Annotated in this window: 75 protein-coding genes, 9 tRNA genes, 1 other RNA gene and 1 pseudogene; 63 read left to right on the top strand and 23 right to left on the bottom strand. The window is 71.7% G+C overall.

The genetic code is table 11. From position 1 onward, the window contains the following. Positions 1-276 precede the first annotated feature (276 nt). Complete coding sequence (locus H6X67_RS01440) at positions 277-1,578, top strand: threonine/serine exporter family protein (RefSeq protein ID WP_249369042.1); 1,302 nt, start codon at positions 277-279, stop codon at positions 1,576-1,578. A gap of 127 nt (positions 1,579-1,705) precedes the next feature. Here the strand turns inward: H6X67_RS01440 and H6X67_RS01435 are convergent, their stop codons facing one another. Then, a complete protein-coding gene (locus H6X67_RS01435) occupies positions 1,706-3,316 on the bottom strand; it encodes an aspartate:alanine exchanger family transporter (RefSeq protein ID WP_396121347.1) in 1,611 nt (536 codons plus the stop codon). Between the two features lie 331 nt (positions 3,317-3,647). On the opposite strand from H6X67_RS01435, the gene H6X67_RS01430 reads away from it, so the two are divergent. From H6X67_RS01430 to H6X67_RS01415, 4 genes are all read left to right on the top strand, one after another. Beyond that, complete coding sequence (locus tag H6X67_RS01430) at positions 3,648-5,432, top strand: acetolactate synthase large subunit (RefSeq protein WP_249369033.1); 1,785 nt, start codon at positions 3,648-3,650, stop codon at positions 5,430-5,432. A gap of 5 nt (positions 5,433-5,437) precedes the next feature. Then, positions 5,438-5,950 (top strand): acetolactate synthase small subunit, encoded by a 513-nt coding sequence (ilvN, locus tag H6X67_RS01425; protein ID WP_249369034.1) that lies wholly within the window; start codon positions 5,438-5,440, stop codon positions 5,948-5,950. A 9-nt stretch (positions 5,951-5,959) separates the two neighbouring features. Next, a complete protein-coding gene (gene ilvC, locus H6X67_RS01420; protein WP_249369035.1) occupies positions 5,960-6,991 on the top strand; it encodes a ketol-acid reductoisomerase in 1,032 nt (343 codons plus the stop codon). 176 nt (positions 6,992-7,167) lie between these two features. Then, positions 7,168-7,755 (top strand): flavodoxin domain-containing protein, encoded by a 588-nt coding sequence (locus H6X67_RS01415; RefSeq protein ID WP_249369036.1) that lies wholly within the window; start codon positions 7,168-7,170, stop codon positions 7,753-7,755. A gap of 85 nt (positions 7,756-7,840) precedes the next feature. Here the strand turns inward: H6X67_RS01415 and H6X67_RS01410 are convergent, their stop codons facing one another. Beyond that, on the bottom strand, positions 7,841-8,314 hold the full coding sequence (locus H6X67_RS01410) for a DUF4282 domain-containing protein (RefSeq protein ID WP_249369037.1): 474 nt from the start codon (positions 8,312-8,314) through the stop codon (positions 7,841-7,843). Between the two features lie 190 nt (positions 8,315-8,504). On the opposite strand from H6X67_RS01410, the gene H6X67_RS01405 reads away from it, so the two are divergent. From H6X67_RS01405 to cimA, 3 genes are all read left to right on the top strand, one after another. Continuing rightward, positions 8,505-9,569 (top strand): 3-isopropylmalate dehydrogenase, encoded by a 1,065-nt coding sequence (locus H6X67_RS01405; RefSeq protein ID WP_249369038.1) that lies wholly within the window; start codon positions 8,505-8,507, stop codon positions 9,567-9,569. Between the two features lie 72 nt (positions 9,570-9,641). After that, entirely contained in the window at positions 9,642-10,811 is a 1,170-nt protein-coding gene (locus H6X67_RS01400; protein ID WP_249369039.1) for a branched-chain amino acid aminotransferase, read from the top strand. 33 nt (positions 10,812-10,844) lie between these two features. Beyond that, complete coding sequence (gene cimA / locus H6X67_RS01395) at positions 10,845-12,509, top strand: citramalate synthase (RefSeq protein ID WP_249369040.1); 1,665 nt, start codon at positions 10,845-10,847, stop codon at positions 12,507-12,509. A 76-nt stretch (positions 12,510-12,585) separates the two neighbouring features. Here cimA and H6X67_RS01390 read toward each other — a convergent pair whose 3' ends face one another. Further along, positions 12,586-13,458, bottom strand: a complete 873-nt coding sequence (locus H6X67_RS01390) for a polysaccharide deacetylase family protein (RefSeq protein ID WP_249376997.1) — start codon at positions 13,456-13,458, stop codon at positions 12,586-12,588. A gap of 171 nt (positions 13,459-13,629) precedes the next feature. On the opposite strand from H6X67_RS01390, the gene orn reads away from it, so the two are divergent. Beyond that, complete coding sequence (orn, locus tag H6X67_RS01385) at positions 13,630-14,250, top strand: oligoribonuclease (RefSeq protein ID WP_249368615.1); 621 nt, start codon at positions 13,630-13,632, stop codon at positions 14,248-14,250. A 96-nt stretch (positions 14,251-14,346) separates the two neighbouring features. After that, positions 14,347-14,422: transfer RNA gene (locus H6X67_RS01380), tRNA-His, on the top strand. 1,296 nt (positions 14,423-15,718) lie between these two features. Here H6X67_RS01380 and H6X67_RS01375 read toward each other — a convergent pair. The 4 genes from H6X67_RS01375 to H6X67_RS01360 form a co-directional block, all read right to left on the bottom strand. Beyond that, complete coding sequence (locus tag H6X67_RS01375; protein WP_249376995.1) at positions 15,719-16,159, bottom strand: helix-turn-helix domain-containing protein; 441 nt, start codon at positions 16,157-16,159, stop codon at positions 15,719-15,721. Between the two features lie 375 nt (positions 16,160-16,534). Then, positions 16,535-16,993 carry a helix-turn-helix domain-containing protein gene (locus tag H6X67_RS01370; RefSeq protein WP_249368611.1) on the bottom strand — a complete coding sequence of 153 codons (459 nt, stop codon included), beginning with the start codon at positions 16,991-16,993 and terminating at the stop codon, positions 16,535-16,537. A 174-nt stretch (positions 16,994-17,167) separates the two neighbouring features. After that, complete coding sequence (locus H6X67_RS01365) at positions 17,168-17,395, bottom strand: hypothetical protein (RefSeq protein ID WP_249368610.1); 228 nt, start codon at positions 17,393-17,395, stop codon at positions 17,168-17,170. 329 nt (positions 17,396-17,724) lie between these two features. After that, entirely contained in the window at positions 17,725-20,310 is a 2,586-nt protein-coding gene (locus H6X67_RS01360; RefSeq protein WP_249368609.1) for an ATP-binding cassette domain-containing protein, read from the bottom strand. Between the two features lie 246 nt (positions 20,311-20,556). Between H6X67_RS01360 and H6X67_RS01355 the strand changes: the two genes are divergently transcribed. From H6X67_RS01355 to H6X67_RS01340, 4 genes are all read left to right on the top strand, one after another. Further along, positions 20,557-20,632, top strand: a tRNA-Arg gene (locus H6X67_RS01355). An 81-nt stretch (positions 20,633-20,713) separates the two neighbouring features. Next, the gene (locus H6X67_RS01350) at positions 20,714-22,300 is read left to right on the top strand and encodes a GTPase domain-containing protein (RefSeq protein WP_249368608.1); all 1,587 of its coding nucleotides are present in this window, start codon (positions 20,714-20,716) and stop codon (positions 22,298-22,300) included. A 55-nt stretch (positions 22,301-22,355) separates the two neighbouring features. After that, a complete protein-coding gene (locus H6X67_RS01345) occupies positions 22,356-23,837 on the top strand; it encodes a GTPase (RefSeq protein WP_249368614.1) in 1,482 nt (493 codons plus the stop codon). 160 nt (positions 23,838-23,997) lie between these two features. Further along, complete coding sequence (locus tag H6X67_RS01340) at positions 23,998-24,624, top strand: single-stranded DNA-binding protein (protein ID WP_249368607.1); 627 nt, start codon at positions 23,998-24,000, stop codon at positions 24,622-24,624. A 31-nt stretch (positions 24,625-24,655) separates the two neighbouring features. Here H6X67_RS01340 and H6X67_RS01335 read toward each other — a convergent pair whose 3' ends face one another. Then, positions 24,656-25,285: a hypothetical protein gene (locus H6X67_RS01335; RefSeq protein ID WP_249368606.1), complete on the bottom strand. Its 630-nt coding sequence runs from the start codon at positions 25,283-25,285 to the stop codon at positions 24,656-24,658. 158 nt (positions 25,286-25,443) lie between these two features. Between H6X67_RS01335 and ftsE the strand changes: the two genes are divergently transcribed. The 4 genes from ftsE (at position 25,444) to smpB (ending at position 29,050) form a co-directional block, all read left to right on the top strand. Beyond that, the gene (gene ftsE / locus H6X67_RS01330) at positions 25,444-26,133 is read left to right on the top strand and encodes a cell division ATP-binding protein FtsE (RefSeq protein ID WP_249368605.1); all 690 of its coding nucleotides are present in this window, start codon (positions 25,444-25,446) and stop codon (positions 26,131-26,133) included. Positions 26,134-26,145: 12 nt separating this feature from the next. Next, positions 26,146-27,063, top strand: a complete 918-nt coding sequence (ftsX, locus tag H6X67_RS01325; protein ID WP_249368604.1) for a permease-like cell division protein FtsX — start codon at positions 26,146-26,148, stop codon at positions 27,061-27,063. 5 nt (positions 27,064-27,068) lie between these two features. After that, on the top strand, positions 27,069-28,424 hold the full coding sequence (locus H6X67_RS01320; RefSeq protein WP_396121342.1) for a peptidoglycan DD-metalloendopeptidase family protein: 1,356 nt from the start codon (positions 27,069-27,071) through the stop codon (positions 28,422-28,424). Between the two features lie 98 nt (positions 28,425-28,522). After that, entirely contained in the window at positions 28,523-29,050 is a 528-nt protein-coding gene (smpB, locus tag H6X67_RS01315; protein ID WP_249368603.1) for an SsrA-binding protein SmpB, read from the top strand. Between the two features lie 9 nt (positions 29,051-29,059). Here smpB and H6X67_RS01310 read toward each other — a convergent pair whose 3' ends face one another. After that, positions 29,060-30,064, bottom strand: coding sequence for an aldo/keto reductase (locus H6X67_RS01310; RefSeq protein ID WP_249368602.1), 1,005 nt, complete (start codon positions 30,062-30,064; stop codon positions 29,060-29,062). Positions 30,065-30,295: 231 nt separating this feature from the next. Between H6X67_RS01310 and ssrA the strand changes: the two genes are divergently transcribed. From ssrA to H6X67_RS01285, 5 genes are all read left to right on the top strand, one after another. Next, positions 30,296-30,666, top strand: a transfer-messenger RNA (tmRNA) gene (gene ssrA, locus H6X67_RS01305). Positions 30,667-31,026: 360 nt separating this feature from the next. Further along, a complete protein-coding gene (locus tag H6X67_RS01300) occupies positions 31,027-31,689 on the top strand; it encodes an Abi family protein (RefSeq protein ID WP_249368601.1) in 663 nt (220 codons plus the stop codon). A gap of 603 nt (positions 31,690-32,292) precedes the next feature. Then, positions 32,293-33,564 (top strand): hypothetical protein, encoded by a 1,272-nt coding sequence (locus H6X67_RS01295; protein WP_249368600.1) that lies wholly within the window; start codon positions 32,293-32,295, stop codon positions 33,562-33,564. Between the two features lie 379 nt (positions 33,565-33,943). Continuing rightward, positions 33,944-35,209: a ferric reductase-like transmembrane domain-containing protein gene (locus H6X67_RS01290; protein ID WP_249368599.1), complete on the top strand. Its 1,266-nt coding sequence runs from the start codon at positions 33,944-33,946 to the stop codon at positions 35,207-35,209. A gap of 43 nt (positions 35,210-35,252) precedes the next feature. Next, a complete protein-coding gene (locus tag H6X67_RS01285) occupies positions 35,253-35,675 on the top strand; it encodes a MarR family winged helix-turn-helix transcriptional regulator (RefSeq protein ID WP_249375386.1) in 423 nt (140 codons plus the stop codon). A gap of 95 nt (positions 35,676-35,770) precedes the next feature. Here the strand turns inward: H6X67_RS01285 and H6X67_RS01280 are convergent, their stop codons facing one another. Together H6X67_RS01280 and H6X67_RS01275 are read right to left on the bottom strand one after the other, a co-directional pair. After that, complete coding sequence (locus H6X67_RS01280; protein ID WP_249369958.1) at positions 35,771-37,744, bottom strand: solute carrier family 23 protein; 1,974 nt, start codon at positions 37,742-37,744, stop codon at positions 35,771-35,773. Between the two features lie 145 nt (positions 37,745-37,889). Further along, entirely contained in the window at positions 37,890-38,624 is a 735-nt protein-coding gene (locus H6X67_RS01275; protein WP_249376992.1) for a FadR/GntR family transcriptional regulator, read from the bottom strand. Positions 38,625-38,854: 230 nt separating this feature from the next. On the opposite strand from H6X67_RS01275, the gene H6X67_RS01270 reads away from it, so the two are divergent. The 17 genes and pseudogenes from H6X67_RS01270 to H6X67_RS01190 all read left to right on the top strand — a co-directional run bounded on the left by H6X67_RS01270 (position 38,855) and on the right by H6X67_RS01190 (position 60,327). Then, positions 38,855-40,480: an ABC transporter substrate-binding protein gene (locus H6X67_RS01270; protein WP_249369633.1), complete on the top strand. Its 1,626-nt coding sequence runs from the start codon at positions 38,855-38,857 to the stop codon at positions 40,478-40,480. A 216-nt stretch (positions 40,481-40,696) separates the two neighbouring features. After that, positions 40,697-41,662, top strand: coding sequence for an ABC transporter permease (locus H6X67_RS01265; protein WP_249369635.1), 966 nt, complete (start codon positions 40,697-40,699; stop codon positions 41,660-41,662). Further along, a complete protein-coding gene (locus H6X67_RS01260) occupies positions 41,662-43,803 on the top strand; it encodes a dipeptide/oligopeptide/nickel ABC transporter permease/ATP-binding protein (RefSeq protein ID WP_249369637.1) in 2,142 nt (713 codons plus the stop codon). The genes H6X67_RS01265 and H6X67_RS01260 overlap by 1 nt, the downstream gene beginning before the upstream one ends. Further along, entirely contained in the window at positions 43,803-44,627 is an 825-nt protein-coding gene (locus tag H6X67_RS01255) for an ATP-binding cassette domain-containing protein (protein ID WP_249369639.1), read from the top strand. Before H6X67_RS01260 ends, H6X67_RS01255 begins: the two co-directional genes overlap by 1 nt. A gap of 695 nt (positions 44,628-45,322) precedes the next feature. After that, positions 45,323-47,631, top strand: a pseudogene (locus H6X67_RS01250) (exo-alpha-sialidase). A gap of 56 nt (positions 47,632-47,687) precedes the next feature. Further along, positions 47,688-49,070, top strand: a complete 1,383-nt coding sequence (locus tag H6X67_RS01245) for an ABC transporter substrate-binding protein (protein ID WP_249369053.1) — start codon at positions 47,688-47,690, stop codon at positions 49,068-49,070. Between the two features lie 54 nt (positions 49,071-49,124). Beyond that, positions 49,125-50,012 carry a carbohydrate ABC transporter permease gene (locus H6X67_RS01240; protein WP_249369052.1) on the top strand — a complete coding sequence of 296 codons (888 nt, stop codon included), beginning with the start codon at positions 49,125-49,127 and terminating at the stop codon, positions 50,010-50,012. 4 nt (positions 50,013-50,016) lie between these two features. Beyond that, a complete protein-coding gene (locus H6X67_RS01235) occupies positions 50,017-50,853 on the top strand; it encodes a carbohydrate ABC transporter permease (protein ID WP_249369051.1) in 837 nt (278 codons plus the stop codon). Positions 50,854-51,006: 153 nt separating this feature from the next. Continuing rightward, on the top strand, positions 51,007-51,924 hold the full coding sequence (locus H6X67_RS01230) for a dihydrodipicolinate synthase family protein (RefSeq protein ID WP_249369050.1): 918 nt from the start codon (positions 51,007-51,009) through the stop codon (positions 51,922-51,924). Between the two features lies 1 nt (position 51,925). Further along, positions 51,926-52,957, top strand: coding sequence for an ROK family protein (locus H6X67_RS01225; protein WP_249369049.1), 1,032 nt, complete (start codon positions 51,926-51,928; stop codon positions 52,955-52,957). Positions 52,958-53,080: 123 nt separating this feature from the next. Then, on the top strand, positions 53,081-53,770 hold the full coding sequence (locus tag H6X67_RS01220) for an N-acetylmannosamine-6-phosphate 2-epimerase (RefSeq protein ID WP_249369048.1): 690 nt from the start codon (positions 53,081-53,083) through the stop codon (positions 53,768-53,770). A 180-nt stretch (positions 53,771-53,950) separates the two neighbouring features. Continuing rightward, positions 53,951-54,232, top strand: coding sequence for an HU family DNA-binding protein (locus H6X67_RS01215; RefSeq protein ID WP_249369047.1), 282 nt, complete (start codon positions 53,951-53,953; stop codon positions 54,230-54,232). A gap of 230 nt (positions 54,233-54,462) precedes the next feature. Continuing rightward, positions 54,463-55,284: an ABC transporter ATP-binding protein gene (locus tag H6X67_RS01210; protein ID WP_249369046.1), complete on the top strand. Its 822-nt coding sequence runs from the start codon at positions 54,463-54,465 to the stop codon at positions 55,282-55,284. Further along, complete coding sequence (locus H6X67_RS01205) at positions 55,260-56,972, top strand: transporter (RefSeq protein WP_249369045.1); 1,713 nt, start codon at positions 55,260-55,262, stop codon at positions 56,970-56,972. The genes H6X67_RS01210 and H6X67_RS01205 overlap by 25 nt, the downstream gene beginning before the upstream one ends. 176 nt (positions 56,973-57,148) lie before the next feature. Further along, a complete protein-coding gene (nagB, locus tag H6X67_RS01200) occupies positions 57,149-57,886 on the top strand; it encodes a glucosamine-6-phosphate deaminase (protein WP_249369044.1) in 738 nt (245 codons plus the stop codon). A 240-nt stretch (positions 57,887-58,126) separates the two neighbouring features. Next, a complete protein-coding gene (locus tag H6X67_RS01195) occupies positions 58,127-58,513 on the top strand; it encodes a DUF3039 domain-containing protein (protein ID WP_249376990.1) in 387 nt (128 codons plus the stop codon). Beyond that, the gene (locus H6X67_RS01190) at positions 58,510-60,327 is read left to right on the top strand and encodes a DEAD/DEAH box helicase (protein WP_249368184.1); all 1,818 of its coding nucleotides are present in this window, start codon (positions 58,510-58,512) and stop codon (positions 60,325-60,327) included. Before H6X67_RS01195 ends, H6X67_RS01190 begins: the two co-directional genes overlap by 4 nt. 149 nt (positions 60,328-60,476) lie before the next feature. Here H6X67_RS01190 and H6X67_RS01185 read toward each other — a convergent pair whose 3' ends face one another. Next, positions 60,477-61,886, bottom strand: a complete 1,410-nt coding sequence (locus H6X67_RS01185) for a nicotinate phosphoribosyltransferase (protein WP_249368182.1) — start codon at positions 61,884-61,886, stop codon at positions 60,477-60,479. A gap of 38 nt (positions 61,887-61,924) precedes the next feature. Here H6X67_RS01185 and clpS point away from each other — a divergent pair, with 38 nt between their 5' ends. From clpS to H6X67_RS01160, 5 genes are read left to right on the top strand one after another with little or no spacing between them, the layout of a single operon-like run. Further along, positions 61,925-62,236: an ATP-dependent Clp protease adapter ClpS gene (gene clpS, locus H6X67_RS01180; RefSeq protein WP_249368180.1), complete on the top strand. Its 312-nt coding sequence runs from the start codon at positions 61,925-61,927 to the stop codon at positions 62,234-62,236. After that, a complete protein-coding gene (locus H6X67_RS01175; protein ID WP_249368178.1) occupies positions 62,233-62,964 on the top strand; it encodes a DUF2017 family protein in 732 nt (243 codons plus the stop codon). Before clpS ends, H6X67_RS01175 begins: the two co-directional genes overlap by 4 nt. 31 nt (positions 62,965-62,995) lie before the next feature. Further along, positions 62,996-63,796 carry a glutamate racemase gene (gene murI, locus H6X67_RS01170; protein ID WP_249368194.1) on the top strand — a complete coding sequence of 267 codons (801 nt, stop codon included), beginning with the start codon at positions 62,996-62,998 and terminating at the stop codon, positions 63,794-63,796. Between the two features lie 53 nt (positions 63,797-63,849). Continuing rightward, positions 63,850-64,680 (top strand): MBL fold metallo-hydrolase, encoded by an 831-nt coding sequence (locus H6X67_RS01165; RefSeq protein ID WP_249368176.1) that lies wholly within the window; start codon positions 63,850-63,852, stop codon positions 64,678-64,680. Between the two features lie 2 nt (positions 64,681-64,682). Next, positions 64,683-65,246 carry a DUF3054 domain-containing protein gene (locus tag H6X67_RS01160; protein WP_249368175.1) on the top strand — a complete coding sequence of 188 codons (564 nt, stop codon included), beginning with the start codon at positions 64,683-64,685 and terminating at the stop codon, positions 65,244-65,246. 8 nt (positions 65,247-65,254) lie between these two features. Here H6X67_RS01160 and H6X67_RS01155 read toward each other — a convergent pair whose 3' ends face one another. The 4 genes from H6X67_RS01155 to H6X67_RS01140 all read right to left on the bottom strand — a co-directional run bounded on the left by H6X67_RS01155 (position 65,255) and on the right by H6X67_RS01140 (position 67,268). Further along, positions 65,255-65,533: a hypothetical protein gene (locus H6X67_RS01155; RefSeq protein WP_249368173.1), complete on the bottom strand. Its 279-nt coding sequence runs from the start codon at positions 65,531-65,533 to the stop codon at positions 65,255-65,257. 119 nt (positions 65,534-65,652) lie between these two features. Further along, positions 65,653-66,339 carry an RdgB/HAM1 family non-canonical purine NTP pyrophosphatase gene (gene rdgB / locus H6X67_RS01150; RefSeq protein WP_249368171.1) on the bottom strand — a complete coding sequence of 229 codons (687 nt, stop codon included), beginning with the start codon at positions 66,337-66,339 and terminating at the stop codon, positions 65,653-65,655. Then, on the bottom strand, positions 66,336-67,127 hold the full coding sequence (gene rph / locus H6X67_RS01145) for a ribonuclease PH (protein WP_249368169.1): 792 nt from the start codon (positions 67,125-67,127) through the stop codon (positions 66,336-66,338). The genes rdgB and rph overlap by 4 nt, the downstream gene beginning before the upstream one ends. Before the next feature lie 56 nt (positions 67,128-67,183). Then, a tRNA-Leu gene (locus H6X67_RS01140) sits at positions 67,184-67,268 on the bottom strand. A 149-nt stretch (positions 67,269-67,417) separates the two neighbouring features. Between H6X67_RS01140 and H6X67_RS01135 the strand changes: the two genes are divergently transcribed. Beyond that, entirely contained in the window at positions 67,418-68,545 is a 1,128-nt protein-coding gene (locus H6X67_RS01135; RefSeq protein ID WP_249368167.1) for a Gfo/Idh/MocA family protein, read from the top strand. A gap of 30 nt (positions 68,546-68,575) precedes the next feature. Here the strand turns inward: H6X67_RS01135 and H6X67_RS01130 are convergent, their stop codons facing one another. The 4 genes from H6X67_RS01130 to H6X67_RS01115 form a co-directional block, all read right to left on the bottom strand. Next, on the bottom strand, positions 68,576-69,052 hold the full coding sequence (locus H6X67_RS01130) for a peroxiredoxin (protein ID WP_249368164.1): 477 nt from the start codon (positions 69,050-69,052) through the stop codon (positions 68,576-68,578). Between the two features lie 185 nt (positions 69,053-69,237). Then, positions 69,238-69,402: a hypothetical protein gene (locus tag H6X67_RS01125; protein WP_249368162.1), complete on the bottom strand. Its 165-nt coding sequence runs from the start codon at positions 69,400-69,402 to the stop codon at positions 69,238-69,240. Positions 69,403-69,759: 357 nt separating this feature from the next. Then, positions 69,760-69,836 (bottom strand) — tRNA-Lys (locus H6X67_RS01120). Positions 69,837-69,876: 40 nt separating this feature from the next. Beyond that, positions 69,877-69,950, bottom strand: a tRNA-Lys gene (locus tag H6X67_RS01115). A gap of 203 nt (positions 69,951-70,153) precedes the next feature. Here H6X67_RS01115 and H6X67_RS01110 point away from each other — a divergent pair. The 4 genes from H6X67_RS01110 to H6X67_RS01095 all read left to right on the top strand — a co-directional run bounded on the left by H6X67_RS01110 (position 70,154) and on the right by H6X67_RS01095 (position 72,788). Next, entirely contained in the window at positions 70,154-71,080 is a 927-nt protein-coding gene (locus H6X67_RS01110; protein ID WP_249368160.1) for an ATP-grasp domain-containing protein, read from the top strand. Positions 71,081-71,210: 130 nt separating this feature from the next. After that, positions 71,211-71,828, top strand: a complete 618-nt coding sequence (locus H6X67_RS01105) for a hypothetical protein (protein ID WP_249368158.1) — start codon at positions 71,211-71,213, stop codon at positions 71,826-71,828. Next, positions 71,825-72,244 (top strand): hypothetical protein, encoded by a 420-nt coding sequence (locus H6X67_RS01100; RefSeq protein ID WP_249368156.1) that lies wholly within the window; start codon positions 71,825-71,827, stop codon positions 72,242-72,244. The genes H6X67_RS01105 and H6X67_RS01100 overlap by 4 nt, the downstream gene beginning before the upstream one ends. A 160-nt stretch (positions 72,245-72,404) precedes the next feature. Then, positions 72,405-72,788, top strand: coding sequence for a YccF domain-containing protein (locus H6X67_RS01095; protein WP_249368155.1), 384 nt, complete (start codon positions 72,405-72,407; stop codon positions 72,786-72,788). 51 nt (positions 72,789-72,839) lie between these two features. Here the strand turns inward: H6X67_RS01095 and H6X67_RS01090 are convergent, their stop codons facing one another. Then, positions 72,840-75,536 carry a DEAD/DEAH box helicase gene (locus H6X67_RS01090; RefSeq protein ID WP_249368153.1) on the bottom strand — a complete coding sequence of 899 codons (2,697 nt, stop codon included), beginning with the start codon at positions 75,534-75,536 and terminating at the stop codon, positions 72,840-72,842. A gap of 125 nt (positions 75,537-75,661) precedes the next feature. On the opposite strand from H6X67_RS01090, the gene H6X67_RS01085 reads away from it, so the two are divergent. The 5 genes from H6X67_RS01085 to H6X67_RS01065 all read left to right on the top strand — a co-directional run bounded on the left by H6X67_RS01085 (position 75,662) and on the right by H6X67_RS01065 (position 82,667). Further along, entirely contained in the window at positions 75,662-77,155 is a 1,494-nt protein-coding gene (locus tag H6X67_RS01085; protein WP_249368151.1) for an alanine/glycine:cation symporter family protein, read from the top strand. A gap of 53 nt (positions 77,156-77,208) precedes the next feature. After that, positions 77,209-78,651 carry an alanine/glycine:cation symporter family protein gene (locus H6X67_RS01080; RefSeq protein ID WP_249368192.1) on the top strand — a complete coding sequence of 481 codons (1,443 nt, stop codon included), beginning with the start codon at positions 77,209-77,211 and terminating at the stop codon, positions 78,649-78,651. Between the two features lie 3 nt (positions 78,652-78,654). Further along, complete coding sequence (locus tag H6X67_RS01075) at positions 78,655-80,148, top strand: alanine/glycine:cation symporter family protein (protein WP_249368149.1); 1,494 nt, start codon at positions 78,655-78,657, stop codon at positions 80,146-80,148. Positions 80,149-80,251: 103 nt separating this feature from the next. Then, entirely contained in the window at positions 80,252-81,787 is a 1,536-nt protein-coding gene (locus tag H6X67_RS01070; protein WP_249368147.1) for an alanine/glycine:cation symporter family protein, read from the top strand. A gap of 46 nt (positions 81,788-81,833) precedes the next feature. Continuing rightward, a complete protein-coding gene (locus H6X67_RS01065) occupies positions 81,834-82,667 on the top strand; it encodes a fumarylacetoacetate hydrolase family protein (protein ID WP_249368145.1) in 834 nt (277 codons plus the stop codon). 85 nt (positions 82,668-82,752) lie between these two features. On the opposite strand, the gene H6X67_RS01060 is transcribed toward H6X67_RS01065, so the two are convergent. After that, positions 82,753-83,952, bottom strand: coding sequence for a MalY/PatB family protein (locus H6X67_RS01060; RefSeq protein ID WP_249368143.1), 1,200 nt, complete (start codon positions 83,950-83,952; stop codon positions 82,753-82,755). Between the two features lie 90 nt (positions 83,953-84,042). On the opposite strand from H6X67_RS01060, the gene gltX reads away from it, so the two are divergent. Next, positions 84,043-85,617 (top strand): glutamate--tRNA ligase, encoded by a 1,575-nt coding sequence (gene gltX, locus H6X67_RS01055; protein ID WP_283251265.1) that lies wholly within the window; start codon positions 84,043-84,045, stop codon positions 85,615-85,617. Positions 85,618-85,701: 84 nt separating this feature from the next. Here gltX and H6X67_RS01050 read toward each other — a convergent pair whose 3' ends face one another. Continuing rightward, positions 85,702-86,511, bottom strand: coding sequence for a hypothetical protein (locus H6X67_RS01050; protein ID WP_249376356.1), 810 nt, complete (start codon positions 86,509-86,511; stop codon positions 85,702-85,704). Positions 86,512-86,804: 293 nt separating this feature from the next. Here H6X67_RS01050 and H6X67_RS01045 point away from each other — a divergent pair. The 7 genes from H6X67_RS01045 to H6X67_RS01015 all read left to right on the top strand — a co-directional run bounded on the left by H6X67_RS01045 (position 86,805) and on the right by H6X67_RS01015 (position 92,870). Next, positions 86,805-86,876: transfer RNA gene (locus H6X67_RS01045), tRNA-Gln, on the top strand. 72 nt (positions 86,877-86,948) lie between these two features. Beyond that, positions 86,949-87,021 (top strand) — tRNA-Glu (locus H6X67_RS01040). 33 nt (positions 87,022-87,054) lie between these two features. Further along, positions 87,055-87,127 (top strand) — tRNA-Glu (locus tag H6X67_RS01035). Positions 87,128-87,179: 52 nt separating this feature from the next. After that, positions 87,180-87,252 (top strand) — tRNA-Glu (locus H6X67_RS01030). A 147-nt stretch (positions 87,253-87,399) separates the two neighbouring features. After that, positions 87,400-89,034 (top strand): ribonuclease J, encoded by a 1,635-nt coding sequence (locus H6X67_RS01025; RefSeq protein WP_249368188.1) that lies wholly within the window; start codon positions 87,400-87,402, stop codon positions 89,032-89,034. A gap of 7 nt (positions 89,035-89,041) precedes the next feature. Beyond that, entirely contained in the window at positions 89,042-89,959 is a 918-nt protein-coding gene (locus H6X67_RS01020; protein ID WP_249368139.1) for a PfkB family carbohydrate kinase, read from the top strand. 85 nt (positions 89,960-90,044) lie between these two features. Then, the gene (locus tag H6X67_RS01015) at positions 90,045-92,870 is read left to right on the top strand and encodes a DNA translocase FtsK (RefSeq protein ID WP_249376987.1); all 2,826 of its coding nucleotides are present in this window, start codon (positions 90,045-90,047) and stop codon (positions 92,868-92,870) included. Positions 92,871-92,883 lie beyond the last annotated feature (13 nt).

The raw sequence follows: 92,883 nt of genomic DNA, 5'->3' as shown, positions 1-92,883 counted from the left end.
CCGATGGTACTGCACCCGCCAGGGTGTGGGAGAGTAGGACACCGCCGAGCACCAACCACACAGCAAGAGCCGGTCCACCCACCACGGGTGAACCGGCTCTCGCTCTACACCCACACACCAACAACACCACACAGACACAGTGGCCACCACCACCCACCCCAACCCCCATGTGAAGCGGCGCCTTCGCCGGCACTCGGGCAGCATTGGCGCGTGAGAGACAATCCTGAGCCCGCCGCCCCAACCGTTCCCGACCTCCCTCTCGACGCCGACAGGCTCATGCACCAGTCAGGCGTCGTCCTGCGCCTGGGCAAGCTCATGCTCGCCTCCGGTGCCGGCTCCTACCGTGTCAAGTCCTCGATGGCGAAGGCCGCGGCCGCCGTCGGCCTCGACAGGCATGAGGCCACGGTGACGATGACGGAGATCGTCACCTCCTCCTACGTGGGGGACCGCTTCCGCACCGAGGCCGCCGAGGTCCGCCGTGTCGGTGTCAACGTCGCACGTCTCGAGGCCCTTCGCCGTCTCGTGCACGACCTGTGTGCGCACGAGACGGTCGAGCACCTGGACGCGCGGCTCGACGAGATCGCGGCGATGCGCCCCCTGTACGGCGACGTCGTCAACGCCCTGGCCTCGGGCGTCGCCTGCGCAGGCTTCTGCTTCCTCAACCAGGGTGGCTGGGTGGAGTGCCTGGCCGTGCTCCTGGCGGCCTGCGTCGGCCAGGCCGTGCGCCGCCAGATGCTCGAGCGCCACTTCCAGCACTTCTTCACCTGGCTCGTGTGCGGCGTCGTCGCCTCGGGCCTCTACATGGGCGTCGTCAGCCTCCTCGACCTCGGCGGCCTTGCCGCAGGCAACCACCAGGGCGGCATCATCTCCTCGATCCTCTTCCTCATCCCCGGCTTCCCGCTGGTGACGGCCATGCTCGACCTCGTCCGCCAGGACTTCTCCTCCGCGGTCTCACGCGCCTCCTACGTCCTGCTCGTCATGGCGGCGGCTGGTGTGGCCGTGTGGACGGTGACCTTCATCTTCGACTGGGAGGTCGAGGCCACCTACAGCTACGTCCCCGAGGGGCTGCTCCTGTACGCGCTGCGTGCCCTGTGCTCCTTCGTCGCGGCCTACGGCTTCGCCATCCTCTTCAACGCCGCTCCCAGGGCAGCCGGCCTGGCGGCCGTCGTTGGCGCCGTCGCCAACACCGGACGGCTCGTCCTCATCGATGAGATGGGAGTGCCGTGGCAGCTCGCCGTCGGCCTGGCAGCGGTGACGATCGGCCTCCTGGCCCAGGCCTTCGTGTCGCGCGCCTCCCTGTCTCGTGTCGCGCTGTCGGTTCCGGCGGTCGTCATCATGATCCCCGGGGTCCCCTTCTACCGGGCCGTCTCGGCCCTCAACGACCAGACCGTGGACGCCCACGCCGCCGTCGGCACCGCGGCCACCAACCTCACGGAGGTGTTCTTCGTCGTCACGGCGATCGGCGTCGGGCTGGCGATGGCCCGTATCCTCACGGACCGGAACTGGCGGCACGACGTGCCGACCTCCGTCCCGCTCGTCCTGCCGTCGGCTGAGCACAGTCGGGCGGCCGGCTCCTGACCGGCCACGTGAGGCGGAGCGGTCACCGGTGCTCTCGAGCCGTGGACCGTCCGGCAATGAGGGAGGGGCTGGTCGCCACACAGGCGACCAGCCCCTCCCTCACGCCGTTCGTTGCCGGCGATGCCGCTCAGAGCCCCCCGAGGACCTGGGCGATGAAGATCTTGGCGATCATGGCGACGGGGTACACCATGGCGTAGCCGAGGGCGACGCGCGGGTCCGCGCCAGTGCGCTCGTTGGCGAAGGCCAGGACCGCGGGCTGGGTCTGGGCGCCGCCCAGGAGGCCCGACAGGCGCGTGCCACCCATCTTGACGACCCAGCGCATGGAGGCGTACAGGCCGAAGCCGACGATGGTCGTGATGACGAAGCCGGTGACGAGGATCTTCCACCAGTCGCCACCGGTGAAGGCGTTGGCGATCTGCCCGCCCGCCTTCGTGCCGGCCTGCGCGAGGAAGATGAGCAGGCCGAGCTCGGAGAGCACCGCGGTCGCGGTGAAGGGCAGGGCGGTGACGAACCCCTTGATCCTGCCGATCTTGCCGAAGACGAGGCCGACGAGCAGCGTGCCCGCGGCCGAGCCGATGGAGAAGGTCGCACCGGTGGGGGTGAGGAACTTCCACTCACCGATGAAGATGCCCAGGGCCATGCCCAGGCCGAGGGCGACGGGGTTGATGGAGGACAGACCGCGCGCGGAATCCCCGAAGAACGTCGAGATGTCCTTCATCCGGCCCGTCGGCGCGACGACGCGCACGCGGTCGCCGAGCTGGAGAACGAGGTCGGGGGTGCCGACCATGTCGGTGTCACCGCGGCGCACGCGCGAGATGGTCGCTCCGAAGGTGTGGTCGACGGCGAGGTCGGCGATCGTGCGGCCCGCGATCTTCGGGTCGGAGACGGTGATGCGGCGGAAGTCGAGGTAGCGGCGGTCCTCGATGAGGGAGTGGGAGGAGCCGTGCCCCAGCGCCTCGATGACCTGGGTGACGGCGTCCTGGGTACCGACGACGGTGACGAGGTCGTCGCGGTTGACGCGGTCCTCCGACACGGGCCGCGTGATCGGGCCCGTCTCGCCGCGGCGCAGGCGGGAGAAGCGCAGCTCCCCGGACACCGTGGCGAGGATGTCGCCGATCATGGGGGAGTCGTCGCGCTCGACACGGATGGTGCGGTTCATCAGCGGTGAGGGCTTGTCCTTGTCCGAGCGGCGGTAGCGCAGGGCGAGCAGGCTGAAGAAGAGCATCCCGATGACGCCGTAGAGGTAGGCGACGGCGTAGCCGACGGTGGCGATGGCAGCGCCGTCGGGGTTGCCCGCCAGGGTGGCGGCGTTGCCTGCGGCGGCCAGCGCCGGGGTGTTGGTGATCGCCCCGGCGAAGGTCCCCGCGATGAGGGCGGAGTCCATGCCGAGCAGGCGGCCGACGCCGACGCCGGCCGCGGCCGCGACGATGAAGGCGAGGAGCATGAGCGCGAGGGGCCCGACGGCGGTGCGGATGACGTGGAAGAAGTTGGGGCCGGACTGGACGCCGATGGCGAAGGTGAAGACCGCCAGGCCGAGGATGCCCATGGCGGAGGGGACCTCGATGGTGACGCCCTGGGAGACCCCCCACGCGGCCAGGGCGATGCCGGCGAAGAGCACGGCTGCGGCGCCGAGGCTCACTCCCTTGATCTTGACGTGCCCCACGAGCATGCCGAGGCCGATGAGAAGGAACAGCACGAGGACGGGGTTGTCCGCCAAGTGGGTGAGGACGGGGACCACGATGGTGCGCCAGCCTTTCGTTCGCCCAGCTGGTGAGTCCGGGCATGGGTAGAGAATCGTGCGGGGACCATGGGGATTGTCTCACCGGGACCCGTGGGCGGGTCCTGGACTTCGGTCCGCCCAGGAGGTGCCCCGCTCGTGCTGTCGGGCACACCCGCGCAAGGGGCCGTGCGCGCACAGCCCCTCGGAGCGCATCCCGGAGAGTTCGTGGTCCCATGATGTGAGACTATCGACGTCCGGTATGACTCGGATCGTGGGACGGCATAACGTTGGCGGCACCGGCCCCGAGCGAGAGCGGTGGGTCGCCGACCCCAGCACACAGGAGGGCAGGATGGCACGCGCAGACGCACCGTCGGCCGATGACCGGCGGCTGATGACAGGGGCAGCCGCGCTGGTACGCGCTCTCGAGGACGTCGGGGTGACGGACATCTTCGGCATGCCCGGAGGTGCGATCCTCCCCTTCTACGACCCCCTGCTCGCCAGCGAGAGGATCCGCCACATCCTCGTGCGCCACGAGCAGGGCGCGGGCCACGCCGCCGAGGGCTACGCCCTGGCCACCGGGCGCGTGGGCGTGTGCGTGGCGACCTCCGGCCCCGGCGCCACCAACCTCATCACCGCCATCGGTGACGCCCACATGGACTCCGTGCCCATGGTCGCCATCACCGGACAGGTCGGCGCCCGCGCGATCGGCACCGACGCCTTCCAGGAGGCGGACATCGTCGGCGCGACGATGCCCTTCGTCAAGCACTCCTACCTCGTCACCGACCCCGAGGAGATCCCCGCCCGCGTCGCCGAGGCCTTCCACCTCGCCGCCACCGGCCGCCCGGGACCCGTGCTCATCGACGTCTCGAAGAACGCCCAGGAGGGCCTCATCGAGTACCGCGCCCCTGGCAGGCCCGACCTTCCCGGTTACACCCTTCCCGGCAGGCCCAACCAGCGCCGCGTCCAGCAGGCCGCGGAGGCCATCGCCTCCGCCGAGCGCCCCGTGCTCTACCTCGGCGGTGGCCTCAACCGCTCCGGGGTCCCCACCGAGGCGCTCACCGAGCTCGTCGACCTCATCGGCGTGCCCTTCACCACGACCCTCACAGCGCTCGACGTGCTGCCCAGCGACCACCCGTTCAACCTCGGCATGCCCGGCATGCACGGCACCGTCGCCGCCGTCGGCGCCCTGCAGCGCGCGGACCTCATCGTCTGCCTCGGCGCCCGCTTCGACGACCGCGTCACCGGCAAGGTCGACACCTTCGCCCGGCGCGCCAGCGTCATCCACGTCGACGTCGACCCCGCGGAGATCTCCAAGATCCGCACCGCCGACATCCCCATCGTCGGCGACCTCAAGGACGTCGTCCCGGCCCTGACCGACGCCTGCCGCACCCAGTTCGACGCCGAGCCGCGCGCCGACGTCGACCAGTGGCTGACGGAGGTCACCCACATCCGCACGACCTACCCGACGGCGTGGACGGACACCGACGACGGCCTCCTCCAGCCGCAGGAGGTCATCAACCACCTGGCCGCCCAGGCCCCCGAGGACACGATCTGGGTCACCGGCGTCGGCCAGCACCAGATGTGGTCCGCCCACTACCTGCGGTTCAACCGCTCCCGCTCCTGGCTCACCTCCGCCGGCGCCGGCACCATGGGCTACGGCGTCCCCGCGGCCATGGGCGCCAAGGTCGGGGCGCCCGAGCGGCCGGTCTGGCTCATCGACGGCGACGGCTGCTTCCAGATGACCAACCAGGAGCTGGCGACCGCCACGCTCAACAACATCCCGATCAAGGTCGCCATCATCAACAACTCGTCCCTGGGCATGGTCCGCCAGTGGCAGACGCTCTTCTACGGGCAGCGCTACTCCAACACGGACCTGCACACCGGTGCCGGCACGGCCAGGGTCCCCGACTTCGTCAAGCTCGCGGACGCCTACGGCGCCGTCGGGCTGCGCTGCGAGCGCCTGGAGGACGTCGACGACGTCATCGCCCAGGCCAACGCGATCAACGACCGCCCCGTCGTCATCGACTTCATCGTGTCCGCGGACTCCCAGGTCTGGCCGATGGTCGCGGCCGGCGTGTCCAACGACGAGATCCAGATCGCCCGGGGCATGAGCCCCACGTGGGAAGAGGAGTGAGAGACGTGAGCGAGAAGCACACGCTGTCCGTCCTGGTGGAGAACAAGCCCGGCGTGCTCACGCGCGTGTCGGCCCTGTTCACCCGACGCGGCTTCAACATCCACTCCCTGGCCGTGGGGCCCACCGAGCACGAGGACATCTCACGCATCACGGTGATCGCCGACGCCGAGGGCCTGGCCATGGAGCAGGTGACGAAGCAGCTCAACAAGCTCGTCAACGTGCTCAAGATCGTCGAGCTCGACCCCGAGACCTCCGTCGGCCGAGAGCTCTACCTCATCAAGGTCCGTGCCGACGACGCCAACCGCACCGCGGTGCTGCAGGTCGTGGACCTCTTCCGCGCGCACGTCGTCGACGTCTGCCCGACCTCGGTGGTCATCGAGACCGTGGGCTCGGAGTCCAAGGTCAAGGCGCTGCTGGACGCCCTGAGGCCCTACGGGGTCAAGGAGATCGTCCAGTCCGGCGCCGTCGCCATCACGCGCGGCCCCCGTTCCATCACCGATCAACTCAAGGAAAAGTGAGAATCCACCATGGCAGCTGAGAAGTTCTACGACGACGACGCCGACCTGTCCGTCATCCAGTCCAAGAAGGTCGCGGTCATCGGCTACGGCTCCCAGGGCCACGCCCACGCGCTCAACCTGCGCGACTCCGGCGTCGAGGTCGTCGTCGGGCTGCGTGAGGGATCGGCCTCGGTTGCCAAGGCCGAGGAGGCCGGCCTGCCGGTCAAGCCCGTCGCCGAGGCCGTCGCCTGGGGCGACGTCATCGTCGTGCTCGCCCCAGACCAGGTGCAGGCCAGGCTGTACACCGAGCAGATCGAGCCGAGCATCAGGCCCGGCTCCGCCCTGCTCTTCTCCCACGGCTTCAACATCCACTTCGGCTACATCAAGCCGGCCGCGGAGATCGACGTCGTCATGGTCGCCCCGAAGGGCCCCGGCCACACGGTGCGCCGCGAGTTCGAGGGCGGGCGCGGCGTCCCGGTGCTCGTGTGCGTCGAGCAGGACGCCACCGGCACCGCCTGGCAGACCGCGCTGTCCTACGCCAAGGCCATCGGCGGCACCCGCGCGGGCGCCATCAGGACCACCTTCCGCGAGGAGACCGAGACGGACCTCTTCGGTGAGCAGGCCGTCCTGTGCGGAGGCACCTCCCAGCTCATCCAGTACGGCTTCGAGACGCTGGTCGAGGCCGGCTACCAGCCCGAGATGGCCTACTTCGAGGTCCTGCACGAGCTCAAGCTCATCGTCGACCTCATCGTCGAGGGCGGTATCTCCAAGCAGCGCTGGTCCATCTCCGACACCGCCGAGTACGGCGACTACGTCTCCGGCCCGCGCGTCATCACCCCGGAGGTCAAGGAGCACATGAAGGAGGTCCTCGCGGACATCCAGAACGGCTCCTTCGCCCAGCGCTTCATGGACGACCAGGCCGCCGGCGGCCCCGAGTTCAAGGAGCTGCGGGCCAGGGGCGAGGGCCACCCGATCGAGAAGGTCGGTCGCGAGGTCCGCTCGATGTTCGCCTGGCGCGCGGACCTCGACAAGGACTACGTCGAGGGCTCCGTCGCCCGCTGAGCCACGGGCTCCGTACGAGGGCGTCGTCTCCGCAGGGAGGCGGCGCCCTCGTCGTCGCGGGTCGCCCGGACCCGGGCGGAGCGGCCCCGCGCAGGCTCACCTTCCTGGACGACGCCGTCGGCCCCACCTACGTTGTCGGGCGCCCAGAGCCCGACCACCACGAAGGACAGCACCCCATGTCACCAAAGAACGACGCCGAGTCCCCCGCCGCCCCGCGCGCCATCGTCATCCACAACTCGGTCACCGGCTTCGCCGAGACCTACGGGGGATGGGTCGCCGAGGCGATCGGCGCCGATCTCGTGCCCTGGGAGCGCGCCCGCACGATGCCCCTGGGAGGCTACGACCTCATCGTCTACGGGGCGGGCGTGCGCATGAGCCGGATCCGCGGCTTCTCGGCCTTCCGCCGTCGGCTGGAGAAGGAGGGGCTGGCACAGTCGGGCAAGGTGCTCGTGTGGGCCAACGGCGGGACCCCGCAGCACCCCGACCGGGACTGGAGGGTGCCCTCGGCCACCTTCACCCGGGCCGAGCTGGCCCAGGGGCGCTACCCCTTCGTCTACGTCGAGGGCGGCGTGCGCTACGAGGGGCTGAACCTGGTGGAGGAGAGGCTGCTGCGCCTGTTCTCCAAGCGGGTCCAGCGCTACCGCCACCGCGGCGAGTGGGCCGTGGCGGTGGCGGACTCCATCGCCGAGGGCTACGACCACTCCTCGCCCGAGCAGATCGAGCCGCTCATCGCGATGGCGCGCCAGAGGCTCGGCCTGGACTGAGCGCCCCGGACGCCGACGTCCCCGTGCGGCCGGTGAGTGGCCGCACGGGGACGTCCGTGCTGCGTGCGCCCCGAGGGGCGGGGTGTCAGCCCCTGCCCTGCGCGACCAGGTCGGAGGTGTTCTGCGCGGTGCGGATGAGGGCGACGGAGGCCTCAAGGCCCAGGCGGATGAGGATGATGTAGATGAAGGCCGGGATCCAGCCGAAGAGGAGGATCATGAAGCCGAGGATGGCGTCCTGCGAGAAGCCGGCGATCACCATGAACAGCCAGCTGAGGGCGCACACCGCGATGAGGGCGATGTAGATGAACTTGGCGAAGCTCAGGGTGATGTAGCTGGAGAAGGACAGGTCGAAGAGCGCCTTGAAGAAGCCGGCGCCCTGGGGCTGGGGCTGGGCGTAGGCGGGGGCCTGCTGCGGGGCGCCGTAGGCCGGGGCGGCCGGCTGGCCGTAGGCCTGCGCGTAGGGCTGGCCCGGGGCACCGGCGGAGGGGGCCGACGGGTAGGCGTCGTAGCCGCCGGCGGGGACGGGGCTGCTCGGCTCGGGAGCGGGAGGGTTCTGCATCTGCGGTCTCCTGATCGGGACGACGACGGGTTCGCCGTGCTGAGGACATGCTAAGACGCAGAGCCTGGATGTGTGGAGACGGCCCAGCGCCCGGGTCTCCGACCGGTCCTCCCGGGTGGGCCGCACCACGGTGCAGCCAGGATGCGGACTGTGCGTCTCGCATCGTGGCGAGCGGCCGTAGTCTGTGCCCATGACCCAGGCGCCCCACACCATCAGGCTCGCGGTGATCCCCGGAGACGGCATCGGCAAGGAGGTCGTCCCCGAGGGCCTCAAGGTCCTCGACGCCGTTCTCGCCGGCACCGGCACCACCATTGAGACCACGCACTTCGACCTCGGGGCCGACCGCTGGCACCGCACCGGCGAGACCCTCACGGACGAGGACCTCGCCGCCCTCAAGGAGCACGACGCCATCCTCCTCGGCGCCGTCGGGGACCCCAGCGTCCCCTCTGGCGTCCTCGAGCGCGGGCTCCTGCTCCGCCTGCGCTTCGAGCTCGACCACTACGTCAACCTGCGCCCCTCCCGGTACTACCCGGGCGTGCCCACCCCGCTCGCCGAGCCCGGCGACATCGACTTCGTCGTCGTGCGTGAGGGCACGGAGGGCCTGTACTGCGGCAACGGCGGCTCCGTGCGCCAGGGGACCCCCCACGAGATCGCCACCGAGGTGAGCGTCAACACCGCCTACGGCGTCGAGCGCCTCGTGCGCTACGCCTTCGAGCAGGCCCGCTCCCGCCGCAAGCACCTCACGCTCGTGCACAAGCACAACGTCCTCGTCCACGCCGGCCACCTGTGGCGCCGCGTCGTCGAGGCCGTCAGCGCCGAGTACCCCGAGGTGAGCGTCGACTACTGCCACATCGACGCCGCCACCATCTACATGGTCACCGACCCCGCCCGCTTCGACGTCATCGTCACCGACAACCTCTTCGGCGACATCCTCACCGACGAGGCCGGAGCCGTCACCGGCGGCATCGGCCTGTCCGCCTCTGGCAACCTCGACCCGTCGCGGGCGCACCCCTCAATGTTCGAGCCGGTCCACGGCTCCGCCCCGGACATCGCGGGCCGGGGCCTGGCCGACCCGACGGCGACGGTCTCCGCCGTCGGCCTGCTCCTGGGGCACCTCGGCCACGAGGAGGCCGCCGCCCGTGTGGCCGCCGCCGTCGACGCCGACATGGCCGCACGCGCGGCCGCCAGCCGGGCCGGCGCCCCGCTCGTGCGCTCCACCAGCGAGATCGGCGACACCATCGCCGCCGCCCTCTGAGCCACCGCACCCGGCGGGGCCAGTATCTGAGAGCCCACAGTCCGGTGCTTGGGCCCGCGGTAGGCTGGGCTTATGCCTGAGCCCGCAGCTGCCGCACCCGTGCACACCTCCCCCGAGACGCCCCTGTCGCGGGCCGCCTCCCTGCCCGTCCCCGCCGCCGCGGAGCTCAGCGGACGCTACGAGCTGCAGCGCAACCCGCGCTGCGCCACCGACGCCGAGCGCGCCCAGGCCCTGCGCGACCTCCACTTCGGCGCCGTCTTCACCGACCACATGGCCCACGCCCGTTGGACCCGGGGCGAGGGCTGGTCGGACCACCGGGTCATGCCCTACGGCGACCTCGCCCTGTCCCCGGCCGCAGCCGTCCTCCACTACGGCCAGGAGGTCTTCGAGGGCATCAAGGCCTACCGCCACGCCGACGGCTCCGTGTGGACCTTCCGTCCCCGCTACAACGCCGCCCGCCTCAACCTGTCCGCCAGGCGCCTGGCCCTGCCCGAGCTGGAGGAGGAGGACGTCATCGCCTCCCTGGTCGACCTCGTGCGCGCCGACGAGGCCTGGGTGCCCTCAGGGCCGGGGGAGTCCCTCTACCTGCGGCCCTTCATGTTCGCCTCCGAGGCCTTCCTGGGCGTGCACGCCGCCGGCGTCGTCGACTACTACGTCATCGCCTCCCCCTCCAGCGCCTACTTCACCCACGGCCTGACGCCGATCAGCATCTGGGTCACCCAGGACTACCACCGCGCCGGCCGCGGCGGCACCGGCTTCGCCAAGACCGGGGGCAACTACGCCTCCTCCCTGCTGCCGCAGCAGGAGGCGGCCGCCAGGGGCTGCGACCAGGTCTGCTTCCTCGACGACGTCACCCAGACCAACCTCGAGGAGCTCGGCGGCATGAACATCATGGTCGTCGACGCCGACGGCACCGTGCGCACCCCGCGCCTGACCGGCACCATCCTCGAGGGCAGCACCCGCTCCGCCATCATCCGCCTGCTCACCGACGCCGGCCGCCGCGTCGTCGAGGACACCATCAGCCTGGACGGACTCGTGCAGGACATCCGCTCCGGCAAGGTCACCGAGGTCTTCGCCTGCGGCACCGCCGCCGTCGTCGTCCCCCTCGGCAGGCTCATGGGCAGGGACTTCGACATCGAGATCGCCGGCTCCGAGGTCACCCACGAGATCCACGACCGCCTCACCGGCATCCAGTACGGCCGGCTCGAGGACCCCTACGGCTGGATGTACCGACTGGCCTGACGGCCAGCGGGAGCCGGGCCACGGAGGAGCACCGTGAACGCACCCGACCACAGCGCACGCGTCGCCGCCTACGACACCACCCTGCGCGACGGCGCCCAGCAGCAGTCCGTGTCCTTCACCGTCGAGGACAAGCTCGCCGTCGTGCGCCTGCTCGACGCGCTCGGCGTTGCCTACATCGAGGCCGGGTGGCCCGGGGCCGTGCCCAAGGACACCGAGCTCTTCGCCCGCGCCCGCGACGAGCTGCGCCTGACCACCGCCCGCCTCGTCGCCTTCGGCTCCACCTGCCGCCCCGGGGTCGCGGCCGCCGAGGACCCGCAGGTCCGAGCCCTCATCGACTCCGGCGCCCCCACCGTCACCATCGTCGCCAAGTCCGACCCCACCCACGTCGAGCGAGCCCTGCGCACCACCCGCGAGGAGAACCTGCGCATGGTGACGGACACGGTCACCGTGCTCGTCCGGGCCGGGCGCCAGGTCATGGTGGACCTCGAGCACTTCCTCGACGGCCTGGCCCACGACCCCTCCTACGGGCTCGACGTCGCCCTGGCCGCCGCCGGCGCCGGAGCCTGCGCCGTCATCGCCTGCGACACCAACGGCGGCAGCCTGCCCGGCGACGTGGCCGAGGGGGTCAGGGCCCTGCGCGCGGCCCTCGACGGCGCCGGCCACGGCGGCTGCGTCGTCGGCATCCACACCCACGACGACTCCGGCCTCGCCGTCGCCTGCGCCATGGCCGCCGTCGACGCCGGGGCCCGCCAGGTCCAGGGCTGCGTCAACGGCTACGGCGAGCGCACCGGCAACGCCAACCTCCTCACCCTCATCGCCAACCTCGAGCTCAAGACCCGCTACCGGGTCCTGCCCGGCGACGACGACGAGCGCGCCGCGCGCCTGGCCGAGATCTCCGCCGTCTCCCGCAGGATCGGCGAGATCGCCAACCGCACGCCCTCGGGACGCCTGCCCTACGTGGGGGCCAAGGCCTTCGCCCACAAGGCCGGCCTGCACGCCTCCGCCATCAAGGTGGACCCCTGCCTCTACCAGCACACCGACCCGGCCCGCGTGGGCAACACCATGACGATGCTCGTCTCCGAGATGGCCGGCCGAGCCAGCATCGAGCTCAAGGCCCGCGAGCTCGGCATCGACACCGCCGGGGACACCGACCTGCTCACCCGGGTCACCGAGGCCGTCAAGGAGCACGAGGCCCGCGGCTACGCCTACGACGCCGCCGACGGCTCCTTCGAGCTCCTGCTGCGCCAGGCCCGCGGCGACCTGCCCGAGTACTTCCGCGTCGAGTCGTGGCGGGCCTCCGTCGCCGCCCGCCCCGGGCCGGGACAAGCGCTGCTGCCCGACGACGGGGCCACCGTCACCGACTCCGAGGCCACGGTGCGCCTGTGGATCGGCGGGCGCCGCCACGCCGTCCTGGGAGAGGGCAACGGGCCCGTCAACGCCCTCGACCACGCCCTGTGCGACGCGCTGGCCACCGTCTACCCGGAGATCCGGGCCTTCGAGCTGACGGACTTCAAGGTGCGTCTGCTCGACTCCGAGCGCGGCACCCGCTCGATCGTGCGCGTCCTCATCGACATCACCGACGGCGAGCGCACCTGGTCCACCGTCGGCGTCGGCACGGACATCATCGAGGCCTCCTGGGAGGCCCTGACCGACGGGCACGTCGTCGGCCTCCTGCGCTCCGGCGTGCGGCCGCGCTGAGCCGGCCCCGCCGGCCGTGGAAGCCGGGGAGGCCCGGCCCCACACGCCGGGCGTGGCGAGCGGGACCGGCGGGTGCTCACACGCTGCGGTCGTGCCCGGGGCCGAGGTAGACGTCGTCGAGCGTCGCGGTGAGCAGCGTGCGCTCGCGGAGAATGTCGATGATCTGCCCGTACAGGTGCGTGACGGTGGGGAAGTTCGCGTGGCCGATGACGATGTGCTGAGCCAGCAGCCACTTCTGGGCCTCACCGAGGAGCACCTCCTCGGTCAGCAGCCCCGAGTCGCCGAAGGACCCGTACCACATCGTCGGGGCGGTGTAGCCGAGCTTGGCGCACACCGAGTCCGTCCAGTCGTCGCGGTACCCGTACGGCGGGCGGACGAAGGGGGTTCCCGTCACCCCGTACTGGTCGTTGAGCAGGGCCTCGCACTGGCTCAGCTCCTCGATGATCCCGGCCTCGGACAGGCTCGTGAGCCCCGGGTGCGTCCACGTGTGGTTGCCGAGCTGGACCTGCCCGGACTCGACGAGCGGGAGCATCTTGTCGCGGCAGTCCGTCCAGGACGGGTAGGAGCCCGTGACGAAGAAGGTCAGGCGCACGCCCGAGGCGATGGCGAAGTCGAGGTAGGCGTCGACGACCTCGGTCGAGGCGCCGTCGTCGATGGTGAGGGCGACCGTGTTGCCCACCGCCTCCGGCAGGCCGGTGAGGACGCTGCCGTCGAGCGGCTGCGGGTCCGGCAGCGGAGGAGGGCCGTCCTGGAGGAACAGCGGGTCCCTCGTGGGGGTGGGCGACGGGGTCGGGCTGGGAGTGGGGCTGGGCACCAGAGTGGGAGACGACGTCGGGCTGGGCGCCGAGGTGCCGGTGGGGGCGGCCCCGCTCTGGCCGGGGGCGGTGCAGGCCCCTGTCGCGGCCGCGGTGCCGGCGGCCAGCATGAGCATGAATTCTCGACGTCGCACGGGTGCTCCTGAGATGGCGGTGGTGTCCTTGCGGAGCAGAGCATCCCAGTGAGAGGGCTGTGAGCGCGTCCTCCTGGGGGAGGAGACCGCCGCCGCGCGTCCAGGCTCACGCCGCGGGCCCGGGGGAGGCCGCTGCGCCGAGGGCTAGACTGCCGTGCCGTGAGCCGACAGATGACGACCTCTGACCCCCTGGTGTGGATCGACTGCGAGATGACCGGACTCGACCTGGGCGCTGACGCGCTCGTCGAGGTCGCCGTGGTCGTGACCGACTACGAGCTCAAGCCTCTCGGGGAGGGGATCGATGTCCTCATCAAGCCGCCGGCGGCCGCCCTGGAGCAGATGAACGACTTCGTGCGCGACATGCACACCTCCTCCGGCCTGCTGGACGAGCTGGAGCAGGGGCTGACGATGGCCAAGGCGCAGAAGGTCGTCCTCGACCACGTGCGCTCACTCGTGCCCACCGCCGGCACCGCCCAGCTCGCCGGCAACTCCATCGGCACGGACAAGGCCTTCCTCACCCGGGACATGCCCGAGCTCATCGACTACCTGCACTACCGCGTCGTCGACGTCTCCTCCCTCAAGGAGCTCGCCAAGCGCTGGTACCCGCGCACCTACTTCCAGTCCCCGAAGAAGAACGGGGGGCACCGCGCGCTCGCGGACATCCTCGAGTCCATCGACGAGCTGCGCTACTACCGCAGCGTGCTCTTCCCCGCGGGGGAGGGCCCGAGCACGGAGGACTGCCGCCGGGCGGCCGCCGAGGTCCTCGCCCACCCGACGACGGCGCTCGCCTGAGCGGGCGTGACGTGATGCAGTGCACGGGGCGCGGATTGGTGCCCCCGGCGCCGACCCGATAAAGTTCTCCTCGTCGCGGGCCGGCTCGCGACAATGGTGGCTGTAGCTCAGTTGGCAGAGCGCTTGGTTGTGGTCCAGGAGGTCGCGGGTTCAAGCCCCGTCAGCCACCCCATTCCCTTTCCCCGGTGACCCAACGAGAAGTCGGTTCCCGGTTGTCGCGCGGCGTCGTCCGTTGCCACATCGCTGCCACCTCGGGTGGATCACTTGCGTGTCGGTGGACAACTCGCGTGTGGGCGGACCACTTGCGCGAGGATGGATCACCTGCGTGCGTATGGGCAACCTGGTGGATGCCAGGAGGTTGTCCATACGCGCAGGAGTTGTCCTGGCACGTGGGAGTGGTCCTTGCATACACAGATTGTCCTGAGGTCGCCTGGTCCGGTCGCCCGGTACGGCGCGTGAAGACGGCCAGGAGACGCTGGGTGCCGCCCAGCTGCTCAGGGACGGGCTCCGTGCCGTCCGGGTTTCTATGCGCGTGGGGGGTCGGTCCTGCTGGGGGATGTAGAGGATCCTCACTTCACGGTCCTTGGCCTTCAAAGCGATGACGGCATGCCCGACGGCGGCCAGGTGCCAGGCTGCAGGCACGGTCATTCCGGCTTCCTGGGCGGCAGTGTCGTTGACGTAGGCGGTCAGGGTGACGGGGCCGGACTCGCGGTCGGCGTCGTTGAGGGTCGTGTCCACGTAGTCCTGGAGCCTGCGGGCCTGTGTGTCCAGGACGGCCCACGCATCGTCGGGGGCGGTGGCGTGGTAATCCCAGGCGCGCACGGAGTGGATGTGGGCGTCGAGAAGGTCTGCGAGATCGCGGCGCTCAATGCCGAGCGCGGTACGCAGTGCTCGGAAGTGCGCGGGTGTACGCGAGTCACGGTTGACTCGTGGCATCAGTTCTCCTCTTGTCGAGATTGCCGGTGTCCCACCCCTGATGCCCTGATGATACGGCGCACCTGGTGGTGCATGTCGCGGGCTTTACGCGCCGTAACCTGCGAGTTGCAGGTCGAGATGGGGGCGATGGACCGCTCGACCCGGTGATGGATACGGCGTATCGGACCGTCTGGTAAGTGGAGGTTCGCATCCCGCTGATCCATGATCGGATGCGCTGTTGGTGCTCACCGATAGATGTGCTCGTTCAAAAGGATGTCGATGATGGGGGATTGACGAAGGGGTGTATCAGTGATCGCGGTGGGGACACAGGAGCGTGGGCGCGAGGTCATGGTAAAAGGGGGTTTTCACACATGCTTCTACCGGGGCGTGCCTCCTCCTACTTGCCCGCCGACATCGCTCCTGTACTGGCCCCAGGCAGTCTCAATGACTGTTGATGGAACAACAGGTACGAGAAGCTCGGTATCACAAGACGGCAGAGAGCATGACATCTGTGGTGGCCGCCTGCCGCCGCTGCGCCTAATCACATGATCGTTTATGCGGTGAATCTGGGCGGCGGCAGGATAGAGGGGGTGATCGCCTCGCTCAGCGTCTGGTCCCTGCTACTGGTGATCTTGTCGAGCTCGGACGCGTAGCCGATGGTGATACCGGGGGTGCGCTCCTGGGCAGCGGCTGCGACGGCTCGCCACCAGCCGGCGCCGAGGGTACGCGCCGGGCCGGGCGGCATGTCATCGGTCAGATGCCACACCAGGATCATCGGGGCGTCAGTATGGGCTGCGGACCCAACGACGGCGTCCACGCACCTGTGCGTGTAGGCGCGCAGGAGGTCGACCTCCTGCGCGGCTCCGGGCAGGACGCGGTGGCGGCCCTTGTCCCAGGCCTTGATCGTCGTGTCGGACACGCTCAGGAGCGCAGCCATCGTCGAGATGGTGAGCCCCATGCGCTCACGATGGGTTTTGAACTCTCCGCTGCGCATGTCCCCAGGTCTCCTCGGTCATGAGGGTGCCTCCTGTCCGGCGTGTCCCTGGACCGAGGATAGCCAGTGGGTGAGGGGTGAGGGCTCATTCTGCTGAGTGGCGCATGCGGTCGTAGAGGGTGATCATCTTTGACAAGAAGTCAGCGGCCTCGTCGACCTGGCGCAGGTTGGAGGTGCCTTCGCTGGTCGTGGCAAGGACATCGTCAGAGGTGGGTTCGCTGCGTGTGGCGCAGGGATGATATTGGGTTTTGTCCTGGTTAATTCGGGGAATTTGTTCTCCCTGCCTTTGCGTCGGGCGCTCCGCATCTCCTCCTAGGAATAAACCCGATCTTGGCTGCGTGTATTGCTGGGGTGGGTTTCTTCTGGTGGGTCGCCCTACCGAGGTAATGGCAGGACGTCCGGGCTGACCGCTCGCGAGAGGGTCATATCCCGGCTGCCGGTGATCTTGTCGAGCTCGTCGGGGTAGGCGACGACGAGGCCGGGGACACGCTCGCGCGCCCGGGCCGCGACAGAGCGCCACCAGCCCGCGCCTAGGGTGCGCGCCGGTCCGGGGGGCATGTCGTTGGTCAGGCGCCACACGACGACCATCGGCTGCCCGTCCGCGTCCTGGGCGGCGGCGACGACGGCGTCGACGCACCTCCGGGTCCACGCCTCCAGGCCGGCGATCTCACGCTCCACCCCAGGCGGTGGCTGGTACTTCCCCTTCTCCCAGTTCTTGATGGTGCCCTCGGACACACCGAGCAGCTGGGACATCGCCAGGGTGGTCAGGCTCAGGGCCTCCCGGACCATCTTGATCTCGCCGCTGTACACCCTCGGTACCCCCTGCCCGCTCATGGCGTCGCCTGCCTGGCGTCGCCCTGGGACGAGGGTATCCAGTCGGGCAGGGTGAGGCAGATGGCTTTCTCGACCTGGTCGCGCACGGACTAGCTGGCGTCGATGAGGCTGTGGATGGACGCGAGGGCGTCGGCCTGTAGAGCAGCCTGGGCGTCGCGCAGCTCGGTGCGTCGGTCACTCAGCGAGGACCTCAGCCAGGTCCTGGCTGAGGCCCTCGCCCGCGACAAGGCGGACGGTGACGTCGGCGTCATCGGGCAGGTCGGCGGCCAGGATGACCGCGTCGACGATCTCGCGACGCAGCGCAGCGAGGGTCGGGGCCCAGGTGTGGGCGGTGGGCTCCTGGACGCACTGGGCGAGCCAGGCGCTGCCCTCGCGGGTGACGGTGGCGGTGTACGTGCTCATCTCAGCCATCCTTGTCCGAGTGCTGGGGTCAGGTCGCGGGCGATCGCGGCGAGGAGGGAACATGCGGGCGGACCACCTGCGTGTGAATGGACAACTTGCTCGCGGATGGACAATCTGGTGGATGCCAGGAGGTTGTCCTGGCGCACGGAGGTTGTCCTGCTGCGCGAGCATTGTCCTGCTGCGCGAGCGTTGTCCTTGTGAGCACAGGTTGTCCTGACGCCCCAGGTGCCCCAGAGAGAGGGGCGCCGCTTGGCCGGGGCTCCCTCAGCGCGGTGGACCCGCTCGGCCACCGGCAGCATGAGGTCGGACGGGTCCGGGGAGACGGTCTCTCACCGACGCCCGCGGCGCGCGAGCCCCAGGTACGTGATCACCGCGAAGGCGAGTCCCAGGCCCACCAGGGCGCCGGCGTCCATCCCCCACTGCGCGAGGCTGTGCTCCCACAGGTCGTCGGCCCGGTAGGGCACGATCGCGTTCATGTCCACGGTCGAGGCGGTCAGGGCGTAGCCCCAGCGGGCCGGCATGACCCAGGCGAGCTGCTCGAAGACGGCCCGGCCCGCCACGGGGATGACACCGCCGGCGAGCACGAGCTGCGCCATGATCGTCACGACGAGCACCGGCATCACCTGCTCGGAGCTCGTGACGAAGGCGGACACCGCCAGGCCCAGCAGGCCGCAGGTGAAGGCCGTGAGCCAGCAGCCCACCGCCAGCTCCAGGCCCGGGCTGCCGAGCAGCACCGCGTCGGAGGGAGCGTCGTTGAGCAGGAGCGCGACCCCCACCATGAGCAGGGTCTGGACGGTGACGATGAGCGCCAGCACCACCGTCTTGGCCAGCAGGTACGCGCCCGAGCGCAGCCCCACCGCCTTCTCCCGCAGGAAGACCTCCCGCTCGCCGATGAGCTCACGGATCGTGGCCGCCATGCCGGCGAAGGCGGCCCCGGTGATGAGGATGACGAGCAGCTGGAGCGCCTGCGTGGAGTACACGGGGACCGGGTTCTCCGGCGTCGGCGTGTAGTCGGGCACCGCGAAGCCCCACTCGCCCTCCATCACCTTCGTCAGCACCCCCATGACCAGCGGCAGGATGAGCATGAAGGCCAGGTAGGAGGGGTCCGCGACCACGAGCCTGAGGTGACGGCGCACGAGCGTGGAGACCTGGCGCAGCCAGGACTGCTGCGGGCGGCGGTTCTGGTCCAGGTCCGCCGTGGAGGAGCGCACCTTGGCGCCGCCGGTGGGGCGCGTGGAGGGCACGCGTGCCTCCAGGGCGGCACGCAGCTCGGGGGTGTGGTTGCGCACGAGCGCGTACACGTCCGCGTAGCCGGTGATCTCCGTGGGGTCCGCGAACCCTCCGGCGGGCGCGTGCGTCACGAGCCTGCCGGCGCGGAAGATCTCCCCGAGGCGCTCGGTGAAGTACGGCAGCACGTCCCGGGGCGGCCCGTAGTAGACGGGGCGCCCGCCGGTGGCCAGGATGAGGACCTTGTCCGCACGGTCGATGTGGTTCTCGTTGTGCGTCACCACCATGACGGTGCGTCCGGAGTCCGAGCCCCGGGTGCCGTGGGCGAGCCGGGCGAGCAGGTCCATGACGTCACGGTCGAGCTGGGGGTCCAGGCCGGAGGTCGGCTCGTCCAGGAACAGCAGGCCCGGCTTGGTCAGCAGCTCGATGGCCGTGGACACGCGCTTGCGCTGCCCGCCGGAGAGCTGCTTGACCCGCTTGGCCACGTGCTCGGTGAGGTCGAGGTCGTCCAGGACCTCGGCGATGCGCTGGTCGCGCTCGGCCTTGGACACGTCCTTGGCGAAGCGCAGCTCGGCGGCGTACTGAAGCGTCTGGGCGACGGTGAGGTTGGCGTGCACGACGTCGTTCTGCGGGACGACGCCGATCATGTTGCGCATCGTCTCGTAGTGCTCGTACACGTCCATGCCGTTGAACAGGACCTGGCCCTCCTGGGCCCGCTGCTCACCGGTCAGGGCCTTGAGCAGGGTGGACTTCCCGGCACCGGAGGGGCCGACGACGGCGAGCAGCTCGTTGCCGGGCAGCTGGAAGGAGACGCGGTCCAGCAGCCGCAGGCGCCCGTCGTTGACGGTGAAGGTGAGGTCGCGCCCGATGAGCTCGCCACCGCGCTCCTGGAGCTTGAGCACCCCGTCCGGGCTGACCTCCACGAAGTGGCCGCCCATGCCGATGACCGTCGGCTGCGTGACGAGCACGTGGGGCACGCGCTGGCCGCCCACGAAGATGCCGTTGGTGGAGCCGTTGTCGATGACGACGAGCCCCTGCGGCGTGCGCTCGACGCGCGCGTGGCGCCCGGAGACCGCGGAGTCGGGGATGACGAGGGCGTTGTCGGGGTAGCGGCCGATGGTCCCGGGCCCGGTCAGGCGCACTCCGCCGATGGTGCGGCGCTGTCCCACGGGGGCGAGCGGGTCACGGGGGTCGACTGGCCCCTGCGCGCCCGCCGTCTGGGCCGATGAGGAGGACGACGGCGCTGCCGGCGCTGAGGAGGCTGAGACCGCGGGCGGGGTGGAGCGCATGACGGTGGTGCGCCCGGCGGGGACGGTCTGCTCGGCCGGGCAGGACGCGGAGCCCGCGGCCGGGGCCCCGGATGCGGGGGCGACGGCCGGCTGCGGCACGAAGACGAGCACCGGGCCCGAGGCGTTGGCCAGCTGGACCCGCACCGGGTGGGTGACCAGGACGGGACCGCGCGTGTCGACGCCGTCGACGAGCATCCCGTTGGTCTGGGACACGAGCTCGATGAGCCACCCCTGGTCGGTGGGGCGCACCCGCAGGTGGGTGCCGGAGACGATGGTCGTGTTCTCGATGACGATGCCGTTGCCGGGACGGCGCCCCACCGTGAACTCGCGGTCGAAGACCAGCGGTGGCTGGCCTGCGGGGGCGTTGGCGGGTCGCACAGTGATCGCGGTGGTGGCCACGGAGGTCCTTCCGGGAGAGGGTGCGCCCCGGGGGCGGGATCCGGGGCGCTCGCGATCACGATACCGGCCGGCAGCCCGCGGGTCCTGGCGCCGTCGGCCCGGCTCGTGGGGGATGGGGTCCCCACCGCGCGGCGCAGCGCGCACCACCTCCTGCGCAGGCAACAGGTGGCAACGCTTGGTATGGTGCGGCTCGCGGCTCACAGGCCGCCGCCGCCAGCGCCGGTGACCACCCGGCACCCGCGACGTGCCTCCATAGCTCAATGGACAGAGCAACGGCCTTCTAATCCGCAGGTTCCCGGTTCGAGTCCGGGTGGGGGCACCACCTGCCTCCCTCGCGCCACGCACCGTGCCCCGAGGACGCTCAATACGGCCGCAGGACCGCCGCCCACCTAGTGTTGGCGGTATGCCACCCTCCCGCCCTCAGGCCGACGGCCTCGACGTCCCCTCCACGGTCATCAGCCGTGGTCGCCTCATCGACGTCCTGTCCGACACCGTCCGGGACCTCGAGGCGCTGCCCCTGACACTGGCGGCCGACGGCGTGGACGACGCGCGCCGCCTGCGCGCGAGCGTGGCCGGCCAGCTCCGCGACCACGTCCTGCCGCGGCTGGAGGACGCCGACGTGCCGGCCGTCGTCGTCGTCGGCGGCTCCACGGGGGCGGGCAAGTCCACCCTCGTCAACTCCGTCCTGGGCACCGAGGTCTCCGAGGCCGGTGTCCTGCGACCCACGACCCGCGTCCCGGTCCTCGTCGTCAACCCCGAGGACGCCTCCGCCCTCGAGGCCCACCCCGTCAGCGAGGTCGTCCAGACCGTCGTCTGCGAGGCCCAGCCCGCCGGCCTCGCCCTCATCGACGCCTCCGACCTCGACTCCGTCCAAGCGGACAACCGCGCTCTCGCCGCCCGCCTGCTCGAGGCCTGCGACCTGTGGCTCTTCGTCACCACCGCCGCCCGCTACGGCGACCACACACCCTGGGCGACGCTCGAGGAGGCCGTCTCCCGTGGCGCCTCCATCGCCGTCGTCCTCAACCGCGTTCCCGCGGCCGTCCTGAGCGAGGTCCGGCTCGACCTCGTCGAGAGGCTCGACGGGCTCGGCCTGGCCGGCTCGCCCTTCTTCGTCGTCCCCGACGTCGGCCCCTACGAGGGCCTGCTGCCGGCCGGGTCGGTGCGCGAGCTGCGCGACTGGATGCAGCTGCTCGCCGGCCGCCACCGGGCGGCGGGTCTCGTGCGCCGTGCCGACCGTGAGCTGTGGCCCGCCCTGCGCCACGACCTCCTCGCGCTGGCCGACGCCGTCGACGCCCAGGGGGACGCCGGACGCCGCCTCGAGCAGGCGGGCCGCGACATCCTGGCCGGGCCCTGCGACGCCCTGCGCGCCGATGTCGAGCGGGGGGGCCTCGCGGAGGGCGCGCCGACGACCCGTTGGGTCTCCCACGCCTCCGCCGGAGGGCCGCTGGCCGCGCTGGCCACCGGCGCCCGCCTGCGCGGGGGCTGGTTCGGCCGCACCGCCCGGGCCCGCGCCCAGGCGCTCGCCGAGGTCGCTGACGACCTGCGCGGCGCCCTCGCCCTGCGCCTGTCGGCCGACCTCACCGCCGTCACCGAGGAGGCCAGGACCACCTGGTCCGAGGCCGGTGCCACCGAGCACGCCGGGCGGCTGCTGGGCCACGGCCCCGGCGCGCACGAGGCGGTGACCGCCTGGGTGGAGGGCGTGGTCAGCACCGCGGCCCCCGTCAAGGGCATGGAGGCGCAGGCCGTCGGCCACCTCCTCGTCGCGGCCGCCTGCGGTCTCGAGGGAGCCCGCGCGGCCGCTGCCCGGCTGGGCCTGGCCGAGGCCGTCGGTGACGCGCGCCCCCGCCTGGCCGAAGCCCTCACCGCGGCCCTCGAGGCCGCGGTCCCCGCGCGGGCAGGGCTGAGCCTGGTCCCGGCCCCCGACCTCGCCGCCGCCCTGCGCCTGCGCGCCGGCGAGCTGTCCGTGCTCGTGCGCCCGGGCGACCAGTGACGAGGGCGCAGGCATGAGTGAGACCACCGAGAGCACCAAGGAGAGCGACGAGGACATGACCCACCCGGCCCCCCGCACGCCGAGCCCCGCGGCCGTCCTCGACGCCCGCCTCACCGCGATGCGCGCCGCCCTGGACGCCTGCCCCACGGAGGTCCCCGCCTCGCTCGCCATCCCCGCACGCGCGGGCCTGGACGCGGTCGCCGAGCGGCTGGCCCTCGGCGTCGACCACACCGTCGTCGCCCTCTTCGGTGGCACCGGCTCCGGCAAGTCCTCGCTGTTCAACGCGCTCAGCGCGCTGCAGTTCGCCGATGTCGGCGCCCGCCGCCCGACGACCTCCCGGGCCGCCGCCTGCTCCTGGGGCGACGACGCGAGCGCCCTGCTCACCTTCCTGGGCGTCGACCAGGGCCGGCGCATCCGCCGCGAGTCCCTGCTGGACGCCGCCGACCAGGACGAGCTCGCCGGCCTCGTGCTGCTGGACGTGCCGGACTACGACTCCGTCACGACGGCGCACGCCCTCCAGGTGGACCGGCTCGTGCCGCTGGCGGATATTCTCGTGTGGGTGCTCGACCCGCAGAAGTACGCGGACTCGGCGCTGCACGACGGCTACCTGCGCAGGCTGGGCGCCCGCCAGGAGGACATGCTCGTCCTCGTCAACCACATCGACGAGCTGCCGGCCTCGGGCCAGGACCAGCTTCTCGAGGACGTGCGCGCCCTGCTGGTGGAGGACGGGCTGGCGGAGGTCACCGTGCTGCCGGTCTCCGCCGTGCGCGGCGACAACCTCGACCAGGTCCGCCGCCTGCTCATCGAGCGCGTCGCGAGAGAGTCCAACGCCGCCCGCACCGCCGCGGCCGAGCTCGACGCCATCGCCGCCCGACTGGGGGGCACTGTCGCCGCCGCCCCCGCGCGCGTGGAGGACGGGCCCCGCGAGGAGGTGGTGGACGCCCTCGTGCAGGCCTCGGGCGCGCGCGCGGTCGAGTCGAGTGTCGCCACCAGCCTGTCCAGGGCGCTGCCCGGGGCCCTGGCGCGCCCCGAGCCGCCGGCGCGCGCGGCCGTCGCCGCCGCCCGCACCCAGTGGCTCACCCGTGTCACCCACGGCCTGCCCCGTGCCTGGGCGCGCTCGGTCGAGGAGGCCGTCGCCGGGCCGGACACCCTGGGCGCGCAGACCGCGGAGGGCGTCGGCTCCGTCGCCCTGCCCTCGCCGCGCTCGACGCTCATCGACCTGGGCTGGTGGGCGGGCCTGCTTGCCTTCCTGGGGGCCGCCGTCTGGGCGGCCCTCACCCTCCTGGCTGGGGGCGGCACCGCCCTGCTGGCCGGTGGCGGCGCACTCGGGCCGGTGCTGCTGGCCCTGCTGGGGTGCGTGTCGGCCGGGTGGGCGGCGTGGGCCCGTCGCCGTCGGGCCGCACGCGAGGCCGCGGCCTACTCCCGGCTGGTGCGCAGGCGTGTGGACGCTGTGGTGGAACGGGGGCTGGTGACACCCGCGGCGGGGGTCCTGGAGCGCCACGCGCAGCTGCGCAGGGCCCTGGGCCTGGGCGGCTGACGGGCGGCGGCTGCCCGGCCGGGCTCCACAGGTGCCGCCCGAGGCACCCGGCGGCACCGGTGTCCACAGGCGGAGGCCGGCGCCCTCGCGCCGGTGGGCCGACGGCGGCACGGTTGGCACGTCGGCAACGCCGCCGGCCGAAGCACCAGGAGGACCTTCCATGAGCCGCCAGATCGACCTCACTGTCCAGGGCGTCGTGGGCACCACGCCCACCATCGCCATCACCCCCAGCCGCCGCGTGTACTGCCGCTTCCGCGTCGCCTCCACCCCCGCCTACCGTGACGCCGGCGGGCAGTGGCACGACGACGAGACCCTGTGGTTCACGGCCAAGGCCTGGGGGCCACTGGCGGAGAACCTCGCGCGCAGCCTGCGCAAGGGGGACCCCGTCCTGCTCCAGGGCCGCCTCACCCAGGAGACCTGGCAGCCTGAGGACGGGCCCGCGCAGACCAGCAACGTCATCACTGTCACCGCGGGCGGGCACGACCTCGGTCGGGGGACCTCCACCTACATGCGGGTCGAGCCCGTCATGGGCTCTGCGCGCAGCGCCGCGACGCCGCAGTCCGCGCCCTCGGCGGACTCCGCCGGGCCGACGGGGGCCGGGGCGGGGCCCGAGCCGGGCGCCGGGACCGGGAGCGAGGTCGGCGCAGGTCCTGAGACGGGTCCCGGGACGGGCACCGAGCCGGTCTCCACCGACCTGGACGACGACCCCTGGCCGAGCCCGCTGGCGCCCCCGGACGGTGACGGCTTCAGCGACGCCGAGCTGTCCTACGAGGCCGTCAACGCCTAGCCGGGCCGGCGCCGCGTGAGGGCCGGTGGCCTCAGCCGGTGAGCGCCACGAGGTGGTCGAGGTCGGCGGGGTGGGCGACGCGCAGCATCTCGATGAGCACCCGCGCGACGGCCTGCGCCGCACCCGCGCCGTCGGGCAGCAGCCGCACCATGACGTCCTCGTGCTGCGCCCAGCCCAGCCGCCCCAGTGCCTCACGGGTGTCGGGGCCCAGCAGGTGGCGGCCCTCGGCGTCGAGCACCGGGACACCGACCTCCACCCCGTCTCCCCGTCCGACGACGACGAGCCCCGGCACCTCGGGCGAGGGCACGCGCTTGCGGCGCCCGCGCAGCAGGGAGCGCAGCCCCATGCGCTGCTCGAGGTCCGCCTGCGTCACCACCGGGCGCGGCGCGGTCAGCAGGACCGTCAGCCCCGGCCAGTCCGGAGCCGGCCGGGCCCGACCGTCGAGCAGGGCCGCCAGCGAGGGCTCGAAGGCGGCCCAGGAGCCCAGGTCCACGACGTCGTCGAGACGGGGCGGGACGCCGTCGGAGGGAGGCTGCTCGCCGGCTGCCGGGACGCCGTCGGCAGACACCGCCTCGTCGGCAGGCACCGCGGTGCCGGGAGGGCCCGCGGTGGCGTCGGCCGGGTCGGTGCGGGAGGCGTCGTGCACAGGGGAGGAGCTCACGCCCTGCACGCTAGCGGCCCCCTGAGCGGGGCTCACCACAGAGCGCCCCGGGCGTGTCACGGCCGGATCCTCAGCCCTGCTGGATACCGTGACGGGGAGCCCGGGCGCGTCGCGCGCCGCAGGGAGCCAGCCGTCAGCCAGGAGAGCAGACCCCACCCATGATCCGCTTCGACCACGTCTCCAAGGTCTACAAGAGGGGAGCGCGCCCTGCCCTCGACGGCGTCGACATCGAGATCGAGAAGGACGAGTTCGTCTTCCTCGTCGGGGCCTCCGGCTCCGGCAAGTCCACCTTCCTGCGCCTGACCCTGCGCGAGGAGCGCCCCACCTCCGGCCGCATCCACGTCCTGGGCCGCGACCTGTCCCAGGTGTCCTCCTGGAAGGTCCCCCACCTGCGCCGCGAGATGGGCTTCGTCTTCCAGGACTTCCGCCTCCTGGAGAACAAGACCGTGCTGGAGAACGTCGCCCTCGCCTCCCAGGTCATCGGCAAACCCCGCCACTACATCCTCTCCGCCGTGCCCGAGGCCCTCGACCTCGTCGACCTCTCCGGCAAGGAGAACCGCAGGCCCCACGAGCTCAGCGGCGGCGAGCAGCAGCGCGTGGCCATCGCCCGCGCCATGGTCAACCGCCCCAAGCTCCTCCTTGCCGATGAGCCGACCGGCAACCTCGACCCCTCCACCTCCGTCGGCATCATGCGGCTCTTCGACCGGATCAACCGCCAGGGCACCACCGTCGTCATGGCCACCCACGACGACGAGATCGTCGACCAGATGCGCAAGCGCGTCATCGAGCTCAAGGCCGGCCAGGTCGTGCGCGACCAGGCCCGCGGCGTCTACGGCTCCGACCGCTGAAGGAGCACCACCATGCGATTCCGTCTCATCCTGACCGAGACCCTCAAGGGCCTGACGCGCAACCTCGCGATGTCGGTCTCCGTCGTCCTCGTCGCCTTCGTCTCCCTGCTCTTCGTCGGCGCCTCCGCCCTCCTGCAGGCCCAGATCACCACGATGAAGGGCGACTGGTACGACAAGGTCGAGGTCAGCGTCTACATGTGCCCCGCCTCATCCGCCCGCGCGGAGTGCGCCGAGGGGGAGGCCACCCAGGAGCAGATCGACGCCATCGAGGACCTCGTCACCTCCAACGCCCTGGCCCCCTACGTCGCCAGCTACACCATCGAGTCCAAGGCCGAGGCCTACGAGAACTTCATGAAGGGCTACGGGGACACCCAGATCGGCCAGAACGCGACCGAGGACATGATGCCTGTGTCCTTCCGCATCAAGCTCGTCGACGCCGAGCAGTACCAGGTGGTCTCCGAGCAGTTCACGGGCCGCAGCGGGGTCGAGCGCGTCGTCGACCAGCGGGCCACCCTCGAGCCCCTGTTCCTCGTGATGAACCGCGCCTCCTGGGTCACCGGGGGCCTGGCCGCCATCATGGCCGTCGCCGCCGTCCTGCTCATCACGACGACGATCCGGCTGTCCGCCATGAGCCGCTCACGCGAGACCGGCATCATGCGCCTGGTCGGGGCCTCCAACCTCTTCATCCAGCTGCCCTTCATGCTCGAGGGGGCCCTCGCGGCCCTCGCCGGGGCCCTGCTCGCCGTCGGCGGCCTCTACGCGGGCGTGCGCTACCTCGTCGAGGGGTGGCTCGCGCAGTCGATCTCCTTCACCACCGCCTTCATTGGCACCGACGACGTCCTGCGCGTCGCTCCCTGGCTCATCCTGGCCGCCATCGTCATCGCCGCCGCCTCATCCGCCTTCTCCCTGTCGAAGTACACGAGGGTCTGACAGCCATGGTCCCGCTCCCGCACCGCCCTGCCGCCGCCGGGCACCAGCGCCTCCGGGCCTCCTCCCGCCGGGGACGGGCGCGCCGGGGCCTGGCCCTCCTCGCGGCCCTGTGCCTGCTCGCCGCACCAATGTCCTCGCTCCTGCCCGGTGCCAGCGCCGACGAGCGCTCCGACGCCGTCGCGGACCGGGACCAGGCCGAGCAGCGCGCCCACGAGCTCACCGCCTCCCTCGAGGGCGTCTCGGCCGAGCTCGGTCAGGCCTACCTCGACCTGCTCGCCGCCCAGAGCGAGCTGGCGACCGCCGAGACGGCGCTCGCGGACGCCGAGACGGTCCTGGCGGAGAAGGAGCGCGAGCAGCAGGCCGCCGCCGACCGCCTCGACGTCGCCGAGTCCCAGCTCGAGACCCTGGAGGCCGAGGCCACCGCCTCCGAGCGCACCGCCTCCGAGAACGAGGCCTCCGTGGCCTCACTCGTCGTCTCCGCCTACCAGGGCGACTCCAGCATCACCTCCTGGTCCTACGTGCTCGCCTCCGACTCCGTGGAGGACCTGACCCAGCGCGCCTCGGCCATGGAGATCGCCTCAGGGGTGCAGTCCTCCGTCCTGGCCGCCGCCGAGGAGGAACGGGCTCAGGCCGCCAACCGGCGCACCCGCCAGGACGCTGTCGCCGAGCGCGTGAGCCTGCTCAAGGAGGAGGCCGACGCCGCCGAGTCCGAGGCGCAGGAGGCCGCCGACGCCGCCCAGACCAGGCGCGACGAGGTCGCGACCCTCACCACCGAGAGGGAGACGGCCGCCGCCACCCTCGAGACTCACAAGGCGGGCCTCGAGGCCCAGCTCGTCCAGGCGCAGGCGGACCAGGACGCCGCAGCCGCGACCATCGCGCAGATCGACGCCGCCAACCAGGCCAGCGCGGGCTACACGGGGTCCTCCTCCGGCTCCGTGGCCGCGGCCGCGCTCGGCTCGGGCGCCATCGGCCACCCCATCACCGGGGCCCTGACCGTCGCCTCGCCCTACGGCTACCGCATCCACCCTATCACCGGGGCCCGCACGCTCCACGAGGGCGTCGACCTCGTCGCCGCCCAGGGCGTGCCCCAGTACGCCGCCGTCTCCGGCACCGTCACCTACAACATCAACTCCTCGTGCGGCAACGGCGTCGTCATCAACGGCGGGGTCATCAACGGCCAGTCCGTCGTCCTGTACTACTGCCACCTGTCCTCGATCACGGCGGGCAACGGCTCCTACGTCACCAAGGGCGACCAGGTCGGCCTGACCGGGATGACCGGCGGCGCCACCGGCCCCCACGTCCACTTCGAGGTCTACCTCAACGGAGCCTCGATCGACCCCATGACCCTGCCGGGTTTCTGATCGACCGGCCCACCGGGTTTCAGAGCCGGGCGGGCCGCGCGTAGGGTGGGCCCCTGCGTCCCGCGCACGGCGGGCGCACGGGCCGGGAGAGGAGTCGCATGGCCAAGCACCAGGACAGGCCGAGGAAGCCCACCGCGGGCGAGCGGGCCAAGGCGGCCTCCGACGCCCACAAGACCATCGCCCGCAACAAGAAGGCGACCCACGACTACTTCATCGAGGACCGCTACGAGGCGGGCCTCGTGCTGACGGGCACGGAGGTCAAGGCCCTGCGCATGGGGCGCGCCTCGCTGACCGAGGCGTGGATCGAGATCGACCGCGGTGAGGCCTGGCTCCAGGGCGCCCACATCCCCGAGTACCTCCAGGGCACGTGGAACAACCACGCGCCGCGGCGCAAGCGCAAGCTGCTCCTGCACCGCAGCGAGATCGAGCGCCTGGCCATGCGGGTGCAGGCCAAGGGCTACACGATCGTGCCCCTGGAGCTGTACTTCGTCGGCGGGCGCGTCAAGGTCGAGATCGCGCTCGCCCGGGGCAAGCAGGACTGGGACAAGCGCCAGTCGCTGCGCGAGGCCCAGGACAAGCGCGAGGCCGCGCGCGCGATGGCGGACGCGAACCGCCGACGGGGCTGAGCCCGCGGCTCACCAGCGCCCGTGCACGTGCTCGCGGATGAGCCGGTCGTACAGGTCCGCCAGCGCGGCGTGCAGCTCGGCGCCCAGGGGTGCCAGTGACGCGGCCTGCGCGTTGGCGCGGGCCTGATCGGCGTTGCGGGCGCCCGGGATGACGGTGGTGACGCCCGGCTGGTCGATGATCCAGCGCAGCGCCACCTGGGCCGGGCTCGCGCCCTCGGGGCCCATCTCGCGGGCCAGGGCGGTGAGCTCGCGGGCCGCCGCGACGCCGACCTCGTAGGGGACCCCGGAGAAGGTCTCACCGATGTCGAAGGCGGAGCCGTCACGGTTGTAGGTGCGGTGGTCTCCCGGGGCGAAGACCGTCTCCTCGCTGTAGCGGCCGGACAGGAGGCCGGAGGCCAGCGGGACGCGGGCGATGACCGCGGTCGCGGTGGCCAGCGCCGTCGGCAGCACCTGCTCGAGGGGCTTGCGGCGGAAGACGTTGAGGATGATCTGGACGGAGGCGCAGGCCGGGCGGCGCATGGCCTCGAGGGCCTGCTCGCAGGTCTCCACGCTCACGCCGTAGGCGCGCACGCGCCCCTCGGCGGCCATCTCGTCGAGCCAGTCCCAGGTGTGCTGGGCCTCGATGACCTCGCTGGGCGGGCAGTGCAGCTGGACGAGGTCGATGGTCTCGACGCCGAGGTTCTGGCGGGAGCGGTCGTTCCAGGCGAGGAAGCCGTCCCGGGTGTAGTTGTCATAGGTCTGCTCCACGCGGCGGCCCATCTTGGTCGCCACGGTGAGCCCGGCCTCGGGGCGGGCGCCCACGAACTCGCCGACGAGGCGCTCTGAGCGGCCGTCGCCGTAGACGTCGGCGGTGTCGATGAAGGTGACACCCGCGTCGATGGCCGCCTGGAGGGTCGCCTCGGCGTCGGCGGGCGTGACCTCGCCCCAGTCGGTGCCCAGCTGCCAGGTCCCGATACCGATGGTTGAGATGCTGCGCCCCAGCGCGGGCAGAGGGCGTGACTCCATTGACTCCATGGCGTGCTCCTTCGTCGTGCTCGCCCTCCCGAGGGGGGAGGGACGGGGCCATCCTTCCAGGCCGGCGGCGGCCGGGGGAGCGGCAGGAACCGGTATCGAAACCCGGCTCCGGGACGCCGGGGCGGGACCGGAGCGCGACCGCTGCTGCTGGTGCTCCCGGTCAGTGTCCTGCTACGATTCTGTGGCTCCGTCAGGAGCGTGTGCGCCCGGCCAGCCGGGGACAACTTCACAGGGGATGATCGGTTTCGACGACGGTCGTGGGTTCAGGAGAAGCGGGTCGAGGACGCACAGTCATCTCGTCAACGCTCTGTGCGAACCAATAGGTGCCGATAACACTCGCACCGACTTCGCCCTCGCCGCCTGAGCGAGCCTCGAAGTCCGTCAGCCCGGGGACTGCTTCCGCCCCGGTTCCTGGCGTCATCCAGGGAGCCACTGCTGAGGTCCCTCGTCACCGGGGACCTCGGGACTCTTAGGTGACTGAGCCCGTCGGCGTCCTTGCTCGCGTGAGACGCCGGGGCTGAGAAAGTCAGCAGCGAGCTGCACCCGGAGAAGTCCTGTTGCACCACCGTCGGACCGGGGTTCGATTCCCCGCATCTCCACTCCAGGGGGAAGTGCTGAACACTCGTGGGAGTGTCAGCACTTCCCCGTTTTGTCTCATCGACGAAGGCTCTCTGCCTCAGCGGTTCCGTGATGTCTTAGAAACGCAAATCTACCAACTGAGGCCGGTTCATGCTGGACTCGGTCGATGCGTTGGCCACGATGATTCTTGTGGCTGCCGCCGAGGGCCGTCATAGACTGCCGGAGGCAAAGAAAAACCCCGGCTGCTTGCCGACTCATGTTCGACAGAGGCGTATGCCGGGGACTTCCCCACCATGCTACATCCGACAGGAGGTCGGGGTCCAGTGTCGTTGTTGCCCGCTCACCACGTCGCAGCGCTTGATCGCTCGATCACACCCACCCGCATGAGCACGTACCTTGCTGAGGCCGGTGGTGACGCTGATCGAGCCCGGGAACTGTACCTGTGGGACCGCGAGCTTGCTGTGGCCTTCCTGGCTGATCTGGCGATCCTCGAGGTGGCGTTGCGCAATGCAATGAGCGCCCAGCTCGAAGCCAAGTGGGGTCCAGCTTGGTACGAGAATCTCGACATGCCCCTCGATGACCGTTCGATGACCACGCTGAGCGCGGCGTGGAAGCGTGTCAATAAGCCGAAGACTGCCGGGAAACTCGTCGCCCAGTGCATGTTCGGGTTCTGGCGCGGACTGCTGGACAAGGGTGATTATGCGGGCAAACCGCCTCGACGGGTGCGGTGCGACTACGAGGTACTGTGGCGCGGCGTTCTCGACAAGGCCTTCCCTGGTGGTCGCGCGCAGGCTAAGGCCGACGGGCAGCGCTGGAACCGCGAGTATGCCCTCGCTGTCGTTACGCGCGTCAATGAACTTCGCAACCGTGTCGCCCACCACGAACCACTGGTGCGCGGCTTCCCGCTGTCAGGCCAGGCAATGCGGATGAGTGCCCATGATGCGCACCTGGACACCCTGCGTCTGGCTGCGATGCTGGATCGCGATCTGCACTCGTTCCTGCTCTCCCGGTCCCACGTCCCGGCAATGCTTAGGAGCCGTCCGTAGGAGAGTCAACTGCCTCTATTGGGATCGTCTCGGGCGTAGTAGAGGGTCTGCATCCACGGAAGGATGATGACCATGCCAGCACCCTGGGAATCCCCTGAGGGGCTCAAGGTGTGAGCGATCCGCTTGCGCCTGGAAGCTTTGTTGAGGGACCCCAACCGATCCAAGGGCTCCTCCAGACGCGTCGGCGAGGAGCCCGGGCATCAACGCTGAGACGCTGCGCGGCTGGGGCCACTAGACTCAGATCGATGACCATCAGCGTCCCGGGACGATCCACCGGCGCGAGAGTGAAGGCCCTTGCTGTTGAGTCGTTCGACGGTGGCTTCGGGGGCCGTGTCCGGCAAGGAATTCGTCGAAGATGGCTCGCACGATGGTGGCTTCAGCCTCGATGATGTGGAGCATGCCGTGATAGAAGCGGTAATCGTAGGGGTGGCGGGAGTGGGCCGTGCCATGCGGGAAACCGGAGCGGATGCCCCAGTGCCAGTGAGCAGTCTTAGCCTTGTCCCCTATGGGGTTCTGTAGCTGAGGGGTGGAGTGGGAATGGAACTGACATCGCGAGAACTAGCGACTGGAATAGTCGTCGTTACGCTTGTTCTGCTGTCCTTCTTGCTCACTAAGGACCGTAAGGGACTGCTGCGGTCACTCCTCGACGTTGTGAAGGCGTGTGCGGAATTGAAGGTCTGGACAGTGGTTCTCTCTTACCTGGTTTTCGTGGCTGCCGTGGTCGTTCTCGCACATTCGGTAGGAGCCTGGTCTGGCGAGTTGCTGAAAGACACGCTGATCGGCGTCTTCGTTGTTGGCTTTCCGATTCTGTTCAATAGTGCGAAGTTCGGAGACGGACTTGGCGTGGTCAAACACGTGGTCAAAGAAGTGCTCGGCGTAACGGCGCTGCTCGTCGTTTACCTCAACCTGGTGCTCTTTCCACTGTGGGGTGAGCTCGTCCTCCAGGTGGTCCTATTATTCTTCGTGATGTTCTCTGTCGTCGGCAAGCGAGATCCCGGGACGGCTGCGGTAGGGAGTTTTTTCGATGTCCTGATGGCCCTTATCGGGATCGGACTCACTGCTCACGTCGCGATCCAGGTTGCCTCTGGTTTCAATGAGTTCGACTGGGAACGTGAGGCCACCGCTTTTGCGCTGTCAGTGTGGCTCCCTGTCTCGCTCATACCCTTCATTTATGTCTTGGGGCTGATCGCTTCGTGCGAGGCGACATTGGTGAGAGCCAAGTTCCTCAACGGTAGGCAGGTGCTGCCTTTGGCGGTGCGGCTTGCGTTCTTGCTTGGTGTGCTCGGCAGCCTGCGATATGCCACTTGCTTTGCCGGGCGCTGGTTGCCCGAGTTGGCGAAGCAGAAGTCGTTCAGGGATGCTTCACGAATAATGCGAGAGTACCGACGGTCGGTCCGGCACCGTGCTCGACAGAATCGCGAACGCCGTCGTCGGCTCAGAAAACAAGCTGGCGCGATAGGCGTGGACGAGAACGGCCGGTGGCTAGATCGGCGAGAGTTTCATGAAACCAAGGAAGCACTTGACGGTATTTTCTATACCCAGATGGGCTTGTACAGGCACCGTGGCGGTCGCTACTGGACCGACCCGATCGTCGTCTTGCCTGTAAGCGGGTTCCGGAACTTGCCCCAAGACCACGGAGTCGACTTCTGCGTGCGTGATGATGGTCAGGCTTGGGCTGCCTGGCGACACACGGTGGGAGGGTTTTGCTTAGGGGTCGGTGGCACTCAGGACCTTGAGGAGCGTTGGCGATATGCAGGTACCGAGTCGCCCTCGAGCTATCCAGGCTCAGCGAGCTTAGGCTGGGTCGACGTGTCTGCAGACTCAGGAGCCAGCCCTGAATGGCACGCTGATGATGCGCCGATCCCCGATGCGTGAGGGGCGGGCCATGTGGTCCGACGATTTTTCGTGGGTGTGCCCCGTAGTGTGGTGTCAATTGGGACTGCTGCAGCGACCGGCGACAGTCGTTGTCAGGCCGCGAAGGTGCGCGAGCACTCAAGGTGAGCCGCAACTTGAACGAGCAGCAGGTGATCACGCGCGGCAAAGAGCTCGACACGTGCCCCCCCCCCTGAGCTCCACCAGCGCTCCCACGCGTCGGTGCCCTGAGGGGCGCCGGGCGGGAGCGGCGTGCAGGCCCCTTGCCTCCCGAACATGGGAGGTAAGGGGCCTTGCTGTGCGCACCCGGGGAGGCTGTGAGGTCCGACGGCGAGGGGCGTCGCGGTTGCGCCCCTCCTCCCATTTGCATAGCATGCTATGTATGTCTTCGCGGATCCCCCTCGTCATCGCCGTCGTCATGCTCGTGACGACCTGCGTCACCGCAGTCTCAGCCGTCGGCTGGCACCACGCCCTCGCCGTCACGGCCGGTGCAGCCGCCCAGGGCTGCCTCGCCGCCACCGTCACCATCGCCGCCCGGCCCGCTTTCGTGGAGAGGGTCTTCGGCCCCCTCGACCGGGCCTACGCCCTCCACAAGGCCTTCGGGATGGGGACGGTGGCGCTGGTCATCGCCCACGTCGCCCTCACGGTGAGCGCCCCCGAGCTCTCTCCCCTGGGCCCCGCCCCCGCCTCCGCGGCCGTCCTCCCGCTCGCCGTCATGGGTGCGCTCGCCGTGCTCCTCCTGCTCGTGGCGGCCGTCTGCGCGCTCAACCCCCGCGTGCCCTACGCCGCCTTCCAGAAGGTCCACGGCGCCGCCGCGACAGGCGCGGTCGCGCTCATCAGCCTCCGCGTGCTGGTCTCCGTCATCGCCGGCTCGGTGCGCGCGCCGGTCGCCTCGGCGTGGGCGCTGGCCTTCGCCGCCATGAGCCTCACGGGCGTCATCCACCGCCTGCGCAGCCGCCTGCGCCGCCCCTCCGGGAGCGTCATCGAGTCGGTCGTGGCGTGCGAGCGCGCCATCGAGCTCTCCTGGCCGACGGACTCGCCGGCGGCCCACACCCCGGGCCAGTTCGTCCTGCTCACCGCCACCGTCGACGGACGGCGGGAGACGCACCCCTTCACCCTCACCAACCGGGCGGGGGCGCCGAGCCGGTGCGTGCTCGTGCGCGCCGCGGGGGACTGGACCGACGCCGCCCATCGCGGCCTGCGCCCCGGTGACACGGTCCGCGTCGAGGGGCCCTACGGGGCCTTCACCCCCGGGCGCAGCGGCGAGCCGGAGGTGTGGGTCGCAGGCGGCGCAGGGATCACCCCCTTCCTCTCCGTGCTGCGCACCGCCGTGCAGGACCCCGGCGCCGTGCCGCACCCCGCGGTCCACCTCGTCTACAGCGCCCGCGACACCTGCGACGCCCCCTGCTGGGAGGAGGTCGAGCACGCGGTCCGGGCACTGCCCTGGCTCACCCTCCAACCGGCCCTCAGCGCCCAGGGCGGCCGCCTGACCGCCGAGGCCCTGGGTGCTCTGGCCACGGACGCTCCCGCAGGCGCCCACTGGTACCTCTGCGGCCCCACCGGCCTGGTCGAGGCGGCCACGTCCGCCTACCTCGGCGCCGGGGGCCGGCGCTCACGCCTCCACGCCGAGACCTACCGCTGGCGCTGACCCCGTTGAGGGGCGGGGAGAGGTACTGAGGGAGACTGTGCCCATGCAGCACACCCAGCTCCTCGGATTCATGATCAACCACGTGGCGCGCCAGCTGGAGCGGCACATGGCCGAGGCCCTGCGCCCCCTCGGCCTGAGGCCCGCCTACCTGCCGGTCTTGCTCATCCTGGCCGAGTCCCAGCCCCGCACCCAGGCCGAGCTGGCCACCGTCCTCGACATCCGCCAGCCGACCATGGCCCAGACCCTGTCCCGCATGGAGCGCGACGGCCTCATCACCCGTACGCCGAGCGCTCACGACCGCCGCTCCGCCAGCATCCACCTCACCGACAAGGCCAGGGGCCTCACGCACGAGGTCGTCGACATCGGCAGGAGGATCAGCGCCGAGGCCACGAGGAGCCTCACGCCCGAGCGGCGGGCCCGGCTGCTCGAGGACCTGGGCACCATCGCCGCCGACCTCGCCTCCTGAGCGCGGCGGGGCCCCGCCGTCGGGCCCCCGCCCCGCCACGACGTGAGGCGGCGACCCCGTGCACGGGGCCACCGCCTCACGAGGGGCCGGCAGCGTCAGTCCAGCTGCTCGAACTTGCGCGCCCAGGCGGAGCGGATGGGGTTGGCGTCGGCGACCATCTCACTGAAGCGCTCGTCGGCGATGTCGATGACCTCGCCGACGGCGGTGCGCGCCTCACGCGCCTCGGAGCCCTCCACGCGGGCCCAGCCGCGCGCGATGAGCTGGCCGCGGTCGGCAAGGCGCTCGACGCACATCACCAGCGGACGGCCGAACTTGGCCCGGTAGGCCTCGGACAGGCCGCGCAGCTCGGCCCGCTCGGCGTCGTCGGGCTCGCCCAGCGCCAGCGAGGCGGTCTCCAGGCGCGCCTGCTCGTCCCCGCCCGTGCCCAGCAGGAGGTCGACGACGTCGGTGTAGCCGGCGATGAGATCCTCCTGCTCCTGGCTGGAGGCGGCCAGGACCTCGTCCTCGAAGGCCTGGCGCAGGGCCGTCGTCGTGGCGAAGGGGCGTGCGCCCCACACGCGCTCGGCGGGCCAGGTGGCACCGGCGTGCAGACGCGAGAAGACCCGCACGAACTCGTCGCGCTCCATGGCGTTGACGTCGTCCAGCCCGAGTGCCCGGCCCTCGACGAGGGCGACGTCGGCGCCCTTCTGACGACCGACGTGGAAGAACAGGATGTTGAGCACCACCGCGGTGAGCGCCCCGATGGTGACGCCCGAGCCGAAGAGGATCGCGAGCCAGGACGGGACCATCAAGGCGATGTCCGGCTTGAAGGTGACGAGCAGGGCCAGGCCGAGCGAGGTGGAGACGATGACCGAGTTGCGGTTGTCCGTCATGTCCACCTTGCCCAGGGTCTGGATGCCGACGACGGCGACCGAGGCGAACATCGCGAGGCTGGCCCCGCCGATGACGGGGGTGGGGATGGCCTGGACGACGGCTGCCGCCTTGGGCAGCAGCCCCAGGATGATCATGATGACGCCGGCGCAGGTGACCACCCAGCGGGACTTGACCTGGGTCAGGCGCACGAGGCCGACGTTCTGGGCGAAGCACGTGTAGGGGAAGGAGTTCATGACCCCGCCGAGCACCGTGGACAGCCCGTCGGCGCGCAGCGCGTTGGCGACGTGGTCGGGCGTGATGCGCTTGCCGACCACCTCGCCGGTGGCGAAGACGTCACCGGTGGTCTCGACGGCGGTGACGGCCATGACGATGAGCATGGAGACGATGCCGGTGAGGGTGAGCTGGGGCAGGCCGAAGAAGAACGGCGTGGTGATGCCCAGGGCGGCGGCGTCACCGACGCCGGCGAAGCTGGCGTCGCCCAGGGCCCAGGCGACGGCGGTGGCCGCCACGAGGCCGATGAGCACGGAGATCGTCGACACGAAGCCCTTGAAGACGCGCTGGACGAGCACGATGAGCACGAGCGTGAGGAAGGCGTAGGCCAGGCCGCGCAGGGTCGGCCCGGTGGGGTCCTGCCCGGCGGCGGCCGCGCTGGTGCCCCAGCTGACGATGTCGTTGGCGGACACGCTCATGAGCGTGGTGCCCATGACGGTCAGGAGCGTGCCGGTGACGACGGGCGGGAAGAAGCGCAGGAGCCGGGCGAACCAGGGGGCCGCGAGGAAGGTGACCAGGCCCGCGACGATGATCGAGCCGTACATGGCGGCCAGTCCCTCGGTGCCGCCTGCGCCCCCTGAGGCGGCCAGGCCGATGGCGATGAGCGGGGACACGGCCGTGAAGGTGACGCCCTGGATGAGGGGCAGGCGCACGCCGATCCTCGGGCCGAGGCCGGCGGACTGGATGATGGTGGCGATGCCGCAGGTGAGCAGGTCGGCGTTGATGAGGTGGATGGTGGTGGCGCTGTCGAGGTTGAGCCCCGTGGCGATGACGAGGGGGACGACGACGGCGCCGGCGTAGAAGGCCAGGACGTGCTGGACACCCAGGACCGTCAGGCGCCCGAGGGGAGGCACGGCGTCGACGGGGTCCTTGGCCCGCAGGGCCGGGGCGGCGGGGCTGGTGGGGGTGGTCAGGCCTGATGGCACGGGGGCTCCTAGGTCGGGGTAGGGGAGGGCGGGCCTATTGTGAGGGCCGGGCCCGGCACCGGGGACGTGACTCAGGGCCCGGTGTGACGAGGACGTCAGACCGGGCCCTGGGGGCTGCGGGAGGCGGGCGCGGAGCCGGGGCGGCCTACGCCCCGCGGTTGGCCTCCAGCGCCTGCAGCAGCGGGGCGTAGTGGTCGGTGATCGCGCTCCGGTAGGCCTCGGCGTCGCCGGCGCGAGCGGCCTCGAGCATGGCGCGGTGAGCCTTGGCGGTGCGCAGGATGTCCTCGGGGGTCGGGGCGTCCAGCAGCGGCACGGTGAGGGTGTGGATGGCCCAGAAGGCGTTGATGAGGTGGCGGAACAGCTGGTTGGGCAGCGGCTCCAGGAGCATGGAGTGGAACTGGTGGTCCTGGTCGGTGAAGGTGCTGCCGGCGGCGGCGAGCTCCTCCATCTCCTCGACGACGGCGTCGATCATGGGGTCCTCGCGGCCTTTCCAGACGGCGAGCACCTCCTCGGTGAGGGCGGCGTCCAGGGTGACGCGGACCTCGACGACGTCGCGCAGCGAGCGGAAGTCGTCCCCGGGCTTGAGCAGCCCGCGGAAGACGAGGGACTCGACCATGGGCCGCATGGAGACCTGGCCCACGAAGGTGCCGTGCCCGTGGCGCACGGTGACGATGTCGAGCGCCACGAGCGTGCGCACGGCCTCGCGGACGGAGGACCGGGACACGCCCAGGTCGGCGCAGAGCTGGGACTCGGTGGGCAGGGGGTCCCCTGGTTGCAGGTGCTTGGCGAGGATGTAGTCCTTGATCGCGTTGATGGCTGTCGAGGCCTGCGGCGTGTGGGCCTCGGTGAGGGAGGTGTAGGTGCCGCGCGTGGATGCCATGGGCCTCATTGTCCTCGGTGCTCCGGTCGTTCGTGAGTATTAGGTCCTGCTGCGCGTCCCGCCCGTGGATACGGGTGCGTCGGTGCGCCGGCCCTGTGGAAAGCGTGTCGGCGGGCCGCGTGTGACGCACAATGTGACGTGGCACGCGACAGGCGACGACGCGTCGTCATGTGTGTTACAGTGATCCTACCAACGTCAGACAACAGACGTCCGACTTCAGGAGACCATCAATGGCGATCTCAACCCCCCGCGCATCCCGCCGCGACTTCATCCGCATCAGCTCCACCCTCGGCCTGGCTGCCGGCATCGCCGCCACCCTGGCCGCCTGTGGTGGCGGCGACGGCGGCTCGACCCCCGCCGCCTCCGAGGGTGGCGCTGAGACTGAGGCCCCCGCGGCCACCAGCTCGGACGGCACCATCACCGCCGGCATCTCCTACGAGCTGGGCACCAATGGCTACGACCCGATGACGACGACCGCCGCCCTGACGGTCGCGGCCAACTGGCACACGATGGAGGGGCTCACCGAGCTCCACCCCGCTAGCCGCGAGGTCTACGCCGCCCTTGGCGCCGACCTGCCCGCGATGGTCGATGACACCACCTACGAGGTCATGCTGCGTGACGGCGCCGTCTTCTCCGACGGCACCCCCGTCACCGCCGACGACGTCGTCTTCTCCTTCGAGCGCGTCCTCAACCCGGACAACAAGTCCCTGTACTCGCAGTTCATCACCTTCGTGGACTCCGTCACCGCCAAGGACGACACCACCGTCACGATCAAGACGAAGTACCCCTACTCGCTCGTCGCCGAGCGCATCAGTGTCGTCAAGATCGTCCCCAAGGCCGCCGTCGAGGCCGACGCCAAGGCCTTCGACCTCATGCCCGTGGGCACCGGCCCCTACACGATGACCGACAACGGCGCCGGCTCACAGAAGGTCGTCTTCGAGCGCAACGACGCCTACACCGGCCCCAAGCCCGCCCTGGCCAAGTCCATGGTCTGGCAGATCCTCCCGGACGACACCACCCGCACCAACGCTATGACCTCCAACACGGTCCAGGCGATCGACGCCGTCCCTGTGGCGAACCTCACCTCCATGGCGGACCCGATCAAGGTCGCTGCGCAGCAGGGCTTCGGTCTGCTCTTCGTCATGTTCAACAACGCCGTCCTCGCTGACGCCAAGGCGCGTCAGGCCGTCCTGTACGCCCTCGACTACGCCTCCATCTGTGAGACGGGCATGGGCACGCTGGCGACTCCGGCCTCCTGCTTCGTGCACGAGGACCACCCCGCCTACAAGAAGGCCTCGACCGTCTACTCCTACGACGTGGAGAAGGCCAAGAGCCTCATCGCCGAGGCTGGCGTCACGGAGATCAACCTGCTGTGCACCGACCACGGCTGGTTCTCCAACGTCCGCCCGATCATTCGCCAGAACCTTGAGGCCCTGGGCATCACCGTCAACTACCAGGAGAAGAAGTCCTCCGACGTCTACGGCTACGTGGACTCCGCCGAGGGCCCCTGGGACGTCGTCGTGGCTCCGGGTGACCCCTCGGTCTTCGGCTCCGACGCTGACCTCCTGCTGCGCTGGTGGTACGGCGGCGACGTGTGGACCGACACGCGTATGCACTGGAAGGGTACCGAGGCCTACGTGTCGGTCCAGGCCATGCTGGACGAGGCCGTCCAGCTCTCCGGTGATGAGCAGGTCGCCAAGTGGCAGGAGATCTTCGACCTGCTGTCCACTGACGTCCCGCTCTACCCGATCTTCCACCGCAAGACACCCACGGCCTACAACGGCGAGACGCTGCAGGGCTTCAAGCCGATCGCGCTGACCGGGCTGTCCTTCGTTGAGGTCGGCACGACCGCCTGAGGCTGACGCTGGGTGCCGGGGGTCGCAGTTTGTGACTCCCGGCACCCTACTGTGTCTGGGGCCTCACATGGTGAGGAGGCGTCAGGCACGACACACCCGAACGCTTGCCATCTGACGTCAGACGTCAGACAATAGAGGGGGCGGCGCCGCTGTCGTCCTCTCTGCAGCCGCTCGTACCCGCGAGCGGTGCAGGACACCGAAGCAAAGGAGCACCCAGTGTCCAACCTCCTCCGCCTGATCGGGCGGCGCCTCATCGCGCTGCCGCTCATGGTGCTGGGCGTGACGCTGCTCGTCTTTATCGTCATGTCGTTCTCGAACGCCGACCCCGCGCGCCTGGCGCTCGGTGAGTCCGCCTCGGCTGACGCCCTCGAGCAGTACCGCGAAGCCCACCACCTCAACGACCCGCTCTTGACCCGTTACTGGACCTACATGATGGGCCTCGTGCGCGGCGATCTCGGTGAGAGCTTTACGGGCGTCAAGATCACGGACCTCGTGTCCACGGCCTTCCCCATTACCCTCCAACTGACCTTCATCGGCATCTTCATCGCCGTCATCATCGCTCTCGTCCTGGGTGTCGTCGCCGCACTCTACCGGGACCGCTGGCCCGACCAGGTTATCCGCGTCATCTCCATCCTGTCGCTGGCGACCCCCTCCTTCTGGCTCGCCCTCCTGCTCATCCAGTGGGTCGGGGACGTGCCCGGCGGAGCCGGTCTTTTCCCCTCCGTCGTCACCGACTGGGTGCACTTCTCCGACGACGCCGGCGCCTACCTGCGCCAGATCGCGCTGCCCGCCTTCGCCATCGCCGTCCCGAACTCCGGCACTCTGACCCGCATCGTGCGTACCGCCATGGTCGAGGAGCTCGACCGCGACTACGTGCGCACCGCCATCGGCGCCGGCATCCCCAAGCGCACCGTCATCGCGCGCAACGTCCTGCGCAACGCCCTCATCACCCCGCTCACCGTCCTCGGCCTGCGCCTGGGCTACGCCATGGGCGGCGCCGTCGTCATCGAGATCATCTTCAACATCCAGGGTATGGGCCAGCTCATCTTCCAGGGCATCACCCGTAACGACGTCAACATCGTCCAGGGCGTGTCGATCACCGTCGCCGCCGCGTTCATCATCATCAACATCGTGGTGGACATGCTCTACGTCCTCGTCAACCCGCGAATCAGGAGCGTCTGATGCTGCACCGTCGCACACTTGAGAAGGCCTCCGCACCCGGTACGCGTTTCCAGGGCTGGAAGGCCCTGCCGCTGGGCTCCAAGATCGCCGTCTGCGTCCTGGGCGTCCTCGTCCTCGTGGCGATCTTCGCCCCGCTCATCGCCCCCTACTCACCCCGCGCGACCGGACTGGACTCCACCGAGGTCATCACCCAGATCGAGGGCGTCGGCGAGGTCGTCTCCGTCGACCCGGCCGTCGCGCCCTCGTCCGACCACCTCTTCGGCACCGACGCCTCCGGCCGTGACATCTTCTCGCGCGCCGTCTACGGCGCCCGAGTCTCCCTCGTCGTCGGCCTGTCTGCCACCGGCCTGGCTCTCGCAGTCGCCTCCGTCCTGGGAGCCGTCGCGGCCACCAGCCGCAAGTGGATCTCCGAGACGCTCATGCGCTTCCTCGACGTCGTCATGTCCTTCCCGGGCATCGCCCTGGCGGCAGTCCTCGTGCTCGCCCTGAGCTCCCACATGCCGATGGTCCCCGTCATCATCACGGCCACCGCCATCGTCTACACCCCGCAGCTCACCCGCGTCGTGCGCGCCAACATCCTCTCCCAGTTCGGCGAGGACTACGTCGCCGCCTCCAAGGTCATGGGCGCCCGCGTCCCGTGGATCCTCGCCAAGCACGTCGTGCGCAACTGCATCGCCCCGATCATGGTCTACGCGACGGTCCTCGTCGCCGACGCCATCGTCTTCGAGGCCTCCCTGTCCTTTATCGGAACAGGCATCCAGGCCGTCAACACGCCCACTTGGGGCAACATGCTCTCCGAGGGCAAGGCCCTGGTGCTGTCCGGCCACTGGTGGCCGACCTTCTTCCCCGGCCTGCTCATCCTCATCGCCACCCTGTGCCTCAACATCCTCTCCGAGGGCCTGACCGACGCCATGGCCTCGCCCAGGATCCGCAAGAAGGTTGACGTCCAGGCCGACGAGGAGGCCATGAAGACGGACAAGGCCTGGAACGAGGCCGGCGAGGCCGTGCGTGGCAACGCCGAGCTGCCCGCCGACGCCGTCGCCGGTGGACAGGCCTCCGCCCTCACCGGCCTGATCGAGCCCGCCGCCGAGGACATCCCGCTGTCCGAGCGCCTCGCCGTCCTGCGCGACGCCGAGCTCGCCCGCGGTGACCGCCTCGTCTACGCCACCCCCGAGGCCACGCCCGTGCTGGAGGTCAAGAACCTCTCCATCGCCTTCCCGCAGCAGCACGGCGAGGTCAACATCGTCGACAACGTGTCCTTCTCGGTCCGCCCCGGCGAGACCATGGGCCTCGTGGGCGAGTCCGGCTGCGGCAAGTCGATCACCTCGATGGCCGTCATGGGCCTGCTGCCCCCGACCGCCCGGATCACCGGTGAGATCCTGTTCAACGGCAGGAACATCCTCGAGATGACCCCCGCCGAGCACAACGGGCTGCGCGGTCACGAGATGGCGATGATCTACCAGGACGCCCTGTCCTCGCTCAACCCGTCGATGCTCATCTCCGCGCAGATGAAGCAGCTGACCTCCCGCGGTGGCACGCGGACCGCCGAGGAGCTCCTCGAGCTCGTCGGCCTGGACCCGGTGCGCACCCTCAAGAGCTACCCGCACGAGCTGTCCGGCGGACAGCGCCAGCGCGTGCTCATCGCCATGGCTCTGACCCGCGACCCGAGCCTCGTCATCGCCGACGAGCCCACCACGGCCCTCGACGTGACGGTCCAGAAGCAGGTCATCGACCTGCTCAACGACCTGCGCGAGAAGCTCGGCTTCGCCATGGTCTTCGTCAGCCACGACCTGGCGCTCGTCGCCAAGGTCGCACACCGCATCACGGTGATGTACGCCGGACAGGTCGTCGAGCAGGCGGGCACCTCCGAGCTCATGAGCAACCCGGTCCACGAGTACACCCGTGGCCTGCTGGGCGCGGTCCTGTCCATCGAGGCCGGCTCCAAGCGCCTGCACCAGGTGCGCGGCACCGTCCCCAGCCCCTCGGAGTTCGTCGCGGGCGACCGCTTCGCTCCGCGCTCGGACCACCCGACGGTGGGGCTCGAGACCCGTCCCGTGCTCAAGCTGGTGCCCGGCACGAGCGAGCACTACCACGCCATCACGCCCGAGCTCGAGGCGATCCTCGCGAAGGAGGCCAACTGATGTCCGCTGACAAGTACGCCGGGTGGAACCCGGAGACGGACCCGGTGGTCGAGCTGCGCCACGCGCACGTCATCCACAAGTCCCGCACGGGCAAGCTCTTCCGGCCGGACACGGTCCACGCCGTCAACGATGTCTCCATCTCGGTGCGTCGCGGCGAGACCCTGGGCCTCGTGGGTGAGTCCGGCTGCGGCAAGTCCACGACCGCCCGTGTCATGGTCGGCCTGCAGGAGCTGACCAAGGGCGAGGTCCTGTTCAAGGGCCGTCCCCTCGGGCACAGCGCCGCGGACCGGCGCGAGCTGGGCCGTGCGGTCTCCGTGGTCTTCCAGGACCCGGCGACGGCGCTCAACCCGCGCATGATCGTGCACGACACGCTCATCGACCCGCTCAACGTCCACGGCATCGGCTCCCCGGCCGAGCGCGAGGCCAAGGTCAAGGACCTCCTCCACCTCGTCGGCCTGCCGCCGAGCGCGATGGACGTCCTGCCCCGCCAGATCTCCGGTGGCCAGCGCCAGCGCGTCGCCATCGCCCGCGCCCTCGCGCTGGACCCGGACATCATCGTGGCCGACGAGCCCACGAGCGCGCTCGACGTGTCGGTGCGCGCCCAGGTGCTCAACCTGCTCCAGGACCTCAAGGCCGCCCTCGGCCTGGGCCTGGTGTTCATCAGCCACGACATCAACACGGTCCGCTACGTCTCGGACCGCATCGCGGTGATGTACTTCGGGGAGATCCTCGAGCTCAACACCACGGAGGAGATCTTCTCCAACCCGCAGCAGGAGTACACGCGCACCCTCCTGGGTGCCGTGCCCTCGCTCCTCGAGGCCTGACCCGCCGCCCTCCCAGGCACCCCCGGTCGCCGGCAGCCGGCCCCCGCACGTGCGCGGGGGCCGGCTGCCGGCCTTCGGCGGGGCCCGTCCGTGCCCGCGCCGACCCTCCCTCCCTTGCCCGGCCCACCCGCCCCGCCCGGCCCGCCCCCCCCGCCGTGCCCGGCCGGTGCGGCTGCGCGCGGTGGGCCCTTCGTGAGCGCTAGGAGAATTACTCGATGCATTTCACGGAAACGCCTTGACCTCCGATTATGGCTCGGGATAGATTCTCCCCACCGACAGGTCAAAGACGACCTTCGCGGGGCGCCTGAAGCCCCGGGCAATTCGACGGTGAATGACAGAGGAGGGGCTCATGCACACGGCATCAAGCTGGCGCATCACCACGAGCACCCGTCGTCGTCGGTCTGCTGTCCGCCAGGGACGCGGCCCCTCCGTCCTCACCGCCTGAGGCGGTGCGGGAGCGTCAGGCTCCTTGTTTCTCCGCTGTCGTGCGGGCACTGCTGCCCTTGAGCTGAGTCTCGGGACCTGCCCGCCGTCCCGGCCCCGCCGGGTACCGGCCTACCTGTGACGTCGCCGCCGCGACGCGGGAGGACCGGTCGACCGTCATTCTCCGAGGACCATATCCCCTCGGTGACGCGTCATTTTCTTGAATGCATTTCCTTGAGGCACGTGCGCCCATTTCAGGAAAGGAGAAGGACATGCCCACGACGCTGAGCGTGCCGGACCTCAACCACGACCTGCGGTCCTGCCAGGAGGGCAGCATCGTCCTCGACTTCGTCTCCCGCAGTGACGGCGACCTCCTACGGGTGACCGACGAGGCCTCCTACAGCCTGTCCCTGCGGCTCGATGGCGGCTACGCCGTCTACGAGGCCAACGCCCCCGGGACGTGGAACCGGCTCGAGGCGGAGGACTCCCGGGCCCTGACCGACGGCTACCGGCACAGCGCGGTCGTCACGGTCACCGCCCGGGGCACCCGCCTCTACATCGACGGCTACCAGGTGTTCTGCGGCACCTCGACCGCCTTCCTGGCCAGCCTCGAGGGGGACCTCACGCTGAGGGCCGGCGAGGAGGGCGGCCCCCGGGTCCTCGCGCTCGACGTCCTCGACCACGTGCTCACCTCACGCGAGGTCCTCAGCCGCGCCCACGTCGCACGGCCCGCGGTCGAGTTCGCAGCCAACCGCCTCAACGTCCTCGACGTCGCCCGCTTCACCGCCAGCCGGCGGGGCTCGATCGACCTGCGCTTCCGCGTGCGCGGCCGCATGCAGGAGGGCACCCTCCTGCCGCGGGCGGCGGCGGGCGCGAGGGCCTGCACCTGCGGGTCACCCCGCACGGGCTGGTCTACCGGGCGCTGGCCGCCGACGGATCGCCCCTGCGGGAGGTCTCCGCCACGGGGGAGTGGAGCGACGGCCAGTGGCACCGCGTCGCCGTCTCCTGCGGACACGGCGCCGTCGACCTCTACGTGGACGGCTTCCGCGAGGTCCACGCCCCCGGCGAGTTCTTCCTCGGCGACGTCGAGGCCCTGGACGAGGTCGTCGTCGGCCAGGACTGCCACGGCGTGCGCCTGTCCGGAGAGGTCCAGAGCGCCGGGATCTACGAGCAGGTGCTGAGCAATGAGCAGGTCAAGCGGCTGCACGGCGCCGCTCCCGTCGAGACCGACGCCGTCTTCGACCGCGGCTTCCACGGCTCGGCCTCCTACCGCATCCCCTCCATCCTCACCCTGGCCTCGGGCACGGTGCTGGCCGGCGCCGACCAGCGGGTCTCCATCGCCAACGACTCGCCCAACGACATCAACTTCGTCGTGCGGCGCTCGACCGACGGCGGCCGGACCTGGGGCCCGCTCCAGACGGTCATCGACTGCCCCGGCACCGGCCAGGACGCCGCCTCCGTCATCGACTCCTGCATGGTGCAGGACCCGGCCACCGGGCGCGTGCACGTGCTCATCGACCACTTCCCCGGCGGGCTGGGCCAGCCCAACTGCGTGGCGGGCACGGGCTTCGACGAGCAGGGCAGGCGCCTGCTGCGCGACCTCGACGGCGCGCTCTACCGCGTCGAGGCCGACGGGTCGGTGAGCACCGAGGACGGCTCCGCCACCGGCTACCGGGTCGATGAGGCCCTCAACCTCACCCGCGGGGGACGCCCGGAGGGCAACATCGAGCTGGCGCCGGGCGCCTTCCCCGGACAGAGCCTGTTCGCCGTGCCCACCTGCTACCTCCAGCACGTGTACTCCGACGACGACGGCCTCACGTGGTCCGCGCCCCGCGACCTCAACCCGTCGCTCAAGGAGCCGTGGATGAGGTTCCTGGGCACCTGCCCCGGCACCGGCACCGTCCTGCGCCACGGCCCGCGCGCCGGCAGGATCATCGTCCCGGTCTACCACAACAACGACGAGAACTGGCTCGCCATGTGCGCCGCCGTCATCTACTCCGACGACCACGGTGAGACGTGGACGCTCGGGGCCAGCCCCAACCAGGGCCGTCCCACCGGCACCGGGCCCCTGGACCCGCGGACCTTCACCGACGAGACCTGGTCCCTGCACGAGGCGACCGTCGTCGAGCGCCAGGACGGCAGCCTCCTCATGCTCATGCGCAACCAGCACCCGCGTGGCCGCGTCGCCACGGCCGTCTCCAGTGACGGCGGTGAGAGCTGGGGAGAGATCGGCTTCGACGACGCGCTGCCCGAGATCTGGTGCCAGCCCAACGCCCTGTCGCTGGACTGCCCGGAGGGCGAGGACCGGGTGGTCTTCGCCAACGCCTCCCTCATGCTGCCCTACCGCGGCTGCGGCGTCGTGCGCCTGAGCCTCGACGGCGGGCACAGCTGGGCGCGCTCACGCACCTTCAACCCCGCCCACTACGTCTACCAGTGCATGTGCGAGCTGCCCGACGGTGACATCGGCCTGCTGTGGGAGAACGAGTGCCAGGGCCTGTACCTCTCGCGGCTGCCGCTGAGCTTCTTCGGCCTGCCGCTCGATGCCACCACGGCGGACGAGCAGACCGTCCCCACGCGCTGAGCGGCTCCCACCGACACCCCGGACCACCGACCTCACCCGTTCACAGGAGAACACTCATGTCCCGTACCACTGTCCCCGCCCTTCACACCCTGTCGCGCCGCGGCTTCGTCACCGCCACCGGCGTCGGCCTGCTCGGCCTGCTCGCCGCCTGCGGCTCAGGCGGCTCCGACGACGCCGAGGCCGAGCGGACCGGCCCGCTGTCCGGCACCGTCACCATGTGGTCCTCCTTCACCCAGGGCCCGCGGGCCGGCTGGATGCAGAGGATGGCCGACGCCTTCCACGCCGAGAACCCGCAGGTCACCGTCAACATCGAGCAGTTCTCGTGGGGCGAGTTCAACACCAAGTGGACCACCGGCCTGACCGCGGGCCAGGTCCCGGACCTGTCCACCGCCCTGCCCAACAACGTCGTCGAGATGATCAACGCCGAGGCGCTGGTCCCGCTGGACGACGTCATCGACTCCATCGGCAGGGACAGGTTCCCCGAGGCCGCGCTGCGCGAGGGGCGGCTCGACTCCGTCTCCTACTCCGTGCCGATCTACTCCCACGCCCAGGTCATGTGGTACCGCACGGACCTGCTCGAGGCCCACGGCCTGAGCGTGCCCCAGACCTGGGACGAGCTCGCCCAGGCCGCCAGGACCATCGGGCGCGGCAACGACCTCTACGGTCTGTCGGTGCCGCTGGGCACGGGGGACATGATGGGCGCTCGCTACCTCAACTTCTACGTCCGCTCGGCGGGTGAGCGTCTGCTCAAGGCCGACGGCTCCGCCAACCTCACCTCCTCCGCGGCGCTGGAGGGCGTCAAGTACTGGGTGGACCTGTACAAGGCGGTCTCGCCCGAGGGCTCCCTCGAGTACGCGGTGCTCGACCAGGCGACCCTCTTCTACCAGGGCAAGACCGCCTTCGACTTCAACTCCGGCTTCCACGTCTCCGGTGTCGAGACCAACCGTCCCGACCTGCTCGGCTCCATCGCCGCGGCGCCCCTGCCCCGGCTCAAGGCCTCCGACCCGGTGAGCTACCCGGCTGAGGTCTCCAACATCCCGCTGGTCGTCTGGCAGGCCTCCGAGGTCCGGCGCGAGGCCAAGGCGTTCCTCGAGTTCCTCTTCTCCAAGGACGAGTACATCGAGTTCCTGCACGCGGTGCCCGGCGGCATGCTGCCCGTGCTCAGCGACGTCGCCGAGCACCCCGCCTACCTCGACAACGAGACGATCACCGCCTTCTCCGACTCGATCCAGGTGATCCAGGACCAGGTCGGCGTCGGCAGCGCCATCGGCATGGAGGAGGGGCCCGTCGTCCAGGCCGGCGTCCTGACCAGCCAGGGCCTGATCGAGAAGATGTTCCACTCCGTCATCATCGACGGCACGGACATCGAGGCAGCCGCCAAGGAGTGCGAGGACAAGCTCAACTCGGCCTTCGAGGCCGCCGGGGCGCAGATCGGCTGACCCGGCCGGGCCGCCGGTGGCGTCGTGCGACGCCACCGGCACCAGGAGCACGACATGTCTCGTCTCAAGCACGTCAACTGGACCGGCATCGCCTTCGTCGCCCCCTCGATCGTGGTGGTGCTCGCGCTGCTCATCTACCCGGTGCTGTCCAGCATCTGGTTCTCCTTCACCAACAAGCACCTGCTGCGCACCGGCTACGACGTCATCGGGCTCGGTAACTACACCGCCCTGCTCACGTCCCCGGACTACTGGAACGCCTTCGGCGTCTCCGTGCGGTGGACCGTCCTGTCCATCGGCCTGCAGCTGCTCATGGGCCTCGTCCTGGCCCTCGCCCTCGACCGGGTGCCCCGGGGATCGGCGGTGTTCCGCACGCTGCTCATCGTCCCCTGGGCCTTCCCGGCCATCATCACCGCCTTCGCCTGGAAGTGGGTCCTCAACGACGTCTACGGCGTCCTGCCCAACCTGCTGACCCGCAGCGGGCTGACGGAGTCGAACATCGCCCTCCTGGGCGACCCGTCGCTCACCTTCTGGGTGGTGCTGGGGGTCAACGTCTGGTTCGGCACGCCCCTGTTCATGGTCAACATCCTCTCGGCGCTCAAGACGATCCCCCAGGAACAGTACGAGGCGGCGATGGTGGACGGGGCCAGCGGCTGGCAGCGCTTCCGGTTCATCACGCTCACGCACATCCGCGAGGTCGTCGGCCTGCTCGTGGTCCTGCGCGTCATCTGGGTCTTCAACAACTTCGACATGCTCTTCCTGCTCACGGGCGGCGGTCCGGGCACGCGCACGACGACGCTGCCGATCTACGCCTACCAGGAGGGCTGGAACCTGCGACAGCTCGGGGTGGCCTCCACCGTCACCGTCCTGCTGCTGCTGTTCCTGCTGGCCGTCGCCATGGTGGCCTTCCGGGTCATGAGCCGCTGGGAAGAGGAAAGGGGCTGAAGCCGTGCGCCGTGTCGGTCAGAGCCGCTGGGGCACAGCCGGTGTCTACGTCCTGCTCGTCATCGCCTCGTTCATCGCGGTCTTCCCCCTGCTGTGGGTCGTCACCTCGTCCTTCAAGACGTCGACGGAGCTGGCGCAGAACCCGCTGCAGCCCTTCTCGTCCTCGCCCACGCTCGAGCACTACCGCACAGTGGTCACGGAGATCGGCTTCCTGGGCAACCTCAGGAACTCGCTGCTCATCGCGACCTGCTCGACGCTCATCGCGGTGCTCGTCTCGCTGCTGGGCGCCTACGGCATCGTCCGCTTCTTCCCCCGGGTGGGGCGCCAGCTGACGAAGCTGCTCATCAGCACCTACATGTTCCCGCCGATCCTCCTGGCGATCCCGTACACGATCACCATGGTCAGGCTCGGGCTCATGAACAGCTACGCGGGGCTCGTCATCGCCTACCTGTCCTTCTCGATCCCGTACGCGATCTGGATGCTCATCGGCTTCTTCCAGACGGTGCCGATCGGCATCGAGGAGGCGGCGGCGGTCGACGGCGCCAGCCGGCTGCGCGTGTTCTGGCAGATCTCGGTGCCGGTGATCCTGCCGGGGATCGTGGCGACGGCGGTCTACACCTTCATCAACACCTTCAACGAGTTCCTGTACGCGCTGCTGTTCATCACCGACTCCGACAAGATGCCGGTGGCGGTGGGGCTGTACTCCCTGCAGGGTTCGGAGGTGCTGGACTGGGGCGCGATGATGGCGGCCTCCGTCATCGTCATCGTGCCGTCGGTCGTGTTCTTCATGCTCATCCAGCGCCACATCGCCGGTGGGCTGTCGGAGGGGTCGGTGAAGTAGCCGCCCTGTCAACGCCCTCACCCACGTCGCCCCGTCCGGGGCCGGAAGTGATCGCCATCGATCCCGTCGCAGGGGTGGCGTGGGTGAGCCATGTCTGGCACACTTACACCTAGACGTCAGACGTCTGATCAACTGTCAAAGAAGAGAGTACTCATGGACACCCGCTTTACCGGCGTCATCCCCCCCGTCGTCACGCCCTTCAAGGACGGTGAGATCGACTTCGACTCCCTCGACAAGGTCGTCGACTTCCTCATCGACAACGGCATGGACGGCCTCTTCGTCGGCGGCTCCTCCGGCGAGGTCGCCTACCTCACCGACGAGCAGCGCGACGCCGTCGCCGCCCGCGTCATCGAGCGCACCGCGGGCCGCGTCCCGGTCCTCGTCGGCGCCATCGAGACCACCAGCGCCCGCGTCATCGAGCAGGCCAAGCGCGCCGCGGCCCTCGGGGCCGACGCGATCGTCGCCACCTGCCCCTTCTACGCCATCAACGACATGGCGGAGATCGAGGACCACTTCCGCGCCGTCGCCGCCGCCACCGGCCTGCCCCTGTTCGCCTACGACGTCCCCGTGCGCCTCAACGGCAAGAAGCTCTCCACCGAGATGCTCGTCAGGCTCGGCACCGAGGGCGTCCTCACCGGCGTCAAGGACTCCTCCGGCAACGACGTCGCCTTCCGCCGCCTCGTCCAGCTCAATGAGAAGGCCGGCCACCCGCTCGTCCTGCTCACCGGCCACGAGTGCGTCGTCGACGGCATGCTCCTGGGCGGGGGCGACGGCGTCGTCCCCGGCTACGGCAACGTCGAGCCCCGCGCCTACGCCGACCTGTGGACCGCCGCCCAGGCCAAGGACTGGGAGAGGGCCCGCCGCATCCAGGACGGCATCAACGAGGGCTTCGAGATCGTCTTCGTGCCGCAGGGCCGCTCCGGCGACGCCACGGGCATCGGCGCCTTCAAGACCGCCATGGAGGCGCAGGGCACCATCGCCACCAACGAGATGGCCTTCCCGGTCAAGGCCCTCGAGGGCGAGACCAAGGAGGGCGTCGTCGCCATCGTCCGCAGCCGGGGCCTGATCTGACATGACCGCGCCGGTCCCCGCCACCACGACACCGCGCCCCGGCGCCGACGACGTCCTCGTTGGGGTCGACCTGGGCGGAACGAAGATCGCCGCAGCCCTGGTCGGCACCGACGGCACCGTCCTCAGCGACGTCCTCGAGGTGCCGACACCGGCCCACGACGGCCCCGAGCGCATGCTCGACGCCATCGCCGGGCTCGTGGCGGACGTCGTGGCGGCGGGGACCCGCACCCGCCCCGGCGAGAGGGGCGCCCCGATCGCCGTCGGCATCGGCTCCGCCGGCGTCATCGACGCCGACCGCGGCGTCGTGACCTCCGCCACCGACGCCATCACCGACTGGCCCGGCACGGACATCGTCTCCGGTGTCGGCGCCCGGCTGCGGGCCGCCGGCGTCACCCGCCCCGACGCGGGCGCCCCGCTCATCCACGTCGACAACGACGTCAACGCCTACGCCGCGGGCGAGGCCTGGATCGGTGCCGGCGCTGGAGCGCGCACCGCCCTCGTCGTCGCCGTCGGCACCGGGGTCGGGGGAGCCGTCGTCCTCGGCGGCTCCGTCCACCACGGCGCCCACTACGTCGCCGGTGAGATGGGTCACATGCCCAGTGGTCTCGCCGGGCAGGAGACCTGCACCTGCGGGCGCCCCGGCCACCTCGAGGCCGTCGCTGCCGGGCCGCAGATCGCCCGCCGCTACCGCGAGGCCACCGGCGCCACCGACGTCACCACCGCCCTCGCCGTCGAGCGGCTGGCCGACGCCGGCGACGCCACCGCCCAACGGGTCTACCGGGAGGCGGCCACCGCCCTGGGCAAGGCCATCGCGCAGGTGGTCACCGTCCTCGACCCGGACAAGATCATCATCTCAGGAGGCCTCGCCCGCTCGGGCGAGCTGTGGTGGGGGCCCCTGCGCGAGACCGTCGCCGCCGAGCTCATCGACCTCGTCGCCCACGACACCGAGCTCCTGCCGGCCACCCTCGGCGCCACGGCGCCCATCATCGGGTCCGCGCACGAGGCGCACCTGCGCCTGGCCCGCTCCTCCTGACACGACGCCCCGGCGCCGCGGCCACCGGCCGCGGCGCCGGGGCGCGCCCGGGTGCGCACCCACCGGGCCCGCACCGCCCACCAGCCACCACAGCGAGCCCACCGAACACGTAAGGAAGCACACATGAGCACCCTCAACCCCGTCCTCGAGAGGCTGCGCGGCGGCCTCATCGCCTCCGCCCAGGCCTACCCCGGTGAGCCCATGCGCGACCCGCGCACCATGGACGAGGTCGCCCAGGCCTGCGTGGCCGGCGGCGCCGTCGGCATCCGCGCCCAGGGCCTGGCGGACCTGGCCCTCATCACCCAGCACGTCGACGTGCCGGTCATCGGCCTGTGGAAGGACGGCCACGACGGCGTCTTCATCACCCCCACCCTCACGCACGCCATCGCCGTGGCCGCCACCGGCGTCGAGATCGTCGCCATCGACGCCACCCGCCGTCCCCGCCCCGACGGCCTCACCTTCGCCCAGACGGTCGCGGGCCTCAAGGAGGTCCGCGAGGGCATCCTCGTCATGGCCGACTGCGGCAGCCTCGACGACGCCAAGATGGCCCAGGACGCCGGCGCCGACATCCTGGGCACGACCCTGGCCGGCTACACCGGCGAGCGCCCCAAGACGGACGGCCCCGACGTCGAGCTCATCGACCAGGTCGCCGCCATCGCCCAGGTGCCGCTCGTCGTCGAGGGCCGCGTCCACACCCCGGCCCAGGCCGCCCTCGCCATGCAGCACGGGGCCTTCGCCGTCGTCGTCGGCACCGCCATCACGCACCCGACCACCATCACCTCCTGGTTCGTCGACGCCGTGAGGAACGCCTGACCGCCCCGCCCGCGTGGTCCGTGTGACTCGTGTGACGAGCGGGGAAGCGGGGGTGCCCCCGGGCGCCCCCGCGCCACGCAGAACGCCGCGATATCTGACAAAACGGGCCGTTTGCGCATAGCGTTACCGCCAGCGGCACCGAACCGACCCGGTGCCCACCCACGACTGAGAGGCAGATACATGTCCGTCAACCGCACTGAGCTCATCGCCGCCATCGCTGAGAAGGCCGACCTCACCAAGGTCCAGGCCGACGCCTTCCTCGGCGCCTTCCAGGAGGTGCTCGTCGAGAACGTCGCCAAGGGCGAGGCCGTCAAGATCACGGGCCTCATGGGCGTCGAGCGCGTCGAGCGCGCCGCCCGCACCGGCCGCAACCCCCGCACGGGCGAGGAGATCCAGATCCCGGCCGGCTACGGCGTCAAGCTGACCGTCGGCTCCGCCCTGAAGAAGGCCGTCGCCAAGTGACGACCCTCTGAGGCGGCGCGCGGCAGGTCCGCGCGAGCCCCCAGCACCCGCGAGGGCGCGCCACACGACGTGGTGCGCCCTCGCCGCGTCCGCGCCACCGGCCCGACCGGGACCGACGGCATCGGCGCCGCCGCCGCGGCGTCCCGGGAGCGCGTCTCCTCCCGCAGGAGCGCCACCGATCCTTCTGGCGGATGAGGTGCACGCCACCCCCGTCTCCCTAGGGTGGGGCCATGCCCCACACCGACAGCACGTCGCCCTTCCGCCCGCCGTCGGCTCCCGACGCCCCCGGGCACCTGCCCGCCCTCCTGTGCCAGGACCTGAGCAAGGTCTTCGGCCAGAAGATCGCCGTCAACACCCTCACGATGGCTGTGCCCACGGGCTCCATCTACGGCGTCGTCGGCCCCAACGGCGCCGGCAAGACCACCACCCTGTCCATGGCCACGGGGCTGCTCGTCCCCGACGGCGGACGCGTCCTCGTCCACGGCGTCGACGTGTGGGCCGAGCCCGCCCGCGCCAAGGCGCAGCTCGGCGTGCTTCCCGACGGGCTGCGCACCTTCGACCGCCTCTCCGGCCTGGACCTCGTCACCTACGCCGGGCTCCTGCGGGGCCTGGACCGAGACACGGTCATGGCGCGCGCCACCCAGCTCCTGCACGTCCTGGGCCTGTGGGAGGCCGGCACCACCCTCGTCACCGACTACTCCGCCGGTATGCGCAAGAAGGTCCACCTCGCCTGCGCCCTCGTCCACTCGCCGGCCGTGCTCGTCCTCGACGAGCCCTTCGAGGCCGTGGACCCCGTCTCCGCCCAGACGATCCAGGCGCTGCTCACCGACTTCGCCGCGGCCGGGGGGACCGTCGTCATCTCCAGCCACGTCATGGCCACCGTCCAGCGCTTCTGCACCCACGTGGCCGTCATCAGCAACGGGCGCGTCCTGGCCGCGGGCACCACCCAGGAGGTCGCCGCCGGCACGGACCTGGACACCCGCTTCGCCCAGCTCGTCGGAGCCCCGGCCACCCGGGAGGAGCTGTCGTGGTTGCGACCCTCGTCCGTCTGAGGTGGCGCCTGACGCTCAACGCGCTCTCGCGCAACGTCTGGGCCCTCATCGCCACCGTCGTCGGCGCCCTCTACGGGATGGGGCTGCTGGTCATGCTCCTCGTCGGCGCCGTCGCCCTGGGGCAGGCGCCCGCCGACGTCATCGCCGAGGTCCTCGCCGCCGCCGGGGTGCTCACGGTCCTGGCCTGGGTCCTCGTCCCGCTCATGCTCACCGGTGTCGACGCCACGCTCGACCCCCGCGCCATGGCCGCCTGGGTCGCGCCCTCGCGCTCCCTGTCGCGGGGCCTGGCCGTGGCCTCGGCCTGCGGCGTCACCGGCCTCCTCACCGGCCTGGGGACGCTGCTGCCGGCCCTCGTGTGGGCGTGCGCCGGCCAGGTGGGCGCCGCCCTGCTCTCCCTCCTGCTCGCGCCCGCCCTGCTCGCCACCTGCGTCCTGCTCAGCCGCGTCGTCGTCATCGGGGCGGGCGTGTCCCAGTCCCGTCGCGGGCGCGAGCTCGTGGGCGTCATCAGCATGCTCGTGCTCGTCGTCGTCGCCATGCTGCCCTCGCTGCTGTCCAGCCTGAGCCTCGGGGACCCGGACGCCCTGCTGGGGGCGCTGCGCGCGTGCGCGGGCGTCGCGGGCCTGACCCCCTTCGGCTGGGCGGTCGCGGCCCCCGGCTACCTCGCCCAGGGGGAGGCGCTGTCCGCCGTCGTCCTGGCCCTCGGGGCCGTCATCGTGCCCCTGGCGCTCATGCCCGCCTGGGACCGGGTGACCAGGCGCGTGATGACGGGACCTGCCCGTGCCTCGGCCCGGGCGCGCGCCTACGAGACCACCGGGCAGCGCGGTGCCGGCACGGTGCGGGCACTGGCGTGGCACGCGCGCCTGTCGCGGCTCATGCCCTCGCCCGCGGCCGCCGTCGCCGCCCGGTCCCTGCGCTACTGGCGCTCCGACCCCCGGTACCTCTCCCAGCTGGTCGCGCTGCTCCTCGTCCCGGTCGTCTTCGCGGTCGCCTTCGTCGGCAGCAGGCAGGCCGTCGTGGGTGGGGACGGCGCCGCCCTCTCCTTCGGGGATCTCCTGTCCTGGGGCAGCGCGCCCCCGTTGGTGCTCGTCGCCGCCGTCTTCGCCGCGCTCATGTGCGGCTGGGGCCTGCACAACGACCTCGCCTTCGACTCCACCGCCCTGTGGCAGCACCTGTCCGCCGGGCTGAGCGGGTGCGACGACCGCCTGGGGCGCGTGGTCGCCGCGGCCCTGTGGCAGGTGCCCGCCGTGGTGGTCCTGGCCGTCTTCGGCGCCGGGGCGAGCGGGCGCTGGGACATCCTGCCGGCCGTGCTGGGGCTCAGCGCCGCCGTCATGGGCTGCGCCTACGCCTGGTCGAGCGTGACGAGCGTGCTCCTACCCTACGAGACGAACGCACCGGGGGAGAGCCCGATGAGGTCGCGCACCTCCGGCACGGCCTTCATTGCCGCCCTGGTCCAGATGGTCGGCTTCCTCCTCATCGGGCTCATGAGCGCCCCCGTCATCGCGGGCTTCGCGGTCACGGCGGTGAGCGGTCAGTGGGTGTGGGGGTGGCACGTGCTCCCGGGCGGCCTGCTGTGGGGCGCGGGCGCCACCTGGGGTGGCGTCGTCCTGGGCGGCCGCCACCTCGACGAGAGGGGGCCGCGGGTGCTCGCCACGATCCGCTCCTGGCCCGGGCACGAGGAGGTCCGCTGAGCCCGGGACGGCCCGTGCGGGCCGGTGCCGCCCGCCGGGCCCGTGAGAGAGACCCGGTGGCGTGAGGACGAGTCTCAGACATCAGACGTCTGATGCTTGGAGCGGGTATGCTGGACCACGCGCACCGAGGCGCACCGGCGCACACCGCCGTGGACCCGAACCCCAAGGGGGAACAGATGGAGCTTATCGTCCTGGACACCGCCGAGCAGATCGCCGAGCGGGCCGCTGACGCCATCGAGGAGCTGCTCACCACCAAGCCCGACGCCGTCCTGGGGACCGCCACCGGCTCCAGCCCGCTGCCGCTCTACGACGAGCTCACGCGCCGCTGCGAGGCAGGACGCATCTCCTTCAAGGAGGTCACCGGCTTCATGCTCGACGAGTACGTCGGCCTGCCCGAGGGCCACCCCGAGCGCTACGCCACCTTCATGGAGCGCAACCTGCGCTCCCGCGTCGACATGCGCCCCGGCGCCCTCAACGGCCCCGACGCCCTCAACCCCGACCTCCAGGCCGCCTGCGACGAGTACGAGGCCAAGATGGCCGCCGCCGGCTACTGCGACCTGCAGATCCTCGGCATCGGTGCCGACGGGCACATCGGCTTCAACGAGCCCGGCGGCCCCCTAGACTCCGCCACCCACGTCGACGTCCTCACCGAGCAGACCCGCCGCGACAACGCCCGCTTCTTCGACGGCGACATCGACGCCGTCCCCACGCACTGCATCACCCAGGGCCTGGGCACCATCATGAGGGCCCGCAAGCTCGTCCTCATCGCCACCGGCGAGAACAAGGCCGAGGCCGTGCGCCAGCTCGTCGAGGGCGAGGTCAGCGCCGAGTGGCCCGCCACCGTCATGCAGAACCACGCCGACGCCCTCGTCCTCGTCGACCCCGCGGCCGCCAGCCTGCTGAGCAACCGCTGAGCCGACGGCGCCCCGGCCCGCCCCGCGTCCCACAGGCCGCCACGTCGCCCACCAGCCAGGGGCCGCCTCCCAGCCGGAGGCGGCCCCTCGCCGTCGTCAAGCCCCGTCGGCCCGGATCCGCCACCGGGCCCGCTGCCCGGTCCCACCGCCGGTCCTGCCGCGGTCTCGGCGGGCCGGCGGGAGAAGAACCACAGGACCCTCCCCAGGGCACCCGCTGCGCCCCGGCCTACACTGGCGCCCATGAGCGAGCCCCCCACGACGCCCCCCGTGGCCAGCACGGACGCCCCCAGCGGCCCCACCGAGCCCGGCCGCCCGCTCTCGGACCCCTCCACCGGGGCCTCCACCGGCACCGCCGTCCTCGAGCGTGAGGAGCTGCAGTCCACCGACGACGGCGACGCCGACCGCTTCGCCCACTACGTGCGCAAGGACCGCATCGCCGCCGCAGCAGCCACCGGGCGCCCCGTCGTCGCCCTGTGCGGCAAGGTGTGGACCCCTGGCCACGACCCGTCGCGCTACCCCGTGTGCCCCACCTGCAAGCAGATCTACGAGGGTATGAGGGACGGTGGCTCCGGCGGCGGCAAGGGCCCGCGCCGGCCCCGTTTCCCCTTCGGCCGGGGCGGTCAGTGAGCCCCGCGCGCGGCTCCCAGGCAGCAGGACACCCCAACCAGCCCTCGATCTTCGCCGCCGAGAACCTCTCGCCGGCCTACCCGCGGCGTGCCGCCTGGGGCACGGCGGGGTCGCTGCGCGCCTGGCAGGCCGAGGCCCTGGACGCCTACATGTCCTCCATGCCCGAGGACTTCCTCGCCGTCGCCACCCCCGGCGCAGGCAAGACGACCTTCGCCCTGCGCATCGCCACCGAGCTGCTCAGCCGCGGCGACGTCCACCAGGTCACCGTCGTCGCCCCCACCGAGCACCTGAAGTACCAGTGGGCCGAGGCCGCCGCCCGCGTCGGCATCCACCTCGACCCCTCCTTCACCAACTCCCAGGGGGCGCTCGGCTCCCGCTTCGACGGCGTCGCCCTCACCTACGCCCAGGTGGCCGCCAACGCCAACCTCCACCGCGCCCGCACCGACGCCCGCCGCACCCTCGTCATCCTCGACGAGATCCACCACGGCGGCGACGCCAAGAGCTGGGGCGACGCCGTGCGCGAGGCCTTCACCCCCGCCCGCCGCCGCCTGGCCCTGACCGGCACCCCCTTCCGCTCCGACGAGTCCCCGATCCCCTTCGTCCGCTACGACGAGGAGCCCGGCGGCATCAAGCGCTCCCACGCCGACTACTCCTACGGCTACGCCGAGGCCCTGCGCGACGGCGTCGTGCGGCCCGTGATGTTCATGACCTACTCCGGGCAGATGCGCTGGCGCACCAGGGCCGGCGACGAGGTCGCCGCACGCCTGGGGGAGCCGCTGACCAAGGACCTCGAGGCCCAGGCCTGGCGCACCGCCCTCGACCCCTCCGGCCAGTGGGTCCCGGCCGTGCTCGCCGCCGCCGACCAGCGCCTGAGCGAGGTGCGCCGCCAGGTGCCCGACGCCGGCGGCCTCGTCATCGCCACCGACCAGTCCCGCGCCCGCGCCTACGCCGCACAGCTGCGGGCCATCACCGGCCAGGCCCCCACCGTCGTCCTGTCCGACGACTCCGGCGCCTCCAGCCGCATCGAGGCCTTCTCCGCCTCCCGTGACCGCTGGCTCGTCGCCGTGCGCATGGTCTCCGAGGGCGTGGACGTGCCCCGCCTGGCCGTCGGCGTCTACGCCACCTCCACCTCCACGCCCCTGTTCTTCGCCCAGGCCGTGGGCCGCTTCGTGCGCTCACGGGCCAAGGGGGAGACCGCCAGCGTCTTCCTGCCCTCCGTCACGCCCCTGCTGGGCCTGGCCAACGAGATGGAGGTCGCCCGCGACCACGTCCTGGGCCGGCCCCGCTCGAACGAGGACGACCTCCCCGGCTACCCCGAGGACCGCCTGGTCGCCGAGGCCAACAAGGAGGAGAGGGCCTCCGACGACCTCTTCGGCGCCTTCGAGGCCATGGACTCCACCGCCGAGTTCGACCGGGTCCTGTTCGACGGAGGGGAGTTCGGCACCGGCGCCGTCGTCGGCAGCGTCGAGGAGCAGGAGTACCTCGGGCTGCCCGGCCTGCTCGAGCCCGAGCAGGTCACCGCCCTGCTGCGCCAGCGCCAGGACAAGCAGATCCGGACGCAGAAGCGCGAGTCGGCCGCCGCCGCCCGGCGCCGGGCCAACTCCGGGGTCGACGACGCCCGCAGGCGCCAGGCCGCCCGCAAGGAGCTCTCCCAGCTCGTCGCCGCCTGGGCGCGCCGCTCCGGCCAGCCCCACGGCGTCGTCCACAACGACCTGCGCCGCGTGTGCGGCGGCCCCGAGGTGGCCCAGGCCTCCACGGAGGAGATCGAGAAGCGGGTGCAGACCCTGCGCCGCTGGTTCGTCGGCAAGCGCTGACGCCCGGCCCCGTCGGCACCCGTCGTGCGGGCCCCAACCGCCCCAGCCCCTCAGCCCATCTCCTCGCTTTGCGTCCGAGATCCCTGGGGTTGTGGCGTACGCTCGCGCGCAAACCGAGGAGTCGGGGGCGGTGGGGTGGTGAGGGCGTGTCAGCCGCGCAGGGCCTGACGGCCGTCCAGGTCGAGATGACGCGTGGGCACCGCCGGCTCGCCCTCGCTCAGGCGCCACGCCTCGTAGGGCAGCTCCGCCCGCGAGACCCGGTGACGCTCAGCCGCCGCCGCCAGCCCCTCAGGACCGCGGTGCTCCTCCTGGATGACACCGTCGACGACGAGGTCCACCTGGAGCGGACGGGCCCCCGCCGCCTCCAAGGCCGCCAGCGCCTGGGCACCCTCGCGCGCGGAGACAATGAGCTCCTCGGCCGCACGGCCCGAGGCGTCCACGACACGTCCCGCCCACTTGCGGCCGCCGACCGTCGCCTTGCCGCCCTGGGAGAGCTTGGCGACCTCCTGCATGACGCCGTCGTCGTCCGCCCGCTCCACCAGCTTGTACACCAGGGCCGCCGTCGGCCGCCCCGAGCCCGTGACGAGCTTCGTGCCCACGCCGTAGGAGTCCACCGGGGCGGCGCCCAGCGCCGCGATCGCGTACTCGTCCAGGTCGTTGGTCACCGTGATCCGCGTCGACGTCGCCCCCAGGGCGTCCAGCTGGGCGCGGGCCTTGAAGGCCTCGGCCACGAGGTCGCCCGAGTCCAGGCGCACCGCGCCCAGCTCGCCGCCGGCCGCGCGCGCCGCCCTCACGGCCCTCTCGATGCCCCGGGCGATGTCGTAGGTGTCCACGAGGATCGTCGTGCCCGGGCCCAGCGCCGCCACCTGGGCGGCGAAGGCCTCCTCCTCCGTGTCGTGCAGCAGGGTGAAGGAGTGCGCCGAGGTCCCCACGGTCGGGATGCCGTAGCGCAGGCCCGCCTCCAGGTTGCTCGTCGCCGTGAAGCCCCCGACGACGGCGGCGCGGGCCGCGGAGACCGCCGCCCGCTCGTGGGCGCGGCGCGCACCGAAGTCCGCGCAGGGGCGCCCGTGGGCGGCGATCGTCATCCGCGAGGCGGCCGAGGCCACCGCGCAGTCGTAGTTGTAGATCGACAGGGCCAGCGTCTCCAGGACGCAGGCCTGGGCGAAGCTCCCCTCCACCGTCAGCAGCGGGGAGCCCGAGAAGTAGCACTCGCCCTCGGCGTAGCCGCGGATCGTGCCCGTGAAGCGGAAGCCGCGCAGGAAGTCGAGGGTGTCGTCGTCCACCACCTGCTGGGCGTGCAGGAAGTCGATCTGCTGCGCCGTGAAGGTGAAGCGCTCGATGGCGTCGAGCAGGCGCCCGGTCCCGGCCACGACGCCGAAGCGCCGCGAGGGAGGCAGGGAGCGCCCGAAGAGCTCGAAGACGCTGCGCCGGCCGGCCGTGCCCGAGCGCAGCGCGGCCTGGAGCATGGTGAGCTCGTACATGTCCGTCAGCAGCGATGTCGTGGGGGAGGCCAGGGGAGCGGTGCGGGGAGCGGGCACCTGCGCGGGCTGAGTCGTCATGACACCAACCTAGTCCCCGCGCCGTTACGCTGGGGCCCATGTGCCCCACCGCGCCCGTCGTCTCACCAGACGCGCGACAGGACGCGCGCACCGCGCCCCTGCACCAGTGGCGCACCGTCGTCCACGACGACCCCGTCAACACGATGGACTACGTCGTGTGGGTCTTCCGCACCTACTTCGCCCTGCCCACCGCCCTCGCCGAGCACCGCATGATGCAGGTGCACACCACCGGGCGCGCCGTCGTCTCCACCGGCCCGCGCGAGCGCATGGAGGTGGACGTCGCCGCCATGCACTCCTACGGGCTGCGCGCCACCATCGAGCCGGCCGGCCCCGACGAGGCCGCGGCATGAGGCCCTTCGAGCCGGTCGAGCACGGCTGGCAGAGCCGGCTGAGCCTGCGGGAGCGCGAGTACCTGGCCGGCCTGCTCGAGCAGGTCAGCGCCGTCCTCGCCGCCGAGGGCCCGCTCGAGACCACTGTCATAGCCGGGTCCGGCCCGCTGCGCCCCCGGGACGGCGGGGACGGTGAGGACCGAGGGGGCGAGGCGGATGACGACGCCGTCCTCGCCGCCCTCGACTTCGAGACCCCGCCGGCCGTCCCCACCGCCCAGGAGCCCGACGGCGCCACGGCGCCAGCGGCCCCGAGGCGCCCGGTGCCCGCCGACGTCGCCGCCCTGCTGGAGGTCCTCCTGCCGGAGGCGAGCGAGGACCCGGAGGTCGCCGTCGAGGTCTCGTCCATGAACCGACAGCGCCTGCGCGCCCTCAAGCACGGCCGCCTGACCGACGTCGTCTCCGAGCTCCTGGAGCCCACCGGGACCGGCGGGGAGGTCCTCGTGCGCCGGGGACTCGAGGGCGAGTGGCTGGCCGCCGTCAACGACGTGCGCCTCGTCCTCGCCCACTGGCTCGACATCGAGGACGCCGACAGCGCCCAGGACGTCCACGACCTCACCTGGTACACGGCGCCCGCCGACGAGGCCGACGAGGACCGCTTGCGGCGCGCCCTGGCCATGTCCTACAACATGCTCACCTGGTGGCAGGAATCACTGCTGGCCGTGCTACTGACGGGTCAGGGCCCCGCCTAGTCTCGGGAGCGTGGAAAACGCGCCCATCGGGATGTTCGACTCAGGCGTCGGCGGCCTGACGGTGGCGCGTGCGGTCATCGACCAGCTCCCCGGGGAGCAGATCCTCTACATCGGGGACACCGCGCACACCCCCTACGGGCCGCGCCCCATCGAGGAGGTCCGTGAGCTCGCCCTGGGCGTCATGGACGAGCTCGTCGACTCCGGTGTCAAGATGCTCGTCATCGCCTGCAACACCGCCTCCGCCGCCGTCCTGCACGACGCCCGTGCCCGCTACACGCGCGGGCGCGGCGTGCCCGTCGTCGAGGTCGTCCACCCCGCGGCCCGGGCCGCCGCCCGCGTGACCCGCAACGGCCGCGTCGGGCTCATCGCCACCCAGGGCACCGTCGACTCGTGCGCCTACGACGACGCCCTGTCCTCCGTGCCGGGCGTCGAGCTGCTGTCCACCGCCTGCCCGCGCTTCGTCGAGCTCGCCGAGCGCGGCACGACCACCGGGCCCGAGGTCATGGAGGTCGCCCGCGGCTACCTCGACCCGCTGCGCGCCGCCGAGGTCGACACCCTCATCCTGGGCTGCACGCACTACCCGCTGCTCACCGGCGCCATCTCCTACGTCATGGGGGAGGACGTGACCCTGGTGACCTCCTCCGAGGAGACCGCCAAGGACGTCTACCGCGAGCTCGCCAGGCGCGACCTCCTGCGCGACGCGCAGGCGCCCGCCCCCGTCCACGAGTTCCGGGTGACGGGCGACCCGGACGCCTTCGCCGTCCTCGCCCGCCGCTTCCTCGGCCCCGAGGTCGCTCACGTCACGCGCGCCGCAGCGCCCGCAGCCGACTGAGTCCCCGTCCCCTCTCCCGTTCCCGCGCCCGGCCCCGTCAGCAAGGACCACCTATGAAGCTCACCGTCATCGGATGCACCGGAAGCATGTCCGGCCCCGCCTCCGCGGCCTCGTCCTACCTCGTGCAGGCGACCGGTGCCGGCCAGGACGGTGAGGAGCTCATCTACTCGGTGGTCCTCGACCTCGGCCCCGGCTCCATGGGGCAGATGCTGCGCTACCTCGACCCCGCGGACCTCGACGCCCTACTCATCTCCCACTGCCACGCCGACCACATGGTCGACATGGTCGGGATGCACGTCTACCGCCGCTGGCACCCCGCCGGCGCCCTCAGGCCCGTCCTCACCGTGGGCCCCAGCGAGCTGCTCCACCGCCTCAACGGCGTGGACGGCACCCCTGAGACGGAGACCTACGCCACCGAGTTCGACTTCCGCACCGCCGTGCCGGGCGAGTCCTTCCAGGTGGGCCCCATGACGATCACCCCCTACACCGCGCTGCACCCGGTGGAGGCCTACGGCTACCGGATCGAGGGGCCGAGCGAGGAGGTGGGCCCCGAGGGCCGGCGCCGGACGGTCTGCCTGGCCTTCACAGGGGACACCGACCTGTGCGAGCCGATCTGCGAGATGGCCGACGGCGTCGACCTCCTGCTCGCGGAGGCGGCCTTCGTCGAGGGCCGTGACACGGTGCGGGGCATGCACCTGACGGGCAAGCGGGCCGGCCAGCTCGCCGCGGGGACGGCCGGCCAGGTGCCCCGGCGCCCCGTCGGCCAGCTCGTCCTCACCCACATCCAGCCGTGGACCGAGCACCGCATCCCGCTGCGCAACGCCGCCCTCGCCTATGAGGGGCCGCTCGAGGCGGCGACGGCGGGCGCGACCTGGGAGATCTGAGGATGGCGAGCCAGGCCCCGCGCCGCGTCTCCTTCACACCGCCGGTGCCGGACGGCCCGGACCGCCCGTGGACGCGCGGGCGCCGCACACGCTGGTGGCTCGTGCCCCCGGCGGACCTCGTGAGCGTGCTGCTGGTCGCCGCCCTCGTCGCCGCGTCCGTGCACGACCTGTCCCTGATGCCCGAGATGATGGTGCACGGCGTCGTGGCGACGACGGCCGCCTGGCTGGTGGCGTGGGGCCTCACCCGGCCGCAGGACCACCTGGAGGCCGCGGACCGCGACGGGCTGACGGTCGTGGGCACCACCTGGCTCGCGTGGCTCGGCCTGCGGATGCTCTCGGGCGGGGACGCGGCGGACGTGTGGCTGGTGCTGGCCGCGTTCCTGCTCGTCGCCCAGGGCGGCTGGCGCTGGGTGTACGGCTACGTCAAGGCCCAGGAGTCGCTGGTCCCGAAGCAGGTCCAGCGCAGGCTGGACGCCCAGGCCGCCCGTGACGCCGAGGAGGCGCGGAGGTCGGAGACGACGCAGGGAGCGCAGGGGCCTCAGGCGCCCGACGGCACGCCCGCGTGAGGCGCGTCCTACTCGCCGCGACGGGCGTCCGAGGACATCGCCCACTCGACGGCGAACCAGACGGAGATCCCCAGGACCTCGAAGAGGACACGGGGGTCGAAGCCCGGTTCCCTCAGCCACCCGTAGGAGCGTCCGACGCCGCCCGCGAGGAAGAGGAACGCCGCGAGGACGGTGTTGCGCCTGACCAGGTTGACGAGGGCGCTCTGCTCGGACCGGGCCGCGGCGCCGGCATCAGCGCCGTCCCCGTTGCGCAGCGCCCGGGCGGCTCCTGTGGCGAAGACCAGCATGAGCGCGGCGGAGGTTGGCGAAGCCGCGGGCGAGCAGGAGGAGGCCGATGAGGGCGCAGCCGCCGCCCCAGACGATGTGACCCATGAGACCTCGCAGGTGGTCGGTTGGAGGACCGGGCTCAGCGCGCCAGCAGCCCGGCGAGGACGGGTGCCAGGTCCCTGAGGGCCCTGCCCCGGTGGGAGACCGCGTTCTTCTCCGCCGCGCTCATCTGAGCGGTCGTGCGACCCAGGGCGCCCGGAGCGTCCTCCTCGACCGGCACGAAGACCGGGTCGTAGCCGAAACCGCCCGCGCCGACCGGCGAGCGCAGGAGCCGGCCGTGCATCGAGCGCTCGATGAGCGTCACCGCCCCGCCCGTCTCGCCGCTCTCCTCGTCGTCGGGCACCACCAGGACGGCCGCGCAGGTGAAGCGGGCCGTGCGGTGCGGGTCCGCCACGTCGCTGAGCTGGTCGAGCAGCAGCCGCAGGTTCGCCGCGTCGTCACCGTGACGGCCGCACCAGCGTGCGGAGAAGATCCCGGGCGCGCCGCCGAGCACGTCGACGCACAGGCCCGAGTCGTCGGCGACTGCGGGCAGCCCCGTCGCCTCGGCCAGGGCCCGCGCCTTGATCTCGGCGTTGGTCGCGAAGGTGAGGCCGTCCTCGACCGGCTCGGGCGCCTCGAGCTCGGCGGCCGAGATCACCTGCTCCGGCTCGAGGCCGGGGACCAGCGGGGTGAGGATGGCGCGCAGCTCGGAGAGCTTGCCCTCGTTGTGCGTGGCCAGGACCAGGCGGGCGCCCTCGGGCACCGCGACGCGGCGGGCGGCGGTCACTGCCGCGCCTCACCGGAGCGCACCGTGAAGGGGGCACCGGAGGGACCGGCGAGCGCACGGCGCTGGAGCGCCGCCAGCTCCGCGTTGCCCTTGGCCGCCAGGTCGAGCAGGGCCCCGAGCTCGTCGCGGGTGAAGGGGGCGTGCTCGGCGGTGCCCTGGACCTCGATGAAGCGCCCGTCACCGGTCTGCAGGACGTTCATGTCCGTGTCGGCGCGCACGTCCTCCTCGTAGGGCAGGTCGAGGCAGGGCACGGAGTCGATGACGCCGACGCTGACCGCGGACAGGGTGTCGGAGAGCACCGGCCTGCCGGCGCGCGGGGTGATGAGACCGCGCCCGGTGCCCCAGGCGACGGCGTCCGCCAGGGCCACGTAGGCGCCGGTGACGGCGGCGGTGCGGGTGCCGCCGTCGGCCTGGAGGACGTCGCAGTCCAGGGCGATGGTGTTCTCACCCAGGGCGGCGACGTCGATGACGCCGCGCAGGCCCCGGCCGATGAGGCGGGAGATCTCGTGGGTGCGGCCACCCACCTTGCCGCGCACGGACTCGCGCCCGCTGCGCTCGCTGCCGGCGCGCGGCAGCATGGCGTACTCGGCGGTCACCCAGCCCTCGCCGCTGCCCTTGCGCCAGCGCGGCACGCCCTCGGTGAAGGAGGCGACGCACAGCACACGGGTGCGGCCGAACTCGACCAGGACACTGCCCTCGCCGTGCTCCTGCCAGTGGCGGGTGATGGTGATGGGGCGCAGCTCATCGGTCGCACGCCCGTCCTTGCGGGTGAAGTCGGTGGTGGTCACCGGCCCAGGGTACCGGGAGCATGGGGGCGTCATGCGGTGGGCCCCGGCCGCCGCCCTGGTGCGCGAGAAGGGACTCGAACCCTCACGCCCGAAGGCACCAGAACCTAAATCTGGGGCGTCTACCAGTTCCGCCACTCGCGCTCGGCGCCCCACCCTACCGTCTGCGCAGTGACGTCGACGCCGACGTCGATGCAGCCCGGGCCGCACACCCGCCCCGCATCCGCTCCACTGCCGGGCAACAGCGCCGAAACCGGGCCCGTACCCGCACCCCGGAGCCCTAGGGTGGCGCCATGGCACGCACCGACGCGCCCGGCACCCGCACCACCGACCTCCTGCCCGACCTGCCGGAGGCCTTCCGTGAGGCGCTGGACGCCGTCGGAGCCTCCTTCGACCTCGCCACCGAGGTCCCTGAGCCCCAGGACGCGCCCGAGCTGCGCTGGGGGATCCTCGGCGCCGGCACCATCGCCGGCACCTTCGCCACCGACGTGCCCCACCTGTCCTCCGGGGTCATCGCCGCCGTCGGCTCGCGGGACCGCGACAGGGCCCAGGCCTTCATCGACGCCCACCCCGCCACCGCCAAGGGCGGTGCGGCCCGCGCCCACGGCTCCTACGAGGAGCTGGTCGCCGACGACGAGGTCGAGGCCGTCTACGTCGCCACCCCGCACGCCTTCCACGCCGAGCACGCCCTGCTGGCCCTCGAGGCCGGCAAGCCCGTCCTCGTCGAGAAGCCCTTCACGGTCAACACCGCCCAGGCCAGGCGCGTCCTCGAGGCGGCCCGCGAGCGCGGCCTGTTCGCCATGGAGGCCATGTGGACGCGCTTCCTGCCCGGGCACCGCCTGGCCCAGCGGCTCGTGACCTCGGGCGCCCTGGGCGAGGTCCGCCACGTGCGCGCCGACCACTTCCAGTCCCTCCTCCACGTCGAGCGCATGGTGAGCCCCGCGCTCGCCGGCGGTGCGCTGCTGGACCTGGGCGTCTACCCGCTCAGCTTCATCCACGCCATGGTCGGCGCGCCGCCCAGCCAGAGCGTCATCGGCCGCCTGAGCCCCGACGGCCTCGACCTGGAGGAGGTCAGCGCCATGGGCTACGAGGGCTTCATCGCCGTCGCCTCCTCGGGCATGGACGCCGCCGGCCAGAACATGGCCGAGGTCATCGGCTCCGAGGCCCGGCTCACCATCGACCCGTGGTTCTACTGCCCGACCCCGGTGAGCCTGTCGCGCCGTGGGGCCGACGGCGACGTCACGGCCACGTGGGACGCCTCGGTCCCCGGCGGCTTCCAGCTCGAGGCGGCGGAGGCCGCCCGCTGCGTCAAGGGCGGGCTCACCCAGTCGCGCGTCATGCCCTGGGAGGCGACCCTCGCGGTCATGGCCATGATGGACGAGGTGCGCGCCGCGCTCGGCGTCGTCTACCCGGGGGAGTGAGCCGGACGTGCTGCCGGCCGCGCTCGCGGCTCAGCCCACCGCCAGCTCGCTGCGCAGGCGCTCGACGTGCCCCGTGGCCTTGACGTTGTAGCGGGCGAGGGTGACCGTGCCGCTGCGGTCGACGACGACGGTGGAGCGGATGACCCCGGTGAGCACGCGGCCGTAGCTCTTCTTCGCGCCCCAGGCGCCCCAGGCCTCCATGACGGCGTGGTCGGGGTCCGACAGCAGCGGGAAGGGCAGAGACTCGTTCTCGGCGAAGCGGGCGAGCGCCGCCTGCGGGTCGGGCGAGACGCCGACGACCTCGTAGCCGGCGTCTCGCCAGGAGGCCAGGGAGTCGCGGAAGTCGCAGGCCTCCTTCGTGCAGCCGGGGGTCGAGGCGCGCGGGTAGAAGTAGACGACGACGCCCCGGTCGGCGGCCTCGCGCAGGGCTGCCAGGCGGACCTTGGCGCCGGAGGCGTCGGTGAGGGTGAAGTCAGGGGCGGTGTCTCCGACGGCGAGCCTGGGCATCTCGGTCTCCTTGGGCTGGGTGGTGGACCCGACCATAACCGGCCCGGCCCGGGGCCGTCTCCTGCCGCCTGCGGTCCAGCGCCGTGCTCGGACGCCGGCCTCGGGCTGTGACAACGGCGGGTCCCCGCTCCCGGTGGGAGCGGGGACCCGCCGTCGTTGTGTGGTGGGCAACCGCTCACCCGGCCTCAGGCGGCCAGGGCGAGCGCGCTGCGCGCCGCCTCCACGCGCTCCAGGGCGCGCTCCAGGCGGGAGGGGGAGGCGGTGGCGTCCAGGGAGGACAGCTCGGTCTGGGCCGCGCTCAGCTCGCGCTCGGCGGCCTGGCGGGGGACCTCGGTCATCTTCGTGCTCATGGTCATCATTCCTTCTTCTTCCTCGTGGCCCCGAGGGGCCCTTCGTGTGCCGGGTGCGTGCGCAGGTCTGTCCTGCGGCCCGGCAGGCTGTGGGGGCGACCCGGTGGTGCTGCGTGACGAGCACCGGGTGCCGGTGGCCGGGAGGGCTGCGCGGTGTGAGCGCGCGGCCCGTCGACCGACGCAAGGATCAACGCTCACGGTGGCCGCAGGTATTCCGGCAGGTGACGTGCCCGTGAACGGCCGGTCACCGTGGTGCGTGCTAGAGGCCGGGAGCGGGTGGGGGAGGAGCAGGTCCCGCGTCGACGTCGTGGTGCGGGTCAGGATCGTCCCCGACCATCTCGCGCCACGGCCCTTGCGTGGTACCCCCTCAGGGACTCGAACCCTGGACACCCTGATTAAGAGTCAGGTGCTCTAACCAACTGAGCTAAGGAGGCGTTGGTTGTGGGAACCGCTCCGGGGGAGCGGGGCCCGCGGTACCCCCTCAGGGACTCGAACCCTGGACACCCTGATTAAGAGTCAGGTGCTCTAACCAACTGAGCTAAGGAGGCATGTCCTCCGAGGCGCGAGCGCCCGGCGACGGAGGAAGACTTTACGGCGCCCGCGGCGCTGAGTCCACTCGCGAGGGCCCGGAACCGGCCAAGTGTGCGAGAAGTCTCAGGCCTGCGTGGCCGGGACGGGACTGTGGCCGCTGTGTCGCCCATGGGGCGCGGACCACGGCTCACGCGCCCCCGGGGCGAGGTACGGTGGCCCGGTGACCCCACCGATCGTGACCCTCGCGACCAGTGCCGACTACCCCCACCTCGACGCCGACGACCAGGGGCTGCCCGACGCCCTGCGTGAGCGCGGGATCGAGCCCCGTGTCGCCGTCTGGAACGACCCCGGTGTCGACTGGGACGAGGCCGGCGTCGTCGTCCTGCGCTCCGTGCGCGACTACGCCAAGCGCCGCAACTACACCTCCTTCCTTGAGTGGGCCCGGTCGGTGCCACGGCTGCTCAACCACGCCTCGGTGGTCGGCTGGAACTCCGACAAGCACTACCTCCAGCGCATGGCCGCCTACGGCGTGCCCATGATCCCCACGACCTGGCTCGAGCCCGAGCAGCAGCTGTCCAAGCACCAGGTCCACACCCGCTTCCCGGCCCACGGCGACTTCGTCGTCAAGCCCGCGGTGTCCTCCGGAGGGCGCGGCACGGGGCGCTACACGGCCATGGACGCCGGCTCGCGCGCCGACGCCATCAACGACGCCGTGCACCACCTGCACCGCGGGCGCACCGTCATGGTCCAGCGCTACCTCGAGGAGGTCGACCGCAAGGGCGAGCTCTCCCTGGTCTACTTCAACGGCGTCCTGTCCCACGCCGTGGAGAAGGCCCCCATGCTGCACCCCTCCTTCCGCTCCACGGACGAGGAGGAGGCGCACGAGGAGATCGTGCGCGCCCGCGAGCCCAGTGAGCAGGAGTGGCTGTGGGGCGAGCGCGTGCGCAAGGCCATCCACGGCGTCGTCAAGGAGACCGCCGGGCGCGACATCCAGCTGCTGTTCAACCGCGTCGACGTCGTCTCCGACGGCGAGGGCGGCTTCTACCTCATGGAGGTCTCGCTCATCGACGCCGGCCTGTACCTCACCTCCTCGCCGCAGGCGATGACGAACTTCGCCGACGCCATCGCCCAGCGCGTCTTCTGGTGACGGCAGGTCCCGTGCCGGTCGGCCCCACCTCGCGAGACTGACGAGAAGTCGATCAACCTCGAGAGGTTGATTGGTGGGGTATCAACCTTAAGAGGTTGATTTCTCCCGCTGTGTGGGAGATCCTTACCGCGTGTTCGTTCTCACGATCGATCAGGTTCGCAGTCGCGACGGTGAGGACCTCGTCCCCGAGCTCCTGGCCTCGCTCGACGGCGTGCCCGTTCTCGTGGCTTTTGAGCGCACCGTCGGCGATGAGGTCCAGGGCGTCGTCGCCGACGCCGCTGCGGTGCTCACGGTGGTGCGCCGCGCCCTTGCCAGCGGGCACTGGCACGTGGGGCTGGGCATCGGTGAGGGCGAGCTTGGCGAGGAAGGACCGCGCAGCGGTACCGGCCCCGCTTTCCTGGCCGCTCGGGAGGCCGTGGAGTCCGCCAAGCGCACACGGACCTCTCTCGCAGTGAGAGCCGGAACGAGCACGGGAGCCGCAGCGCGAGCCGCTGCAGACGCTGAGGCGGCCCTCCGCCTCGTCGCTGCTCTGACCGCACGCCGCACTGTGGCCCAGGCGCGAGTCGTTGCGCTTCTCGACGACGGAATGACGGGCAAGGAGGTCGCCGAGACGCTCGGTGTGAGCGCTCAGGCGGTCTCCAAGCAGCGCATCGCCGCCGCCTACGACGAGGAGAGGAGCATGATGCCGGTCCTCGTCAGGTTGCTCGAGCAGGCCGATGCACCCACCCGCCTGAAGGCCACCGCGTGAACCCGGCCCTGCACACCGTGCTCGTCATCGCGTCCGTGCTGCTCCTGTCCTCCCTCGGCGGCTGGGGAGTCGTCGCCGTCATCCTGCGCTGGGCGCGGGTGCCGGAGACTCCCGTGCAGCGGGCTGCCGGTCCCGGCGGGGCGAGCGTCCCAGTCATCGCTCCGCGCGACGAGCCAGGCTCGCCGGTTCTGCGCGGTGGAGCGTGGATCGGCGTGCTGGAGCGCCTGGCAGTGACCGGGGTGCTTCTGGCAGGCCAGCCCGTGCTGACCGGTGCGGTCGTCGCGGTCAAGGGCCTGGGGCGGTGGGCCGACCTTCAGGGCAATCCGGGATCCACCGAGCGGTTCATCATCGGCACCCTCGCCTCCCTCGTGTGGGCGGGGGCCTGCGGCCTGGCCGGGCGCACGCTCCTGGGGTGACGGGCGGACGGCTGCGTTCGCGGACGCGGCTCCGGCCAGGTCCGCCGCTCACGGCACCGGGACCGCCGGAATAGCCCGCGCGGTGGCACGGTTGCACGTGCGGGCCGGCCCCGCCGGCCCTTGCCCGTGTCCCTGATCGCCCCATCTCAACGGAGTCACGATGCGCACGCTGCTCAACATCATCTGGGTCCTCTTCGGCGGGTGGGCCCTGTTCCTGGAGTACCTGCTCGCCGGGCTCATCGCCTGCCTGCTCGTCGTCACCATCCCGGCGGGCGTCGCCTGCTTCCGCATCGCCGTCTACGCGCTGTGGCCCTTCGGCCGCGAGGTCGTGCCCGTGCCCGGTGCCGGGGTCATGAGCGGGGCCGCCAACGTCATCTGGTTCCTCGTGGCCGGCCTGTGGCTCGCGCTGGGCCACGTCGCCACGGCCGTGGCCCAGGCGGTGACGATCATCGGCATCCCGCTGGCCGTCGCCAACATCAAGATGATCCCCGTCACCTGCTTCCCCTTCGGCAAGCGGGTCGTGCCCGGCCGCGGCATCCTCTGACCCGCGCGGGCGGACGCACCCGGCCGGCCCCGGGGGCGCCTGGCACCGTGCTCAGCCCTGCGGGCCCACCGACAGCAGGCGCAGCACCACCCGACCGGCCTCGTCACTGGCCGCCAGGTCCACGAGCGCGACCAGGCGCCAGTCGTGGTCGCCCTCTGGGTCCTCGATGACCTGGGTCGCCAGCCACACCCTGCGCCCGCTCCTGCCCAGCGCCTCAATGAGCCGCTCGGAGACCCCGGCAACGGCCAGCGCCTGCTCATCCGGCGCCTCGTCCAGCGGCGCCAGGGCGACGGCGCGCGCCGCGGTGTCCGTGCCGACCCAGTCGTACTCGTCCCAGTAGCGGGCCAGCGCCTCGTCCCAGCGCTCCTCACCCCAGCCGGAGGCGGCGTCCAGCCGGCCCAGGCCCTCGACGTCGTCACGGGCCATGAGCTCGACCCGCCGGAACATCTCCCGGCGCACCGCCACCCGGAAGGCGTGCAGGTTGCGGGTGAGGGCGACCCTGCCGTCCGCGTCCGCACCGAAGGCCCGCTCCACCCCGATCGAGTCGTCAGCACCGGGCCGGTCGCCCTCGAGCAGGGCCGCGCCCTCCGCCGCCCGCCCGGCCTGGGCGGCCCCCAGGGCCTCCCACTCGTCCAGCAGGGAGGAGTCCACCGCCCGCACGAGGGCGCCGAGCCAGTCGATGACGGCGCTCACCTCCTCGGTGCGGTGCTCCTCGGGCACCACCTGGCGCAGGGCCCGGTAGGCGTCCGTGAGGTAGCGCAGGACCACGCCCTCGCTGCGCCCCAGCTCGTAGCGCGAGACGAGGTCCGAGAAGGTCATGGCGTTCTCCACCATGTCCCGCACGACGCTCTTGGGGCTCAGCTCGTACTGGGCCACCCACGGGTTGGCCCGCCGGTACGTCTCCAGCGCCGGGGCCAGCAGCTCTGCCAGCGGCCTGGGCCAGGTGACCTCCTCCAGGGCCGCCATCCGCTCGTCGTAGTCCAGGCCCTCGGCCTTCATCGCCGCGACCGCCTCGCCCCGCGCCTGGCGCTGCTGGGCGTACAGCAACGGGCGCGGGTCGTCCAGGGTCGCCTCGACGACGCTGACGACGTCGAGCGCGTGCGCGGGCGAGTCCACCCCCAGCAGGTCCATCGCGGCCAGGGCGAAGGGCGCCAGCGGCTGGTGCAGCGCGAAGTCGTCGGGCAGGTCCACCGCCAGGCGCAGACGGGGGCGCCCGTCCCGGGCCGCCCGGGCGCTCGAGACGTGCTCGAGCACGCCGGCGGTGCGCAGGGACAGGTAGATCGCCACCGCCTGGCGCACGTTGACGCGCCGCTCCGAGGCCGTGCACTGCACCCGCCCCAGCAGCCGGGCCATGTGGGCCACCGGGTCCCCGGGACGCTCCATGAGGCTGAGCACCATCGTCGTCGTCACCTGGAACTGGCTCGTCAGCGTCTCAGGGGCGCTGTCGCGCAGCCGCTCGAAGGTCTTGTCCGTCCAGTTCACCCGCCCCTCGGGCGCCTTCTTGCGCACGATCTTGCGGCGCTTGCGCTCGTCGTCACCCGCCTTGGCCAGGGCCCTGGCGTTGTCGATGACGTGCTCGGGCGCCTGCACGCTCACGTAGCCGCGCGTGTCGAAGCCCGCCCGTCCCGCCCGCCCGGCGATCTGGTGGAACTCGCGGGCCGTGAGGTGGCGCTCCTTGGCGCCGTCGAACTTCACCAGGCTCGTGAGCACGACGCTGCGGATGGGCACGTTGATGCCCACGCCGAGCGTGTCCGTGCCGCAGATGACGCTCAGCAGGCCCTCGCGGGCCAGGCGCTCGACGAGGCGCCGGTAGCGCGGCAGCATGCCGGCGTGGTGCACGCCGATGCCCGAGCGCAGCAGCCGCGAGAGCGTCGCACCGAAGCCGGGACCAAAGCGGAAGGCCCCCAGGGCCGCCGCCACCGCCGCCCTGCGCTCCTTGGGCACGAGGTCCACGCCCAGCAGCGCCGTCGCCCGCTCGATCGCCTCCTTCTGGGAGAAGTGGACGACGTACACCGGAGCCCTGCCCTGCTGCACGAGCCGCTGCAGGAGCTCGCCGATGGGCTCGACGACGTACTCCATCTCCAAGGGCACGGGCCGCTCGGCGTCGTCGACGACGGCGACCTCACGCCCGGTGCGCTGCTGGATGTCCCGCACGAAGAAGGACACGTCGCCCAGCGTCGCCGACAGCAGCACCATCTGGGCCTGGGGCAGCTCGAGCAGCGGCACCTGCCAGGCCCAGCCGCGCTGCGGGTCCGCGTAGTAGTGGAACTCGTCCATGACCACGGTGTCGACGTCGAGCCCCTCGCCCTCACGCAGCGCCTGGTTCGCCAGGATCTCCGCCGTGCAGCAGATGACCGGCGCGGCGGCGTTGATCGAGGTGTCCCCGGTGACCATGCCGACGTTGTCGGCCCCGAACAGGCGCACGAGCTCGAAGAACTTCTCACTCACCAGCGCCTTGAGCGGCGCCGTGTAGTAGGAGCGCCCACCGCGCGCCAGCGAGGCCGTGTGGGCCGCCAGCGCGATCATCGACTTGCCCGAGCCCGTCGGCGTGGCCGCGATGACGTGACGGCCCTCGAGGATCTGCGACAGGGCCTCGTCCTGGTGCGCGTAGAGCGGGCGCCCCGTCGACTCGGCCCACTCGGTGAAGGCCAGGTAGACCTCCTCCGGCTCCGGGACGCGCTCGGGGTCGGTGGCCGGGATGAGCGCGTCGAGCATCGCGTTGAGCGCGGGTGCGGTGGGGGAGGGCATGCCGTCATGCTCCCACACGGGCCCGCGCACCGGCCCGGACGACTATGCGGACGGCCCCGAGGACAGCCGCCCGGGTGTGAGAGCATGCGCCGGACACCCCGCCCCCTCCCGAAGGCACACCCCCTATGGACGCCCTCGCCGCCGACCTGCTGACGATCGCCGACTGGACCACCTCCCACATCACCATGTGGGTCCTCATCGCCACCGGCCTGCTCCTCACCGTCGTCACCCGCGCCGTCCAGGTGCGCCACCTGCCCGCCATGCTGCGCGCCGTCGCCGGCTCACGCGCAGGCGCCGAGGGCGGCATCTCCTCCTTCCAGGCCTTCGCCATCTCCCTGGCCGCCCGCGTGGGCATCGGCAACGTCTTCGGCGTCGCCGCCGCCCTGCTCATGGGCGGGCCCGGCGCCGTCTTCTGGATGTGGGTCGTCGCCCTGGTCGGCATGGCCACCGCCTTCTTCGAGGCCACCCTCGCCCAGGTCTTCAAGGTCCGCTCCGACGACGGCTCCTTCCGGGGCGGGCCCGCCTTCTACATGGCCCGCGGCATGCGCTCCAAGCCCATGGCCGTCGTCTTCTCCGTCATCTCCGTCGTCACCTGCGGCTTCATCATCACCTCGGTGCAGGCCAACGCCGTCGCCGGCACCCTCGTCGCCGCCTTCGGCGCCTCCGACTCCGCCCTGCCCGGCTTCGGCGGGCTCAGCGCCGCGCAGCTCGTCGTCGCCGGCCTCGTCCTCGTGCTCACCTCGACGGTCGTCTTCGGCGGCATCCGCGCCGTCGCCCGCGTCACCGAGTGGCTGGCCCCCGTCATGGCCCTGGTCTACATCGTCCTGGTCGCCGTCATCTGCCTGAGCAACCTCCACCAGTTCGGCGAGGTCATTGGCTGGATCCTCACCTCCGCCCTCGCCCCCGAGCCCCTGGTGGGCGGCCTGGGCGGCGGCGTCCTCGCAGCCGTCGTCAACGGCACCAAGCGCGGCCTGTTCTCCAACGAGGCCGGCCAGGGCACCGCCCCCAACGCCGCCGCCACCGCCACCGTCGCCCACCCCGTCCAGCAGGGCCTCATCCAGTCCCTCGGCGTCTTCGTCGACACCGTCATCGTGTGCACCGCCACGGCCTTCGTCATCCTCATCTCCGGTCCCGCCACCTGGGGCGCCGAGGGCGCCAACCCCTCCACCCTCACCACCCTCGCCGTCGCCCACGGCCTGGGCGGGTGGACCGTGCTGCCCATGGCCGTGCTCATCTTCGTCCTGGCCTACTCCTCGATCATCGCCGCCTACGTCTACTCCGACGTCAACATGGACTACATCACCGGCGGCAGGCGCTGGGCCTCCTGGACGGTGCGCGTCATCTGCGTCCTGTCCGCCACCGCCGGAGCCGTCCTGAGCCTCGACGTCGTGTGGAACGCCGTCGACATCGCCATGGCCGTCATGACCGTCACCAACCTCGTCGCGCTCGTGTGGCTGTTCCGCTGGGGCACCGGCGCCCTGCGCGACTACGAGGCCCAACGCCGTGCCGGTGTCGCCGAGCCCGTCTTCGTCGGTACCGCCAACCCCTACCTGCCCGCGGACGTCCCCGGTGACGTCTGGGCGCCCGCTTCCTCCACGACCACCACCCAGGAGTCCTGATCCCCATGTCCACCGCAGCCGCCTCGGCCGCCACCCACGCCACCACCGCGCTCATGCCCGCGCTGAGCCCGCAGGACCTCGCGACCAGCCTCAGCACCTTCTCCGACCACCTCTACACCTACGTCCTGGCCGTCCTGCTCGTCGCCGTCGGCCTGTACTTCACCGCCCGCACCCGCGCCGTCCAGGTGCGCCACCTCGGCGCCATGGTCCGCTCGATCACCTCCTCGCGCTCCGGCGCCGAGGGCGGCATCTCCTCCTTCCAGGCCTTCGCCGTCGGCCTGGCCGCCCGCGTGGGCATCGGCAACGTCGCCGGTGTCGCCATCGCCGTCGTCGCCGGAGGCCCCGGCGCCCTGTTCTGGATGTGGGTCGTCGCCCTGGTCGGCATGGCCACCTCCTTCGCCGAGTCCACCCTCGCCCAGGTCTTCAAGGAGCGCGGACGCGACTTCACCTTCCACGGCGGCCCCGCCTTCTACATCAAGAACGGCCTGGGCTCGAGGGCCTGGGGCGCCGTCTTCGCCGCCATCTGCATCGTCAGCGTCGGCGTCACCGTCGTCATGGTCCAGACCAACGCGCTGGCCGGCGTCGTGCACGCCACCGTCGCCTCCGTGTCCCCCTGGATGGTCGGCGTCGCCCTCGTCCTGCTCGTCCTGCCCGTCGTGCTCGGCGGGCTCAAGGGCGTCGCCCGCGTCACCGAGGTCGTCGCCCCGCTCATGGCGCTGGTCTACGTGCTCGTCACGCTCGTCGTCATGGTCATGAACGCCACCGAGCTGCCCGCCGTCCTCGTCCAGGTCGTCAAGGGCGCCTTCGGGGTCGACTCGGCGCTCTTCGGCGTCGCCGGCGGCCTCGTCGCCGCCGTCCTCAACGGCGTGCGCCGCGGCCTGTTCTCCAACGAGGCCGGACTGGGCACCGTCCCCAACGCCGCCGGCACCGCCACCGTCGCCCACCCCGTCCAGCAGGGCCTCATCCAGTCCTTCGGCGTCTTCGTCGACACCATCCTCGTGTGCTCCGCCACCGGCTTCCTCATCCTGCTGGCCACCGGCACCTACCAGCCCGGCAAAGAGGGGCTGGTCGGCGCCGTCCTCACCCAGCAGGCCGTCGTCGAGCACCTGGGGGCCTGGACCACCTGGCCCATGGTCGTGCTCATCTTCGTCCTCGTCTTCTCCACCGTCCTGGGCTGCTACTCCTACTCCCAGGTCAACGTCAACTACCTGGGTGGCGAGCGCCGCGCCGAGCAGGCCCTCGGCCTGCTGCTCACCGCCGCCGCCTTCGCCGGCACCGTCCTCGACCTGCCGGTCGTGTGGGCCCTGACCGACATCGCCCTCGGGTTCCTGGGCCTCATCAACCTCGTCGTCGTCCTGCTGCTCTCACGCTGGGTCCTCGGCGCCCTGAGGGACTGGGAGGCCCAGAGGGCAGCCGGCACCGCCCACCCCGTCTTCCACGGGCACGGCAACCCCCTCCTGCCCGGCGACACCGCCGACGGCGTCTGGGAGGACTGAGGCATGGCGCTGCTCAACGACGTCCTCGGCACGCTGTCGAACTGGCTGTTCGGCACCGTCCTCGTCTGGCTCCTCATCGGCGCCGGCCTCCTGCTGACCCTCCGCACCCGCGGCGTCCAGCTGCGCCACCTCGGCGCCGTCCTGCGCTCCGTGGCCGGCTCGCGCTCCGGCGCCGAGGGCGGCATCTCCTCCTTCCAGGCCTTCGCCGTCGGCCTGGCCTGCCGGGTGGGCACCGGCAACATCGTCGGCGTCGCCCTCGCCCTCGTCCTGGGCGGGCCGGGCGCCGTCTTCTGGATGTGGGTCGTCGCCCTGGTCGGCACCGCCACCGCCTTCACCGAGGCGACCCTGGGGCAGATGTTCAAGGTGCGCCGCGGTGACGGCTCCTACCGCGGCGGGCCCGCCTACTACATCGCCCACGGGCTGGGCCTGCCCGCCGTCGGCGCCGTCTTCGCCGTCCTGTTCATGGTCGCCAACGGCCTGGCCATGCCCATGGTCCAGGCCAACGCCATGACCGCCGCCCTCGGGGCCTCGGTCTCCTCCACCCTGGGCGCCAGCGTGAGCCCCTGGGTGTGGGCGGCGCTCGTGGCCGCCCTCGTCGCCCCGGTGCTCCTGGGGGGCCTGCGCTCCATCGCCCGCGTCACCGAGCTCCTGGCCCCGCTCATGGCCGGCGTCTACCTCGTGCTCGTCGCAGCCATCATCCTCACCCACCCCGCCCAGACCCTCACCGCGCTCGGCGAGATCGTCTCCGGTGCCCTCGGCCTGCGCCCGGGCCTGGCGGGGGTCGCCGGAGGCGTGACCGTCGTCGTCCTCAACGGCGTGCGCCGCGGCCTGTTCTCCAACGAGGCCGGGCTGGGCGGCGCGGCCTGCGCCGCCGGCTCCGCCACCGTGCGCCACCCCGTCCAGCAGGGCCTCATCCAGTCCTTCGGGGTCCTCGTGGACACGCTGCTCATCTGCACCGCCACCGCCCTGGCCATCCTCGTGGCCGGGGCCGAGGACCCGGCCGTCTACCAGGCGGGAGTCACCGGGGCCGACGGCGCCGACCTGTCCGGCACACTCACCCAGACGGCGATCGCCTCCGTGCTGGGGGGCTGGACCAGCTGGCCCATGACCGTGCTCGTCCTCGTGCTCGCCTACTCCACCATCCTGGGGGCCTTCTCCTACGCCGAGGTCAGCCTCGACTACCTCACCCGCGCCCCGTGGGTGACGACCGCCCTGCGGCTGGGCGCCGTGGCCTGCGCCTTCATCGGCGGCGGGACCGCGCTGACCACCGTGTGGACGCTGGCCGACGTGCTCCTGGGCCTGGGGGCCGTCATCAACCTCGTCGCCCTGGCCCTGCTGGCGAGGTGGGCCGTGGGGGCCCTGCGCGACTGGGAGGCCCAGCGCCGCGCCCTGGCGGCCGGCACAGCACCCGGGCTCCGCTTCGTCGCCACCGCCAACCCCCACCTGCCCGGGGAGCTGCCCGGGGACGTCTGGGCCCAGGCCCCGGCCCGGCGCTGAGACCGCGGGGACCACGGGCGGCGGTGGGGGCGCGCACCGCGCCCCCACCGCCGTGGCGCCACCGCGAAACGGGGACGACATCAGACGACCCTACGCTGCCGCCATGCCCCTTCCCGCCCTCCTGGCCGCAGCGGCCTCCGACACCACCGCCCCCGACGTCATCGACGACGCCGCCGCCTGGCTCTCCTGGGCCTCCGGCTACCTCTACGGTTCCTTCCTCGCCTGGGTGCTCATCGCTGTCGGCCTGTACTTCACCGTCCGTACCCGCTTCGTCCAGGTGCGCCTGTTCGGGGCCATGGTCCGCACGATCTTCACCTCGCGTTCCAGCGCCAGGCACCACGACGAGGGCATCAGCTCCTTCCAGGCCTTCGCCATCGGCCTGGCCTCGCGCATCGGCACCGGCAACATCATCGGCGTGGCCATCGCCATCACCCTGGGCGGGCCCGGCGCCGTGTTCTGGATGTGGCTCGTCGCCACGGTCGGCATGGCCACCGGCTTCATCGAGTCCACCCTCGCCCAGCTCTTCAAGGTCCGTCACCCCGACGGCACCTTCCGCGGTGGCCCCGCCTACTACATCGAGCGCGGCCTGGGCTCGCGCACCTGGGGATGCGTCTTCGCCGTCATCATCACCTTCGTCTTCGGCTTCGCCTACGAGGCCACCCAGTCCTACGCCATCTCCTCGAGCCTGCAGGACACCTTCAACCTGTCCCCGTGGGTCAGCGCCGCCCTCCTCGTGGCCCTCACCGCCCCCATCGTCTTCCGCGGCATCAAGCCCGTCGCCCGCGTCGTCGAGGTCATCGCCCCGGTCATGGCCGTCGTCTACGCCGCCATGGCCCTGGTCATCCTCGTGCTCAACGTCAACGCGATCCCGCTGGCCCTGGCGGAGATCATCCAGGGCGCCTTCGGCCTCAACCAGGCCTTCGCGGGCCTGTCCGGCGGCCTGTACGCCGCCGCCATCAACGGCATCAAGCGCGGCCTGTTCTCCAACGAGGCCGGTGAGGGCTCGGTGCCCAACGCGGCCGCGACCGCCACCACCTCCCACCCCGTCAAGCAGGGCTTCATCCAGTCCATGGGCGTCTTCGTCGACACCATGGTCGTGTGCACCGCCACCGCGCTCATCGTCCTGCTCTCGGGTGTCTACGACCCGTCCACCGCCGTCGAGGGCGCCGCCGCCACCCTCACGAGCACCTCCGTGGCCACCGCCCTGGGAGGCTGGACGAAGTACCTCATGACCGCGGTCATCTTCGTCTTCGCCTACTCCTCGCTGCTGGGCAACTACACCTACGCCGAGATCAACATGGACTTCCTGCGCCCGGCTGAGGACGGCAGGGCCAAGCCGCACTACGGGCTGCGCACCGTCATCCTCATCGCCACCGCCATCGGCGCGGTCTCCTCCCTGGAGTTCGTCATCAACCTCTCCGACGTCGCCATGGGGGTCATGGCGGTCATCAACATCGTCGCCATCCTCGCCCTGGGCAAGTGGGCCTTCGGCGCCCTGCGCGACTGGGAGGCCCAGAACCGGGCGCTGAGGGCAGGCGAGATCGACCACATCCGCTTCGTCGCCCCGGGCAACCCGCACCTGCCCGGCGAGCTGCCCGGCGACGTGTGGACCGCCGACGCCGACCACTCGGGCCGCTGAGCGGGGCCCGCGCACCCGGGCGGGGCGCGGCCGCTAGGCTCAGGCCATGAAGATCGCGCGCTTCTCCACCGGTGACGAGCTCCGTTACGGCATCGTCGAGGGGCTGCCCGACGGTGACCGGTCGCCGTCGGGTGAGTCCCCGGGACACCTCATCGTCCTCAAGGGCGACCCCCTCTACCAGGTCCCCGAGGCCACCGGGGAGGTCGTCCCCCTGGCCGAGGCCCGCCTCGTCTCACCGGTCATCCCCCGCTCCAAGGTCATCGGCATCGGCAAGAACTACGCGGCCCACGCTGCCGAGATGGGCACCGAGGCCCCCGCCGAGCCCATCGTCTTCCTCAAGCCCAACACCTCGGTCATCGGGCCCGACGCGCCCATCGTCCTGCCCGCCTGGACGCAGGAGGTCCACTACGAGGCCGAGCTCGCCGTCGTCATCAAGTCCCTGGCCAAGGACCTCAGCCCCGAGGACGCCCCCCGGGCGGTCCTGGGCTACACCGTTGCCAACGACGTCTCCGCCCGCGACGCCCAGCGCGCCGACGCCACCTGGGCTCGGGCCAAGGGATTCGACACCTCCTGCCCCCTCGGCCCGTGGATCGAGGTCCCCGAGCCCGGGCGGGCCCCCGGCGAGGGCGCCTTCGACCCCGCGGACGCCCTCATCCGCACCCGCGTGGACGGCCGGGTGGTCCAGGAGGGCAGCACGCGGGACATGGTCACGGACGTCGCCCACCTCATCTCCTACGTCTCGCAGGTCTTCACCCTCCTGCCGGGCGACGTCCTGCTCACCGGCACCCCCGCCGGCGTCGGCGAGATCCGCGCCGGCCAGCGGGTCGAGGTCGAGGTCGAGGGCATCGGCTCCTTCTCCAACCCGGTCGTGCGCCGCTGAGACCCGCCCCTCACGACGACGGTGGCGCCGCACCCCTCAGGGGCGCGGCGCCACCGTCGTCCGTCCTGCGAGGGCATGGCGCCCGTCAGGCGAGAGCCCGGGCGATCCGCGAGGCCGTCTCCAGGGCCAGCGGCCGCGGGGCCGCCAGGTTGAGACGGACGAAGGACTCGAAGCCGCGCCCGAAGGCGGCGCCGTCGTTGACCGACACGCGCGCCCGCTCCCGCAGGAAGCGGGCGGGGCCGTCGGCCGCCGGTGTCCCGCTCAGGTCCAGCCAGGACAGGTACGTGCCCTGAGGGCGCGTGAAGCCCACCCCGGCGGTGGTCAGCACCCGCTCCACCTCACCGGCCGTGGCGTGCACGTAGCGGCGCACCGCCTCGATCCACTCGCGGCCCTCGTCGTAGGCGGCGACCGTCGCCATGGCGCCGACCCCGGCACCCTCGTGGGACAGGTTGCGCGACAGGGCCGAGGACTCCCAGCTGCGGCGGGCCGCACCGGAGGCGATGAGCTGGGCGCACTTGAGGCCCGGGATGTTCCAGCCCTTCGAGGCCGCCGTCGCCGTGAAGGTGAGGTCCGGGTCGGTCCCCGGGCGGCAGGCGTAGGGGGTGTGGCTCAGTGCCGGGTCCAGGACGAGGGGCCCGTGGATCTCGTCGGAGAACACGCTCACCCCGTAGCGGGTGGACAGCACGGCGACGGCGTCCAGCTCCTCGTGCGTGAGCACCCGGCCCACCGGGTTCCACGGATGGCACAGCACGAGCAGCCCGGCGCCGGCCGCCATCGCCGCCTCGATGCCGTCCAGGTCGAGCGCCCAGCCCGCAGCGGCGCCCTCGCTCGTGCGCAGGGCCGGCACCTGGACGAGCTCGCGGTCCAGCTCGCCCGGGATCGTGAGGAAGGGCATGTAGGCGGGGGTCGGCACGATGACGGCGCTGCCCGCGGGCGTGTGGCGGGCGATGACGGCGCGCAGGGCCGACAGCACGTCCGGCAGCGCCGAGACCTGCTCCACCTCCACCTGCCAGCCGTGGACCTCACGCTGGTAGCGGGCCGTGGACTCGCACAGGGTCTGCGTCAGGGTGGGGGAGGTGTAGCCGAAGGCGCAGTCGCGCACCGCCTGCTCAAGGACCGCCGTCACGGCGGGGGCGGTGCCCAGGTCCATCTCGGCGACCCAGGCGCCGATGACGCCCGGCTCGAGCGTCCACTTCAAGGAGCCGCGCCGGCGCAGCTCCTCAGCGGTCAGGGCGTCCCAGGAGGCCTCGAGGTCGGTGGTGGGGGACAGGTTCGCAGGTGTCACGGGGGTGAGTCTAGGCGGGCTCCGGGCCGGGGCGCGGTCACGGGGCCGGACCCGGTTGCCCGGGGTAGCGGGCGCTACGCTTGGCCCATCATGACTGCCACCCGCCTCCCCGAGACACCCACCGTCCCCGCCGTCGGCTCCTCGCCCGTCCGCGTGCGCTTCTGCCCCTCCCCGACGGGTACCCCGCACGTGGGCATGGTCCGCACCTGCCTGTTCAACTGGGCCTACGCGCGCCACACCGGCGGCACCTTCGTCTTCCGCATCGAGGACACCGACGCCGCCCGCGACTCCGAGGAGTCCTTCCACGCCATCCTCGACTCCCTGTCCTGGCTCGGCCTCGACTGGGACGAGGGCGTCGGCAAGGGAGGCCCCCACGAGCCCTACCGCCAGTCCCAGCGCATGGACCTGTACCGGCAGGTCGCCGCCGAGCTGCTCGAGGCCGGCTACCTCTACGAGTCCTTCTCCACCCCCGAGGAGGTCGAGGAGCGCCACCGCGCCCGCGGGGAGGACCCCAAGCTCGGCTACGACGGCTTCGACCGCGACCTGAGCGAGGAGCAGAGGGCCGCCTTGCGCGCCCAGGGGCGCGAGCCCGTCCTGCGCCTGCGCATGCCCGACGAGGACATCACCTTCGACGACCTCGTGCGCGGCCCCATCACCTTCAAGGCCGGCTCCGTGCCCGACTACGTCGTCGTGCGTGCCAACGGAGACCCCCTCTACACGCTCGTCAACCCCGTCGACGACGCCGCCATGGGCATCACCCACGTCCTGCGCGGCGAGGACCTGCTGTCCTCCACGCCCCGCCAGGTGGTCCTCTACCGCGCCCTCATGGCGATCGGCCGGGCCCAGGTCATGCCCCGGTTCGGCCACCTGCCCTACGTCATGGGCGAGGGCAACAAGAAGCTCTCCAAGCGGGACCCGGAGTCCAACCTCCTCATCCACCGCCACCGGGGCATGGTCCCCGAGGGCCTGCTCAACTACCTGGCGCTGCTGGGCTGGTCCCTGTCCAAGGACCAGGACGTCTTCAGCCCCGCCGAGCTCATCGCCTCCTTCGACGTGGCCGACGTCAACCCGAACCCCGCGCGCTTCGACCCGAGGAAGTGCGAGGCCATCAACGCCGAGCACGTGCGCCTGCTCGAGCCCGAGGACTTCCGCGACCGGCTCGTGCCCTACCTCGCGGACGCCTTCCCCGACCCGGCCGACCCGGACTGGGCGCCGCGCCCGCTGGTGAGCGCCCCCGCCTTCGCGGACCTCACTGAGCGCGAGCAGGAGGTGCTCTCGGCCGCCGCCCCCCTCATCCAGACCCGTGTGCAGCTGCTCGGCGAGGCCCGCGAGATGCTGGGCTTCCTGCTCACCGGCGACGAGGACCTCGTGCTGGACGCCACGGCCGTGTCCAAGCTCAAGGACTCCGCGCCCGCCGTCCTCGACGCCGCCCTGGCGGCGCTCGAGGACCTGGACCCGGACGAGTGGGTCACCGCCCGCCTCGAGGAGGTCCTGCGCGAGGCCATCGTCGAGGGCCTGGGCATCAAGCCCCGCCTCGCCTTCGGCCCCCTGCGCGTGGCCGTCACCGGGCGACAGGTCTCCCCGCCGCTGTTCGAGTCCATGGAGATCCTGGGAGCCGGCTCCTCGCTGGCGCGCCTGCGGGCCCTGCGCGCGCGCCTGGGCTGACAAGGACCGTGCGAGGGCCTGCGCGCCCTCAGGAGCAGGGCAGGGGCCCCTGCCCGCGCCCGCCCGGCTCACGCGCCCGCCGGGTCACTCGCCCATCGGGCCGCCGCTCACACCGGTCAGGCGCATGCCGGCCAGCACCTCGTGCCACTGGTCGAGGGTCATCTCGTCGCCCGCCCGGCACATGAGCATGACGACGAAGTTGAGGCCGGCGTCACCAACGGTGCGCGCGAAGCGGTAGCCGCGGACCTCACCGGGGCCGTCGGCCCACGTGTAGGTGCCGGTGTAGGTGACGTTGTAGCCCTCCATCGTCCCGCCCTCGTCCGTCACGAGGGAGACGCGTTCGCGGGCGGTCTCGGTGAAGGAGTCCATGTTGGCGGAGCCGTCGAGGAGGTTGGCGCTCAGGACCTCGTCGCTCAGGCCCGAGAAGTGGGTGGCCTCGTTGATGTCACGGGTGGCGAAGCCGGCGCAGGTGCCCGTGTAGGTGCGGTAGCCCTCGAGGTTGCCCTGGCTGGTGATGGAGTCCTGGTTGGTGATGGAGTCGTCCTGGTACCAGTAGCTCCAGTTCTCGTTGTAGAAGCGCACCTCGGGCGGCGTCCAGGAGGCGGTGGGCCGGCCCGGGGCCGCGTCGGAGGGGCGGGCGCCCACGCCTCCGGCCGCGGTGGAGGCGGTCGCGGTGGGGGAGGCCTGCACCTGCTCGATCGAGGGGCGTGCGGTGGCGGCGGACAGCAGGCCCCCGTCCTCGGACGAGGCGGAGGCGGTTGTGGCGTCGGAGCCCTGGCCGCCCGGTGAGCAGGCGGCCAGGCCGCTGAGGCAGCCGGTCACGCACAGGCTGGTCGCGAGGGCGCGCAGGACCCGCGCGTGAGGACGGGTGGGGCAGTGCGGGCTCGGGGTCATCATCGCCTCCGTGCTGTGGGGACTGAGGGGCCGGTGGGGGCAGGGCCGCGGCGGCGCCGCAGGACGCGCCCACCGGGAGTCTACGGGCGCGCCCGGCCGCGTGACGGGCTCCGGGGCGGGGAGCGCTCACCACCCGGGCGGGCCGGTGCCGTGCGGGCGGCCGCTGCGCTCGCGGGCTGCGGTCGGGCACTGTGGTCGCACTCACGCGAGGAGGATTTGGCGGCCTGAGGGGCGGCGTGTAGATTACTTCCCGCTGCCCCGGGCGGAAGACGCACGGGGACGCACCATTTCTTTGGGGTATGGTGTAATTGGCAACACAGGTGATTCTGGTTCATCCATTCTAGGTTCGAGTCCTGGTACCCCAGCGGAGAGCACGGGGGCAAGCGCCGGCGTCCTCACGGACCCGGCTCGTCCCGGGCCCACCACAAGTACATGAGGCCCCGTTCGTCTAGCGGCCCAGGACACCGCCCTCTCACGGCGGCAGCACCGGTTCAAATCCGGTACGGGGTACGAGTCAGGCGGCCGCAGCGCCCCTGAGTCAAGGCCCCGTTCGTCTAGCGGCCTAGGACACCGCCCTCTCACGGCGGCAGCACCGGTTCAAATCCGGTACGGGGTACGGAACGCGTCGAGCCCGAGGCTCGCGCGTCCCAGGGACAACCAGTTCCGACGCCCCGTTCGTCTAGCGGCCCAGGACACCGCCCTCTCACGGCGGCAGCACCGGTTCAAATCCGGTACGGGGTACGAGTCGAGGAGCCCAGCCGCACCCGCGGCCGGGCTCCTTTCTCCGTCCCCGGCCCCTGCGGCGGCCCGCCCGAGCGACTGGCTATGCTCGCTCCCGTGACGAACTTCCCCACGCTCAAGGCCCCCGGCCCGCTCCCCGACGGCGCGATGCGCATCACCCCCCTCGGCGGGCTCGGCGAGGTCGGCCGCAACATGACCGTCTTCGAGCTCGACGACAGGCTCCTCGTCGTCGACTGCGGCGTCCTCTTCCCCGAGGAGGACCAGCCCGGCGTCGACCTCATCCTCCCCGACTTCTCCTCCATCGAGGACCGCCTCGACGACGTCGTCGCCCTCGTCCTCACCCACGGGCACGAGGACCACATCGGCGGCGTGCCCTACCTCCTGCGCCTGCGCGAGGACATCCCGCTGGTCGGCAGCGAGCTCACCCTCGCCTTCGTCGAGGCCAAGCTCAAGGAGCACCGCATCCGCCCCGTCCTCGACGTCGTCACCGAGCACGAGGAGGTCTCCTACGGCCCCTTCGACATGGAGTTCGTGGCGGTCAACCACTCCATCCCGGACGCCATGGCCGTGTTCATCCGCACCGACGCCGGCAACGTCCTCGCCACCGGCGACTTCAAGGTCGACTCCCTGCCCATCGACGGGCGCATCACGGACCTGCGCTCCTTCGCCCGCTTCGCCGACGAGGGCGTCGACCTCTTCTGCGTCGACTCCACCAACGCCGAGGTCCCCGGCATGATCGGCCACGAGAACCAGATCGGCCCGGTCCTCGACAACGTCTTCGCCGAGTCCGACCAGCAGATCATCGTCGCCTCCTTCGCCAGCCACGTGCACCGCGTCCAGCAGGTGCTCGACGCCGCCGCCGACCACGGCCGCCGCGTCGCCCTCGTCGGACGATCCATGGTCCGCAACATGGGCATCGCCGCCGAGCGCGGCTACCTCAAGGTCCCCGACGGCGTCCTCATCGACGCCCGCGACCTGACCTCCCTGCCCGAGGACCAGCGCGTCCTCATGGTCACCGGCTCCCAGGGCGAGCCCATGGCCGCCCTGTCGCGCATGGCCCACGGCGAGCACCGCACCATCACCGTCGAGCCGGGCGACACGGTCATCTTCGCCTCCTCCCTCATCCCCGGCAACGAGAACTCGGTCTACCGGGTCATCAACCAGCTCATGCGCCTGGGCGCGCGCGTCGTCCACCAGGGCAACGCCAAGGTCCACGTCTCCGGCCACGCCTCCTCCGAGGAGCTGCTGCACGTCTACAACATCGTCGGCCCGCGCAACGTCATGCCGATCCACGGCGAGATCCGCCACCTCGTCGCCAACGGCGCCCTGGCCGTCAAGACCGGCATCCCGCCCCAGAACGTCATGCTCTGCGAGGACGGCGTCGCCGTCGACCTCAAGGACGGCACCGCCCGCATCGCCGGGCAGGTGCCCTGCGGCTACGTCTACGTCGACGGGTCCAGCGTCGGCGAGATCGACGAGACCGAGCTCAAGGACCGCCGCATCCTCGCCTCCGAGGGCTTCGTCAGCGTCTACGCCGTCGTCGAGACCAAGACCGGCACCATCCTCGCCGGCCCGGACATCCAGGCCCGCGGCGTCGCCGAGGACGACGCCGTCTTCGACGAGATCATCCCCGACGTCACCGACGCCCTCCAGGAGGCCCTCGACAAGGGCAACCAGGACGCGCACTCCCTCCAGCAGGTCATGCGGCGCACCCTGGGACGCTTCGTCGGCCGACGCCTCAAGCGCCGCCCGATGATCGTGCCCGTCGTCATCGAGGCCTGAGCCGCCCGTGCTGCGCCCACCCTGCTTCATCTCGACCGGCTCGGTCCTTGTGGACCTGCCGCTGCGCGTCGAGCGCGTGCCCTCGCCCGGCGGCGCCGTCACCGCCGTCTCCTCAGGCCCCGTCGTCGGCGGCGGCTACACGGTCGTCTCCGCCGTCGCCCGCCAGGGCCTGCCGACCGCCCTCGCCACGACCCTGGGCACCGGACCGAACTCCGCCCAGGTGCGCCGCGAGATGCTCAGCGACGGCGTCGAGCTCGTCGTCGACGAGCTCGTCGGGGACATCGGCACCTGCACCACGCTCATCGAGCCCTCGGGCAGGCGCACCTTCATCACCACCGAGGGCATCGAGGCCGAGCCCCAGGTCGAGGACCTCGAGCGCCTGGAGCTCATCGAGGGCGACTGGGTCTACTGCACCGGCTACGACCTCGCCCACGACAGCTCGGCCAAGCCCCTGTCCGACTGGCTCCTCACCCTGCCCCAGGGGGTCGGGCTCATCCTCGACCTCGGGCCCGCCCAGGCCGAGATCGACGACGTCATCCTCCTGCCCGTGCTCGCCCGCACCACCCTGCTGACGGGCAACATGCTCGAGATCACCGAGACCATCGCCCGCCTCGGCAGCCCCGACAGGCTGCGCGAGGCCGCCCCCGAGGCCCTCATCGTGCGGCGCACCGGCGTGCACGGCTGCGAGCTGTGGCTGCCCACGGGCGAGCACCTGGAGGTGCCCGGCTTCGCCCGCGACGTCGTCGACACCACCGGGGCGGGCGACACGCACACCGGGGTCCTCGTCACCGGTCTCATGGACGGCCTGGACGTCGTCTCGGCCGCCCGCCGGGCCAACGCGGCCGCCGCCGAGGCCGTCTCCCGGCGCGGGCCGGCCCGCGCGCCCCGGCGCAACGAGATCGACGCCCTGCTCGCCGAGGCCTGAGCCCCGGGGCACGGCGCACAGCACACCGCCCGGGGCGGCGTGGCAGCCGCCCGCGCCCCGGGCGAGCCGCTAGCGTCGCAGCATCATGGCCACTCGTCGCTCCTCGACCCCGTCGTCTCCCGCGCGCGGCTCCGGCCGTCGCAGCCGCACCACCAAGGCCGAGCCGGCCACGGTGGAGGCGCAGCCCGGTGCGCGCTTCCGCCGCACCGCCTGGGCCTTCCTCCTGCTCGCCCTCGCCGTCGTCACCGCCCTGCGCGAGTGGTTCGGTGTCTCCGGCGCCGCCGGCGGCGTCCTGCACCACATCGCCGCCGGGCTCGTCGGCGTGCTCGGGGTCATCGTGCCGGTCCTGCTCGTCGCCCTGGGCGTCACCATGCTGCGCGTGCACCGCATGGCCCCCGTCCACGCGCGGGTCGCCGTCGGCTGCCTCGGGGTCCTCACCGGCCTGACCGGCATCATCCAGGTCGCCAAGGGCAACCCCGCCATCACCGCGGGCCTGGGCCCCATCGAGGAGGCGGGCGGCCTGCTCGGCTGGGCGGTCGGCTACCCGCTCACCGTGCTCTTCAGCGCCGTCGGCGCCGTCATCCTCTTCATCCTCCTCATCGTCTTCTCCCTCATCGTCCTGTCGGGACTGACCATCGCCGAGGTGCGCGACCTCATACGGGAGAGCCGCGGCGAGGAGCGCCTGGACGACGACCCGAGCGATGACTCCCTCGCCCTGCGCCTCATCGACCGCCTGCGCGAGCACCGCTCCGCACGCGCCGAGCGCGACGCCCAGGAGCCGCCGACCTCACGCCTGGACTCCTACGAGGCCGACGAGCCCTTCGTCAGCGCCATCGAGTCCGGCCCCTCCCGCCGACGCCCCTCGCGCGCCCCCGGCGACGAGACGGAGCAGGCCCCCGCACGGGGCACGGGACGGCGCCCCCGCCGTCCGCGCAGCGCGCCGGACCCGCTCGAGGTCGCCACCGAGGACCTGTCCCCGGGCGGGCAGGAGGACGTCTCCCGCGACGCCGCCACCACCGTCATCAGCCCCGACGACGACCTGCTCGGACTCCTGGATGACGAGCCGCCCGCCGTGCGCGTCACCCCCGCCGCCCGGCCCGGCGCCACCGGCGTCCTGCGCCCCGTGCCCCCCGCCGAGCCGGACGCCGTCACCGAGGAGACCCCCCAGGTCCGCCCCGACGACGCCCTCGACCTCGCTGACGAGATCGCCCTGAGCCAGATGACGCTGCCCGGCGGCGGCGCCTACACCCTGCCGGCCGACGACCTCCTCGAGCCCGGCCCCGGCCACGCCACGCGCACCGAGGCCAACGACGCCATCGTCGAGTGCCTCCAGGGCGTCTTCACCGAGTTCGGCGTGGACGCCACCGTCACCGGTTACACGCGCGGGCCCCAGGTGACCCGCTACGAGGTCCACCTGGGCCGCGGCGTCAACGTCTCTCGCGTCACCAGCCAGGAGAAGAACATCGCCTACGCGGTGGGCAGCGACGAGATCCGCCTGCTCACCCCCATCCCCGGCAAGAGCGCCATCGGCGTCGAGATCCCCAACTCCGACCGCGAGATGGTCAAGCTCGGGGACGTCCTGCGCTCGGGCGTCGCCAGGAAGCAGGCCCACCCGCTCGTCGTCGGCCTGGGCAAGAACGTCGAGGGCGACTACGTCGTCACCAACCTCGCCAAGACCCCTCACCTGCTCGTCGCCGGTCAGACCGGCTCGGGCAAGTCCTCCTTCGTCAACTCGATGATCACCTCGATCATGATGCGGGCCACCCCCGAGGAGGTCCGCATGGTCCTGGTCGACCCCAAGCGGGTCGAGCTGACCGTCTACGAGGGCATCCCGCACCTCATCACCCCCATCATCACGAGCCCGAAGAAGGCCGCCGAGGCCCTGGACTGGGTGGTGCGGGAGATGGACGCCCGCTACGACGACCTCGCCTCCTTCGGCTACAAGCACATCGACGACTTCAACAAGGCCGTGCGCGCCGGCGAGGTCCAGCCCCTCGAGGGCTCCGCCCGCGTCATCAGCCCCTACCCCTACCTCCTCGTCGTCGTCGACGAGCTCGCCGACCTCATGATGACGGCCCCCAAGGACGTCGAGGCCTCCATCCAGCGCATCACCCAGCTGGCCCGCGCCGCCGGCATCCACCTCGTGCTCGCCACCCAGCGTCCGGTGGCCCAGGTGGTCACGGGCCTCATCAAGTCCAACGTGCCCTCGCGCCTGGCCTTCGCCACCGCCTCCCAGCTCGACTCGCGCGTCATCCTGGACCAGAACGGCGCGGAGACCCTCACCGGCCAGGGCGACGCCCTCTACCTGGGGCCGGGCGCGTCCAGCCCGGTGCGCATCCAGGGCTCCTGGGTCACGGAGTCGGAGATCCGCTCCGTGGTCGAGCACGTCAAGCGCCAGCTCGAGCCGGACTACCGCGAGGACGTCATCGTCCCCGAGGTCAAGAAGCAGATCGACGAGGAGATCGGCGACGACATGGACCTGCTCCTGCAGGCCGCCGAGCTCATCATCACCAGCCAGTTCGGCTCCACCTCCATGCTCCAGCGCAAGCTGCGCGTCGGCTTCGCCAAGGCCGGCCGGCTCATGGACCTGCTCGAGTCCCGGGAGGTCGTCGGCCCCTCCGAGGGATCCAAGGCCCGCGACGTCCTCGTCCAGCCCGAGCAGCTGGAGGAGACCCTGGCCTGGATCAAGGGCGAGGGGGCGGCCCCCGAGGTCGAGGACCCGGGCGCCGGCGCCGCCACCGCCGCGCGCGTGCCCTCCGGACTGCGCGAGAGCGCCGCCACGGACCGCTACGCCGGCGACCCCCTCGAGGCCGACCGGGGGGTCCCGCAGTCCGCCTCCTGGGACGACGACAGCGCCGAGGAGGACTCCGAGGACGCGTGGAGCCTGACCAACCGCGGCCCCTCCTGGTGAGCGGCGCCCGCCT

Source organism: Actinomyces sp. AC-20-1 (assembly GCF_023369555.1).
Taxonomy (GTDB): domain Bacteria; phylum Actinomycetota; class Actinomycetes; order Actinomycetales; family Actinomycetaceae; genus Actinomyces.
This window is presented reverse-complemented; position numbering and strand designations above follow the sequence as displayed.

Coding starts and splice junctions, on each gene's coding strand:
- H6X67_RS01440 (WP_249369042.1), top strand. CDS start 277: ATGCACCAGTCAGGCGTCGTCCTGCGCCTGGGCAAGCTCATGCTCGCC.
- H6X67_RS01430 (WP_249369033.1), top strand. CDS start 3,648: ATGGCACGCGCAGACGCACCGTCGGCCGATGACCGGCGGCTGATGACA.
- ilvC (WP_249369035.1), top strand. CDS start 5,960: ATGGCAGCTGAGAAGTTCTACGACGACGACGCCGACCTGTCCGTCATC.
- H6X67_RS01415 (WP_249369036.1), top strand. CDS start 7,168: ATGTCACCAAAGAACGACGCCGAGTCCCCCGCCGCCCCGCGCGCCATC.
- H6X67_RS01410 (WP_249369037.1), bottom strand. CDS start 8,314: ATGCAGAACCCTCCCGCTCCCGAGCCGAGCAGCCCCGTCCCCGCCGGC.
- H6X67_RS01405 (WP_249369038.1), top strand. CDS start 8,505: ATGACCCAGGCGCCCCACACCATCAGGCTCGCGGTGATCCCCGGAGAC.
- H6X67_RS01400 (WP_249369039.1), top strand. CDS start 9,642: ATGCCTGAGCCCGCAGCTGCCGCACCCGTGCACACCTCCCCCGAGACG.
- orn (WP_249368615.1), top strand. CDS start 13,630: ATGACGACCTCTGACCCCCTGGTGTGGATCGACTGCGAGATGACCGGA.
- H6X67_RS01375 (WP_249376995.1), bottom strand. CDS start 16,159: ATGCGCAGCGGAGAGTTCAAAACCCATCGTGAGCGCATGGGGCTCACC.
- H6X67_RS01370 (WP_249368611.1), bottom strand. CDS start 16,993: ATGAGCGGGCAGGGGGTACCGAGGGTGTACAGCGGCGAGATCAAGATG.
- H6X67_RS01365 (WP_249368610.1), bottom strand. CDS start 17,395: ATGAGCACGTACACCGCCACCGTCACCCGCGAGGGCAGCGCCTGGCTC.
- H6X67_RS01350 (WP_249368608.1), top strand. CDS start 20,714: ATGCCACCCTCCCGCCCTCAGGCCGACGGCCTCGACGTCCCCTCCACG.
- H6X67_RS01345 (WP_249368614.1), top strand. CDS start 22,356: ATGACCCACCCGGCCCCCCGCACGCCGAGCCCCGCGGCCGTCCTCGAC.
- H6X67_RS01340 (WP_249368607.1), top strand. CDS start 23,998: ATGAGCCGCCAGATCGACCTCACTGTCCAGGGCGTCGTGGGCACCACG.
- ftsE (WP_249368605.1), top strand. CDS start 25,444: ATGATCCGCTTCGACCACGTCTCCAAGGTCTACAAGAGGGGAGCGCGC.
- ftsX (WP_249368604.1), top strand. CDS start 26,146: ATGCGATTCCGTCTCATCCTGACCGAGACCCTCAAGGGCCTGACGCGC.
- H6X67_RS01320 (WP_396121342.1), top strand. CDS start 27,069: ATGGTCCCGCTCCCGCACCGCCCTGCCGCCGCCGGGCACCAGCGCCTC.
- smpB (WP_249368603.1), top strand. CDS start 28,523: ATGGCCAAGCACCAGGACAGGCCGAGGAAGCCCACCGCGGGCGAGCGG.
- H6X67_RS01310 (WP_249368602.1), bottom strand. CDS start 30,064: ATGGAGTCAATGGAGTCACGCCCTCTGCCCGCGCTGGGGCGCAGCATC.
- H6X67_RS01300 (WP_249368601.1), top strand. CDS start 31,027: ATGAGCACGTACCTTGCTGAGGCCGGTGGTGACGCTGATCGAGCCCGG.
- H6X67_RS01290 (WP_249368599.1), top strand. CDS start 33,944: ATGTCTTCGCGGATCCCCCTCGTCATCGCCGTCGTCATGCTCGTGACG.
- H6X67_RS01285 (WP_249375386.1), top strand. CDS start 35,253: ATGCAGCACACCCAGCTCCTCGGATTCATGATCAACCACGTGGCGCGC.
- H6X67_RS01275 (WP_249376992.1), bottom strand. CDS start 38,624: ATGGCATCCACGCGCGGCACCTACACCTCCCTCACCGAGGCCCACACG.
- H6X67_RS01270 (WP_249369633.1), top strand. CDS start 38,855: ATGGCGATCTCAACCCCCCGCGCATCCCGCCGCGACTTCATCCGCATC.
- H6X67_RS01260 (WP_249369637.1), top strand. CDS start 41,662: ATGCTGCACCGTCGCACACTTGAGAAGGCCTCCGCACCCGGTACGCGT.
- H6X67_RS01255 (WP_249369639.1), top strand. CDS start 43,803: ATGTCCGCTGACAAGTACGCCGGGTGGAACCCGGAGACGGACCCGGTG.
- H6X67_RS01245 (WP_249369053.1), top strand. CDS start 47,688: ATGTCCCGTACCACTGTCCCCGCCCTTCACACCCTGTCGCGCCGCGGC.
- H6X67_RS01240 (WP_249369052.1), top strand. CDS start 49,125: ATGTCTCGTCTCAAGCACGTCAACTGGACCGGCATCGCCTTCGTCGCC.
- H6X67_RS01230 (WP_249369050.1), top strand. CDS start 51,007: ATGGACACCCGCTTTACCGGCGTCATCCCCCCCGTCGTCACGCCCTTC.
- H6X67_RS01225 (WP_249369049.1), top strand. CDS start 51,926: ATGACCGCGCCGGTCCCCGCCACCACGACACCGCGCCCCGGCGCCGAC.
- H6X67_RS01220 (WP_249369048.1), top strand. CDS start 53,081: ATGAGCACCCTCAACCCCGTCCTCGAGAGGCTGCGCGGCGGCCTCATC.
- H6X67_RS01215 (WP_249369047.1), top strand. CDS start 53,951: ATGTCCGTCAACCGCACTGAGCTCATCGCCGCCATCGCTGAGAAGGCC.
- H6X67_RS01210 (WP_249369046.1), top strand. CDS start 54,463: ATGCCCCACACCGACAGCACGTCGCCCTTCCGCCCGCCGTCGGCTCCC.
- nagB (WP_249369044.1), top strand. CDS start 57,149: ATGGAGCTTATCGTCCTGGACACCGCCGAGCAGATCGCCGAGCGGGCC.
- H6X67_RS01195 (WP_249376990.1), top strand. CDS start 58,127: ATGAGCGAGCCCCCCACGACGCCCCCCGTGGCCAGCACGGACGCCCCC.
- H6X67_RS01185 (WP_249368182.1), bottom strand. CDS start 61,886: ATGACGACTCAGCCCGCGCAGGTGCCCGCTCCCCGCACCGCTCCCCTG.
- clpS (WP_249368180.1), top strand. CDS start 61,925: ATGTGCCCCACCGCGCCCGTCGTCTCACCAGACGCGCGACAGGACGCG.
- H6X67_RS01175 (WP_249368178.1), top strand. CDS start 62,233: ATGAGGCCCTTCGAGCCGGTCGAGCACGGCTGGCAGAGCCGGCTGAGC.
- murI (WP_249368194.1), top strand. CDS start 62,996: ATGTTCGACTCAGGCGTCGGCGGCCTGACGGTGGCGCGTGCGGTCATC.
- H6X67_RS01165 (WP_249368176.1), top strand. CDS start 63,850: ATGAAGCTCACCGTCATCGGATGCACCGGAAGCATGTCCGGCCCCGCC.
- H6X67_RS01160 (WP_249368175.1), top strand. CDS start 64,683: ATGGCGAGCCAGGCCCCGCGCCGCGTCTCCTTCACACCGCCGGTGCCG.
- H6X67_RS01155 (WP_249368173.1), bottom strand. CDS start 65,533: ATGCTGGTCTTCGCCACAGGAGCCGCCCGGGCGCTGCGCAACGGGGAC.
- H6X67_RS01135 (WP_249368167.1), top strand. CDS start 67,418: ATGGCACGCACCGACGCGCCCGGCACCCGCACCACCGACCTCCTGCCC.
- H6X67_RS01130 (WP_249368164.1), bottom strand. CDS start 69,052: ATGCCCAGGCTCGCCGTCGGAGACACCGCCCCTGACTTCACCCTCACC.
- H6X67_RS01125 (WP_249368162.1), bottom strand. CDS start 69,402: ATGAGCACGAAGATGACCGAGGTCCCCCGCCAGGCCGCCGAGCGCGAG.
- H6X67_RS01095 (WP_249368155.1), top strand. CDS start 72,405: ATGCGCACGCTGCTCAACATCATCTGGGTCCTCTTCGGCGGGTGGGCC.
- H6X67_RS01090 (WP_249368153.1), bottom strand. CDS start 75,536: ATGCCCTCCCCCACCGCACCCGCGCTCAACGCGATGCTCGACGCGCTC.
- H6X67_RS01085 (WP_249368151.1), top strand. CDS start 75,662: ATGGACGCCCTCGCCGCCGACCTGCTGACGATCGCCGACTGGACCACC.
- H6X67_RS01080 (WP_249368192.1), top strand. CDS start 77,209: ATGCCCGCGCTGAGCCCGCAGGACCTCGCGACCAGCCTCAGCACCTTC.
- H6X67_RS01075 (WP_249368149.1), top strand. CDS start 78,655: ATGGCGCTGCTCAACGACGTCCTCGGCACGCTGTCGAACTGGCTGTTC.
- H6X67_RS01070 (WP_249368147.1), top strand. CDS start 80,252: ATGCCCCTTCCCGCCCTCCTGGCCGCAGCGGCCTCCGACACCACCGCC.
- H6X67_RS01065 (WP_249368145.1), top strand. CDS start 81,834: ATGAAGATCGCGCGCTTCTCCACCGGTGACGAGCTCCGTTACGGCATC.
- gltX (WP_283251265.1), top strand. CDS start 84,043: ATGACTGCCACCCGCCTCCCCGAGACACCCACCGTCCCCGCCGTCGGC.
- H6X67_RS01050 (WP_249376356.1), bottom strand. CDS start 86,511: ATGACCCCGAGCCCGCACTGCCCCACCCGTCCTCACGCGCGGGTCCTG.
- H6X67_RS01025 (WP_249368188.1), top strand. CDS start 87,400: ATGCGCATCACCCCCCTCGGCGGGCTCGGCGAGGTCGGCCGCAACATG.
- H6X67_RS01015 (WP_249376987.1), top strand. CDS start 90,045: ATGGCCACTCGTCGCTCCTCGACCCCGTCGTCTCCCGCGCGCGGCTCC.